The following is a 112575-nucleotide window of genomic DNA, read 5'->3' as shown; positions in this document are numbered from 1 at the left end:
CGGGAACGGCCCACGGCCTGTGCGGCCTGCTCGTGAGTGAGCCCAAACTCGTTCACCAGGCGTTGCAGGCCTTGGGCCTCTTCCAGCGGGTTGAGGTCTTCACGCTGGATGTTCTCGATGAGCGACATCGCCGCGGCGGCTTCGTTGGGCACGTCGCGCACCAGCACCGGCACGCTGTCGAGGCCAGCGAGCCTAGCGGCGCGAAAGCGGCGTTCGCCCGCGATGATTTCGTACTCGGCGTTCTTGGCGGCTGCCGATTCGGCGTCGAGCCGGCGCACCAGGATCGGCTGCATGATGCCCTGCGCCTTGATGCTCTCGGCCAGCTCGTAGAGCGCGCCTTCGTCCATGCGTGTGCGCGGCTGGTAGACGCCGGCCACCATCTGGTCGAGCATCAGCGTCGTCGGATTCCTCTGTGCGCCGCCCTCTTCCGAGCCCGAATTGCCGCCATTGCCGTTGTCGGCGGAAGGCGCGGCCGTCGGGCCGAGCAGCGCTTCGAGGCCGCGGCCCAGGCCCTTGGGTTTCTTGGTCGCCATCAGTTCTTTTCTTTCGAGATTTCGTTCAGGAGTTTCCGACCCTCGGGCCAGTCGCCCAGGCCGGATTCGGCATTCAGGTGGCCGCCTGGACCGGCATCGATGAAGCGTGCGCTCCAGTCTTTGGCAAGCTGCTGCGAGCGCGAGGCTTCGCAGTACGGGTCGTCGTTGGCAGCGATCAGCACCGCCGGGAACGGCAGCGGCTTGCGCAAGATCGGCGCCCAGCCAGGAATCAGCTGGCGCAGGTTGTCGCTCTCGACGTCGCCGGGCGCGACCAGCAGCGCGCCGCGCACTTTGTGTGTGTTGCGCGAGTGCGCGGCCCACGCGGCAACGAGGATGCAGCCGAGACTGTGCGCCGCAAAAGCCACCGGGCCGGGCGAGGCCAGCACTTCTTCTTCGAGCCGGGCGGACCAGTCGCCGCGCAGCGGGCGCATCCACTCGTGCTGATCGACGCGGTGATCGCCGTACACCGACTCCCAGCGGGTTTGCCAATGGCCGGGGCCGCTGTTCTGCCAACCGGGCAGCAGCAGGATGCGCGGAGTTGTCATTTGCTACGAACTTGATAGCACCTTGCCGAGCAGCGGCAAGCGTCAGGCATTGTTTTCACTGGTGGAGTCGGATGCGGGCGCGGGTGCCATCACGTCATCGGGAATGGGCAGATCCGGTGCGATGCGCGTGACCGGCGCAATCGGCGGCGCCACCGCACCCGAAGCAAAGGCGCTCGCGGGCGGCATCTTGTCGACCAGCTCCTGAGCGAAGGCGATGAAAGCCTGGCTACCGCGGGCGGCCGGGTCGAACACCACGCCCGGCAGTCCGTAGCTGGGCGCCTCGGCCAGCCGCACATTGCGCGGGATCACCGTGTCGAACACCTTGTCGCCGAAGTGGGACTTGAGCTGCTCGCTCACCTGCTGCTGCAGCGTGATGCGCGGATCGAACATCACGCGCAGCAGGCCGATGATCTGCAGGTTCTTGTTGAGGTTGGCGTGCACCTGCTTGATGGTGTTGACCAGGTCGGTCAGGCCTTCGAGCGCGAAGTACTCGCACTGCATCGGCACGATCACGCCGTGGGCGGCGCACAGGCCGTTGAGGGTCAACAGGCTCAGGCTCGGTGGGCAGTCGATCAGCACGAAGTCGTACTCGGCGCCGACCGCGGCCAGCGCGGTGCGCAGGCGCTTTTCGCGACGGTCGAGCGCAACCATTTCGACTTCGGCACCCGCCAGTTCGCGGTTGGCGCCCAGCACGTCGTAGCCGCAACCGCCCTCCACCAGCTTGTCGGCCTTGACCCGGGCTTCGGCCACCGAGGCCGATTCGAGCAGCACGTCGTACACCGTCAGCTCCAGCTGCCGCTTGTCGATGCCCGAGCCCATGGTGGCATTGCCCTGCGGGTCGAGGTCGATCATCAGCACGCGCTGGCCGACCTTGGCCAGGCCGGCCGCGAGGTTGACGGTGGTGGTGGTCTTGCCGACGCCGCCCTTTTGGTTGGCAATGCAGAAAATCTTGGCCATGTCAGTACCGGAGGATCGATCAGCGCGAGATTGCGAGCTTGACGCCAAAGGCGATCAAAAAGGTGCCGGCAAGCTTCTCGAGCGTGGCGGAAATGCGGGGATTCGCACGGATGCGCTCGGCCAGGAAGTGCGTGAGCAGCGTCGAGGTCAGGCCGTACAGGAAGGTCAGCGCAGCAATCGTCACCGCCATCGCGCCGAAAGTGACCAGGCCCTGGTGGCGGGCCGGGTCGACGAACAGCGGGAAGAAGGCCATGTAGAACACGATCGCCTTGGGATTCAGCAGGGTGATGGTGAAGGCTTGGCGCAGGAAATGGCTGGGCTTGATGTCGAGGATGGGCGCCGAGCCGGGCTTGGCCAGCAACATCTTGAGGCCCAGCCACGCCAGGTAGGCGGCGCCCAGCCACTGCACTGCCTTGAAAGCGGTCGGGTAAGCGGCCAGCACGGCCGACACACCAGCCACTGCGGCCCACATCAGGCACTGGTCACCAATGATCAGGCCAGCTGTTGCGGCCAGCCCTCCACGGATGCCGCCTTTGCTCGTCGAGGTAATCAGCGCCAGATTGCCCGGGCCGGGAATCAGAAGGAACAGGACGATGGCGGCGACGAATGCGCCGTAGTCAGCGATGCCGAACATGGGATTTGCCTCGAAAAAGCGAGTCGGAAAAGGGACCGGAGGGAGGCATCGAGTCTAAGCGAGCACACCACCGCGAGGATCGTTCGGACACCGGCTTTTACCGGTGTCGCCGCTTCTTTTGCGGATTCAGGCGCCGATTTCAGCTGCTTCTTTGCGCGCCCAGACGATGCAACGCTCGGCATCCAGGCCGGGAACCGTCAGTTGTTCCACGTGAAACACTGCCACGCCTTTTGGCAAAGCGGCGAGTTCGTCGGTCGGCACTTTGCCCTTCATGGCGAGCCAGACACCACCGGGTGCGAGCAGATTCATCGAGCCGTTGAAGAAATCCGACAGTGATGCGAAGGCGCGCGAGCTGATGACTTCGTAGCTGCCGACCAGCGATTCGACCCGGGCGTGCAGCCCCCGAAGGTTCGGGAGCTCCAGTTCGGCTGCCACTTGCTGGACGAAAGCCGCCTTCTTGGCGACCGCATCGAGGCAGCTCACCTCAAGATCAGGCCGCATGATGGCGATCACCACACCCGGCAAGCCACCGCCGGAACCCACGTCCAGCAGCTTGCCCTTCCCTGCCCACTCGCGCTGCAGCGGTGCGACTGCCGCCAGGCTGTCGAGCAGGTGGTGCGTCAGCACACTCGCCGGATCGCGCAGCGCCGTCAGGTTGTAGACCTTGTTCCACTTGAGCATCAGCGTGCCGTAGGCCAGCAGCTGTTCACCTTGAAGATCGGACAGCGCCACGCCCATGGCGGCTGCGCCCGCGCGCAGCGTATCGATCGGCGCCGTCATTCCGCGGACTGCGGCTCGGTGGCTGCTTCCGTGGTGGCGGTATCGCGGGCGAAGGCCTTGTGGCCGCCCTTGCGCAGATGAATCATCAGCAGGGAGATGGCGGCAGGCGTCACACCGGAGATGCGCGAGGCCAGGCCCAGTGTTTCCGGCCGGTGCTTGTCCAGCTTTTGCCGCACCTCGAAGCTTAGCGCCTTGACCTGGCCGTAGTCAAAATCAGCCGGCAGCTTCAGGTTCTCGAAGTGCGCGGCCCGCTCCACTTCGTCGTGCTGACGCTCGATGTAGCCAGAGTACTTGGCCGAGATCTCGATCTGCTCGATCTCGGTTTCGCTCAGCGCCGTCTGGGCACCATACTTGCCGCCGTCCAGCGACATCAGCGTTTCGTAGTTCACGTCGGGCCGACGCAGCAGGTCGGCCAGGTTGTATTCGTGGTCGATGGCCTTGCCCAGCACCCGCTCCGACTCGGCGGCTGGCAGGTTGCGCGGGTTCACCCAGATCGACTTGAGCCGCTCTGTTTCACGTGAAACAGCGTCGCGCTTGCGGCTGAAAGCGTCCCAGCGCGCGTCGTCTACCAGGCCAAGCTTCCGCCCTGCTTCCGTCAGGCGCATGTCGGCGTTGTCCTCGCGCAGCTGCAGGCGGAATTCCGCGCGGCTCGTGAACATGCGGTACGGTTCGGTCACGCCCTTTGTAATCAGGTCGTCGACCAGCACGCCCAAGTAAGCTTCGTCGCGGCGCGGCAGCCAGGCATCTTCGCCACGGCATTGCAGCGCAGCATTGATGCCGGCGAACAAACCTTGGGCCGCGGCTTCTTCATAGCCGGTCGTGCCGTTGATCTGTCCGGCAAAGAACAAGCCCTTGACCGAGTGGGTCTCGAAGCTGCTCTTGAGTTCGCGCGGATCGAAGTAGTCGTACTCGATGGCGTAGCCCGGCCGCAGGATGTGCGCGTTCTCCAGCCCGGGCATCGAGCGCACCAGCTGGTACTGGATGTCGAACGGCAGGCTGGTAGAGATCCCGTTCGGGTAGTACTCGTTGGTCGTCAAGCCTTCAGGCTCGAGAAAGATCTGATGGCTTTCCTTGTCGGCAAAGCGATTGATCTTGTCCTCCACGCTCGGGCAGTAGCGCGGACCCACGCCGTCGATCTTGCCGGTGAACATCGGGCTGCGGTCGAAGCCCGAGCGGATGATCTCGTGCGTGCGCGCGTTGGTGTGGGTAATCCAGCAGGGCATTTGCTGCGGATGCATGTCCGCGCGGCCCATGAAGCTGAACACCGGCATCGGCCCTGCCCCACCGGGCATGCCGTCGCCGGGTTGCTCGGTGCACTTCGAAAAATCGATGCTGCGGCCGTCGAGCCGTGGCGGCGTCCCGGTCTTGAGCCGGCCTTGCGGCAGCTTCAGTTCCTTGAGCCGCGCCGACAGGCTGATGGCTGGCGGATCACCCGCGCGTCCAGCCTGGTAGTTGTCGAGGCCGACATGGATGCGGCCATCGAGAAAAGTACCCGCCGTCAGCACCACGGTACGGGCACGGAATGCGATGCCCACCTGCGTGACGGCACCGACCACGCGATCGCCCTCCACCATCAGGTCGTCGACGGCTTGCTGGAACAGGCTCAGGTTCGGCTGGTTCTCCAGCCGATGGCGAATGGCGGCCTTGTACAGAACCCGATCCGCCTGCGCGCGGGTGGCGCGCACCGCCGGGCCCTTGCTCGAATTGAGAATCCGGAACTGGATGCCGGCCTCGTCGGTGGCAATCGCCATCGCACCGCCGAGCGCATCGACCTCCTTCACCAGATGGCCCTTGCCGATACCGCCGATCGACGGGTTGCAGCTCATCTGCCCCAGCGTCTCGATGTTGTGGGAGAGCAGCAGCGTCTTGGCGCCCATGCGCGCAGCGGCGAGCGCGGCTTCGGTGCCGGCATGGCCACCGCCGACGACGATCACGTCGAATTCTTCGGGGTACAGCATTTGAAATGGGGAGCGCACAACTGACGCGTGCGCGGCGCAAAAGGGGCACTGATTTTAATCGTCCAGGCCGATCTGCGCCCTTTGTGTGGACAAGCTAGAGGGCCATGCCAAATTACCCGCCAATGCCCACGGAATCTCGATAGTTTGCTATATATTTCATAGCAAACTATCCGCGTCAGCCCGTCGCTTCGGCCACCTGCACCACCGGCACAGGCTTCTCGATGCCGACCAGCGCGCCAGTCGGCGGCGGCGCCTTCGACGGTTCAAGGCTTTCATCCTGCAGCTCGCGAACGACGAGCTTCTTGTCCGTCATGCGCACGTTGCCGAAGATCGTGCAGAAGGCCACGTCCTTCGCGTCGCGCCCCGTGCCCACGCGCACCACCCGGTCGACTGGCGCCATGCGCGTCGGATCGAACAGCACCCACTGACCGCCGAGCCAGGCTTCGAACACGGCGTGGAAATCCTGCGGCGGCTCGTCGAACCACACATAGCCCACCACCAGCCGCGCCGGAATGTTGAGCGCGCGGCAGAAGGTGATGCCCAGGTGCGCGAAGTCGCGGCACACGCCCGCGCGTTCCACGAACACCTCGCGCGCCGTCGTTGTCGAGTCGCTGCTGCCCGGCTCGTAGGCGATGCTCTCGTGGATCCAGTCGACGATGGCCTGCACACGGCCGATGCCCGGCGGCAGGTCGCCGAAGAGCTGCTGCGCGCAGCGCGACATCAGGTCCGACTCGCAGTAGCGCGTCGGCATCATGTAGTGCAGCACCTCGTCGGGCACTTCGCTGACCGGCACCTCTCGCAGGTCGGTCGGCACCACCACATGCGCGCGCTGCACGCTGGCCTTGTAGCGAATCTTCAGCGGCCCGGGCTTCGCGTCGAAACGGATGAAGCGGTTGCCGCTGCCCTCGTCGCAGAACACCTGCATCTCCGTCGGCGGCTCGATCGTCAGCTCCTCGCTGACGACGGCCTGCGCACCCGAGCGCGCCGCTTCGATGTTGAGCAGCATGTGGGCCGGCGCGACGACCTCGTAGTCGAGCTGCGCATCGACGTGGGAGATGTGCATCAGTCGAGCGCCTTCTTCACCGCACCCACGCCAAGCGCGGCCAGCACGACGAACAGCACGGCCAGCACCAGGAACAGGCCGAACAGCAGCTTGGCAATACCGGCAGCCCCGGCCGCCACGCCACCGAAGCCGAGCAGGCCGGCCACGAGGGAGATGACGGCAAAAATGATCGCGTACTTCAACATCGGGTACTCCTTGCAGCAGGCCCTGCCCACCGTGCGACGCAGCTTAGGAAGCGGCCTGCTCGAGCCCGATAGTCGCCTCGCGCGTGCGGCCGTAGGACAAAAACGCGAGGCAGCCAAACCCGCTAGCATCCGCTGCGGTCTCCCACAACAATCAATCAACCTCGTCATCCATTGGAGTTTTTCGAATGAAGCTGTATTACTCGCCCGGTGCCTGTTCGCTCTCGCCCCACATCGCGCTGCACGAAGCAGGCATCGCCGTCGAACCCGTGCTGGCCAGCACCAAGAGCCACAAGCTGCAGGACGGCACCGACTACTACGGCATCAACCCGCTGGGCTACGTGCCGATGCTCGAGCTCGACGACGGCACCCGCCTGCGCGAAGGCCCGGCCATCCTGCAGTACATCGCCGACCTCGCACCCATCAAGAACCTCGCGCCCGCAGCCGGCACCCTGCAGCGCTACCGCCTGCAGGAGTGGCTGACCTTCATCGGCACCGAAGTGCACAAGGGCTTCAGCCCGCTGTTCAACCCGAACATGCCCGAAGAAGCCAAGACCATCTTCAAGGACAAGCTCAAGTCGCGCTTCCAATGGCTCGACGGCGAACTGGCCAACAAGCAATACCTGATGGGCGACCACTTCAGCGTGGCCGACGGCTACCTGTTCACCGTCACCAACTGGACCAAGCCCACGGGCGTGGACATTTCCGGCTTTCCCAACGTCCAGGCCTGGCACGCACGCGTTGGCGCCCGCCCCGCGGTGCAGGATGCAATGAAGGCCGAAGGCCTGCTGAAGTAAGCCGAAGCACGCGAAAGCGTGCAGAAGCATTGAAGCGGCCGGATGCCCTCTAGGGGAAAACCCGGACTGCTTCAGCCACAAGCCGCACGATGCGGCTTTTTTTTCGGGTCACGCTACGGGCAGAACTTCAGACGACCGAAGAAGGAACCCGCGCCATGCCTGAAACCCCGCCCCCCGTCGAACTGCGCGAAGAGATGCGCGGGCCCGTCATGTGGCTCACCATCGACCGCGAAGAGCGCCGCAACGCCATCAACGGCGCAGTGCTCGCCGGCCTGAGCGACGCACTGGCCCGCGCCAACAACGACGCCGCCGTGCGCGCCGTGGTCATCACCGGTGCCGGCACGCGCGCCTTCTGCGCCGGCGCCGACCTGCAGAGCGGCACCTCCTTCAAGTTCGACTACGCCGCGCCCTACCAGGGCTTTGCCAACCTGTTCCGCCAGGCCCGGCAATCGACTGTGCCGCTGATCGCGCGCGTCAACGGCGCATGCATGGCCGGCGGCATGGGGATCATGGCGATGTGCGACATGGCCGTGGCCAGCAGCCAGGCCGTGTTCGGCCTGCCCGAGGTGAAGGTCGGCCTCTTTCCCGCACAGGTGCTCAGCGTGCTCGGCGGCCTGCTGCCGCGCCGCGTGCTGGCCGAGATGTGCATCACCGGTGAGCCCATCACCGCCGCGCAGGCGCTCGAACTGCGGCTCGTCAACCGCGTGAGCGATGACGTCGACGAAAGCGTCGACTGGCTGCTCGGCCGCATGCTCGACAAGTCGCCCGCCGCCATCCGCCGCGGCCTCTACACAATGAAGAAGATCGAGGCGATGGCCTTCGAGGAATCGATGGCCTTCACCGAAAGCCAGATCGGCCTGTTCGCACTCACCGAAGACGCCGCCGAAGGACAACTCGCCTTCCGCGAGAAGCGCAAGCCGCAATGGAGTGGCCGATGAACAGCAGCAACAACAACGAACGCGTCGTCCGCATCGGCGGCGCATCGGGCTTCTGGGGCGACAGCAGCGTGGGCGCGCCGCAACTCGTGGGCAGCAGGCAGATCGACTACCTCGTGTTCGACTACCTCGCCGAACTCACCATGTCGATCCTCGCGGGTGCCCGGCTCAAGAAGCCCGAGCTGGGCTACGCAACCGACTTCGTCTCCGTCGCGATGAAGGCAGTGCTGAAGGACGTCGTGAAACAAGGCATCCGCGTGGTGAGCAACGCAGGCGGCGTCAACCCGCAAGGCTGTGCCGATGCACTCGCGGCCCTGGCCGCCGAGCAGGGCGTTGCATTGAAGATCGCCGTGGTGAGCGGCGACGACGTGTCCCCGCTGCTGCCGCAACTGCGCCAGGCACAACCACCCGTGCGCGAACTGCAGAGCGGCGCCGCGCTGCCCGAACGCGTGCTCACCGCCAACGCGTATCTCGGCGCACGGCCGATACAGGCTGCGCTCGATGCGGGTGCGCAGGTCGTCATCACCGGCCGCTGTGTCGACTCCGCCGTCACGCTCGGCGTGCTCATGCACGAGTTCAAGTGGCAGCCGGACGACTTCGATCTGCTCGCGGCCGGCAGCCTCGCGGGCCACATCATCGAATGCGGCTGCCAGGCCACCGGCGGCCTGCACACCGACTGGGACACCGTGCCCGACTGGCCGAACATCGGCTATCCCATCGTCGAATGCAGCGCCGACGGCAGCTTCGTCGTCACCAAGCCGGAGGGTACCGGCGGCAAGCTCACGCCCGCGGTGGTGGGCGAGCAGATGCTCTACGAGATCGGAGACCCCGCGGCGTACCTGCTGCCCGACGTGGTGGCCGACTTCACGCAGGTGCGCATCGAGCAGGCCGGCGAGCACCACGTGCGTGTGCACGGCGCGCGCGGCCATGCGCCGACCGCGAGCTACAAGGTCAGCGCCACGTATGTCGACGGCTTCAAGACGGCGGCGCAGCTCACCATCGTGGGCTTCGATGCGGTGGCCAAGGCGAAGCGCACGGGCGAAGCCATCCTCGCGCGCACGGGCACGCTGTTCTCGCAATACGGCTTCGGGCCGTACAGCGGCACGCAGCTCGAAGTGCTGGGCGCGGAGTCTTGCTACGGCCCGCATGCGCAGGCATTGCAGACGCGCGAAGCGGTGCTGCGGCTCGCGGTGACGCATCCGCGCAAGGAAGCGCTGGAGCTGTTCGCACGCGAGATCGCACCGGCGGGCACATCGTGGGCGCCAGGCACCACGGGTGCGGGCGGTGGACGCGCCTCGGTGTCGCCTTCGATCCGGCAATACGCGTTCCTGCTCGACAAGTCGCGGGTGGAAGCCACGGTGACCATCGATGGGAAACGCGTCGATGTTCCGCGCAGCGAGGTTTCCGCGTCAGCCCCCATCCCATCGCCTGTCAGAGCACCAGAAACGCATGAAGCACCCCCGGCCCCTGACGCCATCGAGGTACCTCTCATACGCCTCGCCTGGGCTCGCAGCGGCGACAAGGGCGACACATCGAACATCGGCGTCATCGCGCGCCACCCTGCCCTGCTGCCGCTGCTGCGCGAACAGCTCACCGAAGCGCGCGTGGCCGAATGGCTCGCGCACCTCGTCAAAGGCCGCGTCACGCGCTACGAGGTGCCGGGCATCGACGCCTTCAACTTCGTCTGCGAGCAGGCGCTTGGCGGCGGCGGCATGGCCTCGCTGCGCAACGACCCGCTCGGCAAGGGCATGGGCCAGATCCTGCTGGCCGTGCCCCTGCGCGCAAGCCCCGCGCTGCTGGCGTTGCTTGCCTAGCACCAATCGGGACAACCGTGCGACAGCAGGGTTGAGGCCGGGGGCTTAGCCTTGCGCCTCTTTCAACTTTGCTTTCGATCGCACGATGTCCACCCTTTTCGACCCCGTCCAGGCCGGCGACCTGAAGCTCGCCAACCGCATCGTGATGGCGCCGCTCACGCGCAACCGCTCGCCGAACGCGATCCCACCCGACATCGCCGCCACCTACTACGCCCAGCGCGCCAGTGCCGGCCTGCTCATCACCGAGGCCACCGCCATCAGCCACCAGGGCCAGGGCTATGCCGACGTGCCCGGCCTCTACGGCACCGAGCAGCTCGACGCCTGGAAGCGCGTGACCGACGCCGTGCACGCCAAGGGCGGCAAGATCGTCGTGCAGCTGTGGCACGTGGGCCGCGTCTCGCACACCGAACTGCAACCCGGTGGCGGCAAGCCCGTCGCCCCCTCGGCCATCACCGCCAAGACCAAGACCGTGCTCATCAAGGAAGGCGTGCCCACCTTCGTCGAGACCTCCGAGCCGCGCGCGCTCGACGCCGGCGAATTGCCCGGCATCGTGCACGCCTACGCGGTGGCCGCGCGCAGCGCGGTCGAGACCGCCGGCTTCGACGGCGTGGAACTGCACGGCGCCAACGGCTACCTGCTCGACCAGTTCCTGAAAGACGGCAGCAACAAGCGCACCGACGACTACGGCGGCAGCATCGAGAACCGCGCCCGCCTGCTGCTCGAATCCGCGCGTGCCGTGGTCGACGCCGTCGGCGGCGGCAAGACCGGCATCCGCCTGTCGCCCGTGACGCCGGCCAACGACGTGCACGACAGCAACCCGCAGCCGCTGTTCACCTACGTGGTGAAGCAACTCGCCACGCTCAACCTCGCCTACATCCATATCATCGAAGGCGCCACCGGTGGCCCGCGCGAAATCGAAGACCGGCCCTTCGACTACGAAGCGCTTAAGGCCGCTTACCGCGAAGCCGGCGGCAAGGGTGCATGGATGGTCAACAACGGCTACGACCGCCCGCTGGCCGAAGAAGCGCTGAAGGAAGGCGACGACCTCGTGGCCTTCGGCAAGCCCTTCATCTCGAACCCCGACCTCGTGCGCCGCCTGCGCGAGAACGCACCGCTCAACGAGCTCGACAAGGCCACCATGTACGGTGGCGGTGCGAAGGGCTACACGGACTACCCCGCACTGGCGTAATCCGGAAAAGGCCATGGCAAGATGCGGCGGACGCTTTGTGTCCGCCCCAGGAGAGAAATGCCATGGCCCGCATCGAGCAACGACTGGCCGCGCTCGGCCTCGTTCTTCCACCGACAGTGACGCCGCCACCCGGCGTCGTGCTGCCCTTTCAATTCATCCGCATCGTCGGCCGCCGCGCATTGATCTCGGGTCACGGCCCGCTCAATGCCGATGGCACCATCGCCGCGCCGCTTGGCAAGTTGGGCCGCGAACTGAGCGTCGAGCAGGGCTACACCGCCGCACGTCTCACGGGGCTCGCGATGCTCGGCAGCCTGCAGCGCGCGCTCGGCGATCTCGACCGCATCACGGCCTGGACACGCGTGTTCGGCATGGTCGCTTCGGCGCCCGGCTTCGACAAACAGCCAGCAGTGATCAACGGCTTCTCGGACCTCATCCTCGAGCTCTTCGGACCCGACATCGGCGCGCATTCGCGCAGTGCGGTGGGCATGGCCGAGCTGCCGTTCAACATACCGGTCGAGATCGAAGGCGAAGTGGAATTCGACGCATGACGACGTGGACCATCAGGCGCGCCACCGAGAGCGATGCAACATCCGTCGCCGACTGCGCCGTCGAAGCCTTCCGCCACTACATTCCGCGCCTGGGCCTCACGCCGATTCCGATGACCAGGGACTACGGCGCGGCCATCGCCAATGTCCAGGTCTGGATCGCCACGCAGCGTGGCGAGACCATCGCTGCGCTGGTGCTCGACACTACCGACGAAGGCTTCCTGATCGACGTGATCGCGGTGCTGCCGCAACACCAGGGCACCGGCGTGGGCCGCGCCCTGCTTGAGCTCGCCGAACAGGAAGCACTGCGGCAAGGCCACGACTCGATCTACCTCTTCACCAACGAGAAGATGACCGAGAACCGAGCGCTCTACGAACGCATCGGCTACGTCGAATACAAGCGCCTCGCCTTCGCGGAGCGCACTCGTGTCTTCCTGCGCAAGCCATTGAAGTGACCGCCATGCAGCTGGCCCGCATCCATCACGTCGCGATCATCTGCGCCGACTACGCAGTGTCGAAGCGCTTCTACACCGAAGTGCTCGGCCTGCGCGTGATCGCCGAAAACTACCGCGCCGCGCGCGACTCGTACAAGCTCGACCTGGCACTGCCTGACGGCTCGCAGATCGAACTCTTCTCCTTTCCCGACGCACCCCCGCGCCTCACGCGGCCCGAGGCCCAAGGACTGCGGCACCTGTCTTTCGAGGTGCCCGACGTGCAGGCCGCGGCCGACGAACTCGCAGCACAGGGCATTGCGGTCGAGCCACTGCGCACCGATGAATTCACGGGCCGGCGCTTCACCTTCTTCGCCGATCCCGACGGCCTTCCGCTCGAACTCTACGAGGCCGCACCGACCGCCGATCTCGACGCGCTGCTGCTCAAGCTCGAAGGCGCATTGCATCTTCGCGAGGTGCGCACAAACGCCGCACGACTCGAAGAACTGCTCGACGACGACTTCCATGAACTGGGCGTCTCGGGCACGGTGTGGACGCGGGCTGCCATCATCGAAGCGCTGCGCGACGAGGCGTTTTCGCAGCGGACGATGTCGGACTTTCGCGTGCTGCGCATGGCACCCGATGTGGCGCTGGTCACCTATCGCGCGCACCGCGAAGCCATTGCGCAGCGCCCCGCCGCGAACTCGCTGCGCAGCTCGCTGTGGCAACGCCGCGCCGGCCGCTGGCGCATGGCGTTCCACCAGGGCACACCGCTCCAAACGCTCTAGATTGCCTCGCCGAACGCCACGCTCACGCGCAGGCCGGTGGGCTCGGCCGCTTCAAGCCGCAGCTCAGCCCCCAGCAACTCCGCATAGCGCGACACGATCGACAACCCCAGCCCCGAGCCCTGCCCGAGCTTCTCGCCCGCGGGCCCTTGCGCCCAGCGCTGCATCAGGGCACGTTGGGCTTCGAGCGGAATGCCGGGCCCGTCGTCGATCACGCTCAACGTGCGGCCCGCGAGCTCGACGGTGATGGTGCGCCCGCCATAGCGCAGCGCGTTGTCGATCAGGTTGTCGAGGATGCCCTCCACCAGCGCCTCGTTGGCATGCACGACCACGCCGTCGTCGAGGCCGCGCGCGCCGAGGTCGACGCCGCGTGCATCGGCACGCGCGAGGTGCCGCAGTACCGTCTGCTCGGCCAGCACGTCGAGCCGCACCGGCACGCGCTTGAGCTCGGTACGCGCTTCCTCGGCCAATGCCAGCGCCAGCAGTTGGTCGATCAGGTGGCTGGCGCGCGCCTGCCGTTCCGACACGCGCTCGAGCTGCTCGCGCCACACGTTGGTGTCCTGCTGCGCGAGCCCGTACTCGGCCAGCGCGCGGATGCCGGCCAATGGCGTGCGCAGTTCGTGCGCCACGTTGCCCACGAACTCGCGTTGTGCCTGCACGCTGTTGCCGAGACGCTCGAACAGCGAGTTGACCGCATTGCCCAGGCGCTGGAGCTCTCGCGAAGTCTGTGCCACCGCCACCGGCGACAGGTCGCGCACGTCGCGCCGGTCGAGCGCGCGCTGCAGGTCGGCGAGCGGGCGCAGGTCGCTGCGAATGCCGTACCAGAGCCAGACTGCAAGCAGGATCAGCAGCACGATCTGCGGCGCCAGCGCATAGCCCAGCAGCTGCCGCACCAGTGCGGTCCGGCTCAGCGTGGTCTGCGCAATGATCACGCGGTAGGGCATGCTGATGTCGGGCTCGGCGTCATGCTCGAGCACCACCGCGCGCAGCGTGCCGCCTTCGTAGCGGATGTCGGAAAAGCGGTAGCGCGAGCCGTCCACCGGCAGCGGCGCCTGCAGGCCCGATTGCCCCGAGATCAGCGAGCCGTCGAGCCTCTGCACCGCGAAGTACACCTTGTCGACCTGGTCGAAGAGCACGGTGGCCACTTCGCGCGGCGTCAGCAGCAGTTCGATGCCGCGCTCACCCGCCTGCACGTTGGCCGACAGCGCATAGGCATCGTCGAGCATGCCGCGGTCGAAGGCCTGCTCGGAAAAGTAGTTGGCGATGACCAGCGCGATGACAGCACCGACCATCCACGTGAGCGCCAGCGGCACCAGCACGTTGCGCAGCACGCGCCGCGTGAGCGACGGCGCACGCACGATGGCCGCGGGTTGCGTTTCAGTCGGCTGTTGCTGCGGCTCGGTCACGCGCGGATCACACCTCGGCTTCGAGCAGGTAGCCGATGCCGCGCAGCGTGCGGATGCTCGCGCCCGTGCCCTGCAGCTTCTTGCGCAGGCGGGAGATGAAGGCCTCGAGCGCGTTGTCGCCGAGCGATTCGTCGAAGCTCGACAGCTTGTCGGACAGCGCACGCTTGCTCACGGTGCGGCCCGGCGGACTCATGAGTTCCCACAGCACCTCGAACTCGCGCGCCGGCAGGTCGAGCGGACCGCTCGCGGTCGAGAAGCGGCGTGCCTTGCGGTCAAGCTTCAGCTGGCCCAGCAGCACGATGTCTTCGGTGCCCTTGGCGCGGCGCACCAGCGCACGCAGGCGGGCTTCGACCTCGGCCAGGTCGAAGGGCTTGCCGAGGTAGTCGTCGGCGCCCGCATCGAGGCCGGCAATGCGCTCTTCGGTGCGACCGCGCGCGGTGAGCACCAGCACAGGAGTGCGGTCGCCGCGCGCACGTGCCTGCCGCAGCGCGGTGAGGCCGCTTGCGAGGCCGCTGGTCGGGCTCGCGGTGGCCGGCAGGTTGAGGTCGAGCAGCACGGCATCGAAGGGCTGCACGCGCCACAGGTGATCGGCATCTTCGACGTTGGTCGACACGTCGACGCGATGGCCGGCATCCGCGAGGCTGCGCACCATCACATCGCGCAGAACGGCGTCATCTTCGACAAGCAGAATTCGCATGGTTATTGAGTGGTTGGGGGTGATCTGCCTTGCGAACGACGGGTCAGCGGCCGGTCAGTCGCTCCAAGCGATAAACGCAACATGAGCATACGACAGCAAGATGAAATACGGGCCATTTTCATGGCCGACGCCACACGATGAGCGCGCGTGAACCCTCCGATCTTTTGAGCCTGGTGCCTCCGGAGGTGCAACGCACCGCCGTGGTCCTGCTGCATGGTTTATGCAGCACGCCTGACGAGTTGCTGACCGTGCAGTCCGCCCTGCGCAGCCGCGGCTACTCGGTGCACCCGCTGTCGATCGAGGGTTACTCGTTCGACGCCAATGCGCCGCTGCAGCGCGCGGCGCCGTACGAACGCTGGCTCGACGCGATCCAGGCGCAGGTGAAGGCACTGCGCGCGCAGCACGACCGTGTGATGCTGGTCGGCATTTCCGCCGGCTCCTCGCTCGCGCTTGGCGCAGCCATCCGCTGCGGCAGCGAAGTCGATGCGCTGGTGCTCATGTCGACCACGCTGCGCTTCGACGGCTGGGCCATTCCACGCACGCAGTTCCTGCTGCCGCTGGCCTTCTACACGCCGCTCGGGCGGCTCTGGCAATACCGCGAACGCCCGCCCTACGGCGTGAAGAACGAACGCGTGCGCGCCTGGATCGAGCGCGAGCTGCGCCACCGCAAAGTCTCGCGCGCCGGCAGCTCCGTCATCGGCGTGGGCCACCTGCGCGAGCACGACCGGCTCATCCGCCACGTGCGCCGCAACCTCAACAGCGTGCGATGCGATAACGTGCTCGCGCTGCACGCCCAGCAGGACGAAGTGGCCAGCGTGGCCAACCTCGACATCCTCGCGCGCGGCCTGCGCTGCCGCGCCTTCCGCACCGTGGTGGTCGCCAACAGCTACCACATGATCACAATCGACAACGATCGTCAACAGGTTGTGCGCGAAACAGTGTCGTTCGTCGATGCAGTGGCGCATGGCACGATGCCCGAGCATCCGCTGTACGCCTGACACCTTCGACAACGTTCGATCACGCCCGAAAGGAAAGCATTTCCATGTCTTCTTCCAACGCTTCTTCGCCCACCTTCAACAGCATCGCCGCGATCCTGGAAACCGACTTCCGCGTCGAGCGCTCGGCCATCTCGCCGGACACCGCGCTGTCCGACCTGGGCCTCGACTCGCTCGCGCTGATGGAGTTCGTCTTCGCCGTCGAAGACGCCTTCCACCTGCGCATTCCCGAAGACCGCCTCGACCCGCGCGAAGCCGGCATCACGCTGCAGCGCCTGTGCGAAGTGATCGACACGGAAAGTGCCGGCAGCGCAGCCGCTGCCCAGCCCGCCGAAGCCACCGCATGAGCAGCGGTGCAGCCCACGCCGCGCTCGCCGCTTCGGCCGCACGCGCCGCCTCCGCGCCGGTGCGCGTGAGCGGCATCGGTTTCGTCACGCCCATCGGCCGCACCGTCGAGGCCTTCGACGAGGCGCTGTTCGCGGGTCGCTCGGCCGTGCGCGCGCAGACGCTGGAGATCAAGGGCATGGACCCGATGCTGCTCGCCGTTGCCGCCTGCGACTTCGATTCGAACGGCGTGCGCAGCACCTCGCGCCTGCCGCTGGACCGCGGCACCGCCATGGCGCTGGCTGCCGCGCAGGACGCGGCTGGCGAAGCGAAGCTCGACCTCGACACCATCGACCGCGACCGCCTCGGCATCTTCTGGGGCAGTGGCCTCGCGGGTGCCGGCACCTTCGACAACACCACCAGCGCGCTCTACGGCGAACAGCGCCGCATGCGCCCGACGACAGTGCTCACCGTGATGCCCAACGCCGCCGTGGCCGAGCTCGCGCTGCATTTCGGCGCGCGCGGTTCGGCCATTGCCTACGCCTGTGCCTGCGCCTCCTCGGCCGTGGCCATCGGCGAGGCGATGCGCGCCATTCGCGGTGGCTGGATCGACGTTGCCATCGTCGGCGGCCACGACGCCATGCTCACCCCAGGCGTGATGGCCAGCTGGCACGCGATGCGCGTGATGGCGCCACCGCCGGCCGATGCGCCCTCTTCGGCCTGCCGCCCGTTCTCGGGTGACCGCGCGGGCTTTGCCATTGGCGAAGGCGCGGCCGCGCTGGTGCTCGAATCCGAAGCGCATGCAGCCGCACGCGGCGTCGAAGCCGCGCCCTTCGTGCTCGCGGGCTACGCCACCAACTGCGATGGCACGCACATCACCAACCCCGACGCCCCGGGCCAGGTGCGCGCGATGCGCGCCGCACTGCGCGACGCGGGCATCGAAGCCTCTGACGTCGGCCATATCAACGCGCACGGCACGGCCACTTCCGCCGGCGATGCAGCCGAGGCCACATCTATCCGCGAGGTGTTCGGCAACCACACACCGGTCAGCGCGACCAAGGCCATCCACGGCCACGTGCTCGGCGGCGGTGGCGCGATCGAGCTCATTGCGGCGCTGCGCGCACTGGCGCGCGAGACGCTGCCGCCCATCGCCAACCTGCAGACGCCTGATGCCGCATTCGATCTCGACTTCGTGCAAGGCGAGGCGCGCGAGGCCAAGGGTATCCGCTATGTGCTGTCCAATTCCTTCGCCTTTGGCGGCACCAACGCGGTCATCGTGGCCGGCCGCGCGTCCTGACGCTGAAGATTCGCTGAACCCTTCCTGAAAAACGAACGCGGTGCACCGGCTGGTTGTTTTCGTCGTGCCCGTGTTCGCGCTGCTCATGGCGTGCGAGTTCGCATGGGGTTGGCTCAAGCGGCGCAACACCTACCGCTTCAGCGACACGCTCGGCAGCCTGAGCCAGGGGCTGCTGAGCCAGGCACTGTCGGTGTGCACGCAGCTGTTCCAGATCGGTCTCTACGCGATGGTCTATCCGCTGGTCGCGATCTGGACGCGGCCGAGCTTCTGGGACAGCGTCATTGGCTGGATCGTCGCCGTGCTGCTGTTCGACTTCTTCGACTACTGGCTGCATCGCGCAGGCCATGAATCGGCCGTGTTCTGGGCCGCGCACTCGGTGCACCACCAGAGCCAGCACTTCAATTTTTCCACCGCGCTGCGGCAAGAAAGCACCGTGGCCTTTCTGGGCTGGGCCTTCTACCTGCCGATGGCGGTGGTGGGGGTGCCGCCCGAGCAGTTCGGCCTTGCGGGGCTGATCGTGCTGGTCTACCAGTTCTGGATCCACACCGAGCACATCGGCAAGCTCGGCTGGTTCGACCGCGTGTTCTCGTCACCGTCGAACCATCGCGTGCATCACGCGGTGAACGACGGCTACGTGGACCGCAACTACGGCGGCATGCTCGTGGTGTGGGACCGCATGTTCGGCACCTTCGCCGAAGAGAAAGAGCGCTGTGTCTACGGCACGCGCAAGACGCTTGCGAGCTTCGACCCGATGCGTGCGATCCTCGGCCCGTATGCGCCGCTGCTGCGAGACGCCTGGTACACGCGGCGCTGGCAGGACAAGATTGCCGTGTGGTTCAAGCCGCCGGGCTGGCGGCCGGCCGACGTGGCACAACGGTTTCCCGATGCACCCTTTTCGCTGGAAGAAGCGATGCACATTCACGATCCGGTGCTGACGCGCCCGCAGGTGGCTTCGGCCTCGATTCACTTCGCGTGCTGGGTCGGCGTGACGCTGGCCTTTCTGTGGCGCGCCGACGACCTCGCGTTCCAGACGGGACTGGGACTGCTTGCGCTGGCCGTTGGTGGCTTCTGGTCCATTGGCGCCGTGCTCGACTCGCAACTGCGGCTGCGATGGGCCTGGTGCGCACAGCTGGCCTTGCTGGGAATTTCGGCGGTACTGCTCGCCTGACGGCCTCGCTATGTATGCTCGGCGCTCTCATCGCACCGGGAGCATTCCATCATCATGCGCAGGCTGGCCACACCCGAAGACATCGACGCCGTTTTTGCCCTCTACATGCACGAGAGGGTCGTGCGTTTCCTCGGCTACGACCCGATGCCGATCGAAGACTTTCGCGCCATCTACCAGGCACTGCTCGACACCCGGTGCTTCTACGTCTACGAACGCGAAGGACGCATCGCGGGCTTCTACCGCGCCACGCGCCATCCGGGTCGCATTCAGCATGTAGCAGGCCTCGGTACGCTCGCTGTCGATCCCGCATTCCATGGTCAGGGCGTTGCGCTCGCCATGGTTGGCGAGGCCATCGGTGCACTGAAGACTGCCGGCGTCAAGCGCATCGAACTCTTCGCCGAAAGCGACAACGCGCCCGCGCTGCGCTTCTACGAGAAGCTGGGCTTCGAGCGCGAAGGTACGCTGCGCAAGTACTACAAGCGGGCCGGCGAAGAGAACTACGTCGACGAATACGTGATGGCGCTGCTGTTCGACTGAAAAGGCATCGTCAGGGCTTCCAGCGCCGCAGCAGCAGCGCGTTGGCCATCACGCTCACGCTCGACAGCGCCATGGCTGCGCCGGCCACCACCGGGCTCAGCAAGCCGAAAGCCGCGAGCGGAATGCCGGCCACGTTGTAGGCAAAGGCCCAGAACAGGTTCTGCCGGATCTTCGCGACCGTGCGTGCAGAGAGCTCGAAGGCCTGTGCCACCAGCGCGAGATCGCCACGCATCAGTGTGATGCCGGCCGCTTCCATCGCCACGTCGGTGCCGCCACCCGAAGGCGCCATCGCGATGCCCACGTCGGCTGCGGCCAGCGCGGGCGCATCGTTCGCGCCGTCGCCGACCATCGCCACGACGTGCCCGTTCTTCCTCAATGCTGAAACCTGCGCCGCCTTGTCGGCCGGCAGCACATCGGCGCGTACGTCTTCGGCCGCGATGCCCAGCCGCGCCGCCATGGCTTGAGCCGCACGCAGGTTGTCGCCCGAAATCATCACCACGCGCAGGCCGCGTGCACGCAGCGTGCGGATGGCTTCTGCAGCTTGCGGCTTGGGCTCGTCGGCGAAGGCAAACAATGCATGCACGTGCGCGGCACCGGCTTCGTCGAAGCGCAACAGCGCGGACACCGTGGCACCTTGAGACTGCAGACGATCGACTTCCGCAGCGTCGGGCATCGCGTCGAGTTCACGGCACCAACGCAGGCTGGCGATGGCCCAGTGCACGCCGTCGACTTCACCACGCACACCGCGACCCGGCCACGCCTGCATCACACCCAGCGCAGGCACCTGCACGTTGCGCTGCGCCGCAGCGGCCAGCACCGCCTTGGCCAGCGGATGCTCGCTGCCGCTCTGCAGGCTGGCGGCCGTCGCCAGCAATTGGTCTTCACTGGCATCGGTGCCTGCCACGGGTACCAGCGCAGTGAGCACCGGCCGGCCGATCGTCAGCGTGCCGGTCTTGTCGAATGCAACGGTGTCGACGCGGTGCGCGACTTCCAGCGCACGCGCATCCTTGATCAGGATGCCGTGACGCGCCGCCACGCCCGTACCCGCCATCACCGCGACAGGCGTTGCGAGGCCCAACGCACACGGGCAGGCAATGACGAGCACTGCCACGGCATGGATCAACGCAGTCTCGATGCCCGCGCCCGCAATCAGCCAACTGGCCAGCGTGACAAGCGCGATCACCAGCACCACCGGCACGAACACGGCCGCAACCTTGTCCACCAGCCGCTGGATGGGCGCCTTCGCCGCCTGCGCGTCTTCGACCAGCCGGATGATCCGCGCGAGCACGCTCTCGGCGCCGATCGCGCTCACTTCGATGACCATGCGGCCATCGCCGTTCACCGCGCCGCCGGTCAATGCATCGCCCGGTCCCTTGGCCACCGGTAGCGGCTCGCCGGTGAGCATCGATTCATCGACTTCGGATTGCCCTTCGATCACGCGTGCGTCGGCCGGCACGCGTTCGCCGGGCCGCACCGCGAGGCGGTCGCCCACCATCACTTCGGCCAGCGGCACATCGCTTTCCTTGCCGCGCGCGCCGACCAGGTGAGCCACTTCGGGCCGCAACTGCTGCAACGCACGGATCGCCGACGTGGCCTGGCGCTTGGCACGCGCCTCCAGCCACTTGCCGAGCAGCACCAGCGTGATCACCACCGCCGAAGCCTCGAAGTACAGGTGCGGCATCGCACCGTGGTCCGCATGCTCGCCGGTGGCCGCGCGCCACCAGAGCCAGAGCGACAAGCCAAAGGCCGCGCTGGTGCCGAGCGCCACCAGCAGGTCCATGTTTCCGGTGCGCGCTTTTGCCGCATGCCAGCCCGCGCGATAGAAACGCGCACCCAGCCAGAACTGCACCGGCGTTGCGAGCAGCAGTTGCAACCATGGCGGCAGCATCCAGTCTTGCCCGAAAGGATCGCCGAGCATCGGTGCCAGCAAGGGAATCGACAGCGCCAGGCCGACGGCGACCGGGCCGAAGCCGTGCCATGGCGACAGCGCGGCTTCTTCGGCCGCTGTGCTCGCCGCGCGCGGCTCGTAGCCTGCGGCCCGTACGGCTCGGCGCAGCAGGACGTCCATGTCCTCGTTGCCGCCTGTCACCACGCGGGCCGATTCGGTCGCGAGATTCACGCTCACGTCTTGCACGCCCGGCACGTTTTTCAGAGCACGCTCGACACGCATCACGCATGAGGCGCAAGTCATGCCGCCGACCGAGAGGTCGAGCGTGGTGGTGCCGGGGATTTGCTGCTGCAGAACTTTTTCCATGCGCCAAGGCTAAAGCCTCACACCATGGCAAGGTCAAGCGAAAAAATTCGGTACCCCTGCGCTGGACATTGACATCGTGAGAGGGTTCAAACTTGCGTCCTCAATCAATCACTTCCAAGGAGCTACCACGATGAGCCAGAAATTCCAGGTCACGGGCATGAGTTGCGGCCACTGCGTGAGCGCAGTGCAGAACGCGGTGCAAACGGTGGATCCCGAAGCGCAGGTCACGGTCGATCTGGAAACGGGCCATGTCGACGTATTGAGCGAACAGCCGCGCAAGGACATCGTGGCCGCGATCGAGAACGCGGGCTACGCGGTTCAATGACGACGGGCCACGTCGCCATCGGCGAAGCGGCGCAGCGCTCCGGCGTGTCGGCCCGCATGGTCCGCCACTACGAAGGGCTAGGCCTGCTTCCGGCGGTGGCGCGCACCGAAAGCGGCTACCGCCAATATGGGGAGGCCGACATCCACACGCTGCGCTTCATCAAGCGCTCGCGCGACCTGGGTTTCTCGATGGAAGAAATCGCGGAGCTGGTCGGGCTGTGGAACAACCGTCGGCGCGCAAGCTCGAGCGTGAAGCGCATCGCCGAAAAGCATCTTGGTGAACTGGAGCAGCGCATTGCTGACATGCAATCCATGCGCAACACGCTGGCCCACCTGGTTCATTGCTGCCACGGCGACGCAAGGCCGGACTGCCCCATCCTCGACGACCTGAGCAAGGTCTAGATCAGGCGCCCCGCACCAGCGACAGCACCTTGCCTGCATCCAGCGTACGGGCCTTTTCCTGGATGGCCGGCAGGTACTGCGTCTGCAGGCTCTGCCCTTCCTTCACCACGCCCGAGAACGCGTCCTTCAGCATCTGCGTAGAGAGCGTGCGGCCGCCGGCGTAGTAGCGCTTGGCCACATGGCCCAGTGCGTAGGTCGAAGCAAAGCTCATCCCCGAGCTCACGGCCTGGTTGCCCAGCCCGCGAAGCAATCCACCGCCAACCTTGCCAAGGAGGCCGCCGAGCAGCTTGCGCCCGGCCTGCTCCAGGTACTGCGAGGTCAGGCCCACGCCGACCGTGGCCAGGAAATCCTTGATGTGGCCGCTGTCGAGCTGATAGCCGTACGACTGGCCGATGCGGTAGACCAGCTTCATCTGCAGCGGAATGATCGCCATGGTCGAGAGCGTCTCGGGCAGCAGCTCCAGCGCGCCGTTGAGGATGGCGGCGTTGAGGATCGACTTGTCGAGCTCGGCGGTGTCGGGCGTATTCGGCGTCGATGGCGCCGCGACCGCGATGCCGGCAGCAGCAGCAACAGGCACCGCCGCAATGTCTTCGGCCTGCTGCGAAAACGCGGCCGCCGAAGCATCCAGCCCCAGCGACGTGCGCACATCGGCCAGGAACATGCGCTCCGCCTCCGACTGCGTGCCGTCCGCGTCGCACACGCACACCGCCATCTCGTAGGCGAGCTGCCTGGCTTCGCTGCTTTTCAGCTCTCCGGCCACCGAGGCCAGCGACACGCGCTTCATCAGCACGTCCTGGTACAGCGTCGGCAGGTTCAGGCCGTCGGCCTGCGACAGGCCCTCGGCAATCCGCTTGATCTCGGCCCGTTCACGCTCGTGCTTCTCACCATCGACAAAGGCAGCCAGCAGGCTCAGGGTAACTATCGACTTTGTTTCTGAAGGTGTCATGTTCAACATTTCGCAATATGAAGGATCAGGTTCGGTCGTCGAAGGGGCCGGAAGGTTCCGGCGAGCTTCTCCCCACAAACCTTGAGTAACTCTGTGGATAACGTTGGTACTTCTGTGTAGCGGAGTTGCAAGTCTTTGATTTAAAAGGGAAATCTACAGATCGCCCAAATTTTCAGCAATGAATTTCTCCGGGGAAAAACCGCCTTTCGCAGATTTTCCGGAAGGAGTCAAAGCACAACTCTGGGGACAGTTTTTGAACAAGCCATGGCTTATCCACAGGCCGGATCGGTTACCCAATGTTGTTCATGCAGCGGGTACAAACCGGAAGCGCAGCTGCGCACAGTGACAGAGCCATGACAAGTGCTTGTCACATAACGAAAAAAGCGGCATGTCCACAGAAGAGGGCAACCCTTATCTACTACTACTAATTTGAATAAGAAGAATAAGAAGACAGGGAAAGGGAAAGCTGCGCGCGAAAAAAAAGCCGCGAACGGCCGCGCCGGTCGACTGCGCCTTTGAACAAAACCAGTCCTTCCGGTCCACTCCCCTCGGTAACATTCGTGGATGAGCTTCAAACCCCGGATCCTGATTGCCGAAGACGAATCAGGCATCGCCGACACGCTGCAGTACGTCCTCAAGAGCGACGGGTTCATTCCGGTCTGGTGCGCCACGGCAGAAGAAGCCATCGCCCAGTTCGTGCAGGAACCCCCGGCGCTGGCCATCCTGGACATCGGATTGCCCGATCTCAATGGTTTCGAGCTCTTCAAGCGCCTCCAGGCGCTGAACCAGTCCATGGGCGGCCCGGAGGTGCCCATGGTGTTCCTGACGGCCCGCAGCGACGAAATAGACCGCGTGGTGGGCCTCGAACTGGGCGCGGACGACTACATCGCCAAGCCGTTTTCGCCGCGCGAACTCGTCGCCCGCGTGCGGACCATCCTGCGGCGCAGCGCCAGAAACGGCGCAGGAGCCTCCACAGGGGGCGCGGCTCCAAACCATGGGATACCCCATCAAATCCAGGCCCAGACGCCTCCAGCGAGCTCACAGGCACCCGCACTGCCCTTTTCGCTCGACAACGAGCGCATGCAGATTCGTTATTACGGACGCCTGCTGGAACTCTCCCGTTACGAATACGGGTTGCTCAGACTGCTGGTGCAACGGCCCGGCCGCGTCTTCACGCGCGACGAACTGCTCGAACTTGTCTGGGACGATTCCAGCGACAGCTTCGACCGGACGGTAGACGCGCACATCAAGACCCTGCGCGCCAAGCTCAAGGCAATCGCGCCGGAGGTGGAGCCGATCCGCACGCTGCGCGGCACCGGCTACGCACTGAACGAAGAACTGCCCGCCAAGGCGTCGTGACCCGGCGCACGCGGATCTTCATCGGCATCCTGCTGATCTACACGGCGGGCATCGCCTTCCTGCTGTATCGCGTCGTTTCCGACATCGACCCGCGCTACCGCGAGTCGGCCGAGGAATCGCTGGTCGAAACCTCGCAGCTCGTGGCCAGCCTGGTCGAGCAGGACGTGATCGCCGGTGCCATCAACACGGCGCGGCTCGAGCCTCTGTTCCGAACGGTCTACGCGCGCGAGTTCTCCGCCCAGATCTACAACCTGCACAAAAGCCGTGTCGAACTGCGCGTGTACGTCACCGACCGCAACGGCCGTGTGATGTTCGATTCGCTCGGCAGGCATCTGGGCGCCGACTATTCGCAGTGGGCCGACGTGAGCCGCACGCTCGCCGGCCTGTACGGCGCGCGCACCTCGCGCGATGTCGACGGCGACCCGCGCACTTCGGTCATGTACGTGGGCGCACCGATCCGCTGGAACAACGAGATCGTCGGCATGGTTAGCGTGGGCAAGCCGGTGCAGAGCTTCGGCCAGTTCGTGGAAGACGCCCGCGTGCGCACCATCTGGGTAGGCGTCGGCTCGGCACTCGCGTTGCTGCTGCTCACGCTCATCGTCTCGATCTGGCTGGTGCGGCCCTTCGGCCTGATCCGCGACTACTGGGCCTGGGTGCGCGCGCAGCGCAGCCTGAGCCTCGTGCGCATGGCGCGGCGCGCAGTCGACGGCGTACGCACCGGTTTCAGCGAAATGCGCGATGCCCTCACCGGCCGCAACTACGTGGCCGACTACGTGCAGACCTTCACGCACGAAGTGAAAAGCCCGCTCTCGGCCATCCGCGGCGCGGCCGAGCTGCTGCAGGAGCCGTCGATGCCGCATGCCGAGCGAGAACGTTTCCTGAAGAACATCGAACGCGAGACGCAGCGCATCCAGGAAATCGTCGACCGCATGATGGAGCTCACCGCGCTCGAGACGAGGCGCACGCTGGACCGCACAGAACCGGTGGCGCTGGCTTCGCTGATCGAGGACATCGCCGCCAGCGCACAACCCGCGGCAGCCAAGCGCAACATCAAACTGCTCGTGAACATCCGCGACGATGCCCGCACCGAAGGCGACCCGTTCCTGCTGCGCCGCGCCATCAGCAACCTGCTCGACAACGCCATCGATTTTTCACCGCGCGACAGCGAAGTGCTGCTCACGCTGGAAACGACCTCGAAGCTGGCCCGCGTGAGCGTGCGCGACCACGGCCCGGGCATTCCGGAATACGCGCAGGAAAAAGTCTTCGAGAAGTTCTATTCGCTCGCCAGGCCGCACAGCCAGAAGAAGAGCACGGGGCTGGGGCTGGCGTTCGTGAAGGAGATCGCGGCATTGCACCGCGGCCGGATCGATCTGGGCAACGCGTCGCGCGGTGGCGCCGTGGCGACGCTCACGCTGCCGTTGTTGTCACATCACTGAGGGCGGCCGATCAGCGCGCAATAGGCGCTGCGAGTTTCCGGACTCACAGCCCCGAGCGCCTGCAGGTACTGCGTCTGGTGCTGCCCGATCATGCGAGCCGACGCCACCGTCTTCGAGCGGCAATACCAGTGGCAGGTGTGCTGCATCAGGAACAGCTCGGCCGACATGGTGAAGGCTTTCGATTTAGGCGTGCGCCCGGCTTCGTTGCGCATCACGCCGGCAACGCCGCGCGCGTGGATGAGCAAGGCCTGGCGCACATCGAAGGTCGAGCCCGGAAAGAACTGCGTGAACAGCGGAATGGCCACCGGCAGCTTGCTCACGCGCGTGGCGGGTTCGGGCATGCGCGAGAACTCGGCGGCGAAGCTGTCGAACTGGGCGGAGAGCTTTTCCTCGGTGGCGTCGAGCAGGTGCCAGATCTGCTGGCGGCGCTCGGCGTCGTCTTCGCCGAGGCAGCGCATGTAGCCGGAGGTGAGGCTCTCCATGAGCCTTTCAATCTGGTAGCGGCCGAGGTGGCTGGCCAGCAGCGCGATGCGCATGCGCTGTTCCCTGGACTTGAGGATGTAGAAGCCGGCGGCAAAGAGTGCCACCAGAGTAAGAATTTCCATGGATGCGTGGAGAAGAAAAAGAGAAGGCGGGGAGCAGCACCGAGTGTAGGCACCGCGACCCGCCTTCTCTTTTCAGCTTTGCGACTTACCGGAAGAAATCGAGGATCCTGTTGCGTTCTTCCGGTACTGGTGGCGCTCCGATGGGCGCACCCGTGAGTTCTTCGGCCGGCGGTGGCGGCGCTTCGCTCTCCAGGCCCAGGCTCGCCACGTTGTGGCCCGGCGTGAAGTCGTCGAAGTACCACTCACCGTCGACGTTCACCACGCCAGGCGGTTCCGCGGGCTGCGTCACCGGCACGCCCTGCAGCGCGGTCTGCATGTAGCCGATCCAGATAGGCAGGCTCAGGCTGCCGCCGGTTTCACCGCGCACGCCGAGCTGGCGCGGCGTGTCGTAGCCGATCCACGCGATGCCGACCATGGTCGGCTGGAAGCCCGCGAACCAGGTGTCGAATGAGTCGTTGGTGGTGCCGGTCTTGCCGTAGAGGTCGTCGCGCTTCAGGGCCTGGTGCGCCTTGAAGCCGGTGCCGTTCTTCACCACGCTCTGCAGCAGCGAATCCATGATGAAGGCGTTGCGCTGCGGAATCGCGCGGCGCGCTTCGTCGAGCACAGGCGGCTCGGTTTCCATGATGACCTTGTCCCTCATGTCGGTGACACGCGTGACCAGGTACGGATTGACGCGGTAGCCGCCATTGGCGAACACCGAATAGCCCACCGCCATCTGCATCGGCGTGACCGAGCCAGCGCCCAGGCCCATCGGCAGGTTGGCGGGATGCTTGTCCTTGTCGAAGCCGAACTTGGTGATCCAGTCTTGCGCATAGGGCGCGCCGATCGATTCCAGCACGCGCAGCGTGACGAGGTTCTTCGACTTCATCAGCGCGGTGCGCAGCGGCATCGGGCCTTCGTAGGTGCCTTCGAAGTTCTTCGGCTCCCACGGCTGGCCGCCGTTGGCGCTGGCGTCGAAGTACAGCGGCGCGTCGTTCACCACGGTTGCGGGCGTGAAGCCTTTTTCAAGTGCGGCCGAGTAGATGAAGGGCTTGAAGCTCGAACCCGGCTGGCGCCAGGCCTGTGTCACGTGATTGAACTTGTTCTTGCCGAAATCGAAACCGCCGACCAGCGCCTTGATGGCACCGCTGCGCGGATCCATGCCGATGAAGGCGCCTTCGACCTCGGGCAGCTGCGTGATTTCCCAGGTGTTCTTCGGCGTCTTCGCCACGCGGATGACTGCGCCGCGGCGGATCTTGATATTTGGTGGTGCCTTCGCCGCGAGGCCCGACTGCGCGGGCTTCAGGCCATCGCCCGTGATCTGGATGGTTTCACCGTTCGCGCGCACGGCGCTGATTTCCTTCGCGTTCGCGTCGAGCACCACGGCCGCGACCACATCGCCGTTGTCGGGGTGTTCGGCCAGTGCATCGTCCACGGCTTCGTCGATTTCCTTCTGCTCGGTTGGCAGGTCGACGAACCTCTCGGGGCCGCGGTAGGGCTGGCGGCGCTCGTAGTCCATGATGCCCTTGCGCAGCGACCTGTAGGCAGCTGCCTGGTCGGCCGCCACGAGCGAGGTATAGACCTTCATGCCGCTGGTGTAGATGCTGTCGCCGTACTGCGCGTACATCATCTGGCGCACCGTCTCGGCCACGTACTCGGCATGGAGGCGGTTCGGATCGGCGGCGTCGCGCAGGTGCAGTTCTTCCTTCTTGGCTTCTGCAGCCTGGTCGGCGGTGATGAAGCCGGTTTCCTGCATCCGGTCGATCACGTAGAGCTGGCGCGCCCGCGCGCGGCGCGGGTTGGCCACGGGGTTGTTGGCACCGGGCGCCTTCGGCAGGCCGGCCAGCATTGCGGCTTCGGCGACGGTGACGTTCTGCAGCGGCTTGCCGAAATAGGTTTCGGCGGCGGCCGCAAAGCCGTAGGCGCGATTGCCCAGGTAGATCTGGTTCAGGTAGATCTCGAGGATCTGGTCCTTGGTGAGCTGCCGTTCGAGCCGCAGCGCCAGCAGGATCTCGTAGGTCTTGCGGCTCATCGTCCGCTCCGAGCTCAGGTACACGTTGCGCGCCACCTGCATCGTGATGGTCGACGCGCCCTGCTTGCGGCCGCCCTTCAGGCTGGCCACCGCTGCGCGCAGGAAGCCCTTGTAGTCCACACCGCCGTGGTCGTAGAAGCGCGCGTCTTCCACAGCCAGTACCGCGTCTTTCATGACCTTCGGAATGTTGGCGAAGGGCGTGAGGTTGCGGCGCTCTTCACCGAACTCGCCGATCAGCTGGCCTTCGGTCGAGTACACGCGCAGCGGCAGCTTGGGCCGGTAGTCGGAGAGCTCCGACACATCGGGCAGCTTCGGATAGATGGCGACCACAGCGACGATGGCGGCAACCAGCACCACGAGTGCGCCGGAGCCGACCGCGATGGCGCCCCAGCCGGCAATGCGCTTCCATGGCGCGCGGGGTTCATTAGACGCCGCGTTGCCGTCGTCGGAAGGTTTGGAGCTTGAGCGTTTGAACATAAGAGTTGGCTGCTTACTGGCTAGCGAAAGGATTGGAGCCGCCGCGCGCTGCTGCGTTCCTGCATCGGGAGGTCGAGCGTGCCTTGCCGCGCAGCCTGCAGCGCGCAATGCATGGCATCGAAATACTTGTCGTGGTCGAAGGCGATCAGCAACAGGTCCACGCCGGCGCCAAGGGCGCGAACGGTGGCATCGCAAAGACCGCGGTTGTAGGCTGCGCCCATCGTGAGATCGTCGGTGACGAGCAGGCCCTGGTAGCCCCATTCGCCTCGAATCACCCGCTGCACGATTTTGCGCGAGAAAGAGACCGGATATTCGGTGTCGAACTCTACAAGGATGACATGGCCGAGCATGATCGCGGCATCCGAATGTTTCGACACGTCTTGAAACGGCTTCCAGTCGTGCGCCGCGAGTTGGGCGACAGGCGTGCGCAGTTCGGCGGCGAAATGATGGGTGTCCTCGGCCACGCCGCCCAGGCCGGGAAAGTGCTTGAGCGTGCCGCGAACGCCTGCGGATTCAAGGCCCAGCTCGTAAGCGAGCGCCACCTGCGCAGTGATGGCGGGGTCGGCCGAGATCGCGCGTTCGTCGATGCGGGTGTGGAAGTCCCAGCGGCCCGGTGCGCGGCCGGGGCGCAGGTCGACCACCGGGCTGAAATTGAGCGTGATGCCAAGAGCCGCGAGCGCCTTGCCCTGTTGCGCACCGTAGGCACGGGCGCGTTGCGCGAGTTCGTTGTCGGGCACATCGGCGTCGAGCAGCGAGGCGAGCGCCGGCTGGCGTTCGACCAGTGGCGAGAGACGCGAAACCGAGCCGCCTTCCTGGTCGGTTGCGACGATCAGCGGTGGCAGGCCGGCTTCGCGGCGCAATGCCTGCAGGCCCTCGATTTCATCGCGCAGTTCAGCGGCCGTGCGGCCCTTTACATTGCGGCCGGTTACGAAGATTCCGCCGATCAGCCCCTTCCTGGTCAGCTCTCGCAGGTTTTTCGCATCGTCGTACCCGACGATGAAATGCGCGCCCAGCGCCTGTGCGAGCGGGCCCTCCGATGCATTCACCTCGGCCCGGTGCTGGTGCGAGGCCGCCTCGTTGCACAGGGCAGTCAGCAAGGCCGCGAATGCCAGGCCCAGAGCGACCGGGCGCAAGTTGCCCCGTACAAACCGCCAGGCGATTGCGATGCCGGCCACCAGCATCGCCAACAGCAGAGGCAGTTCCCACGCGCGCATGAAGCGCAGATGCGGGTCCTTCAGGTGCCAGGCCCAGAACCACAGTGTGGCCAGGGCCAGCCAGCCCGATGCACTCGCGATGACCCGCAGCAGTCTCATGCCGCCTGCGCTTCCGGTGCCGGTTCCACGCGCCGCGAGAGCGCATACCAGTCGACCTTGCGCGTGATGAGCATCAGCGTGGCCAGCATGCCGAAGATCAACAGCGCGCCGAGCAGCAGTGCGTTGCTTTCGGAAGCCAGCAGGCCGTAGAGCGCGCCATAGAGCAGCGCCACGAAGGCGCCGAAGGACAGGCCGCGCCGCCAGCCTCCCAGCACCGCGCTGAAGTACACGGCCAGCAGCGCGACGCTCGCCGTGGCGGCACCCGCATATGCCATCCAGAACGCGAACTTCTCCGACAGCGCGAGCAGCAGCAGGAAGAACAGCGCGATCGACAGGCCGACCAGGCCGTACTGGATCGGATGCAGGCGCAGCTTGCGGAACAGCTCGAACATGAAGGCGGCCATCAGCACGAGCCCGATGAACAGCGCACCGTACTTGCCGGCGCGCGTGCTCATCGAATACACGTTGATGGGCTGCGCGAGAGACACGTCGAAGGTCTGCAGCGGACCTATGTTCTGGCGTGCCTGGGTGGTGGCAGCTTCAGCGGCGTTGCCGCGACCCGAGAGACCCGCGCGTACCTGTTCGCGAGCCGAAGTCACGAGCGACGACACACGCCAGTGCGCGTCGAAGCCCTGCGGCGTCACGCTGCGCTCGGCCGCGAGAAAGCGGCCGCCGAAACTGGGGTGCGCCCAGGGCGAGGTCAGGTGCGCGGTCGTTTCCTCGGCGATGGGCGCGATGGAGAGCGTGTCCTGTCCGACCAGGCCGAGCTTCATTTCAAACGCGATCGGTGTGCTGGCCTGCCATGCACTGAGCGCTGCACCGGTGAGCGGCGCGTGGATGCCGTCTGCAAACCACGCACCGTCGGCCAGGCCCGGCACGCGCTGCTTGAAGCGCAGTGTCTCGCTGCCCACCGTCATCGCGGGCGAGCCGTCGAGGCCACGAAGGTCGCTCACGTTGAAGGCGATGAAGGGCACCTTGAACTCGATGCTCGAATCGGACTCGCTGTGCGGAACGGCCTTCGGGTCGAAGGCCGTGAAGCCGCCAGTGAGCGCGGCGTTGAGCGTGTAGAACGGAATCTTGAAGATGCCGCGATAGCGCTCCTGCGGCGCCATCGTGCCTTCGATGTGCAGCTTGTCAGGGAACACCACGTGGGCCATTTCCTTGCTGCGCGGCTCCTGGCCGATCACCTTGCCCTGTGCGTCGCGCAGCGGCTCCATCCAGCGCTCCACATACGGCACCAGCAGCAGCGGGCCGACCATCGTCTGGCGGCCCGCATAGGTGGCGGCGAGCTCGTCGGCTGCTTCGCGCTGGCTCTCGCCGCGGGCGCGGTTGATCGAGTCGATCTCCCCCAGCGGAATGCACAGGAGCAACAGCAGGAAGAACAGGCCGGCGACCTTGGCCAGCACCGAGCTCTGAAGGGCCTTCAACAACTGAAGCATTTTTTCTCTCCTCGTCTGTAGCGAAGCCGCGATGCTCGCCGCGCGATCCGAAGGCCGTGTGAAGCGTGCGCGCCGCTTCGCTTCACACGGACTTCACAGAGCCGGGCACGGGTGTTTTCGACTTCAAGAAGCCTTCCAACTGCCTTCTCGCGTGGTGCCGACAGTTGGGGCTGTGCAAGTTCGCACGGACAAGGACCCCCGCCATGGATGCCCACATCACCACCCCACGTCCCGGCCGCTGGCTCTGGCTCGCCACCGTGAGCCTGGCGACTGCGGGCTTCATTGCCATGGGCGTGCGCCCGGCGCATGCGCAGGAAGCGCCTGCCGGCCCGCGCCTGAAGACCGAAAGCCCCTATTTCTTCGTGAAGAGCGACGATCCCTCGGTCGACCGCCTGCCGTTGAAGGGCACCGAGGTCGCGGTGAAGATCTCGGGCGTGATCGCCGACGTGACGGTCACGCAGACCTACCGCAACGAAGGCCAGCGTGCCATCGAAGCGAAGTACGTTTTCCCCGGCTCGACCAAGGCTGCCGTGAGCGGCCTCAACGTGCGCCTGGCCGACCGGCTCATCACCGCGCAGATCCGCGAGAAGCAGCAGGCGCAGATCGAATACGACACCGCCAAGAAGGAAGGCAAGACCGCCGCGCTGCTCGAGCAGCACCTGCCCAATGTGTTCCAGATGAACGTCGCAAACATCCTGCCCGGCGACGACGTGAAGGTGGAGCTGCGCTACACCGAACTGCTGGTGCCGCAGTCGGGCAACTACCAGTTCGTGTTTCCGACCGTGGTTGGGCCGCGCTACAACTCGCCGCAGTCGGAGAACGCGCAGGCCAAGTGGGTCGCGCAGCCCACGCTGCCTGCTGGCGTGGCGCCGGCCACCAACTTCAAGCTCAAGGCCAGCATCGACACGCCGATGGGCATCAAGGAAATCCGCTCGGCCACGCACACCATCGACGTGAAGAAGAGCGACGAAGACCAGCACGCCGACATCGCGCTCAAGGCCGACGGCCGCCCCGCCGACAACCGCGACTTCGTACTCGACTACCGCCTGGCGGGCGAGAAGATCGAATCGGGCCTGATGCTCTACAAGGGCCAAGGCGAGAACGCGGAGAACTTCTTCCTCGCGATGGTCGAGCCGCCCAAGGCCGTGGCCGCCAGCGCCATCTCGCCGCGCGACTACATCTTCGTGGTGGACATCTCGGGCTCGATGCACGGCTTTCCGCTCGACACCGCGAAGACGGTGCTCGAACGCCTGATCGGTGGGCTGCGCCCCAGCGACACCTTCAACGTGCTGCTGTTCTCCGGCAGCAACAAGATGCTCTCGCCCAAGTCGGTGCCGGCCACGCGCGCCAACATCGAACAGGCGCTCGCCACCATCCAGAACTACAGCGGCAGCGGCAGCACCGAACTCATTCCTGCGCTCAAGCGCGCGTACGCCGAGCCCAAGGAAGAAAACGTATCGCGAAGCATCGTGGTGGTGACCGACGGCTACGTGACGGTCGAGCGCGAAGCCTTCGAGCTGGTGCGCAACAACCTCTCGAAGGCCAACGTGTTCGCTTTCGGGATCGGTTCGTCGGTCAACCGCAGCCTGATGGAAGGCATTGCACGCGCCGGCATGGGCGAGCCCTTCATCATCACCGACCCGGTGCAGGCGCCTGAGCAGGCCGCGCGGTTTCGCCGCATGGTCGAGTCGCCGGTGCTCACCAGCGTGAAGGCCACTTTCGGTGGACTCGATGTGTACGACGTGGAACCGCAGGCCCTGCCCGACGTGCTCGGCGAGCGCCCGGTGATCGTGTTCGGCAAATGGCGTGGCGAAGCCAAGGGCCGCGTGATCATCGAAGGCCAGGGCGCCAGCGGCCCGTACCGCCAGGAAGTTCGCATCGACGACCGCACCCGCCAGGACACCGCCGCGCTGCGCACGCTGTGGGCCCGCCACCGCATCCAGAGCCTGAGCGACCAGGAAACGCTGGAAGGCGGCACGGCCTTCAAGGAACGCATCACCGAGCTCGGCCTGAAGTACAGCCTGCTCACGCAGTACACGAGCTTCATCGCCGTCGACAAGGTGGTGCGCAACGTGGCGCCGCAAGACAGCGTGGGCGTGAACCAGCCGCTGCCGATGCCGCAGGGCGTGAGCAATCTCGCGCTGGGCGCCGAAGTGCCGAGCACGCCCGAACCCGAATCGCTGGGCGCCATCGCCGTCGTGCTGTCGATGCTCGCGATGCTGCGCCGCCGCGCGCGCCGCAATGACGCGCGTCGTTTCACTGCCTGAACAACAAAAGCAAAAGAGAGAGAAGAAAAATGTCTTTGGCAACGCTCGCCCACCGCCACCCGCGCATCGTGGACTGGGGCATCCACATCGACCGCACGCCGGCCGCCGGCTGGCTCGGGCTGCAGTTTCTCGCGCTGATGCCGACCTGGGTCTGGATGGTGCAGCGCATGCGCGACGGCTCCGACGATCCGATGGGCCTTCTGGCGCTGGTTGCCCTCGCGGCGCTGACCTGGAGCCGCCGGCATGAGCTGCGCGCCTCGCCGCGGCTGGGCTGGCTCGCGTTGGCAGGCGCCGGCACCGTGCTCGCGACGCTGCTGCGCACGGGGCTCGGCTTCATGCCCGCGCTGCCGCCGCTCGCGGCCGGGCTGGTGGCCGTGCTGGCGCTGGCTTGCGGGCTGCTGGCTTTTCTGCCGCGCCGCGTGGCGGCGTTTCCGGTAGCCGGCCTTGCGGTGCTCGCGCTGCCGCTGCTGTCGTCGCTGCAGTTCTACGCCGGCTATCCGCTGCGCGTGCTGACGGCCGAAGTCAGCCGCTGGCTGCTGACGCCGGGCTTCGACGTGGCGCGCGAGGGCACGAGCCTGATGATCGATGGCCGCCTTGTGATCGTCGATGCGCCCTGCTCGGGCGTGCAGATGGTGTGGCTCGGCTACTTCACGGCCTGCGCCGTCGCACTCTGGGCACGCCGCAGCGACCGCGCCTTCATGCGCCGCCTGCCGATGGTCGGCCTCTTCGTGCTGGCCGGGAACATCGTGCGCAACAGCGTGCTGATCGCCTTCGAAGGCGCCGGCCATCCGCTTGCGCCGTGGGCACATAACGCGCTGGGCCTGCTGGTGCTGGCCATGGTGTGCGGCGCCATCGCCCGCCTCATGGTGCCGGCGCAGTCCGAACCCCAAGCTGCCGAACATCCCATTCCAGGCCTGATCACCACCCAAGGAAGCCGCCATGTCGACACCGTTCTTTGAACGTTGGTTTGCAAACCATTTCATCAACCGCATCGGCCACAAGACAGCCTTTGCGCTGGCGATGGTGCTGTGCGTGCTGTGGTCGGCGACCGCGGCTGTACGTGCACCGGCCGAACCGGTCGCTGCAGTGATGTCGCACGAATGGCCTAGCGAGTGGGATGGCGTTCCGTTGCGCCCGCTGGCCCTGAGCGACGTGGAGCAGCGCTTTGCCGATCGTTTCCCCGGCGCCATCGGCCGCATGACCGATGGCACGCAGACCCTGGTGATGCGCGAGGTGGCGCAACCCACGCGCATGCTGCACCCGGCGACCGATTGCTATCGCGCGTTGGGCTACCGCATCGAACAGGCGCGCCTGGAACGCGACGCGCAGGAGCGCATGTGGCGCTGTTTTGTTGCGCAACGGCACGGCGCGCAAAAAATCCGCGTTTGCGAGCGCATCGTCGATGCCCGGGGCACTGCTTTCACAGACACTTCAAGCTGGTACTGGGCAGCGGCCAGCGGCCAGTCCCATGGGCCGTGGCAAGCTGTCACGGTGGCAAAACCGATCTGACGATCCGAGAACGTGCCTTGAAGAAGATCCTGCGATTCGTGCTCTATGGCCTGCTGGCCTTGGTCATTACAGCGTGTGTAGCTATCTTTTTGATAGTCAAGCTGGCGCTCGCGCCGGCTGCGGGTGAGTGGAGCACCACGGTGAAGACGGGCCCGCTGAATTTCGAGATCGGCATTCCGACCGCAGTGCGCGTGGCCACCTCGTCGTGGTTCGCGCCCTACCTCGACGGGCGCTCGCTCGACACCAGCTTCGGCACCGTGCGCTTCGCCTGGAAGCCGGCCGGCGAGCTGCTCGAGATGCAGTGCGCGCCTTGCAGTGCAGAGGTGCCGGCGCTCGGCACCCAGCCGATCCGGGTCGAGCGCCTGGTCGCCACCGTGAAGCGCGACGGTAACACGCTCAACGGCACCTTCGAGGCCACGCCCCAAGGCACAGACACCACCCGGCTGCAAGGCAACTGGGACGGCAGGCTCGCGCCGAAGAACATTCATCTGAACGCCAGCGTGCAGGACGCACCCATCGCGCGCTGGTACGCGGTGCTGGTGCCCACCCTGCCCGAACTGCAGCGCGCACGCATCGGCGGCACGCTGGCGCTGCGCGGCCAGCTCGTGCTGCCAGAGGCCACCTTTGCGGTGCAGCCCGTCATCAGCCAGTTCACCGTCGAGGGGCTGGGCACCGAGGCCATGCTCAACGCGCGCACCAGCTGCGGCCCCTCGGCCAAGCTCGCCAACGACAGCTGGCTGGCGCGCGCCGTCATCGCCGCAGAAGACCAGCGCTTCTTCACCCACAGCGGCTACGACCTGACCGAGATCCTCGCGTCGATCGACAACAACCAGAAGCCCGGCCAGATCCGGCGCGGCGGCAGCACGCTCACGCAGCAGCTGGCCAAGCTGCTGGTGACCGGCAGCGACCGCACGGCCGAGCGCAAGCTGCGCGAACTGCTCTACGCGGTCGAGATGGAGCAGACGCTGGGCAAGGCCCGCATCCTGCAGCTGTACCTGGACAACGCGCCCTGGGGCGGCAACATCTGCGGCGCCGAGGCCGCGGCGCGCCGCTACTTCAAGCGCAGCGCACGCACGCTCGAACCGGCGCAGGCCGTGTGGCTCGCCGCCATGCTGCACAAGCCGCAGGCCGTGCTCGAGCAATGGCGGCGCGACGGCCACATCGACGCCGACCGCATCAAGTGGGTTGCCGAGGGCATCCGCGGGATCAGCCGGAACCAGCGCGAAGCGCTGCTCAAGGGCGTGGCCGCGGCGAAGTTCACGGCGCCGGAGGCCACGCCATGAACACCATGACACTGAACGTCACCGACATCGAAGCCATCGAGCGCGCCACCATCGCGGCCGTGTCGCCCGACCTGACCGAGGAGCTCGACGGCTGGCTGCTGCCCTTTGCCGGCGGCACCGTGAAGCGCGCCAGATCGGCCGTGCCGCTGCACCGCAGCGCGGTCGATCACGCAACGCTCGACCGCATCGAAGACCGCTACGACAGCCGCCAGGTCGTGCCCGCGCTGCGGCTGGCCGACGCGCCCTGCTTCGACGGGCTGCGCGCCGAGCTGGAGCGGCGGCACTACATCGGCGACAGCCCGACCTGCGTGCAGATCGGGTCGGTGCAGCGCATGCGGCAGGTGGTCGCGCCGGGCGGCGCATTGGCCGATGTCGACCGCGCGCCCGACGACGCGTGGTCGGCGCTGTTCCTCGGCGAGGGCTTCGATCCGGTGGACGGCGCCCATCGCGTGCGGATGCTGTCGCGGGCCAAGGGCACGCTCTATGCCAGCGTGCGCGAAGGCGGCCGCACGCTGGCGGCCGGCGCAATGGCGTTCGGCCACGGCTGGGCCAGCGTGCACGGCATGCGCACCGACCAGGCGCAACGCGGGCGCGGCCTTGCGGGGCGCGTGCTCGCCGGGCTGGCGCAGGCCGCATCGGCGCGCGGCTTCGAGCGGGTCTTCCTGCAGGTCGATGCGCACAACCACCCGGCGCTGTCGCTCTACCGCCGGGCCGGCTTCGAGACGCATTGGAAGTACAGCTACTGGCAGCGCCAGCAGTGGCCTTGACGGGGCGGGTGGCGCGGCAGGCGCGTTAGTGCCACCATGGACGCATGATGAATGCCAACCACCACGCCAACCACCCCACCGATCCCGTCGCCACGCCGCGCGGCATCGACCACATCGTGGCCGGTGTTTCCACCAGCGACGGCGACGGCGTGAAACTCACCCGCGTGCTGCAGCAGCCCCTGCAGAAGCGGCTAGACCCGTACCTGATGCTCGATGCCTTCGGCAGCGACAACCCGGGCGACTACATCGGCGGCTTTCCCAACCATCCGCACCGCGGCTTCGAGACCGTCACGTACATGATCGCGGGCCGCATGCGCCACCGCGACAGCGAAGGCCACGAAGGGCTGCTCGAAAACGGCGGCGTGCAGTGGATGACCGCCGGCCGCGGCCTCGTGCACAGCGAGCTGCCCGAGCAGGAAGAAGGCCTGATGGAAGGCTTTCAGCTGTGGCTCAACCTGCCTGCCAAAGACAAGATGCGCGAGCCCTGGTATCGCGACGTCCAGAGCGAAGAGATTCCCGAGTTCACCACCACCGGCGGCGCCCACGTGCGCGTGATTGCTGGCGCAAGCCACGGCATCGAGGGTGCGGTGCGGCGCGAGCACACCGAGCCCCTGTACCTCGACATCACGCTGCCGCCGGGCGCCGAGTTCGCGCAGCCGCTGCCGGACGATCACAACGCGCTGGTCTACGTGTTCCGCGAATCGCTGTGGATCGCGGGCAGCGAAATTCCGACGCGGCGCATGGCGATCCTGGCCAACGACGCGGGCAGCGACGGCGTGGTGCTGCGCGCCGGCGCAACCAACCACAGCCCGGCGCGCGCGCTGCTCATCGCCGGCAAGCCGCTGCACGAACCCATCGTGCAATACGGGCCCTTCGTGATGAACACGCAGGAGCAGGTGAAGCAGGCGGTGCACGATTTCCAGAACGGCAAGCTGGGCTGAGCCTGTTCACCCCCGAAGCGACTGTGGCCGGCCAATCGAGGCAATAAGTCACGCCATGCGTTGTGCTCACGGTCGCGGTTCATCATTCTTTACGCAAGCTCACGCACGGCTAACTGGCGCGACACAGAGCTCTTCCACACTTCGTCTCACCTGCTGCCCATCGGTGGCGGGCTTCTTCGAAAGGAAGCAACTCTCATGATTTCTCTTCGCCAACGCATCGTCTGGGCCAGCCTGCTGGGTTCGGCCGCCCTCGCCTCTTCGGGCGCCTTTGCTCAAGCGCCGGCCGCTGCTCCCTCCGCACCCGCCGCCGCGGTGGCCCAGGCCGACAGCGCCGCCGCGCCCAAGGCGCAGCACAAGCGCATGGACCCCGCCAAGCGCATGGAGCGCATGCAGGAGCACCGCGCCAAGCGTCTTGCCGCCCTGAAGGAAAAGCTCAAGCTCACTTCGGCACAGGAAGGCGCGTGGAGCTCCTTCACCACCGCGACGCAGCCGCCCGCCGGTCCGCGCCCGCACATGGACCGCGCCGAGTTCGCCAAGCTGACCACGCCGGAGCGCCTGGAACGCATGCAGACCCGCCAGGCCGAGCGCAGCGCGATGTTTGCCAAGCGTGCCGACGCCACGAAGACCTTCTATGCCGCGCTGACGCCCGAGCAGCAGAAGACCTTCGACGCCGAGACCGCGCACTTCGGCGGCCCCCGTGGCCACGATGGCCATCGCGGTCATGACGGCCACCGCGGTGCGCCGGCACCCGCCAAGGGCTGACCCCGGCCCGCGACGCGCCGGTGACGGCGCTGTCGAAGAAAAAGCCCGCAACGCTTTCGCGCTGCGGGCTTTTTCATTGACGGGCGGCCTTGCCGACTAATCCGGCGTGCCGGTGCCGGCCTTGTCCGTCGGGTTGGTCACCACGTTCGGGCGCTCGCCCTTCTGGCCGAACTGCGGCTTGACCTTGCGCCCGGTCTGGCTGACTTCAGCGCGCGACATCTCGCCGGTCGGCTGCGGCATGGCGTTGGGCTGGTGGTTGATCATGGTCGTTGCCTCGCCCTTGGGCACCATCGTGGTGGCGTTGCTGCGGTTCTGCGCGCGGGCCTCGGCCTTCACCGCTTCGCGCGATGCGGGCATCGAGTTGTCGGGGCGCTGCGGCGGGTTGGCGACGCCGGCCGGCGTCATGGTGCTGGCTTCGCCGCCTGCCGAGGGATCGGGCTGGGCGGGAATGGACGTGGTCTGGGCCAGGGCGATGCCTGCCGTACCCAGCAGCGCGGCGAGAACCGTGGCGCGAAAAGTGACTTGCTTCATGGCTTGCTCCTTGTGGCTTGTATCGGTATCGGTGGATGAAAACGCGGGCAGCTTTTCTCGAGCCCTGAATTCACCGTAGGAGCGGTGAAATCCCCGTCGTGTGGGGGTGCGGCAGGCCTGCCTGTAGGAGCCGGCCGCCATGGGGAGCCCGCCGCCACGCAGCGAAAGGGGCGAATGGGTCCGAAGAAGGTGGCGCGTTCCTACAGTCAGCGCGCGCGAGGCCACGTACAACCCGCACAACGATGTCTTCTTCGCCCATTCCCGACGCCGCGGCGGCCACGCCGGTCTTGCCGACCTCGCTCAAGGTCATGACGGTGAATACCCACAAGGGCTTCACCGCGCTCAATCGCAAATTCATCCTGCCCGAGTTGCGCGATGCCGTGCGCACCGTGGGGGCCGACGTCGTGTTCCTGCAGGAAGTGCTGGGCACCCACTCGCGCCATTCGCGCAGGGTGAACAACTGGCCCGAGGCGCCGCACTACGAATTTCTGGCCGACACCATGTGGCCGCAGTTCGCCTACGGGCGCAACGCGGTGTACCCGAAAGGCCACCATGGCAATGCGGTGCTCTCGAAATTCCCGATCGTGCATTTCCGCAACCACGACGTTTCGGTGAGCGGCCCAGAGAAGCGCGGCCTGCTGCACTGCGTGCTGCGGCTGCCGGGCCGCGTCGTCGACGTGCACGTGATCTGCGCGCACCTCGGGCTGGCCGAGGCGCACCGGGAGCAGCAACTGGAGCTGCTGTGCCACATCGTGCGCGACGAGGTGCCGTCCGATGCGCCGCTGATCGTGGCGGGCGACTTCAACGACTGGCGCGGCCGCGCGCACGACATCCTGGAAAAAGGCGCCGCGTTGCGCGAGGTGTTCGTGCACGCCCACGGCCGCGCGGCCAGGACCTTTCCGGCGCGTTTCCCGGTGCTGCAGCTGGACCGCATCTACGTGCGCAATGCCGGCGTGCACGCGCCCGTGGTGCTGCCGCGCCGGCCGTGGTCGCACCTGTCGGACCACGCCCCGCTGGTGGCGGACATCGACCTGTGAGCGGGCAAGACATGAGCAACAACAACAACCGCTGGATCGGCGGCAACCGCATCGAGCTGCTGGAGAACGGCGAGGAGTTCTTCCCGCGCGTGTTCGACGCCATCAGGCAGGCGCAGCGCGAGGTGATCATCGAGACCTTCATCCTGTTCGAGGACAAGGTCGGCATGCAGCTTCATGCCGCCATGCGCGAAGCGGCGCAGCGCGGCGTGAAGATCGATGTGCTGATCGACGGCTTCGGCTCGCCCGATCTCTCGCGCGAGTTCATCGAGGGCCTGAGCTCGGCCGGCGTGAAGGTGCGGGTGTTCGACCCGGGGCAGCGCTTCATGGGCCAGCGGCTCAACGTGTTTCGCCGCATGCACCGCAAGATCGTGGTGATCGACGGCGAGCGCGCCTTCGTCGGTGGCATCAACTATTCGGCGGACCACCTGCTCGACTTCGGCCCCAAGGCCAAGCAGGACTATGCGGTGGAGCTCGCGGGGCCGATCGTGGCGGAGATCCATCAGTTCGTGCTGCGCGCCATCGCGCTCGGCGGCAAGGGCGCGGGCTGGTTCCGCCGCCGGCTGAAGCAGGCGCCGCGCGCCGGGCAAGTGCACGCCGGCGAGGCCGAAGCCATGTTCGTCACACGCGACAACCGGCGCCACACCAACGACATCGAGCGCCACTATCGCGCCGCGATCCGGACGGCGCGCGAGCGCATCGTGATCGCCAATGCGTATTTCTTTCCGGGCTACCGCTTCATCAAGGAGCTGCGGCGCGCGGCGCGGCGCGGCGTGGACGTGCGGCTCATCCTGCAGGGCGAGCCCGACATGCCGATCGTGAAGACCGCCGCGAGCATGCTGTACCACCACCTGCTGCACGCCGGCGTGCGCATCTACGAGTACTGCGACCGCCCGCTGCACGGCAAGGTCGCGCTGATGGACGACAAGTGGAGCACCGTGGGTTCGAGCAACCTCGACCCGCTGAGCCTGTCGCTCAACCTGGAAGCCAACGTGATCGTGCGCGACGAAGCCTTCAACAAGGTGCTGTGGGAGCGCATGGACCAGCTGATGCAGCACAGCTGCAGGCAGGTGGAGGCGGCCGACCTCACCAGCGAATGGAGCGGCTGGCGGCTGGTGCGCAGCTTCTTCGTCTTCCACATCCTGCGCTGGTATCCGGCCCTGCTGGGCCGCCTGCCGCGCCACGTGCCGCGCCTGACGCCGGCCGAGGCCACCGACCTTGCGAGCCGGCGCGACACCGGGCGCAGCAATCCGGCCGGCGGTGCTACGCAGACGGAAACCGCCTGAGCGGAAAGGCCGTATCGCAATGAGCACGATGGCACTCTCCCGCCACAGCTGGTGGCCCTGGGCCCGCCGCGCGGCGATGTGGGGCTTCTTCGCGCTGATCGCCTGGCTGCTCGTGCGGCAGGCGCGCACCATCGATTGGGAAGAGGTGCTCGACGCCATTCGCGCGCTGCCTCTCATCTTCCTGCTCGCAGCCGGTGCGCTGGCGGCCTGCAGCTTTGCGCTCTACAGCACGTACGACCTGCTGGGCCGGCACCTGACGCGGCACCGGCTCGGCACGGGCACGGTGATGGGCGTGACCTTCATCAGCTACGCCTTCAACCTCAACCTCGGTTCGCTGGTGGGCGGCGTGGCGTTCCGCTACCGGCTCTATTCGCGCCTGGGGCTTGCGAACGACACCATTACGCGTGTGCTCGGCTTCAGCATGCTGACCAACTGGCTCGGCTACCTCGTGGTGGCCGGCACGGCCTTCTGCTTCTGGCCGATGACGCTGCCGCCCAACTGGAAGATCGACGGCGAGGGCCTGCGCATCCTCGGCGCGGTGCTGCTGATGGCGGCACTGGCCTATCTGGTGCTGTGCGCCACGGCTCAGGGACGCACCTGGCGCGTGCGCGGCCATGCGTTCAAGGTGCCGGGGCTGCCGATGGCGCTGCTGCAGCTGGCCATGTCGTGCACCAACTGGTCGCTGATGGGCGGCGTGATCTGGTTCCTGCTGCAGGGGCAGGTCGGCTACGCGCAGGTGCTCGCGGTGCTGCTGGTGGCGGCGGTGGCAGGCGTCATCACGCATGTGCCGGCGGGGCTCGGCGTGCTCGAGGCGGTGTTCGTGGCGCTGCTCGCGCACGAGGTGCCACAAGCGAAGCTGCTCGGCGCGCTGCTGGCCTATCGCGGCCTGTATTACCTGCTGCCGCTGGTGGTGGCCACGCTGGGCTATCTGGTCACCGAAGCGAGGGCCAGGCGGCTGCGCGTGCCGGCGAGGCCAGGGCGCTAGAAGTGGTAGGTGTAGCGCAGCCGGTGCATCTCACGATGTGACTTCTGAATGCATGAAGTGGGAATAAGTCGGCATCATTGGTTTCCGCCGCGTTCGATATTCGATCAGCACGTAATTTCCACATCGGAAAGGGGGACTTGATCAACAAAAATGCGGAGTCAGGTTTGCTGCACTGCAACATCTGCAGCCTGCGAAGCCTATAGTGGTCCGACCTCCTCCAAGCGAAATCGCACTGCCCCACATGTCATCTCTTACATCCGCGGCCCGTCTGGCCAATCCGCTCATGCAGTGGCTCGACCTGGCGCTCAAGACCAACGAGATGCTGCTGTCCTCCGGCTCGGTGATCCGCATCCGGACCGAGCGCATCGCCAAGGCCGGGCTCGCGCCCAGTGCGGCCGACCTGGCGGAATTCCAGCTCATGGGCGACGAGAAGCTCGCGGCCGCGAGCGAATCGGGCATTGCGATGGTGAAGCAATGGCACCGCAGCCATTTCTCGCTCGCCAACCGCGTGCTGCAGCAATGGGTTCAGAGCACGACGGCTTTCTTCTCGCTGGCGGGCAGCGTCACGCCGGCCCAGGCGGCAGCGCATGGCGACGCATTCGTGCAGTCGGCAGCCGGCACGGTCAACGCAGCGAGCCAGTTCCCAGGCATTGCGGTACGCATAGCGCGCGAAGGCCTCAAGCCGATTCACGCAGCAGCCACCTCCAACGCCCGCCGGCTGGCCGAGCTGGAATCCTGATCGAGCAGGCCGCTCAGGCCTTTGCCGGCACCAGCGTCAGCAGCGTGATTTCAGAAGGCGCGCCAAAGCGCTTCGGCGGGCCCCAATAGCCGGTGCCCCGGCTCACGTACACCCACATGTCGTGCAGTCGGTGCAGGCCCGCCGTAAAGGGCTGCTGCATCGGCACGAACAGGTTCCACGGAAAGAACTGGCCGCCGTGCGTGTGGCCCGACAGCTGCAGCTGGTAGCCGGCAGCTGCAGCCAGCACCGCGCTGCGCGGCTGGTGCGCGAGCAGCACGCGCGTGTGCACCAGCGGCGGTGCGTCATGCAGCGCCAGGTGTGGATCGCTGGCATGCGCGGCGTCGAAATGCCCGGCGGTGAAGTCGGTCACGCCGGCCAGCACCAGCGCGCTTTCGAACAGTTCTTCGTCGGTCTGCGCGCCGCGCACGTTGCGCGTCTGCAGCACCACGTGTTCATTGAGCAGCACCTTCAGGCCCAGCCGGCGCAACTCGTCGATCCAGGCATGCGCGCCCGCGTAGTACTCGTGGTTGCCCGTGACCACGAAGGTGCCGTGGCGCGCGCGCAGCCCGGCCAGCGGCGCGATGTGCTCGCGCAGTTCCGGCACCGTGCCGTCGACCAGGTCGCCGGTGATCGCGATGGCGTCGGCGCCGAGGCGGTTCACCGCGTCGACGATGCGCTGGATGTAGGCGCTGCGGATCGTCGGCCCCACGTGGATGTCGCTGAGTTGCGCGATGGTGAAGCCCTCGAGCGCCTGCGGCAGCCCGCGGATGGGCACGTCCACCCGCTTCACGCTGGCCGTTCGGCGCGCATTGAGAAAACCGATTACCGACGTGGCCGTGGCCATCGCCAGCACCGCCAGCGCGCTCCATGGCCGCAGGGCGTTCCATTGCACCTGCACGCCGCCCAGCGCGCTCGCCAGCCAGGCCAGCAGCAGGCCCGCATCGCGCACCAGCGTCAGCACGAACATCGACGAGAACCAGCCCATGCTGATCAGGCCGACCCACTTGAGTACCTCGCCCGCCAATGCGTCGCGCCCGATGCGTCGCGATGCAAAAGGCAGGGGAATCGTCACCGCCGACACCACCAGCGCGAGCAGCGCCAGCGGCCATGCGGGCGTGAGCATGGCCAGCGCGGGCAGCAGGCGCAGCGCTATATAGACATGCAACAGCGCGGTCAGAGCGCTCAGGGGACGGATCGGCATCGGGGCAATGGGTTCGGGCACTGCCCGGGATACACCACCTGCAAGGCGCATGCCGCGCATTCAAGATACCGGGAGACGCCGCAATCGCTATTTTTTCTATAGCGCAAGGCGCCCGGATAGCAGGCGTTATGGCCTGGTGGAGTTAACAAAGCGGGTGCCGGCCGGATGCGGTGCCGGCGCCCACTTTCGCCGCGCTACTGCACCGTGCGCGTGCTGGCCGAAGCCATGTCGGTGCCCGCCGGCCAGACGAAGGTCGCCTTGGTCGGCGCGCCCTGCAGAACGTGCAGCGGCTGCTTCAGCACCTGGCTGCCGATCCGCGCCTCGACCTCGTAGTTGCCCGGGTCCAGCCGCGCCACCATGAACGGGCCGCCCGACACCACGTTGTCGAGCAATGCGACGCCGCTGCTGTCGCGCACCGTCACGTGCACATTGGCCGCGAAGTCGGCGCCCTTGCTGTCCTTGACAGCGAACTCGAAGGTGGCGGGCCAGCGCGGCGACACTGTCTCCATCAACTGGGCCTCGTCGCTGCCGATGCCGCCGCTCATGTACTCGACGCCGTGCGCCATGTAGATCGGCGGGTTCACCGCCGCCTGGGCCGACGAAAGCGCGCCGAGCAGAACGGCGCCGCAGAACACCGCGGCCGCCAGCGGCCGCATCGTGCGCGATGATGGAAAACGGGAGGTCATGGTCTGGATCCTTTCCTGGTCGTCGTGGCGAGAAGCCACGGTGCCACTGTGCGGCGCGTGGCTTAGGAAAGGCTGACCGGCCGACCGCTCAGCGGGCGGCGGAAGTTTGCGCGAGAGCCTGCGTCTGCGGCAGCGCCGGCGTCACCGAAGCCATGTCGAAATTCGACGGCCAGACGAACGAGGTGCGCGCCGGCATGCCGGCAATCACCACCAGCGACTGCGTCAGCGTGAGACCGCCGAGCGTCACGTTCACGTCATAGGCGCCCGGATTGAGGCGCGCCAGCATGTAGGGGCCTTGCGACTGCACGTCCATCACGACCTGGCCGGTGTATTTCTGGCGCACCTCGATCAGGGCCTTGGCCGGAAAGCCAGCCACCTGCGCGCCCTTGCCGTCACTCACGCCGAACTCGATGGTCGCGGCCCAGCGCGGCGACACCATTTCCATGAATGCGGCTTCATCCCTGGCGGCGCCACCGCACATGTATTCGATGCCCTGCGCCACCTGGATGGGCGGGTTCGAGAACGCATGGGCCGAAGTCACGGCCCCGAGGAATGCTGCTGTACCGCCCAATACCAGCGCGGCCAGGGGCCGGCGGAGACGCGTAGGGTTCATTGCTGTGTGGTCCTCGATCTTGCGTGACGTGAAATCCGTCGAGGATTTTGCTTAGCAAGAGTCGGGCTAGATATAGCGTTTACGAGGAACGATCTTCGGATTGGAACTGAATGCTATTGTTTTCATAGCTGATGACGGCCGTGTGACGCGCGTGTGGGCTACTTTTACTAACAGACCTCACGGAAACCCTGATCCGTGCTTTTTCGCCGCGTCATGCGGCGTTTTGGCGTCTGAATCCGCAAACGTGCAGGGGTGCGCGCCTACAGCGGTGCATCGCGGCGCGCGATATGAACTGCTGAACGGACACACGGAGCTTCAGCCATGACCCTCGAATCGACGATCGAAGAGTTCAAGAAAGTGGACGCCCGGCGGGCGGGGACGTTGCAGAGCGGGGGCCTGGCATGGCCGCGGCACTGAGCGGGCGGCCGGAAACCGGCCTCGGGTCGCAACGCTATTGGGCGCCGTGCCTGGCGTTGGCATTGCTGGCGGTGTTCCTCTTCTACGTGGCACTGACGGACTTGCTGAGGGAGCGCGCGGCGCGAGCGCCTGTCCAGGCGGCCATGGTCCCTGCGGTCGTTCGGCAGCCGCTGGCGACCGCTCGCTCCGGCGATGCACTACCGGCGAGTTCGGCTGCCCTGCCCGTTCGGGCATCCGCCTTGCCGGCCTCGCCATCCACCCCTTCCGATGTGTTGCCAGTAGCGGCAGCGCCTGCTCGCTCTACGGTGACCAAGTGCGTCACGCCTTCCGGCACGGCCGAATATTCAGACGGCCCCTGCACCGAAGGCTCGCAGGTCTCGACTCTGCACCTCCAATGACAAGCGCCCGGCAGGACGTGTCCGCGGCGCCCGAAGCTAAGGCGAAATCGCTTCGCAAAACTCCGCCGTAGTGGCCACGGTCGCCTGTCTTGGAAAGATCTCGCGCAACAGGAACTCGTTCACCTTGGCATCCGGATCGGCGCACGCGTCCGACAGGACGATGACCCGATAGTCGAGGTCGTGCGCCTCGCGAACCGTGGAAAGCACAACGCCACTGGTGTGTACGCCGGCGAGCACCAGGGTTTCGATGCCCGCGCGCTGCAGTTGGGCGTGAAGGTCGGTCGTCGAGAAGGCGCCCACCCGCGTCTTGCGAACAATGATGTCGCCCGGCGCGACGCCCAAATCCGGATGGACGGCGGTCGATGGGGAATCGAGATGCATATGGGCGCCCGCCGCCTTGACGCGCGCGCCCATGGCGCTGTGCCTGGGGAAGCGCTCGAGGTCGGCCGCATCGAAAGCCACGCGCACGAAGCCCACCTTCGCGCCTCGCGAGCGCATCAACTGCTGTACCGGCATGATCTTCGCGAACAGCGTTGCCGGATCGGGAAGGAAGCCGAGGATGCCGGGCTGGTAGTCCATGACCAGCAGCGCCGATCGCTGGATCTCTGCGGTTGAAAGCCTGTTCATGGCACTGCCTGGGCCTAGATGTAGAGACGCTCGAGCGCGTCCCATTGGGGTTTGCCGACGAGGCGCTGGCGCTCGGCGAAAGGGGCTACCAGCGCGGGATCTTCCTCCAGGCGCTTGTCGTCCCGCAGGGCGGTGAGCGCTTTCTGCATGCCGGCCACCGCGCCCTGCAAGGCGGCGTTGGCGTAGAGCACGAAGCCGTAGCCCAGCGCGCCCAATTCCTGCGCACCGAAGGTCGGCGTCTTGCCGCCGATCACCATGTTCATGAGCTGCGGCTTGTTCAAGCGTTGCGGCATCGCACGCACTTCGTCGGCCAGTGTCACGGCTTCGACGAACAGGATGTCGGCGCCGGCCTCGCTGAACTTCTGCGCGCGCTCGATGGCGGCCTCGAAGCCGTGCACGGCGGCCGCATCGGTGCGGGCCATGACGAGCAGGTCGCTGTCCTGCCGGGCGTCGACAGCCGCCTTGATCTTGCCGAGCATCTCGTCGGTGTCGATCACCGCCTTGCCCGAGAAGTGGCCGCAGCGCTTGGGGCTGACCTGGTCTTCGAGCTGGATGCAGTCTGCCCCTGCCCGCTCGAGCACGCGCACCGTGTGGCGCACGTTCAGCGCATTGCCGAAGCCGGTGTCGGCGTCGACCAGCAGCGGCAGGTTCACCGCGTCGCGGATGCGCGCCGTGTGCTCGGCGATCTCGTGCAGGCCCATGAAGGCCTGGTCGGGCAGGCCGAGGTACATGTTGGTGACGCCCGCGCCGGTGATGTAGATCGCCTCGAAGCCGAGGTCTTCGATCACGCGCGCCGACATCGCGTTGAACGCGCCCGGCACCAGCACGCTGCGGCGTGCCTCGGCCAGCCGGCGCAGGGTTTTCTTCGGAGATTCGTTGGTCGTGCTCATGGGGTTCTCAGTCTTCCTTCATGCCGGTGGCCTTCACGACGCCACCGAGCCTTGCGCGCTCTTCGTCGACGAACTTGGTGAAGCTCGCACGCGTGCCGCCGATGGGCTCGATGCCCATGTCCTTCAGGCGCTTGGCCGTCTCCGGCGACTTCATGGCTGCGTCGATCGCAGCGGCCATCTTGTCGAGGATGGCGTCAGGTGTGCCGCGCGGCGCATGCACGCCGGCCCAGTGCGCGATGCGGATCTCGGGAAAGCCCTCTTCAGCCGCCGTCGGCAGCTCGGGGTAGGCCGAGATGCGCTGCGTCCACGTGCCTGCCAGTGCCTTGAGCTTGCCGCTCTTGATGTACGGCAGCACCACGATGCTGGCCTCCGACGTCGCTTCGACCTGGTTGCCGAGCACCGCGGTGATCGATTCCGAGCCGCTCTTGTAGGGCACCACGTCGAGCTTGCTGCCGTATTTCGTCTCGAGAATGCCTTCGACGAAATGCGGCGTGCTGCCGGTGCCCGCCGTGGCCCAGTGGAAGCCGTTGCCAGCTTTCTTCGACGCGGCGACGAACTCCTTCAGATCCTTGTAGGGCGCATTGGCCGGCACCACCACCACCGAGGGCGCCAGCGCGATCATGGCCACCGGCACCAGTGCCTCGTCTTTGTAGGGCATGTTCTTCTTGATCATGCTGTTCGACACCACGCCGGCCGCGCTCACCAGGAAGGTGTAGCCGTCGGGCGCGCTCTTGGCGACCACGTCGGCGCCGAGGATGGCGCCCGCACCGGGCTTGTTGTCGATGATCACCGGCTGGCCGAGCTGCTTCGATGCTCCTTCGGCCGCGGCGCGCGCCATCAGGTCGTTGGCACCGCCCGCAGAGAACGGCACGACCAGCCGGATCGGCTTGGTAGGCCATGTCTGTGCCTGGACGCTCAGAGGTAGCGCGCAAGCCAGGGCGGCGGCAGTTGCGCATGTCACTGCAGAAAGGCGACGGAAGTTCACGGTTGGCTCCTGGTTATTTGGGAAAACAAGACCACGGGGGTCTTATCCGGGAGTGCGCAAGCGCTATGCCACAGACCGGATTCGCAAGTCGTTGGATATAAGTCATTGATTCAAAAGGAATTTGTGACTTTCTTCGGTGGTTTTTCAATGCGCGATGTTTCAGATTCATTTCACTTTTGAAACCATAGAATTCGCCGAATGAACGCACTCGTCCTGCCACCTGTCCATTCGTCCGCTGTGCCTCGCCGGCCTCGCATCGTGGCCGTGGCTCGCCACCGACTGGGCCGCGTGCTGGTGCGGCTGTTACCCGAGGTGGCGGCGCAGGCGCAAATCGAACTGGTAGGTCTTGCCTTCGACGAGGCCGTCGAAGCGGTGCGCGAACTGCATGCGCGCGCACCGGTCGATGCGGTGGTGGCGGCAGGTGCCAGCGGCGAATGGCTGCGCCAGCATCTGGACATCCCGGTGGCCATGGTGGAGGTACGCGGCTTCGACCTGATGCGTGCGCTGGCGGCCGCGCGCGCCCTCTCGCCCCGGGTGGGGCTCGTGTCGTTCGACGGTCCCTCGGAGCATCTGGCGCAGCTCGACGCGCTGTTCGGCATGGGCATCGCCCAATTCAGCTATCGGGGTGCCGACGACGCCCCCGCCTGCGTGGAGGCGCTGCGCGCGGCTGGCGTCCAGGCAGTGGTCGCGCCCGGCCTGGTCGCCGACCTGGCCGAGCAAGCCGGCATCGCCAGCGTGCTGATGTATTCGGACGATGCCGTGCGCCAGGCGCTTCAGGACGCCATCCATCTTGCGCGCCACAGCCTTGCCGAGCGGGCGCGCCACGAACGGCTGAACACTGTCCTCGGCCAGCTGCAGGACGGCGTGGTCGCGGTGGACTTGCAGCAGCGCATCGAGGCGCTGAACCCGGTCATGGCGGAACTGCTGGGAGCCTCCGTCCAGGAACTGGCGGGCCGCGTGCTGGGCGAAGTGGAGCCCGTGCTGGACCTCGGCGCCACGCTGCGCCTGCGCGAGGCCCCGGCCGAGGAGGTGCTGCAGATCGGCATGCGTACGCTGGTGGTCCGGCGCGCGCCGGTCATCGAAGGCGGCGAGGTCACCGGCGCGCTGCTCGTGTGCCGCGACCCGGCGGTGATCCAGCGCGCGGACCGCCACCTGCGCGCCAACCAGCGGCAGCGGGGCGCTCCCACGCGATACCGGCTTGACGCATTCACAGGCAACAGCGCCCTGGCGCAGCGCGTGCGCGAGCTTGCTGCGCAATGCGCCTCAAGCGAGGCCACGGTCCTCATCGTCGGTGAGAGCGGCACTGGCAAGGAGCTCGTGGCGCAGGGCATTCATACCGCCAGCCGGCGAGCGACGCAGCCGTTCCTGGCCGTGAACTGCGCCGCCCTGGGAGAGAGCCTGCTGGAGAGCGAGCTGTTCGGCTACGAGGAAGGCGCCTTCACTGGCGCGCGGCGCGGCGGTAAGACAGGCCTGGTCGAAGCCGCCCACACGGGCACTCTGTTTCTCGACGAGATCGGCGACATGCCGCTGGCGCTGCAGACCCGGCTGCTGCGCGTGCTGCAGGAGCGGGAGGTGCTTCGCCTCGGGGCGACCGCTGCCGTGCCGGTGGACCTGCGCGTGATCGCGGCCACACATGCCGACCTGGCGTCCCAGGTGGAGCGCGGCCTCTTCCGGCGCGACCTGTACTACCGGCTCGCGGTGCTGCGTATCGAGATGCCTCCCCTGCGCGATCGCGAAGCCGACATCGCACTCCTGGCGGCCGAACTAATGGCCCGCCGCGCCGGCAGGGCTGGCGTACCGGCAGCGCAGGCATCGGCCTGGCTCGCCGCTTTGCTGGAACTGGCCGCGGGCTACGGTTGGCCCGGCAACGTGCGCGAGCTGGAGAACCTGGTCGAGCGCCTGCTGGCTTGTCACAGCTACCTGGCGCCCGCCGGCAACCTGGACCGGGCCCGTCTGCTGGAGGTGTTTCCCGAATGCACCCAAGCTCGCCCGGCGCCCGTGCGCGAGCGCCTGCTGAAGGGTGCGCGCCGCGCCGCTGAACTACGTCGCGTGCGCGAGGTGCTTCAATCGGTGCAGGGCGACCAGGCCAAGGCCTGCGCCGTGCTCGGCATCAGCCGCGCCACGCTGTGGCGGCGGCTGCGCGATGAAGAGTCGGCGACGGACGCTGGTCCCACGCCAAAGAAAACGCGCGCCTAGCGGCTTTGTAGGTTCTCAAATTTGTTGAGGAATCGTGATTAGGGCCATCAACAGCGATGCGCAACAAGATGAAGCGCATCCTCAACCAGACTGCGGCGGGCGGAAACCGAGGCATCACCGGAAGCGTTTCGCCGAAGGATGCGATGAAGCTGGGCAAGGCCTTCGTCGGACCGGAGCATCGTCCGATGTCGAACGGCAAAGGCCTGGTGTCTGCCGATGGCAAGCGGACTTTCCGCTTCCCGGCAGAGAAAAGGGGTTTCGACAGGGTCAACGGTCGGCCGTGGTCAAGAACTGGAAAGCAAGTCAACGTCGAAACGAAAAACGCCGATGGCGATGTCGTCGGCAATGTCCACCTGGATGTGCACTGACAGAGAACAATCATGCGAAAAGCCAAGTACCAACTCGTCCTGCGGGAGATGTCATCGACAATGACCGATCCGCTCGAGCAATGGCGCCCCCGAACGCTCGAGGACACCTACACCACGCTCGACCTCGACGTCTCGATGAGCGACGGTGCACGAGGCAGCAATCTGTTCTGCGTGAAGGTTGCGACACCCGAGGCCCTGCGCCGCCGGGCCAAGGGCTTCTTGATCGCTGAGCACCGCGTGCTGGTGGTCGAGAAGTTCGACTACGAACTGCTCAGGCAGACGATCGAGGATATCCTCGAAAAATGCACGCGTGACACCTGGGAAGACTCGTGCGCTGCGCTACAGCGCTATTTCGCGTGGGAGTACGAGGATTTCGCGCACGAGGATTGACACGGCCCCGGCTGCCACGAGGACGAGCGTCTGCGCTTCAATCGCCTCCGTCCGAACCAAGAAACAAGACGCCCATCGAGACAGCCACTTCAAAGCAACATGGACCTATTCAGCGCGGTCAGGGTGAGTTCGAAGGCGCAGCAAAACAGCGCGATCAACGGCAAGTGCGGCGTCATTCTGGGTATTTCACCAACCGCCGAAGGCAACTGGTACGCTGTTTCCATAGACGATCAATCGTGGATGGTCTTCGAGAGTGAACTTCAAGATACTGGCTCGAAAGCCGCTCCCGACGACATCTACCCTCCGCCACGCGCAGGCTCCGAATTTGTCCCATGACCATCACTGAACTGTCTCTCGCCGCCTGACCGCTTTCTTATGGCAGCAGAGTTCTACGTTTCATTCCGGGACACTGGATGGCTCCCGAGGCATGCTGAAGGGCTGTCGGCGCAGATCAGAATGCTCCCGACTTTCTCGAAGACCGATGGCAGCGAGTATTGGTTGCAGGGGTTTGAAGACAGGGCTGCGAACGGTCGTTGGACCTATGACGTCCGGATCTTTCTGCAGGACTCCAATCAGAGATCCTGCTGGAACTTAGTAGCCGTCCTCCTAGTATCCAGGCGGACCTGCTCAGATTCCTCTCCTGGCTCAGAAGCCGGACGGAAGTTTCCGTCACCGACGAGGACGGAGAGCCCATCGGCTGGTAGCTGCGAAACATGAGACTGACCAATGCTATCGTGCCGGCCAAGTCACTCGGTGGCATTGCTCTTCGGACCTCCATCGACACGGTAATCGATGGCCTCCGGAACCACCATGTGCTGGAAGTCTTCGAGGGTGCCGTATCCATCGACGATGGATTGATCACCATCGGCCATGGCGAGAACCGACTGATCTACTCGGTGATGTGCAACTCCAGGTTCGAAGGCCGCTATGAGGGCAAGCTGTGGGCCGGAATGACGGTCAGTGAGGTCTTGAAGAACTCTACTACTCAAGTAGCGTGGGGAGGAGCAGTGGTGGTGGACGGGATCGAAGGCATTGGCTTGCCACTGCCTGATGGCTTCGATGACTTCGATCAACTCAGGGATCACCTGCCGCTGGACCATGTGTTCGAGTACCTGTCCGTCTTCTTGATCTGAAGGGTGATCTACTCTGAGAACCTACAAGATCAAACGTCGATATTCGCCGCCCGCAGCGCGTTCTGCTCGATGAACTCGCGACGCGGCTCCACTTCGTCGCCCATCAGCATCGTGAACACGCGGTCGGCTTCGATCGCGTCGTCGATCTGCACGCGTAGCAGGCGGCGCACGGTCGGGTCCATCGTGGTTTCCCACAGCTGCTCGGGGTTCATCTCGCCCAGGCCCTTGTAGCGCTGGCGCGAGGTGGCGCGCTCGGCTTCGCCGATGAGCCACTTCATGGCCTGGCGGAAGTCGTCGACCTTTTCTTCCTTGGCGCGTTCGCCTTCGCCGCGCTTGACCAGCGCGCCTTCGGGGCTCAGCAGGCCGCGGAAGGTGTTGGCTGCTTCGGCGAGCGCGGCGTAGTCGGCGCCGTGCACGAAGTCTTGCGTGAGCACGCTGCTCTTGATGTTGCCGTGGTGGCGGCGGCTGATGCGCAGCAGCGGCTTGTCGGTGCGCGCGTCGAACTCGCTGCTCACCTCGGCCGGAATGCCGGTGGTGTTGAGCTCACGCAGCTTGGCCTGCAGCGCCACGGCCGATGCCTCGGCGGCGGGCGTGGTGTCGAGGTCGAGCGCCACGCCGTCGGCGATGGCGCGCAGTGCTTCGGCGTCCATGAAGTTGCGCAGGCGCGCGATCACGGCCTCGGCCACCTGGTGCTTGCGCGCCAGCTCGCCCAGGGTATCGCCGCTCAGCGTGGTGGAGTTAGCGCCGCCGGTCTGCAGGCTCGCGTCTTTCAGCGCCACCTTGAGCAGGAAGGCGTCGAGCGCGGGGCCGTCCTTCAGGTACTGCTCTTCCTTGCCGACCTTCACCTTGTACAGCGGAGGCTGCGCGATGTAGATGTGGCCGCGCTCAACCAGCTCGGGCATCTGGCGATAGAAGAACGTCAGCAGCAGCGTGCGGATGTGGGCGCCGTCGACGTCGGCGTCGGTCATGATGATGATGCGGTGGTAGCGCAGCTTGGCGACGTTGAAGTCGTCCGCGCCGCCGCCCGCGGTGGTTGCGCCGGCACGGCCGATGCCGGTGCCCAGCGCGGTGATCATGGTGAGAATTTCGTTGCTGGTGAGCAGCTTCTCGTAGCGAGCCTTCTCGACGTTCAGGATCTTGCCGCGCAGCGGCAGGATGGCCTGGAACTTCCGGTCGCGGCCCTGCTTGGCGGAGCCGCCGGCGGAGTCACCCTCCACCAGGTAGACCTCGCACAGCGCCGGATCTTTCTCCTGGCAGTCGGCCAGCTTGCCGGGCAGGCCCATGCCGTCGAGCACGCCCTTGCGGCGCGTCATTTCGCGGGCCTTGCGGGCGGCTTCGCGGGCGCGGGCGGCCTCGACGATCTTGCCGCAGATGATCTTGGCGTCGTTCGGGCGTTCCTGCAGGTAGTCGGTGAGCAGCTTGCCGACGATGTCCTCCACCGGCGCGCGCACTTCGCTGGACACCAGCTTGTCCTTGGTCTGGCTCGAGAACTTGGGCTCGGGCACCTTCACGCTCAGCACGCAGCACAGGCCTTCGCGCATGTCGTCGCCGGTGACTTCGACCTTCGCCTTCTTCGCGAACTCGTTCTCTTCGATGTACTTGTTGATGACGCGGGTCATCGCGGCGCGCAGGCCGGTCAGGTGGGTGCCGCCGTCACGCTGCGGGATGTTGTTGGTGAAGCACAGCACCTGCTCGTTGTAGCCGCTGTTCCACTGCATCGCCACTTCGACGCCGATGTGCGTGCCGGGGATGCCGCCGTAGGTGTCGGCCGGGCGCTCGCCTTCGGCATAGAACGAGTTCGGATGCAGGACGGTCTTGCCCTTGTTGATGAACTCGACGAAGCCGCGCACGCCGCCGGCGCCGGAGAAGTCGTCTTCCTTGCCGGTGCGCTCGTCCTTCAGGCGGATGCGCACGCCGTTGTTCAGGAAGCTCAGTTCGCGCAGGCGCTTGCTGAGAATCTCGTAATGGAAGTCCGAGTTCTCCTTGAAGATCTGGGTGTCAGGAAGAAAGTGCACCTCGGTGCCGCGCTTGTCGGTGTCGCCGATGATCTTCATGGGCGAGACTTCGACGCCGTTCACCGTCTCGAGCAGGCGGTTCTGCACGAAGCCGCGGCTGAATTCGAGTTCGTGGATCTTGCCTTCGCGGCGCACCACCAAACGCAGCATCACGCTCAGCGCGTTCACGCAACTCACGCCCACGCCGTGCAGGCCGCCCGACACCTTGTAGCTGTTCTGGTTGAACTTGCCTCCGGCGTGCAGTTCGGTGAGCGCAATTTCCGCAGCCGAGCGCTTGGGCTCGTGCTTGTCGTCCATCTTCACGCCGGTCGGGATGCCGCGGCCGTTGTCGGTAACGGAGATCGAGTTGTCGCTGTGGATGGTCACGACGATGTCGTCGCAATGGCCAGCCAGGGCCTCGTCGATGGAGTTGTCGACGACTTCGAACACCAGGTGGTGCAGGCCGGTGCCGTCGGAGGTGTCGCCGATGTACATGCCGGGGCGCTTGCGCACGGCTTCAAGCCCTTCGAGGATCGTGATGGAGCCTTCGCCGTAGCTGGTGTCGGGGGCCACGGTGTCGATCTCGGGGATGTAGACGGGCTCGGTGTGGGGCACGTCGGGCTTGTTTTCTTCAGCACTCATTCGGATATTCCTCTAACTCTCACGGTATTCACGTGATATTTCGGGCTCTCAAAAGCTCAATTCGCAGCCTCTTGAAAGCGCAAACCCGCGGAGGGCCGCGGGCTGTATGCGCAAGGCGCTGCGTGGTGTGTCTGCTAGATACGCATCGGCATCACGACGTACTTGAAAGATGCGTTCTCGGGGATGGTTAACAAGGCCGAGCTGTTGGAGTCGGCAAGGTCCAGCTTGACCATGTCCTGATCCATGTTCGACAGCGCGTCGATCAGGTAGGTCACGTTGAAGCCGATTTCGATGGCGTCGCCGCCGTAGTCGATGTCGAGCTCGTCCTGGGCTTCTTCCTGCTCGGCGTTGTTCGACGCGATGCGCAGTGTGCCCGGCTCGATGTTCAGGCGCACGCCCTTGAACTTCTCGCTGGTCAGGATGGCGGTGCGCTGCAGGCTGGCCAGGAGCGGCGCGCGGCCCAGCGTGACGGTGTTCTTGTGGTTCTTCGGGATGACGCGGTTGTAGTCGGGGAACTTGCCCTCGACCAGCTTGGTGACGAACTCCATGCCGCCGAAGCTGAACTTGGCCTGGTTGTTCGCGAACTGCATCTCGATGGCGCCTTCGGCGTCGGACAGCAGGCGCTGCATTTCGAGCACGGTCTTTCGCGGCAGGATGACTTCCTGGCGCGGCACTTCGACGTCGAGCGTGGCCGACGAGAACGCCAGGCGGTGGCCGTCGGTGGCCACCAGGCTCAGCTGCTTGCCTTCGGCAACGAACAGGATGCCGTTCAGGTAGTAGCGGATGTCGTGCACGGCCATGGCGAACGACACCTGCGAGAGCAGGTCTTTCAGCGTCTTTTGCGGCACGCTGAACACGGGGCCGAAATTGGCTGCTTCCTGAACCAGCGGAAAGTCTTCGGCGGGCAGCGACTGCAGCGTGAAGCGGCTCTTGCCGCCCTTGAGCACCAGCTTGCTCGCGCTCGATTCGAGGCTCACGGTCTGGTCGGCCGGCATGGTGCGCAGGATGTCGATCAGCTTGCGCGCGCCGATGGTGGTGGTGAAGTTGCCTTCGTCGCCGCCGAGCTCGGCGGTGGTGCGGATCTGGATCTCGAGGTCGCTCGTGGTCAGCTGCAGCTGGCCGCCGGTCTTGCGGATCAGCACGTTCGCCAGGATCGGCAAGGTGTGACGCCGCTCGACGATGCCCGCCACCGACTGCAGCGCGGCGAGGACTTTGTCTTGGTTTGCCTTCAAAACGATCATGTCTTCTTCCTCTTCTCTATCTCTTTGAATCAGCCTGTAAGACGCCATTCTCCGCTGTCGCGAGGGGCACCCTTGATGACATTCGGCGGTCAGCCCTTGAGCGTCTGTTCGAGCACGTGGAGCTGCTGGTTGAGCTCGGTGAGCTGCTGGCGCTCGCCCGAGATCTTGCGCACCGCATGCAGCACCGTCGTGTGGTCGCGCCCACCGAACAGCTCGCCGATTTCCGGCAGGCTTTTCTGCGTGAGCTCCTTGGCCAGGTACATCGCGATCTGCCGCGGCCGCGCAATGCTGGCCGGGCGTTTCTTGCTGTACATGTCGGCGACCTTGATCTTGTAGTAGTCGGCCACCGTCTTCTGGATATTCTCGACGGAGATCTGCCGATTCTGGATCGACAGCAGGTCGCGCAGCGCCTCACGCGCCAGGGCGATCGAGATCTCCTTCTGGTTGAAGCGCGAATACGCCAGGATCTTGCGCAGCGCCCCTTCGAGCTCGCGCACGTTGGAGCGCACGTTCTTGGCGACGAAGAAGGCCACTTCTTCCGGCATTTCGGCCGATTCGGCGCGCGCCTTGTTGATCAGGATGGCCACGCGCATTTCAAGCTCGGGCGGCTCGATGGCCACCGTGAGGCCCGAATCGAAGCGCGAAACCAGGCGTTCGTGGATGTCCGCCAGCCCCTTCGGATAGGTGTCGCTGGTCATCACGATGTGCGACTTCTTGGCGAGCAGGGCCTCGAACGCGTTGAAGAATTCTTCCTGCGTCCGGTCCTTGTTGGCGAAGAACTGCACATCGTCGATCAGCAACAGATCGAGCGAGTGGTAGCGCTCCTTGAACTCATCGAAAGTCTTGCGCTGATAGGCTTTGACCACATCCGAGACGAATTGCTCGGCGTGGATGTAGAGAACTTTGGAATCCGGCTTGTCGGCCAGCAGCCGGTTACCCACAGCGTGCATCAGGTGGGTCTTGCCCAGGCCGACGCCGCCGTAGATGAAAAGCGGGTTGTAAAGATGGCCAGGCATGCCAGCCACGTGCATGGCCGCGGCGCGCGCCATGCGGTTGGCCGTGCCCTCGACCAGGGTGTCGAAAGTGAGGCCGGAATTCAGGCGGTTCTTGAAGCCGGCCGCGGCCGGCTCCTCGCCCGGTCCGGCCACGTCGCGCGGCACGTCCGTTTCGGTCATGACGGCCACGGGCGCAGAGCGCACGGGCACTTCGCGCGGAGCGAGCGCTAACTCGATGGCAACCGGCTGGCCGTACATCTTCTCGGCCATGGCGGCGATCTTGCCGGCGTACTGGGCCCGGATCCAGTCGAGCTTGAAGCGGTTGGCAACGAACACCGTCATGCGCGACAGGTCGTCGGCGACCTGCGCTGTCAGGGGCTTGATCCAGGTGTTGAACTGCTGCTCGGACAGCTCCTGCGCGAGCTGGTCGACGCAGGCCTGCCACAGGCTTTCGCCGATGCCGTCAGTCGACATGGGCGCTTGAAAAAGTGATGAGACCCTCGGGCATTTTTGGTATAGGTATTGTGGATATTCTCTGCTGGAAGGCGCTCGGCATTCTAACTTGTCAAAACCTTATCCACACGCTGGCCGGCATGTCGAAAGGCCCGCAAATCTGCTCGAAGATTGTTCCGGCGGCCAATGTTTGCGATAATTGCGGGTTTCCCTGAAAACCTCATTGCGTCTTTCGGGGGCCATCCGAAACACGCTCCCCAGCGCCCGCAGGTTTTTTCATGCGGAAATCAGGGAATCTGGAACCATCATGAAACGCACATACCAAGCATCCAAAGTCCGCCGCGCCCGTACCCACGGCTTCCTGGTCCGCATGAAGACCCGCGGCGGCCGTGCCGTCATCAACGCACGCCGCGCCAAGGGCCGCAAGCGCCTGGCCGTCTGACGGCAGACCACCTGCCGTTGCCAGCAGCCGACACGTCAGCGCAGGCTCCCGCAGCCAGCGCTTCCGGTCCAACCGGCAATGACGTGCACAGCCCGGCTTCCATGCAGCGGCTCAAGACCCGCGCGCAATTCCAGGCCGTCCTCGCAGGTGCCACCGTGGCGCGCACTGCTCATTTCGCATTGCATCGCTGTGCGCTCGATCTCGCATCGAGCGCACAGCCGTTGTTCGCGTCCGACGACGTCTGGCTGGGTGCCATGGTGCCCAAGCGCTGGGCGCGTCGTGCTGTCACGCGCAATGCCATCAAGCGTCAGATCTACGCCGTGAGTGCCGCTCCCGGCGTCGCCTTGCCGCGTGCTGCGCACGTGGTGCGCCTGCGCGCCGGTTTCGACCGCAAGGAATTCGTGAGCGCCACCTCGGACAAGCTCAAGGCCGCCGTGCGCGCCGAGCTCCAGCAACTGCTGGCGCGGGCTGCGCGCACTCCCGCGGCGCCTGCGGCTCCCTCCTCTTCGCCATGAAACGCCTGCTGATCGGCCTCGTGAAGGCCTACCGCCTGCTGCTGAGCCCCTGGCTCGGCCAGTCGTGCCGCTTCACGCCGACCTGCTCCGTGTATTCGATCGAGGCGCTCGAGGTGCACGGCGCGCTCAAGGGCAGCTACCTGACTCTGCACCGCATCGCGCGCTGCCAGCCCTGGTGCCAGGGCGGCCACGATCCGGTTCCACCGAAATCTCAGCGTCGCACTGACAAGTCAGGATCGCTGTTTTCGTCTCTTCTCTCCTCCGACAAGAAGTCTTCGTCATGAACGATATCCGCCGCACGATACTGTGGGTGATTTTTGGGTTCTCGCTGGTGCTGCTGTGGGACCAATGGCAGGTCTTCAACGGCAACAAGCCGACCTTCCTGCCGTCGACCAAGCCGGCCGCCACGGCCGCCGCCCCAGCCAACGCACCTGCAGCCAACAACGGCGTGCCGACCGCATCCGGCACCAGCGGCAACGCGGGCGCCGTGCCCACGCAAGCCGCCGCGGCCGCGCCGCGCGAGCAGGTCAACGTGACCACCGACCTGTTCAAGGCAACGATCGACAGCGAAGGCGCCACGGTCAACCACCTCGAACTGCTGAAGTACGACGAAGCCGACCGCACCAAGCACGTGGTGCTGTTCGAAAACGGCTCGTCCGCCACGCGCTACGTCGCGCAGACCGGCCTGCTGAACCAGGTCGACACCGGTGAGCGCTTCCCCAACCACCTGACGCCGATGACGCCGAAGGCCGGTCCGCGCGAAATGGCCGATGGCCAGAACACGCTGGAAGTGGGCTTCGAGAGCGCCCCCGTCGGCGGCCTGAAGTACATCAAGACCTACGTGTTCCACCGCGGTGACTACACCATCGGCGTGCGCCACGAAGTCGTCAACGTGAGCGACCAGCCGCGCGACGCGCAGCTCTACATGCAGCTGCTGCGCCACGGCACGGTGGCCGCCAGCACGATGTTCGGCACCAACACCTTTACCGGTCCGGCCGCGTACACCAACGAGAAGAAGTTCCACAAGCTCGACTTCAAGGACATCGCCAAGGGCAAGATCGAGCCGCCTCCGCCGGCCAACGATGGCTGGATCGCGATGGTGCAGCATTACTTCGTGTCGGCCTGGCTGCTCAAGGGCGACCCGGCCAGCGAGCAGCTGCGCCGCGAGTTCCGCGTGAAGGACCTGGGCGACAACCTCTTCACCGTTGCCATGGTGGCCACGCTGCCGAAGATCGCCCCGGGCGCCACGCAGGTCGTGAACAGCGCGCTGTTCGCCGGCCCCGAGGAAGAAAAGAAGCTCGAAGCCATCGCCCCCGGCCTGGACCTGGTGAAGGACTACGGCATCTTCGCGATCATCTCCAAGCCGCTGTACTGGCTGCTGAACCAGCTGCACGGCATCCTGGGCAACTGGGGCTGGTCGATCGTCGCGCTGGTGGTGCTGCTGAAGGCGGCCTTCTACTGGCTCAACGCCAAGGCCTACGCCAGCATGGCCAAGATGAAGGCCATCAATCCGAAGATCATGGAAATGCGCGAGCGGCTGAAGGACAAGCCGCAGGAAATGCAGCAGGAAATGATGCGGATCTACAAGACCGAAAAGGTCAATCCGATGGGCGGCTGCTTCCCCATCGTGATCCAGATCCCGGTGTTCATCGCGCTCTACTGGGTGCTGCTGTCGTCGGTCGAAATGCGCCACGCACCGTGGATCGGCTGGATCACCGACCTGTCGGCACCGGACCCCTGGTACATCCTGCCGGTCGTGATGACGGCCACCTCGCTGTTCCAGACCTGGCTCAACCCGACGCCGCCCGATCCGATGCAGGCCAAGCTGATGTGGATCATGCCGCTCGCGTTCAGCGTGATGTTCATCTTCTTCCCGGCCGGCCTGGTGCTGTACTGGATCACGAACAACGTGCTGTCGATCGCGCAGCAGTGGTTCATCAACAAGCGACTGGGCGTGCTCGGCACCAAGTAGCCGCACACCACCCCAGCCATCCCACGAAGGGCCGCGTCAGCGGCCCTTTTTGCTGAAAGAATCCGCCCATGCTCGCCCGCACCACCGATCCCATCGTCGCCGTCGCCACAGCCTCGGGGCGCGGGGCGGTCGGCATCGTGCGGGTGTCGGGCGCGAAGCTGGCGCCGTTGATCGAAGCCCTCTGTGGCCGCGTGCTCAAGCCGCGCGAGGCCACCTACCTGCCGTTCCGCGATGCGGACGGCGAGCCTGTCGACCACGGCCTGGCCATTCACTTCCCTTCGCCGAACTCTTTCACTGGCGAGGACGTGCTCGAGCTGCAGGCCCACGGAGGCGCGGTCGTGCTGCAGCTGCTGCTGGCGCGCTGCCTCGAAGCCGCGGCCGAGCTCGACCCCGTCACCGGCCGCCCTCGCCTGCCCGGCCTGCGGGTGGCCGAGCCCGGCGAGTTCAGCCAGCGGGCATTTCTCAACGGAAAGATCGACCTGGCGCAAGCCGAGGCCATTGCCGACCTGATCGACGCCAGCACCGAGGCGGCCGCGCGCAGCGCCGGGCGTTCGCTGTCGGGCGCGTTCTCGCGCGAGATCCACACGCTGCGCGACGCGCTGATCCACCTGCGCATGCTGGTCGAGGCCACGCTCGACTTCCCGGAAGAGGAAATCGACTTCCTGCAGAAGGCCGATGCCACCGGGCAGCTGGCAAGGCTGCAGTCGCAACTCGCCGCCGTGCAGCAGCGCGCGCGCCAGGGCGCGTTGCTGCGCGAGGGCATCAAGGTCGTGATTGCGGGGCAGCCCAACGCGGGCAAGAGTTCGCTGCTCAATGCGCTGGCCGGCGCCGAACTGGCCATCGTGAGCGCGGTGGCGGGCACCACGCGCGATGTGGTCTCGCAGACCATCCAGATCCACGGCGTGCCGCTGCACGTGGCCGACACCGCCGGCCTGCGCGAGAGCAGCGACGAGGTCGAGCAGATCGGCGTGGCGCGCGCCTGGGGCCAGATCGAAAGCGCCGATGCCGTGCTGTTCCTGCACGACCTCACCCGCGCGCACCTGGGCGACTATGCCGCCGCCGATGCGGAGATCCTGGCCGGCCTGCGGCAGAAGCTGCCCGCGAGCGTGCCGGTGCTCGATGTCTGGAACAAGCAGGACGCAGCGCCCGCTACCAACCCCGAGCAAGGCATCGCCCTGTCCGCCAAGACCGGCCTGGGCATCGAGGCCCTGCGCGAACAGCTGCTGGCCATGGCCGGCTGGCAGGCCGTGCCCGAGGGCGTGTACCTCGCGCGGGCGCGCCACGTGCAGGCGCTGGCGCGGGTCGAAACGCACCTGGCGCTGGCCGCCAGCCACCTGGTGGCACAGGCCCAGCTGCTCGATCTGCTGGCCGAAGAGTTGCGGCTGGCCCAGAACGCCCTGAACGAGATCACCGGCGAATTCGGCGCGGATGACCTGCTGGGGGTCATCTTTTCGCGCTTCTGCATTGGTAAATAACTACAGGCGACCTGAAAAACGTAAACAGTTGTAGCCGAACCTCGCGGCCATCGCGGATACTTCGGCTCACATCGGGGGCCGAAGAAACATGTCAATCCAGAACCTGAGCCGCGCCATCGCGGAGAACATGAGCACCGACGCGTTTGCGTTGACGTTCAATGTCCAGCAGTGGGAAACGCTGGCGGGCTATCTGCAGCCCATCGATGCCGGCGTCGGTGACATATTGATCGAGCAGGGCACGCCCGACCGCTCGGTGTTCTTCATCGAGAGCGGCGCCATCAGCGTGCACCGTGTCAGCAGCAAGGAGCAGATGCGGCTGGCCGTGCTCACGCCCGGCTCGGTGGTCGGCGAAGGCTCGTTCTTCTCGCGGCAGCCGCATTCGGCCAACGTGGTGGTCACTGGCGCGGGCCGTGTGTGGCGCCTCACGGCGATCCGCTTTGCGGAAATGTCGAACCGCCAGCCCAACATGGCACTGGAGATCGCGATGGCGCTCGGCGCCGTGATCGCCAAGCGCATGGCGCACCGCTCCAAGCGCGTTGCCGTGACCTGACGAAACCCCGATCGCCCACCGCCGGATAGTCGACCAGCAAGCCAGTTTCCGTTCTGGACCCCGAGAGTAGAGAGTAGTCAGCAAGTAAGCCATGGCCCTGATCTGTCCGGTCTGCAGCACGGAAAACCGTGACGGCGCGAATTTCTGCAGGAGTTGCGGCGTCAAGCTGTCCGCCGCGGGAGACCGGATTCCGCCGCCGCCGAGCCCTGAACGCGAATGGGCCACCACCGCCCCCGCCCAGTTGCGCGCGCCGACCATTCCGGCGCCGCTGTTCGACCCGGAGGAGCCGCCGCCGCCCGCGCGCTCGTCGTTCTTCAGCCGGACGCCCGCCGCGCGGCAGAACGACGAACACTCACAGACCGTGTTGATGGTGCACGACGACGGGTTGCCGCGCTCGCCCGCGCCGCCCGCTGCGTCGCCGGGGCTGGAGTCGACTTGGGCCTCGAAGCCCGAAATGAAGAAGAGACGCCGGGCCAAGGTCCGGCAGTCCGTACCGGTCGAACGGCCGCCGCGCAAGCGCGTGATCCTGCTGTGGCTCGGCCTGCTGGTGGTTGCGGTGGCGATGATCGTCGCGGGCTGGTACGGCTACGGGACGCGCAAGGCGCCTGCCGCCGCCGAAGGGGCTGCGCCAACCGTCGAGGCCCCCGCTCCCGCGGCCCCGCCGCTGCCGCCGCCGACCGAGTCGTCACCGCCTGCAGCGCCCGCGGCGCCGGCGGACCCCCAGCCCGTCGAGCCAGCCGAGACGCCGCCTGCCGCGGAAGCCGCACCTGCACCCAAGCCCGTTGCCAAGCCGCGTAAGCAGGCGACCGCCGCCGTGCAGCCGTCGAACGCGCCTGAACCCGCTGCTCCGGTCGTCGCTCCCGCTCCGCCGCCGGCACCTGCCGCCCCTGCCGAGCCTCAGGCCATGTGCGGCGACCGCAATTTCATCGCCAAGGCCCAGTGCATGGCGGCCCAGTGCCTGAAGCCCGAGTTCAAGGCCCATGCGCAGTGCGAAGCAGTGCGTCGTCAGCAGCGACTCGAAGAAGAAAAGCGCAACCCGAGCCTGATCAACTGATCGGCCGGGACCGAAGCGAAGGCTGCCGGATCGTCAGCCTTTTTGCAGCCGCTCCACGGCCATCGCCAGCGCGGCGGGCTTGCCGGACAGCACCAGCGTGTCGCCGTCTGACAGCACCGGGTTGTCGGCCAGCGCGCGGGGCTGGCCGTCTTGCCGGCGCAGGCTGGCGACGCGCACGCCCAGCGTGTGCAGCGCCATCTGCTCCAGCGTCTGGCCGACCGCACGTGCGCCGGCGTTGAGGGTGAAGCTGTTGAGGCGCTCGTGGTCGATCTCGTCGGCGTTGTCGTCGTCGGCGCCGTGGAAGTAGCCGCGCAGCAGGTTGTAGCGGGCATCGCGCTGGTCCTGCACCACGCGGATCACGCGCCGCATCGGCACGCCGACCAGCGCCAGCGCATGGCTCGCGAGCATCAGCGAACCTTCGATGGCCTCGGGCACCACCTCTGTGGCGCCTGCGGCCTGCAGCTTTTCGAGATCGTGGTCGTCCTGCGTGCGCACGATCACCGGCACGTGCGGCGCATGGGCGCGCGTGTTGGCCAGCACCTTCATCGCGCCCGGCACGTCGAGATAAGTGACGACCACCGCGCTGGCACGCGCCAGGCCCGCGGCCATCAGGGCCTGCAGCCGCGCCGCGTCGCCGAACACCACCGAGTCGCCGGCGGCGGCGGCCTGGCGCACGCGGTCAGGGTCGAGGTCGAGTGCCATGTACGGAATGCCCTCGCGTTCGAGGATGCGCGCCAGGTTCTGGCCGCAGCGCCCGTAGCCGCAGATGATCACGTGCTGCGCGGTGTTGATGGTCTTGCGCGCGATGCTCGTCATCTGCAGCGACTGCTGCAGCCAATCGCTGGCCACGAGCTTTCGCACGATGGCGTTGCTGTACATGATGATGAAAGGCGTGGCCAGCATCGACAGCACCATCGACGCCAGCACCGGGTTGGCCAGCCACGGCGGCAGCAGGCTGCGTTCCTGCGCCAGCGTCAACAGCACGAAGCCGAATTCGCCCGCCTGCGCGAGGTAGAGGCCGGTGCGCAGCGACACGCCCGAGGTGGCCCCGAGCACCCGCGCCAGCACCGTCACCAGCCCCAGCTTGAACGCCAGCGGCACCAGCAGCAGCACGCCCACCAGCAGCCAGCGCTCGACCACGATGTGCCAGTCGAGCGACATGCCCACGGTGATGAAGAACAGCCCCAGCAGCACGTCGTGGAAGGGGCGGATGTCGGTCTCGACCTGGTGCTTGTATTCGGTCTCCGACACCAGCATGCCCGCGATGAACGCGCCCAGCGCCAGGCTCAGGCCGGCCAGCTCGGTGAGCCAGGCCAGGCCCAGCGTTATCAGCAACACGTTCAGGATGAAGAGCTCTTCGCTGCGCCGCCGCGCCACCAGCGTGAGCCACCAGCGCATGATGCGCGGGCCGCCGTAGAGCAGCACGCCGATCAAGAAGCTCGCCTTCAGCAGCGCCAGGCCCAGCGCCTTGGCCAACGCCTCGGGCGGTGCGCCCAATGCGGGGATCAGCACCAGCAGCGGCACCACGGCCAAATCCTGAAACAGCAGCACGCCCATCACGCGCTTGCCGTGCTCGCTCTCGAGTTCGAGCCGCTCGGCCATCAGCTTGACCACGATGGCCGTGCTGCTCATGGTGAGCGCGCCCGACAGCGCCAGCGCGGTCTGCCAGCCCAGTTGCCATGTCGGCGGCAGCAGCAGCCGGGCGATCAGCAGCGCGCCGACCGTGGCGATGGACATCGTCAGCAGCACCTGCAGCAGGCCCAGCCCGAACACGTGCTTTCGCATTGCGCGCAGCTTCGGCAGGCTGAACTCCAGCCCGATCACGAACATGAGGAACACCACGCCGAATTCGCCCAGGTGCTGGATGCCTTCGGTGTTCTGCGCCAGGGCGAAGGCGTGCGGCCCGATCAACACGCCAGCCGACAGATAGCCCAGCATCGGCGGCAGCTTGAGGGAGCGGCACGCCACCACGCCGATCACCGCGGCCAGGAGATACAACAGCGTGAGATCGAACGAAGACATAGGCGCCGATGCTAGAGCAATGTCCGTGCCCCGGGCTTCCCCGGGCCATGTGATCCCGGGTGCCGGCCGGCCCGTAAAATCCGCAGATGAGCTCCCGCCCCGTCCCGGCCCCAGTGGTCGACCCCGAAGCCATCCTCGCTCGGGCACGCCTCACCTTCGACATCGAAGCCGAAGCCGTCACCGGTCTGAAAGACCGCGTCGGCCCGAGCTTCGTCGATGCGGTGCGCAAGATCCTCGAAGTGCGTGGCCGGGTGGTCGTGATGGGCATGGGCAAGAGCGGCCACGTCGGCCGCAAGATCGCCGCCACCCTCGCCTCCACCGGCACGCCCGCGATGTTCGTGCACCCGGCCGAGGCCAGCCACGGCGACCTCGGCATGATCAAGGCGGTCGACCTGGTGCTGGCCATTTCCAACAGCGGCGAGGTCGACGAACTCACCGTCATCCTGCCGGTCGTCAAGCGCCAGGGCGTGCCCCTGATCGCCATGACCGGCCGCCCCGAATCCACCCTCGCCCGCCATGCCGACATCGTGATCGACGCGGGCGTGTCCAAGGAAGCCTGCCCGCTCAACCTCGCCCCCACCGCCAGCACCACCGCCCAGATGGCGATGGGCGACGCGCTGGCCGTGGCGCTGCTCGACGCGCGCGGCTTCGGCTCGGAAGACTTCGCGCGCTCGCATCCGGGCGGCGCGCTCGGGCGCAAGCTGCTCACCCACGTGAGCGACGTCATGCGCTCGGGCGACGAAGTGCCGCGCGTGCCGCCGTCGGCCAACATCAGCGAGCTGATGCGCGCGATGAGCATCAAGGGCTTTGGCGCCGCCGCGGTGATCGAGCCCGACGGCCGCGCCTCGGGCATCTTCACCGACGGCGACCTGCGCCGGCTGATCGAGGCGGGGGCCGACTTGCGCAGCCCCAAGGCGGTCGACGTGATGCACCGCGACCCTCGCACCATCCGCGTCGACGCGCTGGCGGTGGAAGCCGCCGAGCTGATGGAGCAATGCGGCATCACCCGCCTGTTCGTGATCGACGGCGCGGGGGTGATCGTCGGCGCGATCAACACCAACGACCTGATGCGCGCGAAGGTCATCTGATGCCGCTCGAGTTCCAGGCCGAGACCTTGCTCGCCGCGCAGGACGTGCGCATTGTTTTCTTCGACATCGACGGCGTGCTGACCGATGGCGGCGTGTACTTCACCGAGCACGGCGAAACGCTCAAGCGCTTCAGCATCCTCGACGGCTACGGCCTGAAGCTGCTGCGCAAGGCCGGCATCGTGCCGGCCGTGATCACCGGGCGCGACTCCAAGCCGCTGCGCGTGCGGCTCGAAGCGCTGGGCATCGAGCACGTGCGCTACGGCACCGAAGACAAGCTGCCCGCAGCGCAGGCCATGCTCGACCAGCTCGGCTTTGCGTGGGCGCAGGCCGCCGCCATCGGCGACGACTGGCCCGACCTGCCGGTGCTCACGCGCGTCGGCTTCGCGGCGGCACCGGCCAATGCCCATGCGGAAGTGCGCGGCATCGCGCGCTACGTCACCCAGGCGCGCGGCGGCGAAGGCGCGGCGCGCGAGTTCTGCGACCTGCTGCTCACGGCCTGCGGCCAATACCGCGCGATGCTCGACGCTGCCCGGGGCCCGACCACATGAACGACGTGAAACGCGCATGGGGCATGGTGCGCGAAGTCCTCGACCGCGCCACGATCTACCTGCCGATCATCCTCACGGCCGCCGTCGCGCTCGGCACCTACTGGCTGGTGCGCAACGCGCCCAAGCTGCTGGAGCCCACGGCCAAGGTCGCACCCACGCATGAGCCCGACTACTTCATGCGTGAGTTCGTCATCAAGAACTTCCTGCCTAATGGCGACCTGCGCAGCGAATTGCACGGGGTCGAGGGCCGGCACTATCCCGACACCGACACCATCGAGATCGACAAGGTGCGCATGCGCACCGTGTCGCCCGAGGGGCTGGTGACGCGCGGGTCAGCCGACCGCGGCCTGTCGAACTCCGATGGCAGCGAGGTCCAGCTGTTCGGCAATGCGATCGTCATTCGCGATCCTTCGGTGGGGCCGAACGGCAAGCCTGCGCCGCGCCTCGAGTTCCGCGGCGAGTTCCTGCACGCTTATGTCGACACTGAGCGCGTCACGTCGAACAAGCCGGTCACGCTCATTCGCGGCACCGACCAGTTCACCGGCGACACGCTCGACTACGACAACCTGAGCGGCGTGGCCAACCTGAACGGCCGGGTGCGCGGCGTGCTGATTCCGTCGGCGGCTCCGGCCGCTCCTGCTCCCGCCAAGAAGCGCTGAAGAAGACATCTCCTGCATGACCACGTCCCCGCTTGTCTTCATCACCGGCGCATCGAGCGGCATCGGCCAGGCGCTGGCCGCGAGCTTCTACGACGCGGGCTACCGCCTGGCGCTGGTCGCCCGGCGCACGGGGGAAATCGAAGCGTGGGCGAATGCCCGGCAACTGAGCGCAGACCGCTACCGGATCTACAGCGCCGACGTGGCGCAGACCGACAGCATCGTCGCCGCCGGCAACGCCTGCATCGCACAGCAGGGGCTGCCAGACGTGGTGATCGCCAATGCCGGCATCAGCGTCGGCATCGACACGGCCGAGCGCTCCGACCTCGATGTGCTGGCGCAGACCTTTGCCACCAACAACGTCGGTCTCGCCGCCACTTTTCATCCGTTCGTGCGGGCGATGGTGCAGCGCGGCAGTGGGCGGCTGGTTGGCATCGGCAGCGTGGCGTCCATCCGCGGATTGCCGGGGCATGGCGCGTACTGCGCCAGCAAGGCCGGCGTGGTGGCGTATTGCGAGAGCCTGCGCGGCGAACTGTTCAACAGCGGCGTCAAGGTCGTCACCCTCTGCCCGGGCTACATCGACACGCCGCTCACGCAGGGCAACCGGTACGGCATGCCTTTTCTCATGAAGGCGGAAGATTTTGCGGCCCAGGCACTGCGCGCCATCGAGGCAGGCACGAGCTACCGCGTGATTCCCTGGCAGATGGGCGTGATCGCCAAGATCATGCGCATGCTGCCCAACGCCGTGCTCGACCGGGCGGTGCAAGGGCGTGAACGCAAGAAGCGAAGCGGCGAAGCCTGAGCAACAAGCGCCGGGCGATCGCCCATTGAAAAAGGCTCCCGAGGGAGCCTTTTGTCTGTGTGCCTGGGAGCGCAGGGCTTAGTAGCCGCTGTTGCCGCCACCACCGTAGCCGCCGCCACCACCACCGCCGGAGCGGCCACCGCCGCCACCGCCACGGGGGCCGGCGCCGTAGGGGCTGCGGAAACCGCCGTCGCCGCCACCACCGCCGCCACCGCTGCGGCCACCACCGCCACCGCCGTAGCCGCCGCCGGAGCGGCCACCGCCACCACCACCGTAGCCGCCACCACCGCCGCCGTAGCCTCCGCCACCACCGCCGCCATAACCACCACCGCCGCCGCCGTAGCCGCCACCACCGCTGCGCGGGGGACGAGCTTCCATCGGACGTGCTTCGTTGACGACGACGCTGCGGCCACCAAGGGGCTGGCCGTTCATGCCGTTGATTGCTGCTTGTGCTTCCGCGTCACTGCCCATCTCGACGAAGCCGAAGCCCTTCGAGCGGCCGGTGTCACGTTCCATCATGACCTTGGCGCTGGTCACTGCGCCGAACTGCCCGAAGGCCTGTTCGAGATCTCCGTCGCGCACCGAGTAAGGCAGGTTGCCGACGTACAGTTTGTTGCCCATCAAGGGACTCCTATAAACACATCAAGAAAAGCGATGGAGTCCCGAAAGCATCACTCAAACGAGAGCCGTCGAGTCGCGCGAAACTGACCGATCACCGAACTGCCCCCCGACCAAAATGAAGAGGGAGGCTCGTGCATTATGGGTGAAATATCCGAATTGCAAGCGGGAATTTGCGTCTTGAGGTAGCACCTGTCAAAACTATTGGAAAGCTAGTGCCTACTTGCATTTTTGGGCGAGGTCCTTGGCGCTACATGTAGAATTCGCCCCGTCATTGGGGAGTAGCCGCCTTCCGATTTGCGAGAAGGGCCCGCGTCAACAGACTTGTCCTGCCCCACACAGGACATGGCGCGTGCAGTTAACACACCTGGCGAGACCTTTGACCGTGCAACTTCGGGAATATGGCCGAAGGTGTTGCACGGTCAATTGCGTCCTTCGGCCCAAGGAACCCCACATCCATCATGGAAGCTTTTCTCGTTGCAACCGGCGTAGTTGCGCTCGCCGAAATGGGCGACAAGACCCAACTCCTGGCCCTCTTGCTCGCCGCCCGTTTCAGGAAACCGTGGCCCATCGTCCTGGGCATCTTCGCCGCCACCATCATCAACCACGCGCTGGCGGGTGCCGTCGGCAACTACATCACGCGCTGGCTCGGACCGGAGGTGCTGCGCTGGATCCTGGGCGGCTCGTTCATCGCGATGGCCGTCTGGATGCTGATTCCAGACAAGCTCGACGACGACGATGCCCCGGGCGCGTCGAAGTTCGGCGTCTTCGGCACCACGGTGATCGCGTTCTTCCTCGCCGAGATGGGCGACAAGACCCAGATCGCCACCGTCATGCTTGCCGCCCGCTTCACGCACGACTACTTCTGGGTGGTCGCAGGCACCACGCTGGGCATGATGCTGGCCAACGCGCCGGTGGTGTGGCTCGGCGAGAAGATCGTGCGGCGCGTGCCGATCAAGCTAGTGCACGGCGTCTCGGCCGCGATCTTCCTGGTGTTGGGCATCATCATGATCGTCGGCTGGTAAGAAAAAGGCAGGGGGCCCTTCCAGAAACACCGCGGAACCGGCTTCGCCGGGCCGCAGGTGTTGCCCCCGAAGGGGGTTGGCGGAGCGACACGCAGTGCGCGCAGCCTGGGGGATATACTTGTCCAGCGCCGATTTGCTTCAGCTTGCGGGCGCTTTATAAATTCAGCTAAAGACAGGCGCGGCAGACCCGGCTCGTTTTTGGCGAGGCCGGGTTTTTTCATTCATGTCGTCGTCACCACCTTTGGTCGTCACCTCGCAGTCGATGCAGTTCGCAGGCCCGCTGGCCCTGCGCAGCGGCGCGTCGATCAGCGACTACACGCTCGCCTACGAAACCTACGGCACCCTGAACGCCGAGCGCAGCAACGCCGTGCTGGTGTGCCATGCACTTAATGCCTCGCACCACGTGGCGGGCGTCTACCAGGGCCAGGCCCGCTCCGAGGGCTGGTGGGACAACATGGTGGGCCCCGGCAAGCCGGTCGACACCGACCGCTTCTTCGTGATCGGCGTCAACAACCTCGGCTCCTGCTTCGGCTCGACGGGCCCGATGCACGTCAATCCCGCCACCGGCCGCGTCTATGGCGCCGACTTCCCGGTGGTCACGGTCGAAGACTGGGTCGACGCGCAGGCCGCGCTGCTAAATGCGCTCGGCATCGAGACGCTCGCGGCCGTCATGGGCGGCAGCCTCGGCGGCATGCAGGCACTGTCGTGGACGCTGCAGTACCCCAGCCGCGTGCGCCACGCCGTGGTCGTGGCCAGCGCGCCCAACCTCACGGCCGAGAACATCGCCTTCAACGAAGTCGCGCGCCGCGCCATCGTGACCGACCCCGACTTCCACGGCGGCCACTTCTACGAACACGGCGTGATCCCGAAGCGCGGCCTGCGCATCGCGCGAATGATCGGCCACATCACCTACCTCAGCGACGACGTGATGAACGAAAAGTTCGGCCGCATCCTGCGCAGCGCCGTCGAGGGCGAGGTGGCGGGGCTCGACTACCGCTACTCCACGCAGGACGTCGAGTTCCAGATCGAAAGCTACCTGCGCTACCAGGGCGACAAGTTCAGCGAATACTTCGACGCCAACACCTATCTGCTGATCACCCGCGCGCTCGACTACTTCGACCCCGCGCGCAGCCACGGCGGTAAGCTCAGCACCGCGCTGGCCCAGGCCACCGCCAAGTTCCTGCTCGTGAGCTTCAAGACCGACTGGCGCTTCTCGCCCGCGCGCAGCCGCGAACTCGTGAAGGCGCTGCTCGACAACCGCCGCAACGTGAGCTACGCCGAGATCGACGCGCCGCACGGCCACGACGCCTTCCTGCTCGACGACGTGCGCTACATGGGCGTGGTGCGCTCGTACTTCGAGCGCGTCGCGAAGGAGTTCCAATGAGCGACCTCGAACACCAAAGATTGATCGCAGAGCTCGTGCCCCAAGGCTCGCGCGTGCTCGACCTCGGCTGCGGCGACGGCGCCCTGCTCGACCTGCTGCAGCGCGAGCGCGGCTGCACCGGCTACGGCGTGGAAATTGCCGACGGCAACGTGCTGCAGTGCATCCGCCGCGGTGTCGACGTGATCCAGCTCAACCTCGACGAGGGCCTGGCGATGTTCGACGACGCCTCCTTCGACGTGGTGCTGCAGATCGACACGCTGCAGCACCTGCGCAATGCCGAAGTGATGTTGCGCGAGACCGCGCGCGTCGGCCGCATCGGCGTCGTCGCCTTTCCCAATTTCGCGCACTGGCCCAACCGCCTGAGCGTGGCGCGCGGCCGCATGCCGGTGACGCGCCGCCTGCCCTACCAGTGGTACGACACGCCCAACATCCGCGTCGGCACCTTCAAGGACTTCGAGGTGCTGGCCGGCAAGAACAACCTGCGCGTGCTCGACGCCTTCGGCCTGCAGGACGGGCGCGACGTGCGCTGGCTGCCCAACGCGCGCGCCAGCACGGCGGTCTTCAAGTTCGAGCGCGGCGGCGGCTGAACCCTTTGGAGCGCACCACCGGATGAGCTTCACGCTTGCACAGCCGGTCCACAGCGAGCTGCTCATCAAGAAGAGCCGCTTCATCGGCTGCGTGCAGCCGGTGGCTGACCGCGCGGCCGCGCTGGCCGTGGTCGCCTCGCTGCGCGCCGAACACCCCGCGGCCGCGCATGTCTGCTGGGCCTTGATGGCCGGCGGCCAGTCGGCGGCGAACGATGACGGCGAACCCGGCGGCACGGCCGGCCGTCCGATGCTGGAGGTGCTGCGCCACCAGCAGGTCGAGGGCGCGCTCGCGACCGTGGTGCGCTACTTCGGCGGCGTGAAGCTGGGCGCGGGCGGCCTCGTGCGGGCTTACACCGACGCGGTTGCACAGGCCCTGCTCGGCGCCGAGCTCGTGCCGCTGGTGCGCCAGCGCAGCCTCGGTTGCTCGGTGCCCTATGCGCTCGAAGGACTCGTGCGGCGCGAACTCGTCGCTGCGGGCGCGGTGCTTGACGATGTGCAGCACGGCGACGACGTGGTCTTCGCCTTCTCGCTCCCCGAGCCCGATGCCGACGCTTTCATCGCCCGTCTCGACGATGCTGCGCAAGGGCGCGTCGTCTGGCCGAAGGCGTAACGCGCTTCGAAGGCACCGCAGGCGCGGGCGCAGTCATCGCGAGAATGCCGCGCGGTGCCACCGGCACCGGCTCGTCGTCGGGCCCGCGCCGCGCCATCTCCGCGGTCACGATGCCGGTCGGCACGGCGAGCACGCCCCAGCCCAGCAGCATCATCACCGAGGCGATCGCGCGGCCCAGGTCGGTCTTTGGCACGAGGTCGCCGAAGCCCACCGTGGCCATCGTCGAGATGGCCCAGTAAATTGCCACCGGAATGCTCGTGAAGCCATGCACCGGCCCCTCGACCACGTACATCAGCGTGCCCATCACCAGCACCACCAGCATCACGAAGCCGACGAACACCGTGATCTTGCGCCGGCTCGATGCCACGGCAGACACCAGCGCGCGGTACTCCACCGAGTAGCGCGATAGTTTGAAGATACGAAACACGCGCAACAGGCGCAGCACCCGCACGTCGATCAGGTACGCCATCTCGGGCGCAAAGGCCACCAGAAAGGTCGGCAGCAGCGCAAGCAGGTCGATCACGCCATAGAAGCTCAGCGCATAGCGCAGCGGCTTGTTCACGCAGCACAGCCGCGCGATGTACTCCAGCGTGAAGAGAATGGTGAACACCCATTCGAGCGCATTGAACAGCGGCCGCCACTGCTCGCGGATCGACTGCACGCTGTCGAGGATCACCACCAGCACGCTGGTCACGATCACCGCGATCAGCGCCAGGTCGAACATCAGGCCCGCGCGCGTGTCGGCCTCGAAGATCACCGTGAACAGCGTGCGTCGCCAGCCGTGCGCTGGCTTGTCGAAGCGCGAGTCGGTGGCCGACGAAATGGCGCGCGAGGGGTGCGCGGCCTGCGCGGTGGAAGGAGTTTCGGAGTTCGGAAGGCTCATGACGCCGCATTGTCATGTCCACAGTCGATTTATTCAGTTACGCTTCTTGCGCAATGAAGTGCCGCAGGCCATGAGTGCGTTCTTACGATAGTCCCTTTCTTGAGGAGCTCCCCTTTGGCTACACAGTCCCCCTTCTTCGGCAAGCGTGATCGTGACACCGACTCGTTGACATCCCGCCCCGCGCCGCTCGTCGGTTCGGGCACCAATCTCTCCGGAACCCCCGTCAATCCCTCGTCGCTGACCGCACAGCAAGGCGGACTGAACGCCGCTGCTGCTACAGCATCTGCCGCCGCCAAGGAAGGCGGCAGCAAGCTCACCGTCGGCCCGAACATCAAGCTCAAGGGCGTGGAGATCACCGACTGCGACACGCTCGTGGTCGAAGGCCTCGTCGAGGCCACCATGGACTCGCGCCTGATGCAGATCGCCGAACAGGGCGAGTTCAAGGGCTCGGCCGAAATCGACATCGCCGAAATCCGCGGCGTGTTCGACGGCAGCCTCACGGTGCGCGAAAAGCTCGTGATCCACTCGACCGGCAAGGTCACCGGCAAGATCCGCTACGGCAAGATCGTGATCGAGGAAGGCGGCCAGCTTTCCGGCGAAATCAGCTTCGGCGCCAAGCCGTCCCTGCACTCCGCAGCCTGAAGCCCGTCAAGCTTTCGGCGGGGTCCACCCAAAGCGCTCCAGCAAGGCACCGGCCGCGGCCGGTGCCTTTTCTTTGGCGCCATTGATGAAGTAGACAAACACGTCGCGCTTCTTCGGCGACACGGCCCAGCCCTGCGCGCGCTCGGCCCAGGTGTCCAGCGCCTTCGGCGCGTAGCCGGTCTTGAGCTTTGCGTCGGCCATCATGAGCCGCGCATAGGCGAAATCGCCTTCGGGCTCCTCGAAGGACGGAAACTTGTCGGCGTCGGTGAACACCGTCGACACCTTGTGCTTCTTCGCGAGTGCCTTGTAGGCGGGCACCATGAAGCTCTCATGCCGCACGTCCATCACGTGCCGCAGCGCGCGGCTGCCCTCCTTCTTCGGCAGCAGCGCGAGAAAAGCCTCGAAGTCTTCCGCATCGAACTGCTTGGTCGGCATGAACTGCCACACGATCGGCCCGAGCTTGTCGCCGAGCTCGGCCACGCCGCTGTCGATGAAGCGCTTGATCGAATCGCCCGCGCCCGACAGCAGCTTGCGGTTGGTCGCGAAGCGCGAGGCCTTGAGCGAGAACATGAAGTCGGCCGGCGTGTCGTCGTGCCACTTCCTGAAGGTCTCGGGCTTGAAGGTGCTGTAGTAGGTGCCGTTGATCTCGATGGCGCTGACCTTGCGGCTCGCGTAGTTCAACTCCTTCGCGTGCGCGAGCCCCTTGGGATAGAAGTTGTCGCGCCAGGGTTCGTAGGTCCAGCCGCCTATGCCCACCTTGATGTTTGCCTTGCTCACATGGCCCTCCGGGTTGAGATCGCCCGCACTCTACGCGCGGTCGCCTCAAGGCGCAAAATGCGCCTTTTCGTCACCCGCGGAGAACCCACCGATGAACGCCCCCCTGCACCGCGAAATGCCCGCCGGCACGCTCGACGCCGAGCGCGCCCTGTCCGACGTCACCGCCCAATGGGACGGCGACATCCTCAAGCAACTCACCAACTACATCGGCATCCCGGCCAAGTCGCCCGGCTTCGACAAGGACTGGTCGGCCAACGGCTACCTCGAGACCGTGCTGCGCAACGCCGCCGCCTGGGTCGAGGCACAGAAGGTCGAGGGCCTGAAGCTGGAGATCGTGCGCCTCGAAGGCCGCACGCCGGTGCTGTTCTTCGAAGTGCCGGCCACCGGCACCGACATGGGCGAGACCGTGCTGATGTACGGCCACCTCGACAAGCAACCCGAATTCACCGGCTGGCGCAACGACCTCGGCCCGTGGACGCCCAAGTACGAGAACGGCCTGCTCTACGGCCGCGGCGGTGCCGATGACGGCTACGCGGTGTACGCCAGCATCGCCGCGCTGCAGGCGCTCAAGAGCCAGGGCGCAGCGCACCCGCGCATCGTCGGCCTGATCGAGACCTGCGAGGAAAGCGGCTCCTACGACCTGCTGCCCTACGTCGACGCGCTGCGTCCGCGCCTGGGCAATGTCGAACTGGTGATCTGCCTCGACTCCGGCGCCGGCAATTACGACCAGCTGTGGCTCACCACCTCGCTGCGCGGCATGGCCAGCGGCACGCTCAAAGTGGAAGTGCTGACCGAAGGCATCCACTCCGGCGACGCATCGGGCCTCGTGCCCTCGAGCTTCCGCATCATGCGGCAGGTGCTCGATCGCCTCGAAGACAGCGCCACCGGCCGCCTGCTGCCCGCGAGCTTCCACTGCGAAGTGCCGGCCGACCGGCTCGCGCAGGCCAGGGCCACCGCCGCGATCCTCGGCGAAGAGGTCTACAAGCGCTTTCCGTGGGCGCACTACGACTGCGGCGGCTCGACCATGTTCGCGCTGCCGACCACCACCGATCCGGTCGAGGCCCTGCTCAACCGCACCTGGAAGCCCACGCTGTCGGTGACCGGCGCCGAAGGCTTTCCGGCACTGAAGGATGCGGGCAACGTGCTGCGCCCGTACACCGCCTTCAAGCTGTCGCTGCGCCTGCCCCCGCTGATCGATGCGGCCGAGGCGGTGCAGAACCTCAAGACGCTGCTCGAAGACAACGCGCCCTACCAGGCCCGCGTGACCTTCGAGAGCAACGGCGGCGCCACGGGCTGGAACGCACCCACCATCGCGCCGTGGTTCGAGGACGCGCTCAACAAGGCCTCGCAGGCGCACTTCGGCGCATCGTGCGGCTACATCGGCCAGGGCGGCACCATTCCGCTGATGAACATGCTCAGCGCCGGTTTCCCGAAGGCGCAGATGATGGTCTGCGGCGTGCTCGGCCCGAAGAGCAACGCGCACGGCCCCAATGAGTTCCTGCACGTGCCCTACGCCAAGAAGCTCACCGCGGCCGTGGCCGAAGTGATCGCAGCATTGCCAGCAGCGCATCGCGCGGCCACATCGGAGCCGGTGGCCGCTTGAGCGAGGCGCTGCCTTTGCCGCAGCGCGTTTCGCTGTCGACCCCGGACGGCGAGACGCTCGCCCTGCGCCGGCTGCCGGCGCCCGGCCCGGCGCGCGCCGTGATCGTGGTGGTCCATGGGCTCGGCGAGCATGCGGGCCGCTATCACGCACTCGCGGAATGCCTGCACGAATGGAACTTCGCCGTGTGGGCGCACGACCACTTCGGGCACGGCGAATCGACCGGTGCGCGCGGCGGCCTGCCGAGCGAACTGCGGCTGGTCGACGACCTCGCGCTGGTCATCGACGATGCACGCCGCGAGAACCCCGGCCTGCCGCTGGTGCTGCTGGGGCACAGCCTCGGCGGACTGGTCGCCGCGAGCCTGGTGGCGCGTGGCGTGCGGCAGGTCGATGGGCTGGTGCTTTCCTCGCCAGGGCTCGATCCGGGCCTGAGCGGTTTCCAGAAGGCGCTGCTCGCGGTGCTGCCGCGCATTGCGCCGAACCTGCGCGTGGGCAACGGCCTCGACGACAACTACCTCTCGCATGACCCGGCGGTGGTGCAGGCCTACCGCGACGATCCGCTCACGCACGACCGCATCGGCAGCCGCCTTGCGCGCTTTCTCGCGTACGAAGGCGAGACGGTGCAGCAGCGGGCTGCGAACTGGCCCGTGCCGACGCTGCTTCTCTACGCGGGCGACGATCGCCTCGTGGTGCCCGCTGCCAGCCGCGCATTCGCTGCGGCGACGGCATCAAGCGGCATGGTCGAGGCGCACTGCTTCGACACGCTGTACCACGAGATCTTCAACGAACTCGAAGCCGACGCGGTCTTCGCGGCCCTGCAAAGCTGGCTCAACCGGCGCTTTCCGCCGCTGGCCTGACGGCGCGCACGCGCGCCAGCCAGATCAGCGCCGCGCCAGTCAGCACCACCGGCACCAGCGAACCGAAGTTCAGCAGCCGCCAGCCCTGCGTGGTCACCAGCACGCCCGAGGCGAACGAGGTCAGCGCCAGCGTGGCGAACACGCAGAAGTTGAGCGCACCCTGCGCGCGGTCGCGCTCCTCGGCGGTATAGGCCGTGAGCGAGAGTGTCGTGCTACCGGTGAACAGGAAATTCCAGCCCACGCCCAGCAGGAACAGCGCGACGATGAAGTGATGCAGCTCCACGCCCGAGAGCGCGATGGCGATGCAGCCGAGGTTGAGCACCAGCCCCACGCCCATCACTGGCAGCGCCCCGAAGCGGCGGATCAGGTGCCCGGTGAAGAAGCCCGGCGCGAACATGCCGATCACGTGCCATTCGAGCACCAGCGCGGCATCGGAAAACGGCAGGCTGCAGATCTGCATCGCGATGGGCGTCGCGGCCATCAGCAGGTTCATCACGCCGTAGCCAAGCGCGCCCGCGGCGGCGGCCACGATGAACACCGGCTGCCGCATGATCTCGGCCAGCGGGCGCCCGCCTGCGGCCTCCTTGCGCGTGGGCGCGGCCGGGAATTCGATGAAGTGCATCACTGCCATCGACAGCAGCGCCACCAGGGCCAGCGCAACGTAGGCGCCGGCGAACGGCACCGCAAAGGCTTCGCGCGTGGCGGTGGCGAGGTTCGGCCCGGCGACAGCGCCGATCAGCCCGCCCGCCATCACCATCGACACCGCCTTCTCGCGCCAGGCCGGCGCCGCCAGCTCGGCAGCGGCGAAGCGGTAGAGCCCCGCGTTGGCGTTGTAGTAGCCCGCGATCACCGTGGCGAAGCACAGCAGCCAGAAGTTCTTCGTGACCGCCGCGAAGCAGCACAGCAGCGACGATGCCACCGCCACCGCCAGCCCGATCTGGAACGAGCCGCGCCGGCCGAAGCGCTGCTGCGTGCGCGCCACCAGCCCGGTGCTGAGCGCGCCGCCCACCACGTAGCTCATCACCGGCAGCGTCGCCATCCAGCCGTGCGGCGCGATGGCCAGCCCAACCAGTCCGTTGATGGCGATGAAGGTCACGTTGTTCGTCAGGAGCAGGCCCTGGCAGATGGCGAGCAGCCAGAGGTTGCGGTTCATGGCGCCGTCTCCCGGATCGCGCGCTGCAGGTCGCGCTCGATTTCGCTGAAGACGATCGGCGGCAGCTCGCCCAGCGTGCCTTCGGTGCCATCGAGTGCCACCGCGCGCACGGTCTGCAGCTCCTTGCCGTCGGGGCTGTCCTGCACGAACCAGCCTTCCTCCAGCTGCAGGCAGATGCGGCGCCCGCCGCGCACGGCCTTGTTGAAGCTGTTGACCATGCCGCCGTCGCCCACCTCGCGCTGCCAGCCGCGCGTTTCCAGGCCCATGAGGGCGGCGTTCGACACGGCGCGGCCGCTCCAGTGCGGGAGTTCGCGGCGGGTGCGCAGCGCCTCGTCGAGCACGAAGGCCGGGCGCATCAGCTGCTCGAAGGGCTGCACGATTTCGTAGTCGGCCAGCACGGCGGCCCATGCGGTCGCCAGCGACGGGTCGAGTGCCGTGATTTCCAGCGGATGCGGCAGGCCGATGCGCGCGGACTCGGGCAGCTTCACCGCGTCGTCCTGCAGGTTGGCCAGTTCGCCTTCGGCGCTGACGCGGAAGGTGCCTTCGAGCTTGTCCGATGCGTCGAACAAGCCCCAGACCAGCGGCCGGCTGAAGACCCGCAGCACGGGGTGGTTGGCGAAGAAGGGCATGAACTCGTCGGGGCCCCATCGGCGCTGCGTGCACATCGCGGCTTCCAGTCGCTTGATCTGCGTGGTGGCGACGGTCTTTGCCAGCTTGCGCAGCTCCTTCAGCTGCGTGGTCGAGGCGGCGGCCTTGCCGGCGTCGTCGTTCGCGCCCGGCTTGGGCAGCGTCTTGAGGGCCTTGCCCCTGGCGTCGTGCACCACGGGCTGGAAGTTGTCGTCCATGCGCACCTCGAAGCTGCGCGGGCCGAAGTCGAGCGTCAGGCGCGCGCGGGTGTCGAGGCCGAGGTCAGGCACGGTGCGGTCGGCCAGCTGGTCGAGGCTGAGGCCGCGCTGCTCGGCCACTTCGCCGAGCATGCGGTCGGCGCGGGTGCGCAGGTCGTCGTGGCGGGTCTGGCGCGCGAGTTCGGCCAGGTGCATCAGGGCGGCGTCGCTGCCGATCTCGCCGAGCATCACCATCGCGTCGTAGGCCCGCACGCGGTCGAGCGCGGCGCGCCACTGGCGCAGCAGGCCGTAGAGCTGGCGTGCGGTTTCGCCGTCGCCGAGGCGGCCCTGCAAAGCGAACATCCAGCGCTCCTTGGCTGGGCGGCCATTGCCGATCCACCAGGCCAGCAGCGCGCGGCCGAAGCGCGCGAGGGAATCGGGCGTGAGCGCGTCCAGCAGCGGAGCGAGCCCCGGATAGGGTGCGTCGGGCTTGCCGAGCATCATCGCCATCAGCACGTCGGGCACCACGTCTTGCGGCAGCGCTAGGCCGCCTTGCTTGAGGAGCAGGCGGGGCAGCGTCGCCAGCGGCAGGGTCTTCGGCACCGCGGGCAGGCTGTCGGGCAGCAACTCTTCGGGGGCGATGGCCAGCAGCTGCGCCACCGCGTCGGCGGCTTCGGCGCCATAGGCGAGCGCCTGCCGGCGTACCGCGTCAGCGTGGCCGGCATCGTGCAGCCAGCGCAGCGCGGCTTGCGCCGCCTCGTGCGCAGGGCCGGGTTCGCCCAGCGCGATGGGAACGAGGCCGCGCGCGGCCGCATCCGGGTAGCGCGCAAGCCACTCGCCCGCTTCGCGCCGGACCCAGCGGTTGGTGTGGAAGCCCTTGGCGATCCAGCCGGCGAGCGGGTCCCATTCGATGACCGATGCCAGCTCGAACATCGCGCGCGAGCCCTGCTTGAGGAAGCGCGGCAGTCCCGGCAGCGCGGCCGCGCCGAATGCATGGAGGATGGGGCGCATGCGCGAGACATCGCCCATGTAGAGCTCTGGCGCGGGCCCAAGCGTGAACACTGCGATGGCCAGCGGCTCGGGCAGGTGCCAGATGTATTCGGCGACGCTCCAGTGGGTGGCCGGAGGTTCGCCGAAGTCTTCCGGCCCGATCTCGCGGCCGTTTGCCGCGACAGCCTCGATGAACTCGGGGCGCAGGCCCAGCATCCACAGGGCCTTGTGCACCTTGCCGCCCTCGCGGATCTCCGCGGGTGCGTTGGGCTGGTTGCGCGCGAATTCGTCCATCCACTGGTCGGCGCGTTCGCGCGAGACGCGGAGCTCGCGGGTCAGCCAGTCGGACGATTCGCCCGTGGCCTGCAAGTACTGCGGCGGCGGCAGATTGCTCCAGTGCAGCAGCGCCGTCGGCGGCAGTGGCTGCAGCGCCAGCGTCGGGATGACGGGCAGCGCCTGCCGGTTCTTCCAGGGCGGGCGCCGCAGCAGCGCGGGCCAGGCGTCGGGGGTGGCATCGGTCACGCCGGCGGAGCTGTCTTCCTGCAGGCGCGCGAGCGTCTTGCGCTGGCTGTCGTCGCAGGAGGCCTCCAGCGGTTGCTGCCACTCGGGGTTCGCGGCCAGCAACTCCAGGATCAACGCGGCGCCGGCCTGGTGTCGCGCCGGGTTCGCCGACAGCAGCTCGCGCAGCACGAACAGCGGCCAGCGGCCAGCCTGCTTGACGAGGGCGTTCTTGCAGTCGATCTGCTTGACCTGGGCCACGAAGAAACGCACCACGGCCGCGTCGTGGATGGCCAGCAGGTCGGTGACGGCTTCCTTGTGCGGGGACGGCTCGAAGAACAGCTCGGCTGCCGCGGCGCCGTGCATGTCGAGCATGCGCAGCCGTGCGGCGCGCGGCGGATAGAAGCTGGAACGGTGGCGGCGAAAGAAGTCGAGGCTGTCGGCCAGGCTGCGTTCGTCCAACAGCGAGCCGCCGCACTGGCCGCAGGGCCGGTCGTTGAACTGTGCGAGCGCTTCGCGCATGCCCTTGGACCACCGCACGGTGCCATCGGGCTGCGCGTCCAGACCTTCTTCTTTCGACTTGCGACTGCCCGCCATGCCATTGCTCTCCATTGATGCCAGCGGGATTGTCGGCCAACACGCACGGACCAAAAAAAAGCGCCCTCGCGGGCGCCGGAATCCTGGAGAACGCAGTCCGTCAGTTCAGGACTGCTTGCCTTGCAGCAGACCGCTGAGCGAACCCAGCAGGTCGTCGTGGTTGCCCAGCCCCTGGTCGGGGACCTTGCCGTGCGGCGTGAGCTGGTCGATGAGCGCCGGCAGCATGGTGGCGAGCATCGGCAGCAGCGTTTGCGCATTGATGCCGAGCTTGGACGCGATGCTGGCGATGGTGTCGCTGCCCAGCGCGTTCTGCAGCTGGTCGCCCGAGACCGGCTGGTTTTCTCCCTTGCCGATCCACGAGCCGATGACGTCGCCCATGCCGGCCTGCTCGAACTTCGAGACCAGACCGCCCAGGCCGCCCTGCCCGCCGTTGTTGGCGAGCAGGCCGCCCAGCGCGCCGGCCAGGCCTCCCAGATCGCCCAATCCGCCGCCTTGCGGTTGCTGCTGTTGCGCAGCGCCTCCGAGCACTTGACCGAGTACCGAATCGAGCAATCCCATGGCTGTTTCCTTGGTGTGTGACAGAACCGTCTGCATTGTTAAATGCCGCGGACCGTAAGCAGAAAGTGGCACGTCCACTTTCGAACTGGCAACGTGACAAATTACTTGGTACGCGCTGTCCGTTTGGGGAGCAATGCGGGGCTGATCCCCTGCACGCCCACCAGGCCCAGCACGGTAACCAGCGAATTCTGCGCGCCTTTCCATGCATCTGTCACGTCAATGGACTCGCTCAACGAATGGAATCCGGAGGCCTTGCCGCCACCGCCGACGATGATCGCGGGAATGCCCAGCGCGATCGGCACGTTGGCGTCGGTGCTGCCGCCGCGCAGCAGCGTCTTGTTGCCGAAGGCGGCGTTCGAGCGGATCGCGGCCTCGACGATCACCGAATCGGGCGGCGTGCGGCCGCCGGGGCGGTCGCCGATGAGCTTGGTGCTAACGCTCAGCGTGCTCACGTTCCAGCGCTTGTTTTCCTCGACCACTGCTTCGTCGATGGCGGCCAGAATCTTCTTCTCCGTTTCGAGAAGCGAGGCCATGTCGTCGGAGCGGATGTCGATGGCCATGCGCGCATCTGGCGCGATGGTGTTGACCGAAGTGCCGCCGCCGACCGTGCCGACAGTGAACGTTGTCTTCGGGAAACTCGGCGTGCGGATATCGGCGATCTTCGCGATGGCGCGGCCCATGCCGTGGATGGCGCTGGGCACCTGGCCGAACGCGCCGAAGCTGTGGCCGCCCGGGCCCTGGAACGTGACTTCGTAGCGGTGGCTCGCGGTGCCGAGCACCAGCACCGCGCCCGGCGACGACGGCTCCAGTCCCACCATGCCGTCGATATCGAGGTTGTCGCGAAAGATGGCCTTCATGCCGCGCAGGTTGCCGAGTTCTTCCTCGCCGACGTTGGCGACGATCATCAGGTCGCCCACGGTCTGGATCTTGTTTTCGTTCAGCACCTTGAGCCACGACAGAAGCACCGACAGGCCGCGCGTGTCGTCCGCGATGCCGGGCGCGTGCAGCCGGCCGTCGTGCTCCTTCACCTTCACGTCGGTGCCGGCGGGGAACACGGTGTCGAGGTGGGCCGAGATCAGCAGCTTCGGGCCGCCGCCGATGCCCTTGCGCAGGCCGACCACGTTGCCTTCGGCGTCGATCTTCGCGTGCGTCAGTCCCAGCGCCTTCATGCGCGCGAGAAACGCCTCGGCGCGCTTGTGCTCCTTGAAGGGCGGCGCCTCGATCTCGGTCAGCATCTTCAGGTCTTCGACCGAGTGTTCATGGTCGGCCTTGACCGCGTCGAGCAGCTTCTGGATGGCGGGCGAGGCCATCAGCTGGGTGTAGGCCTTGTCGACCTCGGGGCTGACTTGCGTGGGCGTGGGGGCGACGGCCTGGCTCTGGGCGAGCGCGCCCTGTGTGGCGCACAGCAGCGCGGCAAGAACGAGAGGTGCAAGGCGCAGAACGCTTGGCAGGCGGGACATCGGCAAAAGTCCTTCTTTTGTCTTAATGAAGTAACGATTGTTTCCCAAGCTTTCCGCGTGCGCGTCGCGGAAAACACCCACCTCGCGGCCCTGCCTAGAGTACGGCCAGGGACACCAGCGCGGCCAGCGCCGCCGTTTCAGCGCGCAACACGCGCGCGCCGAGGGTGATGGGAGCGAAGCCGCGGGCGATGGCCTGCTGTTCTTCGGTGCTGCTCAGGCCGCCTTCGGGGCCGCTCAATACAGTCACGCCTTGGTCGTTCGGGGCTTGAAGTGTGTCGGCGAGGCTGCGTGTGCCCTCGGCAAGGCTCAGCACAAGGCGCACGGCCGAGGCTTCATTGGTTTCGAGCCAGCCCGTGAAGGACTGCACCGGATGTATCACCGGCACGCGGTTGCGCCCGCACTGCTCGCAGGCCGCGACCGCGATCGCCTCCCAGTGCGCCCGCTTCTTCTCGGCGCGCTCGCCCGACAGGCGCAGCACTCCGTGGGCAGTGGCCAGCGGCTGGATGCTCGCAACGCCGAGCTCGGTGGCTTTCTCGACCAGCCAGTCCATGCGCTCGTTGGCCGGCATGCCGACCGCAAGGTGCACGGCGCGAGGCGCTTCGCGCTCCACCGGCAGGTGGGCGCCGACGGCCACAGCGACGTCGCTGCGGCCCATGCGCTCGACCGTGGCTGCATATTCGCCGCCCGCGCCGTCGAACAGCGTGATCGCATCGCCGGGCTGCATCCGCAGCACCTGCACGTGGCGCGCAGCGCCGGGCGGCAACGCCAGGCTGACGCCGGCGCTCAGCGGCACGGAACAGTGAAAACGCGGCATGCTATGAAATCGATAGCTGCGAGCGACCGTTGTACGGCCGTCACAGGGTGGTGTTTTTTCAGGTTTCCTTCAGACACGGCCGTAGGCGAAGCCCGTGATGGCCGAAGTGCCCTCGATTTCGTCGATCACGCGCAGCAGCGGCGTCAGTTCCATGTAGCGGCTGGCGGTGGCGCGGATGTAGGCAATGAAGCGCGGCGTGTCAGCCAGGTACTTGGGCTTGCCGTCGCGCAGCGTGAGGCGCGCGAAGATGCCGGCCACCTTCAGGTGGCGCTGCAGGCCCATCCACTCGACCGCGCGGTAGAAGGCGCCGAAGTCTTCGTCGACAGGCAGGCCGGCCTTGCGCGCAGCCGTCCAGTAGCGGATGGTGATGTCGAGCACGAACTCCTCGTCCCAGCTCAGGAAGGCGTCGCGCATCAGGCTGGCGATGTCGTAGGTGACGGGGCCGTACACGGCGTCCTGGAAGTCGAGTACGCCGAGCGCTGCTCCGTTGCCGATCATCAGGTTGCGCGGCATGAAGTCGCGGTGCACGTAGACGGCGGGCGAAGCGAGGTTGCTGTCGACGATCAGCTTGAAGCTGCGCTCGAGCCGCTCCTTCAGCTTGCCTTCGACGGCGATGCCGCGGTGGCGGCCGATGTACCACTCGGGGAACAGCGACAGTTCGCGCTCGAGCAGTGCCCGGTCGTAGGGCGGCAGCACGCCGGGTTTGGAGGCCAGTTGCCAGCGGATCAGCGCGTCGATGGCCTGGTCGTAGAGCGGGCGGCTCGCGTCGGGCTTCGCCGGATCGATCACGTCCAGCATGGTCTGGCGGCCCAGGTCGTCGAGCAGGAGAAAGCCGTTCGGCTTGTCCCATTCGAGCACCGTGGGGGCGAGCACGCCGGCGCCGGCCATCAGCTGCGCCACCTGGACGAAGGGGGCGCTGTTCTCCTTGTCCGGCGGCGCGTCCATCACGATGCGCGTGGGGGCGGCGGGGTCGGCGGTGTCGAGGCGGAAGTAGCGGCGGAAGCTCGCGTCGACCGAGGCGAGCCGCACGGTGTCGGGCAACAACCGGTGGGCAGGCGCGATGGCGGCCAGCCAGCCCCGGAACACTTCGGCCCGCTGCGGATCAGTCCAGAGGATGGTCTCGGCGGGGCTTGGGGCTAATGAGGCCGGAGGCGGGGATGCTGTCATGGATAATCGATTCTACAAATCCGCCTGGCGCGGCAATCCCCCTTGGCCGGCTTCCGGCCGATGCGGGTTGCTGCCGGCCCCTGCAACCCGCCGGCCTGCCGCGCCGTCCCCCGACGATCTTTCGTTCCGAACCGATGCCTACGACCCAAAGCCCTCACGCTTGGCACCTTGTGCGCTCGCTGCCCTTCCCGGGCGAGTCGACCGCTTTCCTCGGAACGGCTGGGCGGGAGGCCTGATGAACCGACGTCGTGTCGCCCCGCGGCGCTCGCGCCCGCCGCTACCGCTGGCTGTTTTGTCGCTGGCCCTGATGCACGCACATGGCGCCTCCGCGCAGACGGCCGGCAACTTCGACGCCCCGCTCACGCTGAAACGCACGCCGCTGCTGACCGAAACCCTGACGCCCGCGGACCGCGGCCAGATGCCCAGCATCGTCACCGGCGACCGCATCTCCGGCCGGCCCGACCTGGAAACCGTGGTCGAGGGCAACGCCACGCTGCGGCGCGGCGCCGTGTCCATCACCGCCGACCGGCTCGAGTACTACCAGCCCGACGACCGCGCCAAGGCCACGGGCAACGTGCGCGTCAACCAGGCCGGCAACGTGTACGAAGGCCCCGAGCTGCAGCTCAAGCTGGAGACCTTCGAGGGCTTCTTCAACAACGTGCGCTACCAGTTCCTCGTGAACGAAGCGCACGGCGAGGCCAAGCGCATCGACTTCGTCGACGCCAACGTGTCGATCGCCCGCGAAGCTACCTACACCACTTGCCGCCGCGAAGACTTCCCGGGCTGGATGCCGGCCTGGTTGCTGACCGCGACCACGATGACCACGGACACCGAGGAAAACGAGGGCGTGGCCAAGAATGCGCGGCTGAGCTTCATGGGCATCACCACGCCGCCCATTCCTAGCGTGAGCTTCCCGCTGTCGAACGAGCGCAAGAGCGGCCTGCTGCCGCCCACCATCGGCATCGACAACACCAACGGCATCGAGATCGCGCAGCCGTACTACTGGAACATCGCGCCCAACCGCGACGCCACGATCACTCCGACGATCATGAGCAAGCGCGGCATCAATTTCAGCAACGAGTTCCGCTACCTCGAGAAGGGGTACAACGGAACGATCCGCTTCGACCTGATGGGCAGCGACCGCCTGATGGGCCAGCGTTACCCCGATCTCGGCAGCACCAAGCGCTGGGGCGTGTGGGGCACGCATCACCAGGACTTCGATGCCAAGGCGCTGGGCCTCGACTCGCTGTCGGCCAACATCAGCATCAACCGGGTCAGCGACAACGACTACTGGCGCGACTTCACGCGCACGCCGTCGCTCGCGCAGCGCCAGCTGCCCAACGATGCATCGCTCAACTGGAGCAAGGGCGACTGGAGCGGCATCGTCCGCACGCTGAAGTACCAGAACCTGCAGTACGACTTGTCGCCGATCGTGCCGGCGTACGACAAGATGCCGCAGATCACGGCCAACTACAACAAGTACGACTGGCACGGCTTCGACGTTTCGCTGAACCTGGACTACACGCACTTCCGCGTGAACACGATCCTGCCGTCGCAGCTCGGCTACGACGCCACCCAGCAATCGCAGCCCGACGGCGACCGTGCCATGGCCGTCGCCTCGATCAGCCGCCCGTTCATCACGCCGAGCTCGTTCGTCATCCCCAAGCTGATGCTGAACGCGGCCTCGTACAACTACTACCTGCCGCAGTCGTCCATTCCGACGGTCACGGTCAACGGTACCCAGTACGTCAACGGCCAGGTCTACAACCCGAGCTCGCTGTACTTCTTCCCGACCTCCAGCAACCGGGCGGTGCCGACCTTCAGCCTCGACAGCGGCCTGACTTTCGAGCGCGACGCCAACTACTTCGGACGCGCCTTCCGCCAGACGCTGGAGCCGCGTGCCTACTACGTCTACACGCCGTATCGCAACCAGAGCATGCTGCCGAACTACGATTCGGCGGCCAACGACTTCAGCTTCGCGACCATCTACACCGAGAACGCGTTCTCGGGCGGCGACCGCGTCTCGGACACCAATGCCCTCACGCTCGGCGTGACCTCGCGCCTGATCGATCCGGCCACCGGCGTCGAGGCCGCGCGCTTCGGCATCGCGCAGCGGCTGCGCTTCAGCGACCAGAAGGTCACGCTGCCCGGCGGCACGCCGGTGACCGACCGCGCGAGCGACCTGCTCGTGGGCGCCCAGATCAACTGGACGCCCAAGTGGAGCCTGGACACCCTCGTGCAGTACAACCCCGACACGCGCAAGTCGGAGCGCTCGGCCATCAGCGCGCGCTACAACCCCGAGCCGTATCACAACCTGAGCGCGGCCTTCCGCTACCAGGCGCCCAGCACCCCGACCGCGACCGACGGCAGCAAGTCGATCGACGTGGGCTGGCAATGGCCCATCAACGACCTGTGGGGCGACAAGGGCAAGAACCTCGGCCCCGGCAAGGGCCAGGGCGGCGGACGCTGGTATGCGGTCGGCCGGCTCAACTACAGCCTGCAGGACAAGAAACTCACGGACGGCGTGCTCGGCTTCGAGTACGACGGCTGCTGCTGGATCGGGCGCGTGGTGCTGCAGCGCATCACCACGGGCCAGGTGACGGCGAACACCCGCATCATGTTCCAGCTCGAATTCGTCGGCTTCTCCAGCATCGGCTCCAGCCCCATGCAGGCCCTGCGGCAGAACATCCAGCGCTACGAACCCCTGCGCCAACCGGGCGAAGCGCCGAGCCGCTTCACCAATTACGACTGAGACGACTGACTGAGCGACGCCATGAAATACATCCGTTCCATCATCACCCTGGGCTGCCTCGCGGCAGTGGCTGCAACGTCGGGTGCGCAGGGCTTCCGCTCCGGCACCGGCATCACGGACATCATGCGCGCCGGGCCGCGCCTGGGCCCGCCGGCCGCGCGGCCGTCGACGGCGCCTGCCGCGGCGCCCGTGCAGCGCTCGGCTGAATTCATCGTCGCGCTGGTCAACTCGGAGCCCATCACCAACACCGACGTGCAGACGCGCGTGTCGCGGCTGATCAAGGAGAACCCGGACGCAGAGCGCGTTCCCCGCGGTGAGCTCACCCGGCTCGTGCTGGAGCGGCTGATCACGGAGCGTGCCCAGCTTCAGCTCGCGAAGGAAAACGGCATCAAGGTCGACGACGTAGCCATCGACCAGGCCGAGCAGACCGTGGCGCGTCAGAACGAGATCAGCCTGGTCGAGCTGCGCCGCCGCGTGGCCGCCGAAGGCATCGCGCAGCAGGACTTCCGCAACGACCTGCGCGACCAGCTGCTGCTCACGCGCCTGCGTGACCGCGAGGTCGAGTCGAAGGTCAAGATCAGCGACGCCGAGGCCGACGAATACCTGCGCGACCAGCGCAATCAATCCGTCAAGAACGCGGCGCTGGAAAACCTCAACCTCGCGCAGGTGCTGGTGGCCGTTCCCGAGAACGCCACCGACGCCCAGGTGGCCGCGGCACAGAAGAAGGCACAGGACCTCGCCCAGCGCGCCCGCGCCGGCGAAGATTTCGCCAAGCTGGTGCGCGAGAACTCCGATTCGCCCGACCGCGCCAACGGCGGCGCCATCGGCATGCGCAGCGCCGACCGCTATCCGTCGCTGTTCGTCGAGGCCACGCAATCGACCGCGGTGAACGGCATTGCCGGGCCCGTGCGCTCCAGCGCCGGCTTCCACGTGCTCAAGGTCATCGCCAAGGCCCAGATCGGGTCGGGCGACGCCACGGTCACGCAGACCCAAGTGCGCCACATCCTGCTGCTCAACGACCCCAAGCGCACCACGGCGCAGGCGGTTGCGCAACTGGCCGAATTCAAGCGCCGCGTGCAGGCCGGCACTGCCGACTTCGCCGGCCTTGCCCGCGACAACTCGCAGGACGGCAGCGCCAAGGACGGCGGCGACCTCGGCTGGTCGCGCCCGGGCCAGTTCGTGCCCGAATTCGAGGAAGCCATGGACCGGCTTGCGCCGGGCCAGATCAGCGACCCCGTGGTGTCGCGCTTCGGCGTGCACCTGATCCAGGTGGTCGGCCGCCGCGATTCCAAGCTCAGCCAGTCGGAGCAGCGCGAAGCTGCGCGCACCGCGCTGCGCGAACAGCGCGTAGAGGAGGCCTTCACCACCTGGGTGCAGGAAGTGCGCGCACGCGCCTACGTCGAATACCGCGACCCACCGCAATCCTGATTCGATGGCACACATCGCCAGGAAGCGGTTCGGGCAGCACTTTCTGTCCGACGGGGGGATCATCGATGCGATCGTGCGCGAGATCGCGCCGCAGCCTGGCGACGCCATGGTCGAAATCGGGCCGGGGCTCGCGGCGCTGACGCAGCCGCTGGTCGAGCGGCTGGGCCGCCTCACCGTGATCGAGCTCGACCGCGACCTCGCCAAGCGCCTGCGCGAGCATGCGCAGCTCGACGTGATCGAGTCCGATGTGCTGAAGGTCGACTTCGCGGAACTGGCCGCCAGGTTCCCGGCCAAGCCGCTGCGCGTGGTGGGCAACCTGCCCTACAACATCTCCACGCCTATCCTGTTTCACCTGCTGGGTAGTGCCCATCTGGTCGCCGACCAGCACTTCATGCTGCAGAAAGAAGTGATCGACCGCATGGTGGCCAGGCCCGCCACCTCGGACTACAGCCGCCTGAGCGTGATGCTGCAGTGGCGCTACGAGATGCAGAACGTGCTGTTCGTGCCGCCCGAGAGCTTCGACCCGCCGCCGCGCGTGGACAGTGCCGTGGTGCGGATGGTGCCGCTGGCGACGCCGCCGGCGGTCGATGCGGCCCGTCTGGGGGAGATCGTGCAGGTCGCCTTCAGCCAGCGCCGCAAGCTGCTGCGGCACACGCTGGGCAAATGGCTGCAGGAGCACGGCTTTGCCGGTGAATTCGATGTCCAGCGGCGGGCCGAAGAAGTGCCCGTCGACGAATACGTCGCTCTGGCCCAGGCCATCATCCCGCGAAACCCATGAAAAAAAGCCCGTCTGCGACGGGCTTTTTAACGGAGGCTGCAAACGCCTAAGCCTGCTTGCTTATGCGGCGGCGAGCCAATAACCCGCATTGAAGGGGCTGCTCATGCGCAGCGCCAGGGGCGACACGTCGACCAGTTTGTCGGTCGGCATTTTTTCGCCGGCCGGTTCGGTGGAGGCGGCCGCTGCGGTTGCGGTGGTGTTCACTTCGATGCCATCGAGGGTTTCAGCGTTCGGCTGAGCCTCGTTCGCCCGTTCTGCTTGGCTGGTAGATGCAGAACGGGCTACAGAAAAGAATAGAAGCACCGGAACGGGACCTTGCGGTCGCCCCAGTAGTCCGAGGCGTCGCGGAAGATGTCGAGCAGCTGCTCGCGCGCTTCCTTGTCGAACTTGGCGTTGGCCGGGATCTGCTCCAGCACGATGACGAAACCTGGCTGCGGGCCCGATTTATGCAACGGGTCGGTCATGCAGTCGTACAGCGCGTCGAAGTTCTTCCCGAAGTGGGCCGGGAACGTGAACTGCTGCGCGATCAGGTCGAGCACGTCCTGCTTGGTCTGGGCGTTGCCCAGGTTGGCGTACAGGAAGTGCTGGCCGGCCGCGTTGGCCGCGTCCTGCAGGTCGTTCACGCGGAACGCGCGGATCGATTGCACGATGTTCGGGCGTACGGCACGAAGGGATAAGGTCATCTCCGCTGGTCTTTCCATAGTCATCATCATTTCTTCGGGGCGCTTCGGGGCGCCGCTCAGGTCGTTTTCATCGCTCATGGCGCAATCCGTCTGAAACTCGCATAGTGGTCTGCGGTGTACCAACAGGCCTCGGGCGTCGTGCGTTGTTCACCGCCGCAGACGATTCGTTGTGCACCACGGTTGCGCGAACCGGGCGTCGTAACCGTGTACTCGCGGTAGTGGCCGCGGCGTGCGGGTGGCAAAAGACGCTCGCGATTGCCGAACACCGTGCCGTCCTTGTCATACCGGAAGGGACCGCCACTCAGGATGGCCTGGTAGGTTCGTTGGCCCTGTGCCGGCAATTCGGACAGAGCGATCGTTTCCTCGGTGGACGTTTTTCCGGCGCCGAACCATCCGCGGGCCTCGGCCCCCGTCGTCAACGCCACCAGCATCAGACTGGTGAGCGCAAACTTTGTGACAGAGGACGTGATCGAGGCGTAAGCCGCCATGGGGCACCACAAGAAAAGAGCGGGGGGTTCGAATCGGCGATCAACGTCGGGTTAACCCGCAAATTCAAGCCCGCGAGTGTGCACCACGCTGGCGAAAATAGCAAGCGACTGCTCAAAGTTTGAGCAGTCGCGAGGGGATCGAGTGGCGCTTTAAGTTGGCGGCCACTCTCGCCAAATGGCTTATCTCTCGGCGTTTGCGTCAGCCACTGTCAAGGCTGTCATGTTCACGATGCGCCGAACAGTCGCACTTGCCGTGAGAATGTGCACAGGTTTGGCCGCGCCAAGCAGAACCGGGCCGATCGCGATATTGCCGCCTGCCGCTGTCTTGAGCAGGTTGTAGGAAATATTGGCCGCGTCGATGTTCGGGAAAACCAACAGGTTGGCGTCACCCGCCAGCGCGCTGTGCGGCATGACCACCGCGCGCTGCTTACTGTCCAGTGCCACGTCGCCGTGCATTTCGCCGTCCACTTCCAGCCAGGGCGCCTGCACGCGCAGCAGGTCGAGCGTCTTGCGCATCTTGATGGCGCTGGGCTCGTTGCTGGTGCCGAAGTTGGAATGCGACAGCAGCGCCGCCTTCGGCTTCAGGCCGAAGCGCATCATTTCCTCGGCCGCCATGGTCGTGATTTCGGCCAGTTCCTCGGGCGAGGGGTCGTAGTTGACGTGCGTGTCGACCAGGAACACCTGGCGGTCGGGCAGCAGCAGGCCGTTCATGCAGGCGTACACCGGCACGTCCTGCGGCGTGCTCTCGCAGCCGCCGGGGCGCTTGCCGATCACCTGGTCGATGTAGTGCAGGTGGATCAGCGTGGTGCCCCAGGTGCCGCAGATCATGCCGTCCACCTCGTCCTTGTGCAGCAGCATCGCGCCGATCAGCGTGAGGCGGCGGCGCATCTCGATCTTGGCGACCTGGGCGGTGATGCCCTTGCGCTCGGTCATGCGGTGGTAGGTCTGCCAGAAGTCGCGGTAGCGGCGGTCCTGCTCGACGTTGACGATGTCGTAGTCGAGCTCTTCCTTCAGCCGCAGGCCGAACTTCTCGATGCGCTGGGCGATGATGGCCGGGCGGCCGATCAGCGTCGGGCGGGCAAGGCCTTCGTCGACCACGATCTGGGCGGCGCGCAGCACGCGTTCTTCCTCGCCTTCGCAGTACGCCACGCGCTTCTTCGCCGCGCGACGGGCGGTTTCGAAGATCGGCTTCATCGTGGTGCCCGAGGCATAGACGAAGCTTTGCAGCTTGTCGCGGTAGGCGTCCATGTCCTTGATCGGACGGGTCGCAACGCCGCTTTCCTCTGCCGCCTTGGCCACGGCCGGCGCGATCTTCATCATCAGGCGCGGGTCGAAGGGCTTCGGAATCAGGTATTCGGGGCCGAATGACAGCTTTTCACCGACGTAGGCAGCAGCAACGCGCTCGCTCTGCTCGGCCTGCGCCAGATCGGCAATTGCGTGCACCGCTGCGATTTCCATCTCGTCGGTGATCGTGGTCGCGCCCGAATCGAGCGCGCCGCGGAAGATGTACGGGAAACACAGGACGTTGTTGACCTGGTTCGGGTAGTCGGTGCGGCCGGTAGCCATGATCACGTCGTCGCGCACCGCATGGGCGTCTTCGGGCGAGATCTCGGGGTTCGGGTTGGCCAGCGCGAAGATCACCGGGCGCTTGGCCATCTTGGCCACCATTGCCGGCTTCAGCACGCCGCCGGCCGACAGGCCCAGGAACACGTCGGCGCCCTCGATGACCTCGGCGAGCGTGCGCGCGTCGGTCTTCTGCATGTATTGGCGCTTGTCGTCGTCCATCAGTTCGGTGCGGCCTTCGTAGACCACGCCGGCCAGATCGGTCACGAACACGTTCTCGCGCTTCAGGCCGACCTTGAGCAGCAGGTTCAGGCAGGCCAGCGCCGCGGCACCGGCGCCCGAGGCCACCAGCTTGACTTCGGTGATGTCCTTGCCCGCCACCTTCAGGCCGTTGACCATGGCCGCCGCCACAGTGATGGCAGTGCCGTGCTGGTCGTCGTGGAACACCGGGATCTTCATGCGCTTGCGCAGCTCGCGCTCGACATAGAAGCAGTCGGGGGCCTTGATGTCTTCCAGATTGATGGCGCCGAAGGTCGGCTCCAGCGACGCGATGATGTCGACCAGCTTGGCCGGGTCTTTCTCGTCGATTTCGATGTCGAACACGTCGACGCCGGCAAATTTCTTGAAGAGAACGCCCTTGCCTTCCATCACCGGCTTGGACGCCAGCGGGCCGATGTCGCCCAGTCCCAGCACCGCGGTGCCGTTGCTGATGACGGCCACGAGGTTGCCGCGCGAGGTGTACTTGAAGGCGTTGGCCGGATCCTTGACGATTTCCTCGCAGGGCGCGGCCACGCCGGGCGAGTAGGCCAGCGACAGGTCGCGCTGGTTGACCATCTGCTTGGTCGCCGCGATGGCGATCTTGCCGGGAACGGGAAACTCGTGGTACTCGAGGGCGGCACGTCGCAACTCGGCGCGTTTGTCTTCGGGCGTGGGAGTCGATGAGGTCGAGGGGGTCGAATCTGACATGTGCCGTAGCTCCTGGTGGCGCTTCTTCTGGGGGCGCCGATTGTAGACCTCGGTTCGTAAAGCCATACACCGCATGGCCGGTGCCAACCATGACCAAAAGCACGGGTGCGCTGTCAAGTCGCTGTGGCAATATGCACAGTTCGGATAAAACCTGAAAAAACCTGAAGAGGAGCAACCATGGCCCTGATGGATTTCATCAAGAAACAGTTCATCGACATCATCCAGTGGACCGAGACCGGCGATGGCACGCTGGCCTGGCGCTTCCCGATGGCGGAGATGGAAATCCAGAACGGCGCCTCGCTCACCGTTCGCGAGTCGCAGGTTGCCGTCTTCGTCAATGAAGGCAAGGTGGCCGACGTGTTCGGCCCCGGCATGTACAAGCTCACGACGCAGACGCTGCCCGTGCTCACGTACCTGAAGAACTGGGACAAGCTCTTCGAGTCCCCCTTCAAGAGCGACGTCTATTTCTTCAGCACCCGCCAGCAGGTCGACCAGAAGTGGGGCACGCCCCAGCCGATCACCATCCGCGACAAGGACTTCGGTGCCGTGCGCCTGCGCGCCTTCGGCAACTACTCCTTCCGCATCGGTGACGCCAAGGCCTTCCACACCGAAATCTCCGGCACGCGCGACATCTATTCCGTGGCCGACCTCGACGGCCAGCTGCGCGGCTTGGTGCTGCAGAACATCAGCAACGCCATCGCCTCCAGCGGCGTGCCCTTCCTCGACCTTGCGGCCAACCAGATCCAGTTCGCGCAGGCGCTTGCCGCGCAGCTCGTGCCCGAGTTCGAGAAGATCGGCATCAAGCTCGAGAACATCACGGTCCAGAACGTCTCGCTGCCCGAAGAGCTGCAGAAGATCCTCGACCAGAAGATCGGCATGGGCATGGTCGGCAACGACATGGGCAAGTTCATGCAGTACCAGACGGCGCAGGCCATCCCCAAATTCGCCGAGGGCGCTGCCAACGGCGGCGGCATTGCCGGCGACGCGATGGGCCTGGGCGCTGGCGTGGCGCTCGGCCAGGTGCTCGCGCAGAACCTCGCGCAGGGCCTGAGCCCCAATGCGGCCGCGCAGGCCGCGGCAACGCAGCAGCAACCCGCCGTGGCCGTGGTGAGCCCCACCGACGTGATGACCACGCTCGAGAAGCTCGGCGAACTCAAGACCAAGGGCATCCTCACCCAGGAAGAGTTCGACGCCAAGAAGGTCGAACTACTCAAGAAGCTCGTCTGACCCGGCGCTATGTTCCCGATAGCGCCTGACGCCCGTTCGACGGGCGTCGGAAGCCTCATTGGCTTGAAAAACTCGTGGCCGTCCACGCCATGGCTGATGCGCCATGGCTGAGGAAACCGGCAACCAACGCTACTACCGCGCGCCCTGCCCCGGCTGCGGCGCGCCGGTCGAATTCCGCTCGGCGCAATCGACGCACGCGGTCTGCCCCTACTGCCAGAGCACTGTCGTGCGCCAGGGCGACACGCTCGCGCGCACCGGCAAGATGGCCGAGCTGTTCGACGACTTCAGCCCGCTGCAGCTGTTTGCCGCCGGCCGCATCCAGGACAAGCCCTTCACGCTGATCGGCCGGCTGCAGTACACCTACCCCGGCGGCCGCTGGACCGAATGGATCGCCGCGCTCGACGGCGACCGCACCGCGATCCTCAGCGAGGACAACGGCGCCTACGTCTTTGCGTTGCCCTTCGACCTGCAGCGCGCCGCGCCGCCATGGAACGAACTGCGCGTGAGCGCGACCACCGCCTTCGCCGGCCAGAGCTACACCGTCACCTCGAACGAGCAGGTGGCGCTGACTTCCGCACAAGGCGAACTGCCGCACCTGCCCGAGCTCGGCCGCCCCTTCGCGATGGTCGAGTTGCGCAGCGACAAGGGGCTGGTGCTCAGCATCGATTACGGCACCGCGACGCCCAGCGCCTACCTCGGCCGCTCGGTGCAGCTCGAAGACCTGCAGCTCACCGGCCTGCGCGAGGAATCCGCCAAGGACGAGAAGGGTCGCAGCTTCAACTGCCCCAACTGCGGCTCGCCCGTCACCGTCAACCTGGCCGACAGCAAGAGCATCACCTGCCGTTCGTGCAGCAGCATCATCGACCTGTCGCAGGGCATCGGCGGCGAGCTCAGGCACGCCACGCAGGATGAGCCCGTGCGCCCGCTCATCGCGCTTGGCAGCATGGGCCAGCTGCAGGGTGCGCAATGGCAGGTGGTCGGCTTCCAGCACCGCATGGGCAGCGAGCCCGGCGACGACGAGCAGTTCGGCTGGGACGAATACCTGCTCTACAACAAGAAGCGCGGCTTCAGCTTCCTGGTCGATGCGGAAGACGGCTGGAGCATGGTCAAGCCGACGACCGGCGCGCCGGTGATGGCCGAGAACGGCAGCACGGCCACCTACCTCAGCAAGCGCTACCAGCAGCAGTACGCCTACAACGCCGAAACGACCTACGTGGCGGGCGAGTTCTACTGGCAGGTCGAGCGCGGGCAGAAAACCTTCAACCGAGACTTCGCCAACGGCGGCGCACTGCTGTCGATGGAGCGCTCGGCCAACGAGCTGACGTGGTCGTCGGGCAGCAAGATCGACAGCGGCGCGGTGGCCACCGCCTTCAAGCTCGACACCAAGAAGGACATGTTCAAGCGCGCCGACGCGCTGCCCGTGAGCGCGGCCTCCGGGCTGGGCTGCGGCACCATCATCCTCATCATCGTCGTGATCATCATCATGCTGATCATCCTGAGCACCTGCTCGTCCCGCTGCGATCCCCGCGTCGAGAATTGTTCGTCGCGCAGCTCGGGCGGCTCGTATGGCGGCTATTCGAGTGGCGGCGGCCACAAATGACGGCGAAGATGCACGCGATGTCTGACTCTCACCTCACTACTACGACTGGAGGTCCCCATGGGATTTGAATGGCTGAAACCGGGCGTGGTCCTCGGATCGCTCGTGTACGCGCTGATCGGCGTCGTGATCTTCTGGCTCTGCTTTTTGATCATCGACAAGATCACGCCCTATGACCTGTGGGGCGAGATCGTCGAGAAGCAGAACGTGGCGCTGGGGCTGGTGGTTGCCGCGATGAGCCTGGGCATCAGCATCATCGTCGCCGCAGCAATCCATTGAACGACGCGGCCCTGCCCGTGCGCACCCCGGATGCGCGGGGGCCGCAACCCATAGAGATCGCGCTGCTCGCCAGCGTGTTCGTGGTCGCTGCCTGCGGCCTGGTCTACGAACTGAGCGCGGCCGCGCTCAGCTCCTACCTGCTCGGCGACTCGGTGCTGCAGTTCAGCACCATCATCGGCACCTATCTGTTTGCCATGGGCGTGGGCTCCTGGCTCTCGCGCTATTTCGACCGGCAACTGCCGGCGCATTTCCTTCGCATCGAGTTGATGGTGGCGCTGATCGGCGGCGCGCTGCCGGCGATCCTGTTTCTTGCCAACGCCTACGTGCCGAGCGCCTTCCGGCTGCTGCTGTACGGCCTGGTGATGGTCGTCGGCACGCTGGTGGGGCTCGAGATTCCGCTGGTGATGCGCATCCTGAAGCGCAACATCGTGCTCAAGAACCTGGTGTCGCAGGTTCTCACCTTCGACTACCTCGGCGCGCTGGCCGTGTCGGTGGCGTTTCCGCTCATCCTCGTGCCGCAGCTCGGAATGATCCGCACCGGCCTGCTGTTCGGCTTCATGAACGCGGCCGTGGCGGTGTGGGCGCTGTGGTTGTTCCGTCATGAGTTGCGCCGCGTCGGCGCGCATGCGCTGGCCTGCTTTCTCGCACTGGCCGCGCTGGTGGCGGCCTTCGTCTGGGCCGACCACATCACCACGCTGGCAGAAGACAAGTTCTACCAGGACCGTATCGTCTTCAGCGCCACCTCGCCCTACCAGCGCATCGTGGTCACGCGCGGGCTGCTCGGGCACCGCCTGTTCCTCAACGGCAACCTGCAGTTTGCAGAGCGCGACGAGTACCGCTATCACGAAGCGCTGGTGCACCCGGTGATGGCCGCGCAAGGCGCGCCGAAGAAGGTCGCGGTGCTAGGCGGTGGCGACGGCATGGCGGTGCGCGAGATCCTGAAGTACCCCTCGGTCGAGTCGGTCACGCTCGTGGAACTCGATCCGAACATGACGAAACTCTTCACCGATCACGAGACGCTGGCTGCGCTCAACGGCCACTCGCTTTCGTCGCCCAAGGTGAAGATCGTCAACACCGACGCCTTCCAGTGGCTGCAGCAGCCCGGCGACATGTTCGACGTGATCGTGGTCGACTTTCCGGATCCGACCAACTTCGCCATCGGCAAGCTCTACACCAACAGCTTCTATGCGCTGCTCGAAAAGCGCCTGTCGGCCAGTGGTTATGCGGTGATCCAGACGACTTCGCCGCTGGTCGCGCGCAAGAGCTACTGGACAGTGGCGACCACCATCGAATCGGTAGGCCTTCGTGCCACGCCGTACCACGCGCACGTGCCGAGCTTCGGCGAATGGGGCTACATCATCGCGAGCCGCCGGCCGTATCGCATGCCCGATGCCTTGCCTGCCGGCCTGCGCTTCCTGTCGCCTTCCACGCTGCCGCTGATGTTCGACTTTCCGCTCGACATGGCGCGCGTGCCGGCCGAAGTGAACCGGCTGTCGAATCAAATCTTGGTCACCACTTACGAGCAGGAGTGGGGCAAGGTGATGGCGCACTAGCCGACCATGCAACGGCGCGAATTCCTCGGCGTGGCGGCAGGTGCGGCGGGCGCCCTCGCGCTCGCGGGCTGCGAGTCGCCGACACCGCCCATCGAAGGCGGCTTCACCGGCATCGATGTCACGCGTGGCCATGCAATGCGCGACGGCGCACTGCACAGCGCGTCGCCCGCCACGGTGAAGCGCACGCGCGTCGTCATCGCTGGCGGCGGCGTTGCGGGCCTCGCTGCCGCACGCGCCCTGCGGCTCTCGGGCATCGACGACTTCGCGCTGCTCGAACTCGAAGACACCGCCGGCGGCAACGCACGCGGCGGCATCGTCGACGGCATTGCCTGCCCGCTCGGCGCGCATTACCTGCCCGTGCCCGGCGACGACGCGCGCGAGGTGCAGGACCTGCTCGAAGAGCTCGGTCTGCGCCGCCGCGTGGCGGGCCGATGGGAGTACGACGAAGTCACCCTCTGCCACAGCCCGCAGGAGCGCCTGTTCATCCACGGCGAGTGGCAGGACGGCCTGCTGCCCATGCATGGCGTGGGCGAAGGCACGCTCGTGCAGTACCGCAAGTTCGCGCAGCGCATCGACGCGCTGCAGCACGCCGCGCACTTCGCCATTCCCACGCTGAAGGTCGCCGTCACGCCCGAGTTGCTGGCGCTCGACGCCATCAACTTCGCCAGCTGGCTCGACGGCGAAGGCTTCAGCGACGCACAACTGCGCTGGTACCTCGACTACTGCTGCCGCGACGACTACGGCGCAGGCATCGGGCAGGTGTCGGCCTGGGCCGGCATCCACTACTTCGCGAGCAGGCACGGCTTTCATGCGCCCGGCGATCCGACCGGCAGCGTCAACGACTCGAGCCCCGAGCGCGACGGCATCCTCACCTGGCCCGAAGGCAACGGCTGGCTCACGAAACAGCTGGCCAGGCCGCTTGGTGAGCGCCTGCGCACTGGCCAGGTCGTCACGCGCATCGCCGAAGTGCGCGGCGGCGTCGAGGTCGATGCGTGGGATGCGGCCACCAAGTCCCTCGTGCGCTGGCAGGCTGAGCGCTGCATCGTCGCGCTGCCCGTGTTCATCGCCGCGCGCGTGGTCGAGAACCCGCCCGAGGTGCTGAAGACCGCCGCCGCGCACGTGCGCTACGCCCCCTGGCTCGTGGCCAACGTGCACCTGCGCGGCCCGCTGGCCGACAGGCCCGGCGCCGCGCCGAGCTGGGACAACGTGATCTACGGCACCAAGGGCCTGGGCTACGTCGACGCGCGCCACCAGTCGCTCGACCCGACGCCGCGCGGCACGGTGCTCAGCTGGTACCGGCCGCTGGGCCCGAGCAGCTACGACACTGCCGACGGCCGTAAGCTGCTGCTGGAGCGCCCGTGGACCGGCTGGCGCGACGACCTGCTCACGGAGCTGTCGGCGCCGCATCCCGACCTGCCATCGCTGGCGACGCGCATCGACATCACCCGCTATGGGCACGCCATGTCGATCCCCCGGCCCGGCCTGCTGGCGCAGATCGGCCCGCAGCGCACCGCGCCGGATACCGCGCATCGCGGCAGCGTCGTGGCGGGCCGGCTGTCGTTCGCGCATGCCGACTGGTCGGGCTACTCGATCTTCGAAGAGGCGTTCACGCGCGGGCACGTCGCGGGCAGCGACGCGGCGGCGGCATGAAGACGCTGGTGCTCGGCGGCTACGGCAACTTCGGTGCGCGCATCTCCCGCGCGCTGGCCGGCGACCCGGGCATTGAACTGCTGGTGGCGGGGCGCGATGCGCAGCGCGCCACGGCGTTCGCCGAATCGCTGGGCGGCGGCGCGCGAGGGGTTCGCATCGATGTGCAGGCGCCCGATCTTGCGGACGCGCTGCGCAAGCTTGGCATCGCGTTGGTGATCCACACGGCCGGCCCCTTCCAGAACCAGGACTACCGCGCGCCGCAGGCCGTCGCCGCGGCGGGCGCGCACTACATCGACCTGGCCGATGGCCGGCGCTTCGTGTGCGACTTCCCGTCGGCGCAAGACGCGGCCTTCCGCGATGCGGGCCGTACAGCCGTCAGCGGGGCCAGCACAGTGCCGGCGCTTTCCTCGGCGGTGGTCGACCACCTCGCGGCCGGCTGGCAAGGCATCCGCAGCATCGACATCTGCATCGCCCCCGCGCAAGGCGCGCCGCGCGGCGAGGCCACGCTGGCCGGCGTGCTCGCCTACTGCGGCGGGCCCATCCGCGTATGGCAAGGGGGCAAGTGGGTCGAGCAGCCTGGCTGGGCCGATCCCGTGAAGGTCGAGTTCGCGCGCATGAAGCCGCGCCGCGGTGCGCTCTGCGACGTTCCCGATCTCGAGCTCTTTCCCGCACGCTATGCCGGCGTGCAGTCGGTGATGTTCCGCGCCGCGCTCGAAGTCGGACTGGCGCAGCACGCCTTCGCCTTCATGGCGTTCATGCACCGCATGGGCCTGCTGCCCACGCCGCAGAAGCTGGCGCCGCTGCTGCATTCGGCCGGGGGCGTGTTCGACGCGCTCGGTACCGCGCTGGGCGGCATGGTCGTGCGCGTGGAAGGCACGGATGCGCAGGGCGCGCCGGCACGCCGCGCGTGGCACATAGCAGCCGACGACAACCACGGCCCTGAGATCCCCTGCATGGCCGCCATCCTGCTGGCCCGGCGTCTCGCGCGGGGCGATGCGCTGCCCATCGGCGCGCATGCCTGTGCCGGCCTGCTCGCCCTGTCCGGGTTCGAGCCCGAGTTCGCGCGCTGGGGCATGGTGACCGACGTGGTCGAAGAAGCGGCAATCGCAGTGGCAGGCCATGGCGCACCAGCGCTTTGAGTTCGACATGCCGGCGCCGGCCGACGTTGTCTTCGACGCTTTCCACTACCACGTATGGCGCGCACGCTGGGACTCGCTGGTCGGCAACGCCCGCGTGGTGGGCGGTGCGCCCTGCCCGTTCGTCGGCGCCGAGACCGAGAACGTGGGCGGCGGCTGGCTGCGCGGCTTGTCGATGCGAACGCGCTTCGTGAGCTTCGACCGACCACACGTGGCGGCCGCCTCGATGATCGGCCGCTCCTTCCCCTTCAACCGCTGGGCTGCGTCCATGCGGCACCGCGACACGCAGCCCGGCCATTCGGTACTGATCTATGTCTACACCATCGAGGCCGGGCCGAAGGCGTTGCGCTGGCTGCTGGAGCCGGTGGTCGCGTGGGTTTTCGCACGGCAGACGCAGCGGCGCTTCGCGCGCATTCCTGGTCACGCATGCGCATGAAGTTGTCGCGTGGCAGCGCACGCACCCCGAACAAGAGCGCCCCTAACGCCGCACCATGAATCACTGAAAAAGGCCTCGCGCGGCCTTGTGCAGTTTTCACCAAGACTTCACACACAGCGCCATTGCTTCACAGATGGTCCGCAAACTCGCGGACGCCAACAAAAACACAGTGGGAGCGTCCATGCTTCAAGTCGCCAATCGAAAACTCGCGTCGTTCAGTGACGTGCTCTTCACCGGACTGGGCCGCGTGCTCGGCTTTCTGCGTCCGGTGGCCCGTGGGCTCGTCGGTTCCTGGCGACCACCGGGTTGGCTGCGCATCGCGGGCGCATTCCTGCTCTTCGGACTGCAGTGGCTGCAGCAGCGGCTGGCCTGGCTGGTGTTGCTCCTGCTGCTCGTGCTGGCCGGCTGGATGGCCAGCCCCCATGTGATCAAGTGGTGGCACGGCCTCACGCCCGATCGCGTCGAACCCGTCGTCGCCACCGCGAAGACCGAGCCGCCGCAGCGCACGCAGATCGAGCTCGACAGGGGCCCGAACCCCTTCGTCATCAATTTCTCGGCCTCGGTGGCACCCATTGCGCGCATCGGCCAGGAGGCCACCGGCGTCACCATCGAGCCCGCCATTGCCGGCCGCTGGACGTGGACCAAGCAGAACCGGCTCGAATTCCTGCCCGCGCAAGACTGGCCCATCGGCCAGCCGTACAAGGTGCAGATCGCCGACAGCGCACTCGCACCGCACATCGAGATGGCCCTGCGCAAGTACGAGTTCACCTCGCCCGAATTCACCGCGCAGATCAACGCCGCAGAGTTCTATCAAGACCCGGTGCAGGCCAACGTGCGCCGCGCGCTCTTTCAGGTGCACTTCTCGCACCCCGTGAACACGGCCGAGTTCGAAAAGCGCCTGGTGCTGACCTACGACCAGCCCTGCAGCTCCTCGTTCTTCAGCGTGGGCAAGTGCGCGAGCGAGAAGTTCACGGTCAGCTACGACAAGCTGCGCCTCAACGCCACCCTGCAATCAGAGCCGCTGCCGATTCCCGAGAAGACTCGCCCGGCGATTCTCAGCCTCACCTCCGGCACGGTCGCGCAGAAGGGCGGCCCGGCGCTGCGTGCCGACATGTCCCGCGCGGTCGACATCCCCGGCCTCTTCAGCCTGAGCATCGCCAGCATCGAACCCACCATCGTCACCGGCGAGAACGGCGAACCCGAGCACGTGATGCACGTCAGCGCCTCGATGCCCGTGCACGAGCGCGAAATGGCGCGCGTGGTGCAAGCCTGGCTGCTGCCCGCGACAGAAGAAGCCAAGGGCGACCCCGACGAAAAGTTCGACTGGTCCGCCGATCCGTCGAAGGTCACCGATGCCGTGCTGCGCCGCGCCAAAAAGATAAACCTCCAGCCCATCGCCAGCGAGCGCGAAGTGACCGAGATGGTCAGCTTCCGCATGCCACAGGCCGAGGGCGGCCGCTACCTGCTGGTGCGCGTGGCCAAGGGCCTGAAGACGCCCGGCGGCTATCAGCTCGGCGCCGCGCGGCAAGACGTGCGCCTGCTCAAGACCTTCGCGCCCGAGCTCACCATCATGAGCCAGGGCTCCCTGCTCGCACTCTCGGGCGAGCGCAAGCTGCCGATCCTCGTGCGCGACCTGCCCGGCATCCGCCTCGAAATCGGCCGCCTGTTGCCGCAGCAACTGCAGCACCTGGTGACGCAGACCAACGGCGACTTCTCGCATCCGCAGTTCTACGGCGGCCTGCAGTCTGACAACCTCGTCGACCGCTTCCAGAAGGAGATTCCGCTCAGCATTCCCGCCGGCAAGGCGCACTACGAAACCGTCGATTTCGCCGAGTACCTGCGCAACGACGTGGCCGACCGCCGCGGTGTGTTCCTGCTCAAGGTGCAGGGCTACGACCCCAAGGCGAAGAAGAAGCCCGAGGGCGATGAGCAGCAAACCCAGCCCGAAGACGAACAGCAGCAGGAAGAACAGTCGTCCGACGAAGAAGGCAACGGCGAAGGCGGCAGCCCCGAGCAGCAGCTCGACCAGCGCCTCGTGCTTGTCACCGACCTGGGCATCGTCGCCAAGAAGTCGCTCGACGGCACGCGCGACGTGTTCGTGCAGAGCATCGCCAACGGCCAGCCCGTGGCCGGTGCGCTGGTCGAGGTGTGGGGCCGCAACGGCATGATCGTCGCGTCGCAGGCCACGGATGTGACGGGCGCTGCCAAGCTGCCCAACCTCGCCGGCTACCAGCGTGAGAAAGCGCCCGTGGTGCTGGTCGTGCGCAAGGACGGCGATCTGAGCTTCCTGCCCTTCAACCGCAACGACCGCACGCTGGACATCTCTCGCTTCGACGTCGGCGGCCTGCGCGCGGCCGGCGTGCCGAACCAGATGACGGCCTACGTCTTCAGCGACCGCGGCATCTACCGCCCCGGCGACACCATGCACATCGCGATGATGGTCAAGGCCGGCAACTGGGGCACCTCGCTGCGCGACCTGCCGCTCGAAGCCGAGATCATCGATGCGCGCGGCCTCAGCGTGCGCCGCGAAAAGCTCAAGCTCGGCCCCGGTGGCGCGGCGGAAATCGCCCACACCACGCAAGACACATCGCCCACCGGCAACTACACCGTCAATCTCTACCTGCCGCGCGAATCGTCGCCCGGCACGCCCGAGGTCGAAGGCCTGCTGATCGGCAGCACCACCGTGAAGGTGCAGGAGTTCCTGCCCGACCGCACCAAGGTCACGGCCAAGCTCAGCAGCGAAATCGCGGAGGGCTGGGTCAAGCCCAAGGACTTGAAGGCGCTCATCGACGTGCAGAACCTCTTCGGCACGCCCGCGCCCGACCGCAAAGTGGAAGGCACGCTCACGCTGAGCCCCGGCTTCCCGGTGTTCCGCGCCTTCACCGACTACGCCTTCTTCGATCCGCAGCGCGCCGCCGACAAGCAGGTCGACGACCTGGGCAGCGTGCAGACCAGCGCCGACGGCAAGGCCGAATTCGACCTGCGCCTGTCGCGCTTCGACGCCGCCACCTACCAGGTGCACGTGCTCGCCAAGGCCTTTGAGCCCGAGGGTGGGCGCAGCGTGTCGGCCGAGGCGCAGACGCTGGTGAGCGACATGCCCTATCTCGTCGGCGTGAAGGTCGACGGCGACGTCGGCTATGTGAGCAAGGGCGCTGCGCGCAACGCCACCGTGATCGCCATCGACCCGCAGGCGAAGAAGACGGCCGTGGCCGACCTGAAGATCGAGCGCGTGGAGCGCAAGGTGCTGTCGGTGCTCATCAAGCAGGACAACGGCTTGTACCGCTACGAGTCGCGCCGCAAGGAAGTCGTGCTCGACGAGAAGCCCTTCGCCATCGCCGCGGCCGGCAACAACGTGGCGCTGGACACCGGCGCGCCCGGCAACTTCGCCTATGTGGTGCGCAATGCGCAGGGGCTGGAGCTCAACCGCGTGGAATACAGCGTGGCGGGCAATGCCAACGTATCGCGCTCGCTCGACCGCAATGCAGAGCTGCAGCTCACGCTCGACCGCAAGGACTACGAGCCGGGGCAAGAGATTGCGGTGAGCATCCGCGCGCCGTACGTGGGTGCGGGCCTCATCACCATCGAGCGCGACAAGGTTTACGCGCACGCTTGGTTCAAGACCGACAAGACCGCTTCGGTGCAGAAGATCACCCTGCCCAAGGACTTCGAGGGTACCGGCTACATCAACGTGCACTTCGTGCGCGACCCGGCCTCGGACGAGGTCTACATGAGCCCGCTGTCGTACGGCGTCGTGCCCTTCGCCACCGCGCTGACCAAGCGCACCGCCAACCTGCAGCTCACCAGCAGCGAACTGGTGAAGCCGGGGCAGACCGTGAAGATGAAGCTCACCAGCGACAAGCCCACGCGCGCCGTGGTGTTCGCGGTGGACGAAGGCATCCTGCAGGTGGCGCGCTACAAGACGCCCGACCCGCTGAAGCACTTCTTCCAGAAGCGCGCGCTCGAAGTCGGCACGCTGCAGACGCTCGACCTGATCCTGCCGGAGTTCAAGAAGCTCATGCAGGGCGCCGCACCCGGGGGCGACGGCGAAGGCGAACTCGGCAAGCACCTGAACCCGTTCAAGCGCAAGCGCGACAAGCCGGTGGCGTACTGGTCGGGCCTGGTCGACGTGAACGGCAGCCGCGAGTTCAGCTACACCGTGCCCGAGAGCTTCAACGGCAGCCTGCGCGTGATGGCCGTGGCTGTGAACGACGAGACCACAGCCGCCAAGACCACCCGCACCGTGGTGCGCGGCGACATGGTGATATTGCCGAACGCACCGCTCGCTATGGCGCCCGGCGATACGGTCGAGGTGGGCGTGGGCCTTGCGAACAACATCGTGGGCTCGGGCAAGGAAGCGCCTATTGCGCTCACGCTCACCGCCTCCGGTGGACTCGAAGTGGTAGGCGACGCCACGCAGACGCTCAAGGTCAACGAGCGCGGCGAAGCCAGCACCAAATTCAATGTGCGCGCCAAGCCGGGAGAACAGGCGGTGCTGGGATCTTCTGCGCTGGTGTTCACATCGACGCACAAGACCTTCAGCGCGCGCCTGTCCACCGAAGTGAGTGTGCGGCCCGCGTCGCCCTTCGTCACGCTGGTGCAGGCCGGCAGCTTCCAGCGCGCGGGCGAGCTGTCGAGCCAGGCCGACCTGTACCCGAACTTCCGCCAGAGCGACGTGGCCGTGTCCGCCGCGCCGTGGGCCTTCGCGACCGGCCTCATGCAGTACCTGGAGGCGTACCCGCACGGCTGCACCGAGCAGATCACGAGCCAGACCTTCCCTGCCGTGCTGCTCGCGGGCCGCCCCGAGCTGGTGAAGGAGATGGCGCGCGGCCGCACGGCCGAGCAAGGCCCGATGCCTGAGGCGCGCAAGACCTTCGAGCGCTACCTCGTGCAGCTGCGTGCACGGCAGACGGCCGATGGCGGCTTCTCGCTGTGGCCCGGCGCCGGCACCGACGCCTTTGCCACGCTGTACGCAGTGCACCTGCTGGTCGAAGCCAAGGACCACAAGCTGCCCGTGCCGCAAGACCTGCTGCAGAAGGCCAACGCCTACCTGCAGGGCTGGCTCGGCAGCGGCGACGCATCGCTCGACGGCTGGCGCCAGCGCACGCAGGCGGCCTATCTGCTGACGCGCCAGGGCATCATCGCGCCGGCCGCGTTGGCCAACCTGCGCGAAGCCTGGCGCAGCAAGCAGACGCAGGGCTGGAGCGATGACCTCGGCGCCGTCTACCTCGCCGCGAGCTACCAGCTCGTGAAGCAGGAGCAGGTGGCCAACGAGCTGCTGAACCCGGTGTGGTCCGACCTGCTCGCGCGCACCGAGAAGAAGCAGCGCCGTAATGTCTGGGGCGCCTACTACGACCCGCTGGTGCACGACAGCATGACGCTGCACCTGGTGGGCCGCCACTTCCCGTCTCGCCTGAAGACGCTGAAGCCTGCGGTGTGGGAAGGCATGGCGGCGATGGTGCGCGACGGCTGGTACAACAGCCTGTCGTCGGCCTCGATGCTGCTCGCGGTCGATTCGTACTTCGAGGCCGTGGGGCAGAACGTCGAGGGCAAGCTCACGGCGAGCACCGTCAACGCGCAAGGCCAGGCCGCAGCGCTCGCGCTGGGTGCGGTGAACCCGATCACGCGAGCCGCGGTGCCGACCGGCACGGCCAAGCTGAAGCTGTCGAACGACAGCGACTTCAACCTGTACTACAGCTGGGCCGAACAGGGCTTCGAGCGCAACGTGCCCGCCACGGCGGTGAACAAGGGCCTCGAAATCTTCCATGAAGTGCTCGATGCCAAGGGCAACCCGATCACCAAGGCCAAACTCGGTGAAGAGGTCACGGTGCGGGTGCGCGTGCGCAGCCTGGAGCGCGCGCAGCTCAACGACGTGGCACTGGTCGACGTGCTGCCCGGTGGCCTCGAGCCGGTGCTGCAGGCCGTGGGCGATGACGACGATGCCAACGCCGACGCGCCCATCTGGAAGAAGCGCCTGGGCGGCGGCGGCTCGTGGAAGGTGCAGTACGCCGACATCCGCGAAGACCGCGTCGTGTTCTACGGCAGCGTCAACAAAGACCTGCTCGAAGTGACCTACAAGGCACGCGCCACCAACGTGGGCGACTACGTGGTGCCGGCAGCGTACGGCGAGGCGATGTACGACCGCCGTGTGTTCTCGCGCTCGGCGGGTGCGCGCTTCCAGGTCGTCGGCAACTGAGGCAAGGCAGGCTCGCCATGCGCATCGGCTTCGCGTCTGCAGGAAGAAGGCTGCGCAAGCCCGCGCTATGGGCGCTGGCGGCTGTCTTCGTGCTCGCGCTGCTGCGTCTGTGGCCGCATGCGGCGCTGAGCGAAACCGTCGGCAGCTCCCGCGCCGTGTATGCGCAGGGCGGCGAGCTGCTGCGCCTCACGCTCGCGGGTGACGAGCAGTACCGGCTCTGGGTGCCGCTCGATCGCATCTCGCCCACGCTGGTCGATGCGGTGCTGCTGTACGAAGACCGCCGCTTCTACGCGCACCCCGGCGTCAACCCTGCCGCGCTGGCGCGCAGCGCCTGGCGCATTGCCAGCGGCGAACGCAGGCAGGGCGGCTCCACGCTCACGATGCAGCTCGCGCGCCGTGTCTACGGCATCGACAGCCGCACGCCCACCGGCAAGGTCGCGCAGATCTTCGCGGCGCTGTGGCTGGAGGCGCGTTTCAGCAAGCACGACATCCTGGAGGCGTATCTCAACACCGCGCCCTACGGCGGCAACATCGAAGGCGTGCAGGCCGCGAGCCTCATCTACTTCCGCAAGGACGCCGCGAAGCTCAGCCTGCCCGAAGCGCTGACGCTTGCAGTGATTCCGCAGAACCCCGTCAAGCGCATCGCCGAGCGCGGCCGCAATGCCGAGCTGCAATCGGCGCGCGAACGACTGTGGGCGCTGTGGGCCGAACGCGATCCGACCGCGAAGCAGCACGCGCCCGATGCGCAGCTCGCGTTGTCGGCGCAGTCGCGCGGCAGCCTGCCCTTTCTTGCTCCGCACGCCACCGACATGCTGCTCGCGCAGGAGCGCGGCGTGCAGGAGGTGCGCACCACCATCGACCTGCGCATGCAGGCCACGCTGGAACGCGTGATGGGCCAGTACCTGCGCACGCATGCCGACGTGGGCATGGCCAACGCGAGCGCGCTGCTGCTCGACGCCTCGACCATGCAGGTGCGCGCGATGATCGGCTCGGCCGACTTTCGCAACGACGCCATCTCGGGGCAGGTCAACGGCGTGCTGGCCAAGCGCTCGCCGGGCTCCACGCTCAAGCCCTTCATCTACGCGCTGGCGCTCGACCAGGGGCTGCTGCATCCGAAGACGATGCTGAAGGATGCGCCGACCTCCTTCGGCCCCTACACGCCCGAGAACTTCGACCATCGCTTCGCCGGCCCGCTGCCCGCGCAGGAGGCGCTGATCCGCAGCCGCAACGTACCCGCGGTCGCCGTGGCAGCCAAGCTCTCGAAGCCGGGGCTCTACGACTTCATGCGGCTCGCTGGCGTGCAGAAGCTGCAGAGCGAATCGCACTACGGCCTTGCACTCGTGCTGGGTGGTGGCGAGGTCACGCCCGAAGAGCTGGCGGGCATGTACGCGACGCTGGCCAACGGCGGCATCTCGCAGCCCATTCGCTACACGCAGCCCGCGCCCGACGAGCGACCCGTGCAGCCGCTGCGCCTGCTGAGCGAGGAGGCGTCTTTCATCACGCTCGACATGCTGCGCCACACGCCGCGCCCCGACACCACGCTGCCCGCGCGCCCCGCTATCGCATGGAAGACGGGCACGTCCTGGGGCTTTCGCGATGCGTGGACGGCCGGCGTGTTCGGCCGGCACGTGCTGGTGGTGTGGGTGGGCAACTTCGACGGCACCAGCAACCCCGCGCTGGTGGGCGTCGATGCGGCCGCGCCGCTGTTCCTGCGCATGGTCGATGCGCTGCGCGCCGAGCGGCTCGACCCCGGCGAGGTCGCGTCGCGTCAGCCGCCCGACTTGCGCCAGGTCGAAGTCTGCGCTGCGACGGGTGGCCTGCCCGATGCGCTGTGTCCGGTGCGCACCATGACGTGGTTCATCGCCGGCAAGTCGCCGATCCAGATCAGCAACCTGCACCGCGCGGTATGGGTCGACGAGACGACCGGCAAGGTGGTCTGCGGCCCGCAACCGAATGCGCGCCAGCAGGTGGTGGAGCAATGGGGCAGCGACATGCGCCGCCTGTTCCGCCAGGCCGGCCTGCCGCGCGCGAGCGCACCGGCCGACGGCTGCGAAAAGGAAGGCGATGCACCGGAAAGCGCGCCACTCATCACCTCGCCCCTGCGTGGCGTGCGCCACACACTGCGCGTGAAGAAGCCCGAACCTCTGGTGCTGCGCGCCGAAGCCGCTGCGGGCACGCAGGCGATCTACTGGTTTGCCGACGACGCG

Annotated in this window: 103 protein-coding genes and 1 riboswitch (2 of these 104 only partly in view); of the genes, 63 read left to right on the top strand and 40 right to left on the bottom strand. The window is 66.7% G+C overall.

The window, feature by feature from the left end; all coding sequences use genetic code 11:
• The 8 genes from BMW87_RS12150 to BMW87_RS12115 all read right to left on the bottom strand — a co-directional run.
• Positions 1–533: the 5' portion of a ParB/RepB/Spo0J family partition protein gene (locus BMW87_RS12150; RefSeq protein ID WP_093057106.1), read on the bottom strand. It extends 430 nt beyond the left edge of the window; the window shows 533 of its 963 coding nt (coding positions 1–533); its start codon is at positions 531–533; its stop codon lies off the left edge, out of view.
• Positions 533–1078: an RBBP9/YdeN family alpha/beta hydrolase gene (locus tag BMW87_RS12145; protein ID WP_093076496.1), complete on the bottom strand. Its 546-nt coding sequence runs from the start codon at positions 1076–1078 to the stop codon at positions 533–535. Before BMW87_RS12145 ends, BMW87_RS12150 begins: the two co-directional genes overlap by 1 nt.
• Before the next feature lie 42 nt (positions 1079–1120).
• Positions 1121–2035 carry a ParA family protein gene (locus tag BMW87_RS12140; RefSeq protein WP_093057108.1) on the bottom strand — a complete coding sequence of 305 codons (915 nt, stop codon included), beginning with the start codon at positions 2033–2035 and terminating at the stop codon, positions 1121–1123.
• Positions 2036–2054: 19 nt separating this feature from the next.
• Positions 2055–2669: a LysE family transporter gene (locus tag BMW87_RS12135; protein ID WP_093057109.1), complete on the bottom strand. Its 615-nt coding sequence runs from the start codon at positions 2667–2669 to the stop codon at positions 2055–2057.
• Between the two features lie 126 nt (positions 2670–2795).
• Positions 2796–3449: a 16S rRNA (guanine(527)-N(7))-methyltransferase RsmG gene (rsmG, locus tag BMW87_RS12130; protein ID WP_093076495.1), complete on the bottom strand. Its 654-nt coding sequence runs from the start codon at positions 3447–3449 to the stop codon at positions 2796–2798.
• Positions 3446–5407: a tRNA uridine-5-carboxymethylaminomethyl(34) synthesis enzyme MnmG gene (mnmG, locus tag BMW87_RS12125; protein WP_093076493.1), complete on the bottom strand. Its 1962-nt coding sequence runs from the start codon at positions 5405–5407 to the stop codon at positions 3446–3448. The genes rsmG and mnmG overlap by 4 nt, the downstream gene beginning before the upstream one ends.
• Positions 5408–5582: 175 nt before the next feature.
• Positions 5583–6470, bottom strand: a complete 888-nt coding sequence (locus BMW87_RS12120; RefSeq protein WP_093076492.1) for a transglutaminase-like domain-containing protein — start codon at positions 6468–6470, stop codon at positions 5583–5585.
• Positions 6470–6655: a DUF1328 family protein gene (locus BMW87_RS12115; RefSeq protein ID WP_013538518.1), complete on the bottom strand. Its 186-nt coding sequence runs from the start codon at positions 6653–6655 to the stop codon at positions 6470–6472. Before BMW87_RS12115 ends, BMW87_RS12120 begins: the two co-directional genes overlap by 1 nt.
• 185 nt (positions 6656–6840) lie before the next feature.
• On the opposite strand from BMW87_RS12115, the gene gstA reads away from it, so the two are divergent.
• The 7 genes from gstA to BMW87_RS12080 all read left to right on the top strand — a co-directional run bounded on the left by gstA (position 6841) and on the right by BMW87_RS12080 (position 13151).
• On the top strand, positions 6841–7449 hold the full coding sequence (gene gstA, locus BMW87_RS12110; protein WP_093076490.1) for a glutathione transferase GstA: 609 nt from the start codon (positions 6841–6843) through the stop codon (positions 7447–7449).
• A 155-nt stretch (positions 7450–7604) separates the two neighbouring features.
• Positions 7605–8387 (top strand): enoyl-CoA hydratase/isomerase family protein, encoded by a 783-nt coding sequence (locus BMW87_RS12105; RefSeq protein ID WP_093076489.1) that lies wholly within the window; start codon positions 7605–7607, stop codon positions 8385–8387.
• Positions 8384–10198, top strand: coding sequence for an acyclic terpene utilization AtuA family protein (locus BMW87_RS12100; RefSeq protein WP_093076487.1), 1815 nt, complete (start codon positions 8384–8386; stop codon positions 10196–10198). Before BMW87_RS12105 ends, BMW87_RS12100 begins: the two co-directional genes overlap by 4 nt.
• 85 nt (positions 10199–10283) lie before the next feature.
• The gene (locus tag BMW87_RS12095) at positions 10284–11387 is read left to right on the top strand and encodes an alkene reductase (protein ID WP_093057115.1); all 1104 of its coding nucleotides are present in this window, start codon (positions 10284–10286) and stop codon (positions 11385–11387) included.
• Between the two features lie 62 nt (positions 11388–11449).
• Positions 11450–11935: a RidA family protein gene (locus tag BMW87_RS12090; RefSeq protein WP_093076486.1), complete on the top strand. Its 486-nt coding sequence runs from the start codon at positions 11450–11452 to the stop codon at positions 11933–11935.
• The gene (locus tag BMW87_RS12085) at positions 11932–12387 is read left to right on the top strand and encodes a GNAT family N-acetyltransferase (RefSeq protein ID WP_093076484.1); all 456 of its coding nucleotides are present in this window, start codon (positions 11932–11934) and stop codon (positions 12385–12387) included. Before BMW87_RS12090 ends, BMW87_RS12085 begins: the two co-directional genes overlap by 4 nt.
• Before the next feature lie 5 nt (positions 12388–12392).
• The gene (locus BMW87_RS12080) at positions 12393–13151 is read left to right on the top strand and encodes an SMU1112c/YaeR family gloxylase I-like metalloprotein (protein WP_093076483.1); all 759 of its coding nucleotides are present in this window, start codon (positions 12393–12395) and stop codon (positions 13149–13151) included.
• Here the strand turns inward: BMW87_RS12080 and BMW87_RS12075 are convergent.
• Together BMW87_RS12075 and BMW87_RS12070 are read right to left on the bottom strand one after the other, a co-directional pair.
• Positions 13148–14554 carry a sensor histidine kinase gene (locus BMW87_RS12075; RefSeq protein ID WP_176928844.1) on the bottom strand — a complete coding sequence of 469 codons (1407 nt, stop codon included), beginning with the start codon at positions 14552–14554 and terminating at the stop codon, positions 13148–13150. The two genes, BMW87_RS12080 and BMW87_RS12075, sit on opposite strands and share 4 nt — an antisense overlap.
• Positions 14555–14561: 7 nt before the next feature.
• Positions 14562–15251, bottom strand: a complete 690-nt coding sequence (locus tag BMW87_RS12070) for a response regulator transcription factor (RefSeq protein ID WP_093057118.1) — start codon at positions 15249–15251, stop codon at positions 14562–14564.
• 137 nt (positions 15252–15388) lie between these two features.
• Here BMW87_RS12070 and BMW87_RS12065 point away from each other — a divergent pair, with 137 nt between their 5' ends.
• From BMW87_RS12065 to BMW87_RS12045, 5 genes are read left to right on the top strand one after another with little or no spacing between them, the layout of a single operon-like run.
• Positions 15389–16249 (top strand): alpha/beta hydrolase, encoded by an 861-nt coding sequence (locus tag BMW87_RS12065; protein ID WP_093057119.1) that lies wholly within the window; start codon positions 15389–15391, stop codon positions 16247–16249.
• Between the two features lie 44 nt (positions 16250–16293).
• Positions 16294–16593: an acyl carrier protein gene (locus BMW87_RS12060; RefSeq protein WP_093057120.1), complete on the top strand. Its 300-nt coding sequence runs from the start codon at positions 16294–16296 to the stop codon at positions 16591–16593.
• The gene (locus BMW87_RS12055; RefSeq protein ID WP_093076481.1) at positions 16590–17867 is read left to right on the top strand and encodes a beta-ketoacyl-[acyl-carrier-protein] synthase family protein; all 1278 of its coding nucleotides are present in this window, start codon (positions 16590–16592) and stop codon (positions 17865–17867) included. Before BMW87_RS12060 ends, BMW87_RS12055 begins: the two co-directional genes overlap by 4 nt.
• 40 nt (positions 17868–17907) lie before the next feature.
• Positions 17908–19035: a sterol desaturase family protein gene (locus BMW87_RS12050; RefSeq protein ID WP_093076480.1), complete on the top strand. Its 1128-nt coding sequence runs from the start codon at positions 17908–17910 to the stop codon at positions 19033–19035.
• A 54-nt stretch (positions 19036–19089) separates the two neighbouring features.
• Entirely contained in the window at positions 19090–19572 is a 483-nt protein-coding gene (locus BMW87_RS12045; RefSeq protein ID WP_093076478.1) for a GNAT family N-acetyltransferase, read from the top strand.
• Between the two features lie 10 nt (positions 19573–19582).
• Here the strand turns inward: BMW87_RS12045 and BMW87_RS12040 are convergent, their stop codons facing one another.
• Positions 19583–21826, bottom strand: a complete 2244-nt coding sequence (locus BMW87_RS12040) for a heavy metal translocating P-type ATPase (RefSeq protein ID WP_093076477.1) — start codon at positions 21824–21826, stop codon at positions 19583–19585.
• 130 nt (positions 21827–21956) lie between these two features.
• On the opposite strand from BMW87_RS12040, the gene BMW87_RS12035 reads away from it, so the two are divergent.
• Both BMW87_RS12035 and cueR read left to right on the top strand, forming a co-directional pair.
• Positions 21957–22151, top strand: coding sequence for a heavy-metal-associated domain-containing protein (locus BMW87_RS12035; RefSeq protein ID WP_007833622.1), 195 nt, complete (start codon positions 21957–21959; stop codon positions 22149–22151).
• Complete coding sequence (gene cueR, locus BMW87_RS12030) at positions 22148–22552, top strand: Cu(I)-responsive transcriptional regulator (protein ID WP_093057125.1); 405 nt, start codon at positions 22148–22150, stop codon at positions 22550–22552. Before BMW87_RS12035 ends, cueR begins: the two co-directional genes overlap by 4 nt.
• Position 22553: 1 nt before the next feature.
• On the opposite strand, the gene BMW87_RS12025 is transcribed toward cueR, so the two are convergent.
• Positions 22554–23498, bottom strand: coding sequence for a YcjF family protein (locus BMW87_RS12025; protein WP_093076662.1), 945 nt, complete (start codon positions 23496–23498; stop codon positions 22554–22556).
• A 564-nt stretch (positions 23499–24062) separates the two neighbouring features.
• Here BMW87_RS12025 and creB point away from each other — a divergent pair.
• Together creB and creC are read left to right on the top strand one after the other, a co-directional pair.
• Positions 24063–24857 carry a two-component system response regulator CreB gene (gene creB, locus BMW87_RS12020; RefSeq protein ID WP_093076475.1) on the top strand — a complete coding sequence of 265 codons (795 nt, stop codon included), beginning with the start codon at positions 24063–24065 and terminating at the stop codon, positions 24855–24857.
• Complete coding sequence (creC, locus tag BMW87_RS12015) at positions 24854–26293, top strand: two-component system sensor histidine kinase CreC (RefSeq protein WP_093057127.1); 1440 nt, start codon at positions 24854–24856, stop codon at positions 26291–26293. Before creB ends, creC begins: the two co-directional genes overlap by 4 nt.
• Here creC and BMW87_RS12010 read toward each other — a convergent pair.
• From BMW87_RS12010 to creD, 4 genes are all read right to left on the bottom strand, one after another.
• Positions 26287–26898 (bottom strand): hypothetical protein, encoded by a 612-nt coding sequence (locus tag BMW87_RS12010; protein WP_093057128.1) that lies wholly within the window; start codon positions 26896–26898, stop codon positions 26287–26289. The genes creC and BMW87_RS12010 overlap by 7 nt on opposite strands.
• Before the next feature lie 85 nt (positions 26899–26983).
• On the bottom strand, positions 26984–29386 hold the full coding sequence (locus BMW87_RS12005) for a penicillin-binding protein 1A (protein ID WP_093076474.1): 2403 nt from the start codon (positions 29384–29386) through the stop codon (positions 26984–26986).
• 20 nt (positions 29387–29406) lie between these two features.
• The gene (locus BMW87_RS12000) at positions 29407–30699 is read right to left on the bottom strand and encodes a glycoside hydrolase family 3 N-terminal domain-containing protein (RefSeq protein ID WP_093076472.1); all 1293 of its coding nucleotides are present in this window, start codon (positions 30697–30699) and stop codon (positions 29407–29409) included.
• On the bottom strand, positions 30696–32138 hold the full coding sequence (creD, locus tag BMW87_RS11995) for a cell envelope integrity protein CreD (RefSeq protein ID WP_093076471.1): 1443 nt from the start codon (positions 32136–32138) through the stop codon (positions 30696–30698). Before creD ends, BMW87_RS12000 begins: the two co-directional genes overlap by 4 nt.
• Positions 32139–32341: 203 nt before the next feature.
• On the opposite strand from creD, the gene BMW87_RS11990 reads away from it, so the two are divergent.
• From BMW87_RS11990 to BMW87_RS11960, 7 genes are all read left to right on the top strand, one after another.
• Positions 32342–34405, top strand: coding sequence for a VIT and vWA domain-containing protein (locus tag BMW87_RS11990; protein WP_093076469.1), 2064 nt, complete (start codon positions 32342–32344; stop codon positions 34403–34405).
• Between the two features lie 29 nt (positions 34406–34434).
• Positions 34435–35364, top strand: coding sequence for an exosortase Q (gene xrtQ, locus BMW87_RS11985; protein ID WP_093076467.1), 930 nt, complete (start codon positions 34435–34437; stop codon positions 35362–35364).
• Entirely contained in the window at positions 35345–35914 is a 570-nt protein-coding gene (locus tag BMW87_RS11980) for a hypothetical protein (RefSeq protein ID WP_093076465.1), read from the top strand. The genes xrtQ and BMW87_RS11980 overlap by 20 nt, the downstream gene beginning before the upstream one ends.
• A 17-nt stretch (positions 35915–35931) precedes the next feature.
• Positions 35932–37197, top strand: a complete 1266-nt coding sequence (locus BMW87_RS11975; RefSeq protein ID WP_093076463.1) for a biosynthetic peptidoglycan transglycosylase — start codon at positions 35932–35934, stop codon at positions 37195–37197.
• The gene (locus tag BMW87_RS11970) at positions 37194–37964 is read left to right on the top strand and encodes a GNAT family N-acetyltransferase (RefSeq protein WP_093076461.1); all 771 of its coding nucleotides are present in this window, start codon (positions 37194–37196) and stop codon (positions 37962–37964) included. The genes BMW87_RS11975 and BMW87_RS11970 overlap by 4 nt, the downstream gene beginning before the upstream one ends.
• Before the next feature lie 44 nt (positions 37965–38008).
• Entirely contained in the window at positions 38009–38905 is an 897-nt protein-coding gene (locus BMW87_RS11965; RefSeq protein ID WP_093057137.1) for a pirin family protein, read from the top strand.
• Positions 38906–39100: 195 nt separating this feature from the next.
• Positions 39101–39667 (top strand): Spy/CpxP family protein refolding chaperone, encoded by a 567-nt coding sequence (locus BMW87_RS11960; protein ID WP_093057138.1) that lies wholly within the window; start codon positions 39101–39103, stop codon positions 39665–39667.
• 96 nt (positions 39668–39763) lie between these two features.
• Here BMW87_RS11960 and BMW87_RS11955 read toward each other — a convergent pair whose 3' ends face one another.
• Positions 39764–40198, bottom strand: a complete 435-nt coding sequence (locus BMW87_RS11955) for a serine/threonine protein kinase (protein WP_093057139.1) — start codon at positions 40196–40198, stop codon at positions 39764–39766.
• A 242-nt stretch (positions 40199–40440) separates the two neighbouring features.
• On the opposite strand from BMW87_RS11955, the gene BMW87_RS11950 reads away from it, so the two are divergent.
• From BMW87_RS11950 to BMW87_RS11935, 4 genes are all read left to right on the top strand, one after another.
• The gene (locus BMW87_RS11950) at positions 40441–41235 is read left to right on the top strand and encodes an endonuclease/exonuclease/phosphatase family protein (protein WP_093057140.1); all 795 of its coding nucleotides are present in this window, start codon (positions 40441–40443) and stop codon (positions 41233–41235) included.
• A gap of 11 nt (positions 41236–41246) precedes the next feature.
• Complete coding sequence (clsB, locus tag BMW87_RS11945) at positions 41247–42518, top strand: cardiolipin synthase ClsB (RefSeq protein WP_093076459.1); 1272 nt, start codon at positions 41247–41249, stop codon at positions 42516–42518.
• Positions 42519–42537: 19 nt separating this feature from the next.
• Positions 42538–43503 (top strand): lysylphosphatidylglycerol synthase domain-containing protein, encoded by a 966-nt coding sequence (locus BMW87_RS11940; protein ID WP_177192762.1) that lies wholly within the window; start codon positions 42538–42540, stop codon positions 43501–43503.
• A 241-nt stretch (positions 43504–43744) separates the two neighbouring features.
• Positions 43745–44242, top strand: a complete 498-nt coding sequence (locus tag BMW87_RS11935) for a polyhydroxyalkanoate granule-associated phasin (RefSeq protein ID WP_093057143.1) — start codon at positions 43745–43747, stop codon at positions 44240–44242.
• 13 nt (positions 44243–44255) lie between these two features.
• Here BMW87_RS11935 and BMW87_RS11930 read toward each other — a convergent pair whose 3' ends face one another.
• From BMW87_RS11930 to BMW87_RS11920, 3 genes are all read right to left on the bottom strand, one after another.
• Complete coding sequence (locus BMW87_RS11930) at positions 44256–45503, bottom strand: metallophosphoesterase (protein WP_093076458.1); 1248 nt, start codon at positions 45501–45503, stop codon at positions 44256–44258.
• 134 nt (positions 45504–45637) lie between these two features.
• Complete coding sequence (locus tag BMW87_RS11925) at positions 45638–46129, bottom strand: hypothetical protein (protein WP_093076456.1); 492 nt, start codon at positions 46127–46129, stop codon at positions 45638–45640.
• A gap of 88 nt (positions 46130–46217) precedes the next feature.
• On the bottom strand, positions 46218–46742 hold the full coding sequence (locus BMW87_RS11920) for a hypothetical protein (protein WP_093057146.1): 525 nt from the start codon (positions 46740–46742) through the stop codon (positions 46218–46220).
• A gap of 401 nt (positions 46743–47143) precedes the next feature.
• Here BMW87_RS11920 and BMW87_RS35740 point away from each other — a divergent pair, with 401 nt between their 5' ends.
• Positions 47144–47557, top strand: a complete 414-nt coding sequence (locus BMW87_RS35740) for a DUF4124 domain-containing protein (protein ID WP_093076455.1) — start codon at positions 47144–47146, stop codon at positions 47555–47557.
• A gap of 36 nt (positions 47558–47593) precedes the next feature.
• Here BMW87_RS35740 and BMW87_RS11910 read toward each other — a convergent pair whose 3' ends face one another.
• Genes BMW87_RS11910 through BMW87_RS11900 form a run of 3 tightly spaced genes read right to left on the bottom strand, consistent with a single transcriptional unit; the run spans position 47594 to position 50059 of the window.
• On the bottom strand, positions 47594–48184 hold the full coding sequence (locus BMW87_RS11910; protein ID WP_093076453.1) for a cysteine hydrolase family protein: 591 nt from the start codon (positions 48182–48184) through the stop codon (positions 47594–47596).
• A gap of 14 nt (positions 48185–48198) precedes the next feature.
• Positions 48199–49074 (bottom strand): isocitrate lyase/PEP mutase family protein, encoded by an 876-nt coding sequence (locus BMW87_RS11905; RefSeq protein WP_093076452.1) that lies wholly within the window; start codon positions 49072–49074, stop codon positions 48199–48201.
• A 7-nt stretch (positions 49075–49081) separates the two neighbouring features.
• On the bottom strand, positions 49082–50059 hold the full coding sequence (locus BMW87_RS11900; RefSeq protein WP_371258806.1) for a tripartite tricarboxylate transporter substrate binding protein: 978 nt from the start codon (positions 50057–50059) through the stop codon (positions 49082–49084).
• 198 nt (positions 50060–50257) lie between these two features.
• On the opposite strand from BMW87_RS11900, the gene prpR reads away from it, so the two are divergent.
• From prpR to BMW87_RS11875, 5 genes are all read left to right on the top strand, one after another.
• Complete coding sequence (gene prpR, locus BMW87_RS11895; protein WP_093076449.1) at positions 50258–52255, top strand: propionate catabolism operon regulatory protein PrpR; 1998 nt, start codon at positions 50258–50260, stop codon at positions 52253–52255.
• 68 nt (positions 52256–52323) lie between these two features.
• Complete coding sequence (locus BMW87_RS11890) at positions 52324–52623, top strand: hypothetical protein (protein WP_143062576.1); 300 nt, start codon at positions 52324–52326, stop codon at positions 52621–52623.
• Positions 52624–52635: 12 nt separating this feature from the next.
• Positions 52636–53013: an Imm8 family immunity protein gene (locus BMW87_RS11885; RefSeq protein WP_218149750.1), complete on the top strand. Its 378-nt coding sequence runs from the start codon at positions 52636–52638 to the stop codon at positions 53011–53013.
• A gap of 99 nt (positions 53014–53112) precedes the next feature.
• A complete protein-coding gene (locus tag BMW87_RS11880; protein ID WP_093076446.1) occupies positions 53113–53349 on the top strand; it encodes an Imm31 family immunity protein in 237 nt (78 codons plus the stop codon).
• Between the two features lie 377 nt (positions 53350–53726).
• Positions 53727–54146 (top strand): META domain-containing protein, encoded by a 420-nt coding sequence (locus BMW87_RS11875; protein WP_093076444.1) that lies wholly within the window; start codon positions 53727–53729, stop codon positions 54144–54146.
• Between the two features lie 29 nt (positions 54147–54175).
• Here the strand turns inward: BMW87_RS11875 and gyrB are convergent, their stop codons facing one another.
• From gyrB to dnaA, 3 genes are all read right to left on the bottom strand, one after another.
• Positions 54176–56782 carry a DNA topoisomerase (ATP-hydrolyzing) subunit B gene (gyrB, locus tag BMW87_RS11870; protein ID WP_093054970.1) on the bottom strand — a complete coding sequence of 869 codons (2607 nt, stop codon included), beginning with the start codon at positions 56780–56782 and terminating at the stop codon, positions 54176–54178.
• 134 nt (positions 56783–56916) lie between these two features.
• The gene (gene dnaN / locus BMW87_RS11865) at positions 56917–58023 is read right to left on the bottom strand and encodes a DNA polymerase III subunit beta (RefSeq protein ID WP_093054972.1); all 1107 of its coding nucleotides are present in this window, start codon (positions 58021–58023) and stop codon (positions 56917–56919) included.
• 89 nt (positions 58024–58112) lie between these two features.
• Complete coding sequence (gene dnaA, locus BMW87_RS11860) at positions 58113–59492, bottom strand: chromosomal replication initiator protein DnaA (RefSeq protein ID WP_019653666.1); 1380 nt, start codon at positions 59490–59492, stop codon at positions 58113–58115.
• A 286-nt stretch (positions 59493–59778) separates the two neighbouring features.
• Between dnaA and rpmH the strand changes: the two genes are divergently transcribed.
• The 7 genes from rpmH (at position 59779) to BMW87_RS11825 (ending at position 65479) form a co-directional block, all read left to right on the top strand.
• On the top strand, positions 59779–59913 hold the full coding sequence (gene rpmH, locus BMW87_RS11855) for a 50S ribosomal protein L34 (protein WP_007834827.1): 135 nt from the start codon (positions 59779–59781) through the stop codon (positions 59911–59913).
• 101 nt (positions 59914–60014) lie between these two features.
• Positions 60015–60428, top strand: coding sequence for a ribonuclease P protein component (locus BMW87_RS11850; protein ID WP_093054974.1), 414 nt, complete (start codon positions 60015–60017; stop codon positions 60426–60428).
• Entirely contained in the window at positions 60425–60712 is a 288-nt protein-coding gene (yidD, locus tag BMW87_RS11845; RefSeq protein WP_093054976.1) for a membrane protein insertion efficiency factor YidD, read from the top strand. The genes BMW87_RS11850 and yidD overlap by 4 nt, the downstream gene beginning before the upstream one ends.
• On the top strand, positions 60709–62400 hold the full coding sequence (gene yidC / locus BMW87_RS11840) for a membrane protein insertase YidC (RefSeq protein ID WP_093076443.1): 1692 nt from the start codon (positions 60709–60711) through the stop codon (positions 62398–62400). The genes yidD and yidC overlap by 4 nt, the downstream gene beginning before the upstream one ends.
• A gap of 68 nt (positions 62401–62468) precedes the next feature.
• A complete protein-coding gene (gene mnmE, locus BMW87_RS11835; RefSeq protein ID WP_093076441.1) occupies positions 62469–63875 on the top strand; it encodes a tRNA uridine-5-carboxymethylaminomethyl(34) synthesis GTPase MnmE in 1407 nt (468 codons plus the stop codon).
• 88 nt (positions 63876–63963) lie between these two features.
• The gene (locus BMW87_RS11830; RefSeq protein WP_093054982.1) at positions 63964–64425 is read left to right on the top strand and encodes a Crp/Fnr family transcriptional regulator; all 462 of its coding nucleotides are present in this window, start codon (positions 63964–63966) and stop codon (positions 64423–64425) included.
• Between the two features lie 91 nt (positions 64426–64516).
• A complete protein-coding gene (locus BMW87_RS11825) occupies positions 64517–65479 on the top strand; it encodes a zinc ribbon domain-containing protein (protein ID WP_093076440.1) in 963 nt (320 codons plus the stop codon).
• A 33-nt stretch (positions 65480–65512) separates the two neighbouring features.
• On the opposite strand, the gene BMW87_RS11820 is transcribed toward BMW87_RS11825, so the two are convergent.
• Positions 65513–67501 carry a monovalent cation:proton antiporter family protein gene (locus BMW87_RS11820; protein WP_093076438.1) on the bottom strand — a complete coding sequence of 663 codons (1989 nt, stop codon included), beginning with the start codon at positions 67499–67501 and terminating at the stop codon, positions 65513–65515.
• A gap of 86 nt (positions 67502–67587) precedes the next feature.
• Between BMW87_RS11820 and BMW87_RS11815 the strand changes: the two genes are divergently transcribed.
• From BMW87_RS11815 to BMW87_RS11800, 4 genes are read left to right on the top strand one after another with little or no spacing between them, the layout of a single operon-like run.
• Entirely contained in the window at positions 67588–68589 is a 1002-nt protein-coding gene (locus BMW87_RS11815) for a KpsF/GutQ family sugar-phosphate isomerase (protein WP_093054988.1), read from the top strand.
• On the top strand, positions 68589–69137 hold the full coding sequence (locus BMW87_RS11810; RefSeq protein WP_093076437.1) for a KdsC family phosphatase: 549 nt from the start codon (positions 68589–68591) through the stop codon (positions 69135–69137). The genes BMW87_RS11815 and BMW87_RS11810 overlap by 1 nt, the downstream gene beginning before the upstream one ends.
• Positions 69134–69796 (top strand): LPS export ABC transporter periplasmic protein LptC, encoded by a 663-nt coding sequence (gene lptC, locus BMW87_RS11805; RefSeq protein ID WP_177192761.1) that lies wholly within the window; start codon positions 69134–69136, stop codon positions 69794–69796. Before BMW87_RS11810 ends, lptC begins: the two co-directional genes overlap by 4 nt.
• A gap of 16 nt (positions 69797–69812) precedes the next feature.
• Positions 69813–70595 carry an SDR family oxidoreductase gene (locus tag BMW87_RS11800; protein WP_093076435.1) on the top strand — a complete coding sequence of 261 codons (783 nt, stop codon included), beginning with the start codon at positions 69813–69815 and terminating at the stop codon, positions 70593–70595.
• Between the two features lie 78 nt (positions 70596–70673).
• Here BMW87_RS11800 and BMW87_RS11795 read toward each other — a convergent pair whose 3' ends face one another.
• Positions 70674–71216: an RNA recognition motif domain-containing protein gene (locus tag BMW87_RS11795; protein WP_093076433.1), complete on the bottom strand. Its 543-nt coding sequence runs from the start codon at positions 71214–71216 to the stop codon at positions 70674–70676.
• 261 nt (positions 71217–71477) lie between these two features.
• Positions 71478–71663: riboswitch (yybP-ykoY riboswitch) on the top strand.
• Between the two features lie 11 nt (positions 71664–71674).
• On the opposite strand from BMW87_RS11795, the gene BMW87_RS11790 reads away from it, so the two are divergent.
• From BMW87_RS11790 to BMW87_RS11775, 4 genes are all read left to right on the top strand, one after another.
• Complete coding sequence (locus tag BMW87_RS11790) at positions 71675–72238, top strand: TMEM165/GDT1 family protein (RefSeq protein ID WP_093076432.1); 564 nt, start codon at positions 71675–71677, stop codon at positions 72236–72238.
• A 223-nt stretch (positions 72239–72461) separates the two neighbouring features.
• Positions 72462–73622, top strand: a complete 1161-nt coding sequence (locus tag BMW87_RS11785; protein WP_093076430.1) for a homoserine O-succinyltransferase MetX — start codon at positions 72462–72464, stop codon at positions 73620–73622.
• On the top strand, positions 73619–74209 hold the full coding sequence (metW, locus tag BMW87_RS11780; RefSeq protein ID WP_093055000.1) for a methionine biosynthesis protein MetW: 591 nt from the start codon (positions 73619–73621) through the stop codon (positions 74207–74209). The genes BMW87_RS11785 and metW overlap by 4 nt, the downstream gene beginning before the upstream one ends.
• A gap of 22 nt (positions 74210–74231) precedes the next feature.
• A complete protein-coding gene (locus BMW87_RS11775; protein WP_093076429.1) occupies positions 74232–74819 on the top strand; it encodes an IMPACT family protein in 588 nt (195 codons plus the stop codon).
• Here the strand turns inward: BMW87_RS11775 and BMW87_RS11770 are convergent.
• A complete protein-coding gene (locus tag BMW87_RS11770; protein ID WP_093076427.1) occupies positions 74764–75702 on the bottom strand; it encodes an ion transporter in 939 nt (312 codons plus the stop codon). The two genes, BMW87_RS11775 and BMW87_RS11770, sit on opposite strands and share 56 nt — an antisense overlap.
• 114 nt (positions 75703–75816) lie before the next feature.
• On the opposite strand from BMW87_RS11770, the gene BMW87_RS11765 reads away from it, so the two are divergent.
• Complete coding sequence (locus BMW87_RS11765; RefSeq protein ID WP_093055006.1) at positions 75817–76344, top strand: bactofilin family protein; 528 nt, start codon at positions 75817–75819, stop codon at positions 76342–76344.
• Between the two features lie 6 nt (positions 76345–76350).
• Here the strand turns inward: BMW87_RS11765 and BMW87_RS11760 are convergent, their stop codons facing one another.
• Entirely contained in the window at positions 76351–77121 is a 771-nt protein-coding gene (locus tag BMW87_RS11760; RefSeq protein ID WP_093076426.1) for a DUF72 domain-containing protein, read from the bottom strand.
• Positions 77122–77212: 91 nt separating this feature from the next.
• Here BMW87_RS11760 and BMW87_RS11755 point away from each other — a divergent pair, with 91 nt between their 5' ends.
• Together BMW87_RS11755 and BMW87_RS11750 are read left to right on the top strand one after the other, a co-directional pair.
• A complete protein-coding gene (locus tag BMW87_RS11755; RefSeq protein WP_093076424.1) occupies positions 77213–78724 on the top strand; it encodes a M20 family metallopeptidase in 1512 nt (503 codons plus the stop codon).
• Positions 78721–79578: an alpha/beta hydrolase gene (locus tag BMW87_RS11750; RefSeq protein WP_093076423.1), complete on the top strand. Its 858-nt coding sequence runs from the start codon at positions 78721–78723 to the stop codon at positions 79576–79578. Before BMW87_RS11755 ends, BMW87_RS11750 begins: the two co-directional genes overlap by 4 nt.
• Here BMW87_RS11750 and BMW87_RS11745 read toward each other — a convergent pair.
• The 6 genes from BMW87_RS11745 to BMW87_RS11720 form a co-directional block, all read right to left on the bottom strand.
• Positions 79550–80731, bottom strand: a complete 1182-nt coding sequence (locus BMW87_RS11745) for an MFS transporter (RefSeq protein ID WP_093076421.1) — start codon at positions 80729–80731, stop codon at positions 79550–79552. The two genes, BMW87_RS11750 and BMW87_RS11745, sit on opposite strands and share 29 nt — an antisense overlap.
• Positions 80728–83640: a DUF4132 domain-containing protein gene (locus BMW87_RS11740; RefSeq protein WP_093076420.1), complete on the bottom strand. Its 2913-nt coding sequence runs from the start codon at positions 83638–83640 to the stop codon at positions 80728–80730. The genes BMW87_RS11745 and BMW87_RS11740 overlap by 4 nt, the downstream gene beginning before the upstream one ends.
• A 105-nt stretch (positions 83641–83745) precedes the next feature.
• A complete protein-coding gene (locus BMW87_RS11735; RefSeq protein WP_218132223.1) occupies positions 83746–84198 on the bottom strand; it encodes a YidB family protein in 453 nt (150 codons plus the stop codon).
• A 101-nt stretch (positions 84199–84299) separates the two neighbouring features.
• Positions 84300–85658: a M20/M25/M40 family metallo-hydrolase gene (locus tag BMW87_RS11730; RefSeq protein WP_093076418.1), complete on the bottom strand. Its 1359-nt coding sequence runs from the start codon at positions 85656–85658 to the stop codon at positions 84300–84302.
• A gap of 94 nt (positions 85659–85752) precedes the next feature.
• Positions 85753–86472 carry a 16S rRNA (uracil(1498)-N(3))-methyltransferase gene (locus BMW87_RS11725; protein WP_093076417.1) on the bottom strand — a complete coding sequence of 240 codons (720 nt, stop codon included), beginning with the start codon at positions 86470–86472 and terminating at the stop codon, positions 85753–85755.
• A gap of 69 nt (positions 86473–86541) precedes the next feature.
• Complete coding sequence (locus tag BMW87_RS11720) at positions 86542–87639, bottom strand: aminoglycoside phosphotransferase family protein (protein WP_093055022.1); 1098 nt, start codon at positions 87637–87639, stop codon at positions 86542–86544.
• Between the two features lie 235 nt (positions 87640–87874).
• Here BMW87_RS11720 and BMW87_RS11715 point away from each other — a divergent pair, with 235 nt between their 5' ends.
• Genes BMW87_RS11715 through rsmA form a run of 3 tightly spaced genes read left to right on the top strand, consistent with a single transcriptional unit; the run spans position 87875 to position 92597 of the window.
• Entirely contained in the window at positions 87875–90391 is a 2517-nt protein-coding gene (locus BMW87_RS11715; RefSeq protein WP_093055024.1) for an LPS-assembly protein LptD, read from the top strand.
• 21 nt (positions 90392–90412) lie between these two features.
• The gene (locus tag BMW87_RS11710) at positions 90413–91819 is read left to right on the top strand and encodes a peptidylprolyl isomerase (RefSeq protein ID WP_093055026.1); all 1407 of its coding nucleotides are present in this window, start codon (positions 90413–90415) and stop codon (positions 91817–91819) included.
• 4 nt (positions 91820–91823) lie between these two features.
• A complete protein-coding gene (gene rsmA, locus BMW87_RS11705) occupies positions 91824–92597 on the top strand; it encodes a 16S rRNA (adenine(1518)-N(6)/adenine(1519)-N(6))-dimethyltransferase RsmA (RefSeq protein ID WP_093076415.1) in 774 nt (257 codons plus the stop codon).
• Between the two features lie 60 nt (positions 92598–92657).
• On the opposite strand, the gene BMW87_RS35465 is transcribed toward rsmA, so the two are convergent.
• The 4 genes from BMW87_RS35465 to BMW87_RS11690 all read right to left on the bottom strand — a co-directional run bounded on the left by BMW87_RS35465 (position 92658) and on the right by BMW87_RS11690 (position 96297).
• Positions 92658–92801 carry a hypothetical protein gene (locus BMW87_RS35465; RefSeq protein WP_176928788.1) on the bottom strand — a complete coding sequence of 48 codons (144 nt, stop codon included), beginning with the start codon at positions 92799–92801 and terminating at the stop codon, positions 92658–92660.
• Positions 92802–92878: 77 nt separating this feature from the next.
• Complete coding sequence (locus BMW87_RS11700; protein WP_086011111.1) at positions 92879–93304, bottom strand: barstar family protein; 426 nt, start codon at positions 93302–93304, stop codon at positions 92879–92881.
• Between the two features lie 50 nt (positions 93305–93354).
• Positions 93355–93768 carry a guanyl-specific ribonuclease gene (locus BMW87_RS11695; protein ID WP_093055030.1) on the bottom strand — a complete coding sequence of 138 codons (414 nt, stop codon included), beginning with the start codon at positions 93766–93768 and terminating at the stop codon, positions 93355–93357.
• A gap of 180 nt (positions 93769–93948) precedes the next feature.
• Positions 93949–96297, bottom strand: a complete 2349-nt coding sequence (locus BMW87_RS11690; protein ID WP_093055032.1) for an NADP-dependent malic enzyme — start codon at positions 96295–96297, stop codon at positions 93949–93951.
• Positions 96298–96474: 177 nt separating this feature from the next.
• On the opposite strand from BMW87_RS11690, the gene BMW87_RS11685 reads away from it, so the two are divergent.
• From BMW87_RS11685 to pbpC, 9 genes are all read left to right on the top strand, one after another.
• On the top strand, positions 96475–97524 hold the full coding sequence (locus BMW87_RS11685; protein ID WP_093055034.1) for an SPFH domain-containing protein: 1050 nt from the start codon (positions 96475–96477) through the stop codon (positions 97522–97524).
• Positions 97525–97627: 103 nt separating this feature from the next.
• Positions 97628–99124 carry a DUF4178 domain-containing protein gene (locus BMW87_RS11680; protein WP_093076413.1) on the top strand — a complete coding sequence of 499 codons (1497 nt, stop codon included), beginning with the start codon at positions 97628–97630 and terminating at the stop codon, positions 99122–99124.
• Positions 99125–99181: 57 nt separating this feature from the next.
• A complete protein-coding gene (locus tag BMW87_RS11675) occupies positions 99182–99400 on the top strand; it encodes a DUF350 domain-containing protein (protein ID WP_019653703.1) in 219 nt (72 codons plus the stop codon).
• Positions 99397–100953, top strand: coding sequence for a polyamine aminopropyltransferase (locus BMW87_RS11670; RefSeq protein WP_177192760.1), 1557 nt, complete (start codon positions 99397–99399; stop codon positions 100951–100953). The genes BMW87_RS11675 and BMW87_RS11670 overlap by 4 nt, the downstream gene beginning before the upstream one ends.
• Positions 100954–100959: 6 nt before the next feature.
• Complete coding sequence (locus BMW87_RS11665) at positions 100960–102603, top strand: FAD-dependent oxidoreductase (protein ID WP_093076412.1); 1644 nt, start codon at positions 100960–100962, stop codon at positions 102601–102603.
• Positions 102600–103742, top strand: a complete 1143-nt coding sequence (locus tag BMW87_RS11660; RefSeq protein ID WP_093076410.1) for a saccharopine dehydrogenase family protein — start codon at positions 102600–102602, stop codon at positions 103740–103742. The genes BMW87_RS11665 and BMW87_RS11660 overlap by 4 nt, the downstream gene beginning before the upstream one ends.
• Positions 103723–104175 (top strand): SRPBCC family protein, encoded by a 453-nt coding sequence (locus tag BMW87_RS11655; RefSeq protein WP_256216734.1) that lies wholly within the window; start codon positions 103723–103725, stop codon positions 104173–104175. Before BMW87_RS11660 ends, BMW87_RS11655 begins: the two co-directional genes overlap by 20 nt.
• Positions 104176–104356: 181 nt before the next feature.
• The gene (locus BMW87_RS11650) at positions 104357–110368 is read left to right on the top strand and encodes an alpha-2-macroglobulin family protein (RefSeq protein ID WP_093076409.1); all 6012 of its coding nucleotides are present in this window, start codon (positions 104357–104359) and stop codon (positions 110366–110368) included.
• A 17-nt stretch (positions 110369–110385) separates the two neighbouring features.
• A protein-coding gene (pbpC, locus tag BMW87_RS11645; protein ID WP_177192759.1) for a penicillin-binding protein 1C crosses the window boundary here: on the top strand, positions 110386–112575 show its 5' portion. 141 nt of this gene lie beyond the right edge of the window; 2190 of the gene's 2331 nt are visible here — the first part of the coding sequence; its start codon is at positions 110386–110388; its stop codon lies beyond the right edge, outside the window.

This window comes from Variovorax sp. OV084, assembly GCF_900111625.1.
In the GTDB taxonomy this organism is placed as follows: Bacteria; Pseudomonadota; Gammaproteobacteria; order Burkholderiales; family Burkholderiaceae_C; genus Variovorax.
Note: the sequence above shows the minus strand (reverse complement) of the source record. Positions and strands in the feature narration are given on the sequence as shown.

Excerpts from the sequence above, each read along its gene's own strand:
- BMW87_RS11960 (WP_093057138.1), top strand. The coding sequence starts at position 39,101 with ATGATTTCTCTTCGCCAACGCATCGTCTGGGCCAGCCTGCTGGGTTCG.
- BMW87_RS11710 (WP_093055026.1), top strand. The coding sequence starts at position 90,413 with ATGAAATACATCCGTTCCATCATCACCCTGGGCTGCCTCGCGGCAGTG.
- BMW87_RS12025 (WP_093076662.1), bottom strand. The coding sequence starts at position 23,498 with ATGACACCTTCAGAAACAAAGTCGATAGTTACCCTGAGCCTGCTGGCT.
- BMW87_RS11695 (WP_093055030.1), bottom strand. The coding sequence starts at position 93,768 with ATGGCGGCTTACGCCTCGATCACGTCCTCTGTCACAAAGTTTGCGCTC.
- BMW87_RS11950 (WP_093057140.1), top strand. The coding sequence starts at position 40,441 with ATGTCTTCTTCGCCCATTCCCGACGCCGCGGCGGCCACGCCGGTCTTG.
- BMW87_RS12060 (WP_093057120.1), top strand. The coding sequence starts at position 16,294 with ATGTCTTCTTCCAACGCTTCTTCGCCCACCTTCAACAGCATCGCCGCG.
- BMW87_RS11720 (WP_093055022.1), bottom strand. The coding sequence starts at position 87,639 with ATGACAGCATCCCCGCCTCCGGCCTCATTAGCCCCAAGCCCCGCCGAG.
- BMW87_RS12000 (WP_093076472.1), bottom strand. The coding sequence starts at position 30,699 with ATGAGACTGCTGCGGGTCATCGCGAGTGCATCGGGCTGGCTGGCCCTG.
- BMW87_RS11970 (WP_093076461.1), top strand. The coding sequence starts at position 37,194 with ATGAACACCATGACACTGAACGTCACCGACATCGAAGCCATCGAGCGC.
- mnmE (WP_093076441.1), top strand. The coding sequence starts at position 62,469 with ATGCTCGCCCGCACCACCGATCCCATCGTCGCCGTCGCCACAGCCTCG.
- BMW87_RS11925 (WP_093076456.1), bottom strand. The coding sequence starts at position 46,129 with ATGACCTCCCGTTTTCCATCATCGCGCACGATGCGGCCGCTGGCGGCC.
- gyrB (WP_093054970.1), bottom strand. The coding sequence starts at position 56,782 with ATGAGTGCTGAAGAAAACAAGCCCGACGTGCCCCACACCGAGCCCGTC.
- BMW87_RS11665 (WP_093076412.1), top strand. The coding sequence starts at position 100,960 with ATGCAACGGCGCGAATTCCTCGGCGTGGCGGCAGGTGCGGCGGGCGCC.
- dnaN (WP_093054972.1), bottom strand. The coding sequence starts at position 58,023 with ATGATCGTTTTGAAGGCAAACCAAGACAAAGTCCTCGCCGCGCTGCAG.
- BMW87_RS11660 (WP_093076410.1), top strand. The coding sequence starts at position 102,600 with ATGAAGACGCTGGTGCTCGGCGGCTACGGCAACTTCGGTGCGCGCATC.
- BMW87_RS12090 (WP_093076486.1), top strand. The coding sequence starts at position 11,450 with ATGGCCCGCATCGAGCAACGACTGGCCGCGCTCGGCCTCGTTCTTCCA.
- BMW87_RS11735 (WP_218132223.1), bottom strand. The coding sequence starts at position 84,198 with ATGGGATTGCTCGATTCGGTACTCGGTCAAGTGCTCGGAGGCGCTGCG.
- BMW87_RS11885 (WP_218149750.1), top strand. The coding sequence starts at position 52,636 with ATGCGAAAAGCCAAGTACCAACTCGTCCTGCGGGAGATGTCATCGACA.
- BMW87_RS12065 (WP_093057119.1), top strand. The coding sequence starts at position 15,389 with ATGAGCGCGCGTGAACCCTCCGATCTTTTGAGCCTGGTGCCTCCGGAG.
- BMW87_RS11830 (WP_093054982.1), top strand. The coding sequence starts at position 63,964 with ATGTCAATCCAGAACCTGAGCCGCGCCATCGCGGAGAACATGAGCACC.
- BMW87_RS11850 (WP_093054974.1), top strand. The coding sequence starts at position 60,015 with ATGCAGCGGCTCAAGACCCGCGCGCAATTCCAGGCCGTCCTCGCAGGT.
- BMW87_RS11910 (WP_093076453.1), bottom strand. The coding sequence starts at position 48,184 with ATGAACAGGCTTTCAACCGCAGAGATCCAGCGATCGGCGCTGCTGGTC.
- clsB (WP_093076459.1), top strand. The coding sequence starts at position 41,247 with ATGAGCAACAACAACAACCGCTGGATCGGCGGCAACCGCATCGAGCTG.
- BMW87_RS11935 (WP_093057143.1), top strand. The coding sequence starts at position 43,745 with ATGTCATCTCTTACATCCGCGGCCCGTCTGGCCAATCCGCTCATGCAG.
- gstA (WP_093076490.1), top strand. The coding sequence starts at position 6,841 with ATGAAGCTGTATTACTCGCCCGGTGCCTGTTCGCTCTCGCCCCACATC.
- BMW87_RS12045 (WP_093076478.1), top strand. The coding sequence starts at position 19,090 with ATGCGCAGGCTGGCCACACCCGAAGACATCGACGCCGTTTTTGCCCTC.
- BMW87_RS12055 (WP_093076481.1), top strand. The coding sequence starts at position 16,590 with ATGAGCAGCGGTGCAGCCCACGCCGCGCTCGCCGCTTCGGCCGCACGC.
- BMW87_RS11745 (WP_093076421.1), bottom strand. The coding sequence starts at position 80,731 with ATGAACCGCAACCTCTGGCTGCTCGCCATCTGCCAGGGCCTGCTCCTG.
- creB (WP_093076475.1), top strand. The coding sequence starts at position 24,063 with ATGAGCTTCAAACCCCGGATCCTGATTGCCGAAGACGAATCAGGCATC.
- BMW87_RS11770 (WP_093076427.1), bottom strand. The coding sequence starts at position 75,702 with ATGAGCCTTCCGAACTCCGAAACTCCTTCCACCGCGCAGGCCGCGCAC.
- BMW87_RS12085 (WP_093076484.1), top strand. The coding sequence starts at position 11,932 with ATGACGACGTGGACCATCAGGCGCGCCACCGAGAGCGATGCAACATCC.
- BMW87_RS12010 (WP_093057128.1), bottom strand. The coding sequence starts at position 26,898 with ATGGAAATTCTTACTCTGGTGGCACTCTTTGCCGCCGGCTTCTACATC.
- BMW87_RS12135 (WP_093057109.1), bottom strand. The coding sequence starts at position 2,669 with ATGTTCGGCATCGCTGACTACGGCGCATTCGTCGCCGCCATCGTCCTG.
- BMW87_RS11790 (WP_093076432.1), top strand. The coding sequence starts at position 71,675 with ATGGAAGCTTTTCTCGTTGCAACCGGCGTAGTTGCGCTCGCCGAAATG.
- BMW87_RS11740 (WP_093076420.1), bottom strand. The coding sequence starts at position 83,640 with ATGGCGGGCAGTCGCAAGTCGAAAGAAGAAGGTCTGGACGCGCAGCCC.
- BMW87_RS11715 (WP_093055024.1), top strand. The coding sequence starts at position 87,875 with ATGAACCGACGTCGTGTCGCCCCGCGGCGCTCGCGCCCGCCGCTACCG.
- BMW87_RS11990 (WP_093076469.1), top strand. The coding sequence starts at position 32,342 with ATGGATGCCCACATCACCACCCCACGTCCCGGCCGCTGGCTCTGGCTC.
- metW (WP_093055000.1), top strand. The coding sequence starts at position 73,619 with ATGAGCGACCTCGAACACCAAAGATTGATCGCAGAGCTCGTGCCCCAA.
- BMW87_RS11655 (WP_256216734.1), top strand. The coding sequence starts at position 103,723 with ATGGCGCACCAGCGCTTTGAGTTCGACATGCCGGCGCCGGCCGACGTT.
- BMW87_RS11875 (WP_093076444.1), top strand. The coding sequence starts at position 53,727 with ATGAGACTGACCAATGCTATCGTGCCGGCCAAGTCACTCGGTGGCATT.
- BMW87_RS12120 (WP_093076492.1), bottom strand. The coding sequence starts at position 6,470 with ATGCACATCTCCCACGTCGATGCGCAGCTCGACTACGAGGTCGTCGCG.
- BMW87_RS11650 (WP_093076409.1), top strand. The coding sequence starts at position 104,357 with ATGCTTCAAGTCGCCAATCGAAAACTCGCGTCGTTCAGTGACGTGCTC.
- BMW87_RS11700 (WP_086011111.1), bottom strand. The coding sequence starts at position 93,304 with ATGACTATGGAAAGACCAGCGGAGATGACCTTATCCCTTCGTGCCGTA.
- BMW87_RS11965 (WP_093057137.1), top strand. The coding sequence starts at position 38,009 with ATGATGAATGCCAACCACCACGCCAACCACCCCACCGATCCCGTCGCC.
- BMW87_RS11795 (WP_093076433.1), bottom strand. The coding sequence starts at position 71,216 with ATGGGCAACAAACTGTACGTCGGCAACCTGCCTTACTCGGTGCGCGAC.
- BMW87_RS11800 (WP_093076435.1), top strand. The coding sequence starts at position 69,813 with ATGACCACGTCCCCGCTTGTCTTCATCACCGGCGCATCGAGCGGCATC.
- BMW87_RS12140 (WP_093057108.1), bottom strand. The coding sequence starts at position 2,035 with ATGGCCAAGATTTTCTGCATTGCCAACCAAAAGGGCGGCGTCGGCAAG.
- BMW87_RS11785 (WP_093076430.1), top strand. The coding sequence starts at position 72,462 with ATGTCGTCGTCACCACCTTTGGTCGTCACCTCGCAGTCGATGCAGTTC.
- BMW87_RS12100 (WP_093076487.1), top strand. The coding sequence starts at position 8,384 with ATGAACAGCAGCAACAACAACGAACGCGTCGTCCGCATCGGCGGCGCA.
- BMW87_RS11980 (WP_093076465.1), top strand. The coding sequence starts at position 35,345 with ATGTCGACACCGTTCTTTGAACGTTGGTTTGCAAACCATTTCATCAAC.
- mnmG (WP_093076493.1), bottom strand. The coding sequence starts at position 5,407 with ATGCTGTACCCCGAAGAATTCGACGTGATCGTCGTCGGCGGTGGCCAT.
- BMW87_RS11955 (WP_093057139.1), bottom strand. The coding sequence starts at position 40,198 with ATGAAGCAAGTCACTTTTCGCGCCACGGTTCTCGCCGCGCTGCTGGGT.
- BMW87_RS11930 (WP_093076458.1), bottom strand. The coding sequence starts at position 45,503 with ATGCGCGGCATGCGCCTTGCAGGTGGTGTATCCCGGGCAGTGCCCGAA.
- BMW87_RS11690 (WP_093055032.1), bottom strand. The coding sequence starts at position 96,297 with ATGTCAGATTCGACCCCCTCGACCTCATCGACTCCCACGCCCGAAGAC.
- BMW87_RS11810 (WP_093076437.1), top strand. The coding sequence starts at position 68,589 with ATGCCGCTCGAGTTCCAGGCCGAGACCTTGCTCGCCGCGCAGGACGTG.
- BMW87_RS11880 (WP_093076446.1), top strand. The coding sequence starts at position 53,113 with ATGGACCTATTCAGCGCGGTCAGGGTGAGTTCGAAGGCGCAGCAAAAC.
- BMW87_RS11820 (WP_093076438.1), bottom strand. The coding sequence starts at position 67,501 with ATGTCTTCGTTCGATCTCACGCTGTTGTATCTCCTGGCCGCGGTGATC.
- BMW87_RS12145 (WP_093076496.1), bottom strand. The coding sequence starts at position 1,078 with ATGACAACTCCGCGCATCCTGCTGCTGCCCGGTTGGCAGAACAGCGGC.
- xrtQ (WP_093076467.1), top strand. The coding sequence starts at position 34,435 with ATGTCTTTGGCAACGCTCGCCCACCGCCACCCGCGCATCGTGGACTGG.
- BMW87_RS11680 (WP_093076413.1), top strand. The coding sequence starts at position 97,628 with ATGGCTGAGGAAACCGGCAACCAACGCTACTACCGCGCGCCCTGCCCC.
- BMW87_RS12080 (WP_093076483.1), top strand. The coding sequence starts at position 12,393 with ATGCAGCTGGCCCGCATCCATCACGTCGCGATCATCTGCGCCGACTAC.
- BMW87_RS11725 (WP_093076417.1), bottom strand. The coding sequence starts at position 86,472 with ATGCCGCGTTTTCACTGTTCCGTGCCGCTGAGCGCCGGCGTCAGCCTG.
- dnaA (WP_019653666.1), bottom strand. The coding sequence starts at position 59,492 with ATGTCGACTGACGGCATCGGCGAAAGCCTGTGGCAGGCCTGCGTCGAC.
- BMW87_RS11775 (WP_093076429.1), top strand. The coding sequence starts at position 74,232 with ATGAGCTTCACGCTTGCACAGCCGGTCCACAGCGAGCTGCTCATCAAG.
- BMW87_RS11675 (WP_019653703.1), top strand. The coding sequence starts at position 99,182 with ATGGGATTTGAATGGCTGAAACCGGGCGTGGTCCTCGGATCGCTCGTG.
- BMW87_RS11755 (WP_093076424.1), top strand. The coding sequence starts at position 77,213 with ATGAACGCCCCCCTGCACCGCGAAATGCCCGCCGGCACGCTCGACGCC.
- cueR (WP_093057125.1), top strand. The coding sequence starts at position 22,148 with ATGACGACGGGCCACGTCGCCATCGGCGAAGCGGCGCAGCGCTCCGGC.
- lptC (WP_177192761.1), top strand. The coding sequence starts at position 69,134 with ATGAACGACGTGAAACGCGCATGGGGCATGGTGCGCGAAGTCCTCGAC.
- yidC (WP_093076443.1), top strand. The coding sequence starts at position 60,709 with ATGAACGATATCCGCCGCACGATACTGTGGGTGATTTTTGGGTTCTCG.
- creD (WP_093076471.1), bottom strand. The coding sequence starts at position 32,138 with ATGCTTCAGTTGTTGAAGGCCCTTCAGAGCTCGGTGCTGGCCAAGGTC.
- prpR (WP_093076449.1), top strand. The coding sequence starts at position 50,258 with ATGAACGCACTCGTCCTGCCACCTGTCCATTCGTCCGCTGTGCCTCGC.
- BMW87_RS35740 (WP_093076455.1), top strand. The coding sequence starts at position 47,144 with ATGGCCGCGGCACTGAGCGGGCGGCCGGAAACCGGCCTCGGGTCGCAA.
- BMW87_RS12115 (WP_013538518.1), bottom strand. The coding sequence starts at position 6,655 with ATGTTGAAGTACGCGATCATTTTTGCCGTCATCTCCCTCGTGGCCGGC.
- rsmA (WP_093076415.1), top strand. The coding sequence starts at position 91,824 with ATGGCACACATCGCCAGGAAGCGGTTCGGGCAGCACTTTCTGTCCGAC.
- BMW87_RS12070 (WP_093057118.1), bottom strand. The coding sequence starts at position 15,251 with ATGCGAATTCTGCTTGTCGAAGATGACGCCGTTCTGCGCGATGTGATG.
- rpmH (WP_007834827.1), top strand. The coding sequence starts at position 59,779 with ATGAAACGCACATACCAAGCATCCAAAGTCCGCCGCGCCCGTACCCAC.
- BMW87_RS11920 (WP_093057146.1), bottom strand. The coding sequence starts at position 46,742 with ATGAACCCTACGCGTCTCCGCCGGCCCCTGGCCGCGCTGGTATTGGGC.
- yidD (WP_093054976.1), top strand. The coding sequence starts at position 60,425 with ATGAAACGCCTGCTGATCGGCCTCGTGAAGGCCTACCGCCTGCTGCTG.
- BMW87_RS12035 (WP_007833622.1), top strand. The coding sequence starts at position 21,957 with ATGAGCCAGAAATTCCAGGTCACGGGCATGAGTTGCGGCCACTGCGTG.
- BMW87_RS11730 (WP_093076418.1), bottom strand. The coding sequence starts at position 85,658 with ATGTCCCGCCTGCCAAGCGTTCTGCGCCTTGCACCTCTCGTTCTTGCC.
- BMW87_RS12040 (WP_093076477.1), bottom strand. The coding sequence starts at position 21,826 with ATGGAAAAAGTTCTGCAGCAGCAAATCCCCGGCACCACCACGCTCGAC.
- BMW87_RS11905 (WP_093076452.1), bottom strand. The coding sequence starts at position 49,074 with ATGAGCACGACCAACGAATCTCCGAAGAAAACCCTGCGCCGGCTGGCC.
- rsmG (WP_093076495.1), bottom strand. The coding sequence starts at position 3,449 with ATGACGGCGCCGATCGATACGCTGCGCGCGGGCGCAGCCGCCATGGGC.
- BMW87_RS12095 (WP_093057115.1), top strand. The coding sequence starts at position 10,284 with ATGTCCACCCTTTTCGACCCCGTCCAGGCCGGCGACCTGAAGCTCGCC.
- BMW87_RS12105 (WP_093076489.1), top strand. The coding sequence starts at position 7,605 with ATGCCTGAAACCCCGCCCCCCGTCGAACTGCGCGAAGAGATGCGCGGG.
- BMW87_RS11685 (WP_093055034.1), top strand. The coding sequence starts at position 96,475 with ATGGCCCTGATGGATTTCATCAAGAAACAGTTCATCGACATCATCCAG.
- BMW87_RS11940 (WP_177192762.1), top strand. The coding sequence starts at position 42,538 with ATGAGCACGATGGCACTCTCCCGCCACAGCTGGTGGCCCTGGGCCCGC.
- BMW87_RS11815 (WP_093054988.1), top strand. The coding sequence starts at position 67,588 with ATGAGCTCCCGCCCCGTCCCGGCCCCAGTGGTCGACCCCGAAGCCATC.
- BMW87_RS11825 (WP_093076440.1), top strand. The coding sequence starts at position 64,517 with ATGGCCCTGATCTGTCCGGTCTGCAGCACGGAAAACCGTGACGGCGCG.
- BMW87_RS12005 (WP_093076474.1), bottom strand. The coding sequence starts at position 29,386 with ATGTTCAAACGCTCAAGCTCCAAACCTTCCGACGACGGCAACGCGGCG.
- BMW87_RS11890 (WP_143062576.1), top strand. The coding sequence starts at position 52,324 with ATGAAGCGCATCCTCAACCAGACTGCGGCGGGCGGAAACCGAGGCATC.